Annotated in this window: 112 protein-coding genes (1 of these 112 running past the window's edge); 14 read left to right on the forward strand and 98 right to left on the reverse strand. The window is 44.9% G+C overall.

The window, feature by feature from the left end; translation table 11 throughout:
* Nucleotides 1–38: 38 nt before the first annotated feature.
* From MHI38_RS27660 to MHI38_RS27675, 4 genes are all read right to left on the reverse strand, one after another.
* The gene (locus tag MHI38_RS27660) at nt 39–977 is read right to left on the reverse strand and encodes a tyrosine-type recombinase/integrase (RefSeq protein ID WP_339838427.1); all 939 of its coding nucleotides are present in this window, start codon (nt 975–977) and stop codon (nt 39–41) included.
* A gap of 144 nt (nt 978–1,121) precedes the next feature.
* Nucleotides 1,122–2,573: a glycoside hydrolase family 32 protein gene (locus tag MHI38_RS27665; RefSeq protein WP_341181959.1), complete on the reverse strand. Its 1,452-nt coding sequence runs from the start codon at nt 2,571–2,573 to the stop codon at nt 1,122–1,124.
* 113 nt (nt 2,574–2,686) lie between these two features.
* Complete coding sequence (locus MHI38_RS27670) at nt 2,687–3,838, reverse strand: iron-containing alcohol dehydrogenase (protein ID WP_339838422.1); 1,152 nt, start codon at nt 3,836–3,838, stop codon at nt 2,687–2,689.
* A 205-nt stretch (nt 3,839–4,043) separates the two neighbouring features.
* Nucleotides 4,044–5,738 carry a M3 family oligoendopeptidase gene (locus tag MHI38_RS27675; RefSeq protein WP_253494997.1) on the reverse strand — a complete coding sequence of 565 codons (1,695 nt, stop codon included), beginning with the start codon at nt 5,736–5,738 and terminating at the stop codon, nt 4,044–4,046.
* Between the two features lie 594 nt (nt 5,739–6,332).
* Between MHI38_RS27675 and MHI38_RS27680 the strand changes: the two genes are divergently transcribed.
* Entirely contained in the window at nt 6,333–7,088 is a 756-nt protein-coding gene (locus MHI38_RS27680) for a hypothetical protein (RefSeq protein ID WP_154958806.1), read from the forward strand.
* 119 nt (nt 7,089–7,207) lie between these two features.
* Entirely contained in the window at nt 7,208–7,420 is a 213-nt protein-coding gene (locus tag MHI38_RS27685) for a hypothetical protein (RefSeq protein ID WP_253495001.1), read from the forward strand.
* A gap of 87 nt (nt 7,421–7,507) precedes the next feature.
* On the opposite strand, the gene MHI38_RS27690 is transcribed toward MHI38_RS27685, so the two are convergent.
* Nucleotides 7,508–10,264 carry a PAS domain-containing hybrid sensor histidine kinase/response regulator gene (locus MHI38_RS27690; RefSeq protein ID WP_308721919.1) on the reverse strand — a complete coding sequence of 919 codons (2,757 nt, stop codon included), beginning with the start codon at nt 10,262–10,264 and terminating at the stop codon, nt 7,508–7,510.
* Between the two features lie 202 nt (nt 10,265–10,466).
* On the opposite strand from MHI38_RS27690, the gene MHI38_RS27695 reads away from it, so the two are divergent.
* Nucleotides 10,467–11,291 (forward strand): protein-glutamine gamma-glutamyltransferase, encoded by an 825-nt coding sequence (locus MHI38_RS27695; protein WP_090920700.1) that lies wholly within the window; start codon nt 10,467–10,469, stop codon nt 11,289–11,291.
* Nucleotides 11,292–11,407: 116 nt separating this feature from the next.
* On the opposite strand, the gene infC is transcribed toward MHI38_RS27695, so the two are convergent.
* The 24 genes from infC to MHI38_RS27815 all read right to left on the reverse strand — a co-directional run bounded on the left by infC (nt 11,408) and on the right by MHI38_RS27815 (nt 36,271).
* Nucleotides 11,408–11,899, reverse strand: coding sequence for a translation initiation factor IF-3 (infC, locus tag MHI38_RS27700; protein WP_341182001.1), 492 nt, complete (start codon nt 11,897–11,899; stop codon nt 11,408–11,410).
* A 189-nt stretch (nt 11,900–12,088) separates the two neighbouring features.
* Nucleotides 12,089–13,021 carry a manganese-dependent inorganic pyrophosphatase gene (locus tag MHI38_RS27705; RefSeq protein WP_308721920.1) on the reverse strand — a complete coding sequence of 311 codons (933 nt, stop codon included), beginning with the start codon at nt 13,019–13,021 and terminating at the stop codon, nt 12,089–12,091.
* Nucleotides 13,022–13,231: 210 nt separating this feature from the next.
* On the reverse strand, nt 13,232–13,555 hold the full coding sequence (locus tag MHI38_RS27710) for a (2Fe-2S) ferredoxin domain-containing protein (protein WP_154886199.1): 324 nt from the start codon (nt 13,553–13,555) through the stop codon (nt 13,232–13,234).
* A gap of 117 nt (nt 13,556–13,672) precedes the next feature.
* A complete protein-coding gene (locus MHI38_RS27715) occupies nt 13,673–14,419 on the reverse strand; it encodes a metallophosphoesterase family protein (protein ID WP_308721921.1) in 747 nt (248 codons plus the stop codon).
* A 141-nt stretch (nt 14,420–14,560) separates the two neighbouring features.
* The gene (locus tag MHI38_RS27720) at nt 14,561–15,568 is read right to left on the reverse strand and encodes an LLM class flavin-dependent oxidoreductase (RefSeq protein WP_308721922.1); all 1,008 of its coding nucleotides are present in this window, start codon (nt 15,566–15,568) and stop codon (nt 14,561–14,563) included.
* A gap of 280 nt (nt 15,569–15,848) precedes the next feature.
* Nucleotides 15,849–17,792, reverse strand: coding sequence for an LTA synthase family protein (locus tag MHI38_RS27725; RefSeq protein ID WP_154886202.1), 1,944 nt, complete (start codon nt 17,790–17,792; stop codon nt 15,849–15,851).
* Nucleotides 17,793–18,043: 251 nt separating this feature from the next.
* Nucleotides 18,044–20,203, reverse strand: coding sequence for a putative PEP-binding protein (locus MHI38_RS27730; RefSeq protein WP_341181960.1), 2,160 nt, complete (start codon nt 20,201–20,203; stop codon nt 18,044–18,046).
* A gap of 210 nt (nt 20,204–20,413) precedes the next feature.
* Nucleotides 20,414–21,490 (reverse strand): fibronectin type III domain-containing protein, encoded by a 1,077-nt coding sequence (locus tag MHI38_RS27735; protein WP_154886204.1) that lies wholly within the window; start codon nt 21,488–21,490, stop codon nt 20,414–20,416.
* Nucleotides 21,491–21,784: 294 nt separating this feature from the next.
* A complete protein-coding gene (locus MHI38_RS27740) occupies nt 21,785–23,428 on the reverse strand; it encodes an AraC family transcriptional regulator (RefSeq protein WP_341181961.1) in 1,644 nt (547 codons plus the stop codon).
* Between the two features lie 134 nt (nt 23,429–23,562).
* Nucleotides 23,563–24,549 (reverse strand): ABC transporter substrate-binding protein, encoded by a 987-nt coding sequence (locus tag MHI38_RS27745; RefSeq protein WP_090920731.1) that lies wholly within the window; start codon nt 24,547–24,549, stop codon nt 23,563–23,565.
* Between the two features lie 222 nt (nt 24,550–24,771).
* Complete coding sequence (locus MHI38_RS27750; RefSeq protein ID WP_154886207.1) at nt 24,772–25,209, reverse strand: Imm8 family immunity protein; 438 nt, start codon at nt 25,207–25,209, stop codon at nt 24,772–24,774.
* Nucleotides 25,210–25,574: 365 nt separating this feature from the next.
* Nucleotides 25,575–26,318 carry a hypothetical protein gene (locus MHI38_RS27755; protein WP_154886208.1) on the reverse strand — a complete coding sequence of 248 codons (744 nt, stop codon included), beginning with the start codon at nt 26,316–26,318 and terminating at the stop codon, nt 25,575–25,577.
* Nucleotides 26,319–26,363: 45 nt separating this feature from the next.
* On the reverse strand, nt 26,364–26,984 hold the full coding sequence (locus MHI38_RS27760; protein WP_251503216.1) for an SH3 domain-containing protein: 621 nt from the start codon (nt 26,982–26,984) through the stop codon (nt 26,364–26,366).
* A 114-nt stretch (nt 26,985–27,098) separates the two neighbouring features.
* Nucleotides 27,099–27,353, reverse strand: coding sequence for a hypothetical protein (locus MHI38_RS27765; RefSeq protein WP_154886210.1), 255 nt, complete (start codon nt 27,351–27,353; stop codon nt 27,099–27,101).
* Between the two features lie 318 nt (nt 27,354–27,671).
* Nucleotides 27,672–28,985, reverse strand: coding sequence for an RES family NAD+ phosphorylase (locus MHI38_RS27770; RefSeq protein ID WP_308721926.1), 1,314 nt, complete (start codon nt 28,983–28,985; stop codon nt 27,672–27,674).
* A 180-nt stretch (nt 28,986–29,165) separates the two neighbouring features.
* Nucleotides 29,166–29,621, reverse strand: coding sequence for a putative metallopeptidase (locus MHI38_RS27775; protein WP_251503213.1), 456 nt, complete (start codon nt 29,619–29,621; stop codon nt 29,166–29,168).
* Nucleotides 29,578–29,937 (reverse strand): hypothetical protein, encoded by a 360-nt coding sequence (locus MHI38_RS27780; RefSeq protein ID WP_154886213.1) that lies wholly within the window; start codon nt 29,935–29,937, stop codon nt 29,578–29,580. Before MHI38_RS27780 ends, MHI38_RS27775 begins: the two co-directional genes overlap by 44 nt.
* Nucleotides 29,934–30,623, reverse strand: a complete 690-nt coding sequence (locus tag MHI38_RS27785; protein ID WP_186809539.1) for a 3'-5' exonuclease — start codon at nt 30,621–30,623, stop codon at nt 29,934–29,936. Before MHI38_RS27785 ends, MHI38_RS27780 begins: the two co-directional genes overlap by 4 nt.
* Nucleotides 30,624–30,628: 5 nt before the next feature.
* Nucleotides 30,629–31,207, reverse strand: a complete 579-nt coding sequence (locus tag MHI38_RS27790) for a histidine phosphatase family protein (RefSeq protein ID WP_154886215.1) — start codon at nt 31,205–31,207, stop codon at nt 30,629–30,631.
* The gene (locus tag MHI38_RS27795) at nt 31,204–33,363 is read right to left on the reverse strand and encodes a class I SAM-dependent methyltransferase (RefSeq protein WP_154887351.1); all 2,160 of its coding nucleotides are present in this window, start codon (nt 33,361–33,363) and stop codon (nt 31,204–31,206) included. The genes MHI38_RS27790 and MHI38_RS27795 overlap by 4 nt, the downstream gene beginning before the upstream one ends.
* A 22-nt stretch (nt 33,364–33,385) precedes the next feature.
* The gene (locus MHI38_RS27800; RefSeq protein WP_341181962.1) at nt 33,386–34,219 is read right to left on the reverse strand and encodes a phosphotransferase family protein; all 834 of its coding nucleotides are present in this window, start codon (nt 34,217–34,219) and stop codon (nt 33,386–33,388) included.
* 37 nt (nt 34,220–34,256) lie between these two features.
* Nucleotides 34,257–34,844, reverse strand: a complete 588-nt coding sequence (locus tag MHI38_RS27805; RefSeq protein WP_154886217.1) for a GNAT family N-acetyltransferase — start codon at nt 34,842–34,844, stop codon at nt 34,257–34,259.
* 4 nt (nt 34,845–34,848) lie between these two features.
* Nucleotides 34,849–35,307 (reverse strand): RidA family protein, encoded by a 459-nt coding sequence (locus MHI38_RS27810; protein WP_154886218.1) that lies wholly within the window; start codon nt 35,305–35,307, stop codon nt 34,849–34,851.
* An 82-nt stretch (nt 35,308–35,389) separates the two neighbouring features.
* Nucleotides 35,390–36,271: an AraC family transcriptional regulator gene (locus tag MHI38_RS27815; protein ID WP_341181963.1), complete on the reverse strand. Its 882-nt coding sequence runs from the start codon at nt 36,269–36,271 to the stop codon at nt 35,390–35,392.
* Nucleotides 36,272–36,396: 125 nt separating this feature from the next.
* On the opposite strand from MHI38_RS27815, the gene MHI38_RS27820 reads away from it, so the two are divergent.
* Nucleotides 36,397–37,686, forward strand: a complete 1,290-nt coding sequence (locus tag MHI38_RS27820) for a Gfo/Idh/MocA family oxidoreductase (protein ID WP_090920758.1) — start codon at nt 36,397–36,399, stop codon at nt 37,684–37,686.
* A 210-nt stretch (nt 37,687–37,896) separates the two neighbouring features.
* The gene (locus MHI38_RS27825; RefSeq protein ID WP_221791238.1) at nt 37,897–38,322 is read left to right on the forward strand and encodes a hypothetical protein; all 426 of its coding nucleotides are present in this window, start codon (nt 37,897–37,899) and stop codon (nt 38,320–38,322) included.
* 171 nt (nt 38,323–38,493) lie between these two features.
* Here MHI38_RS27825 and MHI38_RS27830 read toward each other — a convergent pair whose 3' ends face one another.
* From MHI38_RS27830 to MHI38_RS27885, 12 genes are all read right to left on the reverse strand, one after another.
* The gene (locus tag MHI38_RS27830; RefSeq protein ID WP_341181964.1) at nt 38,494–41,667 is read right to left on the reverse strand and encodes a bifunctional cytochrome P450/NADPH--P450 reductase; all 3,174 of its coding nucleotides are present in this window, start codon (nt 41,665–41,667) and stop codon (nt 38,494–38,496) included.
* A 365-nt stretch (nt 41,668–42,032) separates the two neighbouring features.
* Nucleotides 42,033–42,758 (reverse strand): LutC/YkgG family protein, encoded by a 726-nt coding sequence (locus MHI38_RS27835; protein WP_154886223.1) that lies wholly within the window; start codon nt 42,756–42,758, stop codon nt 42,033–42,035.
* On the reverse strand, nt 42,748–44,268 hold the full coding sequence (locus MHI38_RS27840) for a LutB/LldF family L-lactate oxidation iron-sulfur protein (RefSeq protein WP_154958825.1): 1,521 nt from the start codon (nt 44,266–44,268) through the stop codon (nt 42,748–42,750). The genes MHI38_RS27835 and MHI38_RS27840 overlap by 11 nt, the downstream gene beginning before the upstream one ends.
* Nucleotides 44,265–44,993 carry a (Fe-S)-binding protein gene (locus tag MHI38_RS27845; protein ID WP_308722024.1) on the reverse strand — a complete coding sequence of 243 codons (729 nt, stop codon included), beginning with the start codon at nt 44,991–44,993 and terminating at the stop codon, nt 44,265–44,267. Before MHI38_RS27845 ends, MHI38_RS27840 begins: the two co-directional genes overlap by 4 nt.
* 50 nt (nt 44,994–45,043) lie before the next feature.
* Nucleotides 45,044–45,805: a DeoR/GlpR family DNA-binding transcription regulator gene (locus MHI38_RS27850; protein WP_154886225.1), complete on the reverse strand. Its 762-nt coding sequence runs from the start codon at nt 45,803–45,805 to the stop codon at nt 45,044–45,046.
* Nucleotide 45,806: 1 nt separating this feature from the next.
* Nucleotides 45,807–47,303 (reverse strand): rhamnulokinase, encoded by a 1,497-nt coding sequence (locus tag MHI38_RS27855; protein ID WP_308721929.1) that lies wholly within the window; start codon nt 47,301–47,303, stop codon nt 45,807–45,809.
* Between the two features lie 216 nt (nt 47,304–47,519).
* On the reverse strand, nt 47,520–48,044 hold the full coding sequence (locus MHI38_RS27860; protein WP_253495034.1) for a DUF2500 domain-containing protein: 525 nt from the start codon (nt 48,042–48,044) through the stop codon (nt 47,520–47,522).
* Nucleotides 48,045–48,187: 143 nt separating this feature from the next.
* A complete protein-coding gene (gene pepF, locus MHI38_RS27865) occupies nt 48,188–49,990 on the reverse strand; it encodes an oligoendopeptidase F (RefSeq protein WP_154886227.1) in 1,803 nt (600 codons plus the stop codon).
* Nucleotides 49,991–50,209: 219 nt separating this feature from the next.
* Nucleotides 50,210–50,584 (reverse strand): winged helix-turn-helix transcriptional regulator, encoded by a 375-nt coding sequence (locus MHI38_RS27870; RefSeq protein WP_145330144.1) that lies wholly within the window; start codon nt 50,582–50,584, stop codon nt 50,210–50,212.
* A 182-nt stretch (nt 50,585–50,766) separates the two neighbouring features.
* Nucleotides 50,767–51,330 (reverse strand): 6-phospho-3-hexuloisomerase, encoded by a 564-nt coding sequence (gene hxlB / locus MHI38_RS27875; RefSeq protein ID WP_154886228.1) that lies wholly within the window; start codon nt 51,328–51,330, stop codon nt 50,767–50,769.
* Between the two features lie 4 nt (nt 51,331–51,334).
* Nucleotides 51,335–51,967, reverse strand: a complete 633-nt coding sequence (hxlA, locus tag MHI38_RS27880) for a 3-hexulose-6-phosphate synthase (protein WP_090920812.1) — start codon at nt 51,965–51,967, stop codon at nt 51,335–51,337.
* A 633-nt stretch (nt 51,968–52,600) separates the two neighbouring features.
* Complete coding sequence (locus tag MHI38_RS27885; protein ID WP_339838334.1) at nt 52,601–53,683, reverse strand: lactonase family protein; 1,083 nt, start codon at nt 53,681–53,683, stop codon at nt 52,601–52,603.
* A gap of 222 nt (nt 53,684–53,905) precedes the next feature.
* Between MHI38_RS27885 and MHI38_RS27890 the strand changes: the two genes are divergently transcribed.
* On the forward strand, nt 53,906–54,835 hold the full coding sequence (locus tag MHI38_RS27890) for an AEC family transporter (protein ID WP_154886230.1): 930 nt from the start codon (nt 53,906–53,908) through the stop codon (nt 54,833–54,835).
* Here the strand turns inward: MHI38_RS27890 and MHI38_RS27895 are convergent.
* The 5 genes from MHI38_RS27895 to MHI38_RS27915 form a co-directional block, all read right to left on the reverse strand.
* Nucleotides 54,813–55,409, reverse strand: coding sequence for a DUF2062 domain-containing protein (locus tag MHI38_RS27895; protein ID WP_090920818.1), 597 nt, complete (start codon nt 55,407–55,409; stop codon nt 54,813–54,815). The two genes, MHI38_RS27890 and MHI38_RS27895, sit on opposite strands and share 23 nt — an antisense overlap.
* 58 nt (nt 55,410–55,467) lie before the next feature.
* Entirely contained in the window at nt 55,468–55,926 is a 459-nt protein-coding gene (locus tag MHI38_RS27900) for an OsmC family protein (protein WP_154886231.1), read from the reverse strand.
* A gap of 243 nt (nt 55,927–56,169) precedes the next feature.
* Nucleotides 56,170–56,937 carry a DeoR/GlpR family DNA-binding transcription regulator gene (locus MHI38_RS27905; RefSeq protein ID WP_339839391.1) on the reverse strand — a complete coding sequence of 256 codons (768 nt, stop codon included), beginning with the start codon at nt 56,935–56,937 and terminating at the stop codon, nt 56,170–56,172.
* A gap of 168 nt (nt 56,938–57,105) precedes the next feature.
* A complete protein-coding gene (locus tag MHI38_RS27910; protein WP_154985831.1) occupies nt 57,106–58,239 on the reverse strand; it encodes an NADH-dependent flavin oxidoreductase in 1,134 nt (377 codons plus the stop codon).
* Nucleotides 58,240–58,534: 295 nt separating this feature from the next.
* On the reverse strand, nt 58,535–59,212 hold the full coding sequence (locus MHI38_RS27915; protein ID WP_339838324.1) for an SOS response-associated peptidase: 678 nt from the start codon (nt 59,210–59,212) through the stop codon (nt 58,535–58,537).
* Between the two features lie 227 nt (nt 59,213–59,439).
* On the opposite strand from MHI38_RS27915, the gene MHI38_RS27920 reads away from it, so the two are divergent.
* Entirely contained in the window at nt 59,440–59,961 is a 522-nt protein-coding gene (locus MHI38_RS27920) for a hypothetical protein (protein WP_154958836.1), read from the forward strand.
* Between the two features lie 60 nt (nt 59,962–60,021).
* Nucleotides 60,022–60,687 (forward strand): hypothetical protein, encoded by a 666-nt coding sequence (locus MHI38_RS27925; protein WP_339838320.1) that lies wholly within the window; start codon nt 60,022–60,024, stop codon nt 60,685–60,687.
* Nucleotides 60,688–60,833: 146 nt separating this feature from the next.
* Here the strand turns inward: MHI38_RS27925 and MHI38_RS27930 are convergent, their stop codons facing one another.
* The 6 genes from MHI38_RS27930 to MHI38_RS27955 all read right to left on the reverse strand — a co-directional run bounded on the left by MHI38_RS27930 (nt 60,834) and on the right by MHI38_RS27955 (nt 68,388).
* Nucleotides 60,834–61,874, reverse strand: coding sequence for a sensor histidine kinase (locus MHI38_RS27930; protein WP_341181965.1), 1,041 nt, complete (start codon nt 61,872–61,874; stop codon nt 60,834–60,836).
* Nucleotides 61,871–62,575: a response regulator transcription factor gene (locus tag MHI38_RS27935; protein WP_339839388.1), complete on the reverse strand. Its 705-nt coding sequence runs from the start codon at nt 62,573–62,575 to the stop codon at nt 61,871–61,873. The genes MHI38_RS27930 and MHI38_RS27935 overlap by 4 nt, the downstream gene beginning before the upstream one ends.
* Nucleotides 62,576–62,692: 117 nt before the next feature.
* Nucleotides 62,693–63,250 (reverse strand): hypothetical protein, encoded by a 558-nt coding sequence (locus MHI38_RS27940; RefSeq protein ID WP_339838314.1) that lies wholly within the window; start codon nt 63,248–63,250, stop codon nt 62,693–62,695.
* Between the two features lie 204 nt (nt 63,251–63,454).
* Complete coding sequence (locus MHI38_RS27945; protein WP_339838311.1) at nt 63,455–66,004, reverse strand: beta-mannosidase; 2,550 nt, start codon at nt 66,002–66,004, stop codon at nt 63,455–63,457.
* A 239-nt stretch (nt 66,005–66,243) separates the two neighbouring features.
* Nucleotides 66,244–67,275 (reverse strand): LacI family DNA-binding transcriptional regulator, encoded by a 1,032-nt coding sequence (locus tag MHI38_RS27950; protein ID WP_341181966.1) that lies wholly within the window; start codon nt 67,273–67,275, stop codon nt 66,244–66,246.
* A gap of 201 nt (nt 67,276–67,476) precedes the next feature.
* Complete coding sequence (locus tag MHI38_RS27955; protein WP_339838306.1) at nt 67,477–68,388, reverse strand: DMT family transporter; 912 nt, start codon at nt 68,386–68,388, stop codon at nt 67,477–67,479.
* A 181-nt stretch (nt 68,389–68,569) separates the two neighbouring features.
* On the opposite strand from MHI38_RS27955, the gene MHI38_RS27960 reads away from it, so the two are divergent.
* On the forward strand, nt 68,570–69,451 hold the full coding sequence (locus MHI38_RS27960) for a LysR substrate-binding domain-containing protein (protein WP_154983787.1): 882 nt from the start codon (nt 68,570–68,572) through the stop codon (nt 69,449–69,451).
* A 48-nt stretch (nt 69,452–69,499) separates the two neighbouring features.
* Here the strand turns inward: MHI38_RS27960 and MHI38_RS27965 are convergent, their stop codons facing one another.
* The 4 genes from MHI38_RS27965 to MHI38_RS27980 all read right to left on the reverse strand — a co-directional run bounded on the left by MHI38_RS27965 (nt 69,500) and on the right by MHI38_RS27980 (nt 72,325).
* Entirely contained in the window at nt 69,500–69,982 is a 483-nt protein-coding gene (locus tag MHI38_RS27965) for a tetratricopeptide repeat protein (RefSeq protein ID WP_154983788.1), read from the reverse strand.
* A 121-nt stretch (nt 69,983–70,103) separates the two neighbouring features.
* On the reverse strand, nt 70,104–70,961 hold the full coding sequence (cyoE, locus tag MHI38_RS27970; protein ID WP_341181967.1) for a heme o synthase: 858 nt from the start codon (nt 70,959–70,961) through the stop codon (nt 70,104–70,106).
* A gap of 159 nt (nt 70,962–71,120) precedes the next feature.
* A complete protein-coding gene (locus tag MHI38_RS27975) occupies nt 71,121–71,687 on the reverse strand; it encodes a hypothetical protein (protein WP_090920847.1) in 567 nt (188 codons plus the stop codon).
* Between the two features lie 284 nt (nt 71,688–71,971).
* Nucleotides 71,972–72,325 carry a DUF3243 domain-containing protein gene (locus tag MHI38_RS27980; protein WP_123066707.1) on the reverse strand — a complete coding sequence of 118 codons (354 nt, stop codon included), beginning with the start codon at nt 72,323–72,325 and terminating at the stop codon, nt 71,972–71,974.
* A 221-nt stretch (nt 72,326–72,546) separates the two neighbouring features.
* Here MHI38_RS27980 and MHI38_RS27985 point away from each other — a divergent pair, with 221 nt between their 5' ends.
* Nucleotides 72,547–72,756, forward strand: coding sequence for a hypothetical protein (locus tag MHI38_RS27985; RefSeq protein ID WP_154958845.1), 210 nt, complete (start codon nt 72,547–72,549; stop codon nt 72,754–72,756).
* Nucleotides 72,757–72,845: 89 nt separating this feature from the next.
* Here MHI38_RS27985 and MHI38_RS27990 read toward each other — a convergent pair whose 3' ends face one another.
* The 29 genes from MHI38_RS27990 to MHI38_RS28130 all read right to left on the reverse strand — a co-directional run bounded on the left by MHI38_RS27990 (nt 72,846) and on the right by MHI38_RS28130 (nt 96,743).
* Nucleotides 72,846–73,760, reverse strand: a complete 915-nt coding sequence (locus MHI38_RS27990; RefSeq protein WP_154983789.1) for an FAD-dependent oxidoreductase — start codon at nt 73,758–73,760, stop codon at nt 72,846–72,848.
* Nucleotides 73,761–73,946: 186 nt separating this feature from the next.
* Nucleotides 73,947–75,590 carry an S-layer homology domain-containing protein gene (locus MHI38_RS27995; RefSeq protein ID WP_341181968.1) on the reverse strand — a complete coding sequence of 548 codons (1,644 nt, stop codon included), beginning with the start codon at nt 75,588–75,590 and terminating at the stop codon, nt 73,947–73,949.
* A 121-nt stretch (nt 75,591–75,711) separates the two neighbouring features.
* Nucleotides 75,712–76,311 (reverse strand): nitroreductase family protein, encoded by a 600-nt coding sequence (locus MHI38_RS28000; protein ID WP_341181969.1) that lies wholly within the window; start codon nt 76,309–76,311, stop codon nt 75,712–75,714.
* Between the two features lie 102 nt (nt 76,312–76,413).
* Complete coding sequence (locus MHI38_RS28005; RefSeq protein ID WP_339838287.1) at nt 76,414–76,659, reverse strand: hypothetical protein; 246 nt, start codon at nt 76,657–76,659, stop codon at nt 76,414–76,416.
* Between the two features lie 241 nt (nt 76,660–76,900).
* Nucleotides 76,901–77,749, reverse strand: coding sequence for an AraC family transcriptional regulator (locus MHI38_RS28010; RefSeq protein WP_244159324.1), 849 nt, complete (start codon nt 77,747–77,749; stop codon nt 76,901–76,903).
* 86 nt (nt 77,750–77,835) lie between these two features.
* Nucleotides 77,836–78,384, reverse strand: coding sequence for a redoxin domain-containing protein (locus MHI38_RS28015; RefSeq protein WP_154983790.1), 549 nt, complete (start codon nt 78,382–78,384; stop codon nt 77,836–77,838).
* 109 nt (nt 78,385–78,493) lie between these two features.
* Nucleotides 78,494–78,979, reverse strand: a complete 486-nt coding sequence (locus tag MHI38_RS28020; RefSeq protein WP_154983791.1) for a hypothetical protein — start codon at nt 78,977–78,979, stop codon at nt 78,494–78,496.
* Nucleotides 78,980–79,032: 53 nt separating this feature from the next.
* Nucleotides 79,033–79,512: a GyrI-like domain-containing protein gene (locus MHI38_RS28025; protein WP_154983792.1), complete on the reverse strand. Its 480-nt coding sequence runs from the start codon at nt 79,510–79,512 to the stop codon at nt 79,033–79,035.
* Nucleotides 79,513–79,588: 76 nt separating this feature from the next.
* The gene (locus tag MHI38_RS28030) at nt 79,589–80,434 is read right to left on the reverse strand and encodes a phosphotransferase (protein WP_261764524.1); all 846 of its coding nucleotides are present in this window, start codon (nt 80,432–80,434) and stop codon (nt 79,589–79,591) included.
* Between the two features lie 13 nt (nt 80,435–80,447).
* On the reverse strand, nt 80,448–80,729 hold the full coding sequence (locus MHI38_RS28035) for a hypothetical protein (RefSeq protein ID WP_261764525.1): 282 nt from the start codon (nt 80,727–80,729) through the stop codon (nt 80,448–80,450).
* A 16-nt stretch (nt 80,730–80,745) separates the two neighbouring features.
* Nucleotides 80,746–81,027 carry a hypothetical protein gene (locus MHI38_RS28040; protein WP_445667243.1) on the reverse strand — a complete coding sequence of 94 codons (282 nt, stop codon included), beginning with the start codon at nt 81,025–81,027 and terminating at the stop codon, nt 80,746–80,748.
* A 248-nt stretch (nt 81,028–81,275) separates the two neighbouring features.
* The gene (locus tag MHI38_RS28045) at nt 81,276–81,797 is read right to left on the reverse strand and encodes a GNAT family N-acetyltransferase (protein WP_341181970.1); all 522 of its coding nucleotides are present in this window, start codon (nt 81,795–81,797) and stop codon (nt 81,276–81,278) included.
* Between the two features lie 218 nt (nt 81,798–82,015).
* Nucleotides 82,016–83,218 (reverse strand): glycoside hydrolase family 5 protein, encoded by a 1,203-nt coding sequence (locus MHI38_RS28050; RefSeq protein WP_253495235.1) that lies wholly within the window; start codon nt 83,216–83,218, stop codon nt 82,016–82,018.
* A gap of 228 nt (nt 83,219–83,446) precedes the next feature.
* Entirely contained in the window at nt 83,447–84,478 is a 1,032-nt protein-coding gene (locus MHI38_RS28055; RefSeq protein ID WP_341181971.1) for an alpha/beta fold hydrolase, read from the reverse strand.
* The gene (locus MHI38_RS28060; protein WP_154886252.1) at nt 84,475–85,125 is read right to left on the reverse strand and encodes a hypothetical protein; all 651 of its coding nucleotides are present in this window, start codon (nt 85,123–85,125) and stop codon (nt 84,475–84,477) included. Before MHI38_RS28060 ends, MHI38_RS28055 begins: the two co-directional genes overlap by 4 nt.
* Nucleotides 85,122–85,655, reverse strand: a complete 534-nt coding sequence (locus tag MHI38_RS28065; RefSeq protein ID WP_154886253.1) for a GNAT family N-acetyltransferase — start codon at nt 85,653–85,655, stop codon at nt 85,122–85,124. Before MHI38_RS28065 ends, MHI38_RS28060 begins: the two co-directional genes overlap by 4 nt.
* Before the next feature lie 36 nt (nt 85,656–85,691).
* The gene (locus MHI38_RS28070) at nt 85,692–86,267 is read right to left on the reverse strand and encodes a GNAT family N-acetyltransferase (protein ID WP_154886254.1); all 576 of its coding nucleotides are present in this window, start codon (nt 86,265–86,267) and stop codon (nt 85,692–85,694) included.
* Between the two features lie 41 nt (nt 86,268–86,308).
* Entirely contained in the window at nt 86,309–86,776 is a 468-nt protein-coding gene (locus MHI38_RS28075) for a GNAT family N-acetyltransferase (RefSeq protein WP_154886255.1), read from the reverse strand.
* 27 nt (nt 86,777–86,803) lie between these two features.
* A complete protein-coding gene (locus tag MHI38_RS28080) occupies nt 86,804–87,295 on the reverse strand; it encodes a GNAT family N-acetyltransferase (protein WP_154886256.1) in 492 nt (163 codons plus the stop codon).
* Nucleotides 87,296–87,323: 28 nt separating this feature from the next.
* Nucleotides 87,324–87,680, reverse strand: a complete 357-nt coding sequence (locus MHI38_RS28085; RefSeq protein ID WP_154886257.1) for an NIPSNAP family protein — start codon at nt 87,678–87,680, stop codon at nt 87,324–87,326.
* Between the two features lie 17 nt (nt 87,681–87,697).
* Nucleotides 87,698–88,678, reverse strand: a complete 981-nt coding sequence (locus MHI38_RS28090) for a phosphotransferase (protein ID WP_186809542.1) — start codon at nt 88,676–88,678, stop codon at nt 87,698–87,700.
* A 38-nt stretch (nt 88,679–88,716) separates the two neighbouring features.
* A complete protein-coding gene (locus MHI38_RS28095; protein WP_154959019.1) occupies nt 88,717–89,595 on the reverse strand; it encodes a class I SAM-dependent methyltransferase in 879 nt (292 codons plus the stop codon).
* A gap of 150 nt (nt 89,596–89,745) precedes the next feature.
* On the reverse strand, nt 89,746–90,213 hold the full coding sequence (locus MHI38_RS28100; protein ID WP_154886259.1) for a DUF2691 family protein: 468 nt from the start codon (nt 90,211–90,213) through the stop codon (nt 89,746–89,748).
* Nucleotides 90,179–90,757, reverse strand: a complete 579-nt coding sequence (locus MHI38_RS28105; RefSeq protein WP_154958856.1) for an AAA family ATPase — start codon at nt 90,755–90,757, stop codon at nt 90,179–90,181. Before MHI38_RS28105 ends, MHI38_RS28100 begins: the two co-directional genes overlap by 35 nt.
* A gap of 112 nt (nt 90,758–90,869) precedes the next feature.
* Nucleotides 90,870–91,925 (reverse strand): substrate-binding domain-containing protein, encoded by a 1,056-nt coding sequence (locus tag MHI38_RS28110; protein WP_154886261.1) that lies wholly within the window; start codon nt 91,923–91,925, stop codon nt 90,870–90,872.
* A gap of 127 nt (nt 91,926–92,052) precedes the next feature.
* On the reverse strand, nt 92,053–93,027 hold the full coding sequence (yjfF, locus tag MHI38_RS28115; protein WP_154886262.1) for a galactofuranose ABC transporter, permease protein YjfF: 975 nt from the start codon (nt 93,025–93,027) through the stop codon (nt 92,053–92,055).
* Nucleotides 93,017–94,057, reverse strand: coding sequence for an ABC transporter permease (locus MHI38_RS28120; RefSeq protein ID WP_341181972.1), 1,041 nt, complete (start codon nt 94,055–94,057; stop codon nt 93,017–93,019). The genes yjfF and MHI38_RS28120 overlap by 11 nt, the downstream gene beginning before the upstream one ends.
* Before the next feature lie 7 nt (nt 94,058–94,064).
* Nucleotides 94,065–95,597 carry a sugar ABC transporter ATP-binding protein gene (locus MHI38_RS28125; protein ID WP_154958858.1) on the reverse strand — a complete coding sequence of 511 codons (1,533 nt, stop codon included), beginning with the start codon at nt 95,595–95,597 and terminating at the stop codon, nt 94,065–94,067.
* Between the two features lie 123 nt (nt 95,598–95,720).
* On the reverse strand, nt 95,721–96,743 hold the full coding sequence (locus tag MHI38_RS28130; protein ID WP_154887369.1) for a substrate-binding domain-containing protein: 1,023 nt from the start codon (nt 96,741–96,743) through the stop codon (nt 95,721–95,723).
* Nucleotides 96,744–96,993: 250 nt separating this feature from the next.
* Between MHI38_RS28130 and MHI38_RS28135 the strand changes: the two genes are divergently transcribed.
* From MHI38_RS28135 to MHI38_RS28145, 3 genes are read left to right on the forward strand one after another with little or no spacing between them, the layout of a single operon-like run.
* Nucleotides 96,994–98,805, forward strand: coding sequence for a cache domain-containing sensor histidine kinase (locus MHI38_RS28135; RefSeq protein ID WP_090920897.1), 1,812 nt, complete (start codon nt 96,994–96,996; stop codon nt 98,803–98,805).
* Complete coding sequence (locus tag MHI38_RS28140) at nt 98,802–100,400, forward strand: response regulator transcription factor (RefSeq protein WP_341181973.1); 1,599 nt, start codon at nt 98,802–98,804, stop codon at nt 100,398–100,400. Before MHI38_RS28135 ends, MHI38_RS28140 begins: the two co-directional genes overlap by 4 nt.
* A complete protein-coding gene (locus MHI38_RS28145) occupies nt 100,393–101,403 on the forward strand; it encodes a sugar ABC transporter substrate-binding protein (protein WP_339838257.1) in 1,011 nt (336 codons plus the stop codon). The genes MHI38_RS28140 and MHI38_RS28145 overlap by 8 nt, the downstream gene beginning before the upstream one ends.
* 93 nt (nt 101,404–101,496) lie before the next feature.
* On the opposite strand, the gene bglB is transcribed toward MHI38_RS28145, so the two are convergent.
* The 12 genes from bglB to MHI38_RS28205 form a co-directional block, all read right to left on the reverse strand.
* Entirely contained in the window at nt 101,497–102,576 is a 1,080-nt protein-coding gene (bglB, locus tag MHI38_RS28150; protein WP_339838254.1) for a beta-galactosidase BglB, read from the reverse strand.
* Between the two features lie 35 nt (nt 102,577–102,611).
* Nucleotides 102,612–105,167, reverse strand: a complete 2,556-nt coding sequence (locus MHI38_RS28155) for a hypothetical protein (protein ID WP_341181974.1) — start codon at nt 105,165–105,167, stop codon at nt 102,612–102,614.
* A gap of 5 nt (nt 105,168–105,172) precedes the next feature.
* Nucleotides 105,173–105,997: a carbohydrate ABC transporter permease gene (locus MHI38_RS28160; RefSeq protein ID WP_154886269.1), complete on the reverse strand. Its 825-nt coding sequence runs from the start codon at nt 105,995–105,997 to the stop codon at nt 105,173–105,175.
* Nucleotides 105,997–106,902, reverse strand: a complete 906-nt coding sequence (locus tag MHI38_RS28165) for a carbohydrate ABC transporter permease (RefSeq protein ID WP_339838247.1) — start codon at nt 106,900–106,902, stop codon at nt 105,997–105,999. Before MHI38_RS28165 ends, MHI38_RS28160 begins: the two co-directional genes overlap by 1 nt.
* 113 nt (nt 106,903–107,015) lie before the next feature.
* On the reverse strand, nt 107,016–108,287 hold the full coding sequence (locus tag MHI38_RS28170; RefSeq protein WP_339838244.1) for an ABC transporter substrate-binding protein: 1,272 nt from the start codon (nt 108,285–108,287) through the stop codon (nt 107,016–107,018).
* A gap of 22 nt (nt 108,288–108,309) precedes the next feature.
* Nucleotides 108,310–109,191: an AraC family transcriptional regulator gene (locus MHI38_RS28175; RefSeq protein ID WP_154983809.1), complete on the reverse strand. Its 882-nt coding sequence runs from the start codon at nt 109,189–109,191 to the stop codon at nt 108,310–108,312.
* A gap of 597 nt (nt 109,192–109,788) precedes the next feature.
* Complete coding sequence (locus MHI38_RS28180; protein ID WP_341181975.1) at nt 109,789–110,241, reverse strand: GNAT family N-acetyltransferase; 453 nt, start codon at nt 110,239–110,241, stop codon at nt 109,789–109,791.
* Between the two features lie 113 nt (nt 110,242–110,354).
* Nucleotides 110,355–111,206 carry a phosphotransferase family protein gene (locus MHI38_RS28185; RefSeq protein ID WP_341181976.1) on the reverse strand — a complete coding sequence of 284 codons (852 nt, stop codon included), beginning with the start codon at nt 111,204–111,206 and terminating at the stop codon, nt 110,355–110,357.
* Between the two features lie 52 nt (nt 111,207–111,258).
* Entirely contained in the window at nt 111,259–111,624 is a 366-nt protein-coding gene (locus MHI38_RS28190; RefSeq protein WP_341181977.1) for a hypothetical protein, read from the reverse strand.
* A 56-nt stretch (nt 111,625–111,680) separates the two neighbouring features.
* Nucleotides 111,681–111,974, reverse strand: coding sequence for a hypothetical protein (locus MHI38_RS28195; RefSeq protein ID WP_341181978.1), 294 nt, complete (start codon nt 111,972–111,974; stop codon nt 111,681–111,683).
* 25 nt (nt 111,975–111,999) lie between these two features.
* The gene (locus tag MHI38_RS28200) at nt 112,000–112,824 is read right to left on the reverse strand and encodes a methyltransferase domain-containing protein (RefSeq protein ID WP_341181979.1); all 825 of its coding nucleotides are present in this window, start codon (nt 112,822–112,824) and stop codon (nt 112,000–112,002) included.
* Nucleotides 112,825–112,867: 43 nt separating this feature from the next.
* Complete coding sequence (locus MHI38_RS28205) at nt 112,868–113,644, reverse strand: class I SAM-dependent methyltransferase (RefSeq protein ID WP_341181980.1); 777 nt, start codon at nt 113,642–113,644, stop codon at nt 112,868–112,870.
* A 156-nt stretch (nt 113,645–113,800) separates the two neighbouring features.
* Between MHI38_RS28205 and MHI38_RS28210 the strand changes: the two genes are divergently transcribed.
* Nucleotides 113,801–114,250, forward strand: a complete 450-nt coding sequence (locus tag MHI38_RS28210) for a DUF1569 domain-containing protein (protein WP_154886278.1) — start codon at nt 113,801–113,803, stop codon at nt 114,248–114,250.
* Nucleotides 114,251–114,366: 116 nt separating this feature from the next.
* Here MHI38_RS28210 and MHI38_RS28215 read toward each other — a convergent pair whose 3' ends face one another.
* Nucleotides 114,367–115,343, reverse strand: the 3' portion of a protein-coding gene (locus MHI38_RS28215; protein ID WP_154886279.1) for a glycoside hydrolase. Its footprint extends 592 nt past the window's final position; the window shows 977 of its 1,569 coding nt (coding positions 593–1,569); its start codon lies off the right edge, out of view; the stop codon is at nt 114,367–114,369.

Genomic DNA, 115,343 nt, shown 5'->3' on the forward strand with positions numbered 1-115,343 from the left:
AACCTCCAAATAATTTATAGTTATTTGGAGGTTTTTCTCTACACTTTTAAGTTATTTCTTGGATTAAACCTCGACAGCACATCCTTCTTTCGCTCCACAGAGACTTCGGTATAGATTTGTGTCGTGCTTACATTGGTATGTCCAAGAATCTCCTGTACCGATCGCAGATCTGCACCATTATTTAGCAAATGAGTAGCAAAACTGTGGCGAAGATAATGCGGAGTTGAATTTTTACTTACTTTTGACATATCTCTAAATTTCGAAAAAATGTCCTCTATAGAATATATGGAGAGCCTATGGCCATATTTATTAAGAAAAAGAGCGTCACTTTGAGGTTCGAAGTACTCACGAACTTGGAGCCAGCTCTTAATCTTTTGAATAACCTCTTCACTTGAAATATATAAGAGTCGCTCCTTACGCCCTTTCCCAAAGATGAGCACGGTTCTCTCTTCAAGATCAATATGCTCAATATCTATACTAACCAATTCACCAATACGAATCCCGATGACGTATAACAACTCAATAATTGCGGCATTTCGCAGGTTTATCCTCTTTCGAAAAATCGTGTGTAACTGTTTCATATGCTCTTGGGGGGCATTTAACAATTTCTCAATCTCATTGACGGAAAGTGTCTTGGGAATGCGCCTTGCCGTTTTGAATTTCTTCCCGTAACCGTCGATGGGTGATTCCTTAAGATTTCCGTTCTGCACGAGATAATTGAAAAATGCTTTAAAACATATGTATTTCCTCTTAATCGTAGAGTCTTTAAGCGTCTGTTCACTCGTTAATTGTTCAAGGTATTTGCGCAGATTATCTCTAGTTACTTCGTGTAATACATGTGAATCAAGCCAGATTACAAGTCTATTCAGATCAGATAAATATGCTCTGATGGATTTATGAGACAGATTGCGTTCTACACTCAAATAGATCTCATACTGTCGCAAATAATGGTTTAGATCAGTTGTGCTGAGTTTCATGATGCCTCCTGAAGTGCATGTCATATGCTGCCAATAGCCCGACCTACATTATTACGCATTAGACTTTATTTGTGAAGATGTCTATAGACACATTGAATACGTATGCATCAAAGAAGCCGGATTTCTCCGGCTCTAACACTGCACTTATCCTATTTTACACTCCAATTCACCCGTATAGCTTACATAAGCTTTCAGATCATATACCACATTGCTTAATACATACTGCCCCTGATTCACAAAAATTTCAATCAAGTTAGGTTCTACAAAAATGTTGAGTTCACAGTTCCCCTGAAGCTCCGGAGTCTGAAACTGAAGATCATATTGATCCAAGCCCCTAAACACCTCTGCCCGATCGGTATGCACTCTTCCGTCTTCCAGCCATATTCGATAACCGCCAATATCCAGAACCTGATGTTCCTGCAACGCAACTTTCAATTGAAATGGCTTGGCATAATTAATCTGCTCGACAGGGATAGGGGTCTTAAAATGAGTCTCCACCTCAGGATGCACTCGGAAATATATCTGTTCGCCCTCGACCTCGATGACTCGTGGCAAGGCCATCATGCCAATCCACGGCTTCTCACCCGGATTCTCCACAGGTAGCGGCATCCGCATCCAGGCTACCATGACTCGGCGCCCTGCTGCATCCAGATTCGTCTGAGGCGCATACAAGTCTCCACCAAAATCGACCATATTCAATTGATCCGGAATGACGATATCGCAGCTCTCTTCTTTGAACGAAACCAGACTGCACATCGCGTGACTTGTATACAACGGTTCGCTTTGAATCCCTTCCGGGGACATCAGCAGTACAGTCTGCTGGGCTCCACTCGAATGATCCAACAAACTGAAAATATCCGGGCACTCCCACATATACCCTAACCCTGACTTGGTGTAGCTGTTCACATACGTCCACTGGAGCAGATCCTCACTTGAATAAAACAAAAGCTTGCCCTGTCGATCTCTCGTCTTGGTGCCCAAAATCATATAATACCGATCCCGGGACTTCCACACTTTTGGATCACGTGTATGCGTGCGATCCCCCAGAACAGAATCGACGATCGGCGGTATGATCTGCTGCTTAGAGGTCAGGTTATCAAACGTATAGCCATCCTCCGAGATGATCACAGCCTGACTCGACTCGAATTGATCATCCACAATCACATGAATGTTCTCTTCATTGAGCACATCGTATTTGACAGCGGTATAAAATAAAAACATTTGGCCTTGCACTTCGAGTGCCGTTCCAGAGAAACAACCATTTTGGTCATACCCTTTGCTTGGATATAGGGCTATAGGATGGTGCGTCCATGTGACCAAATCCGGGCTGGTCGCATGACCCCAATGCATGGTGCCCCACTGCAGGCCATACGGAAAGTATTGATAGAATAAGTGGTACTCTCCTCGGTAATAGATAAACCCGTTCGGGTCATTCATCCAGTTGCCAGGTGCTTTTACATGTAATTGATCCTGTTTCATCACGGCCTCCATCAACGATTTAAATACATTGGAGTCTCCAACATAGTATGTAACGCCAACATTATTAACTTTTTCAACAACAGATGTTAGCGTATCCCACAATTCATATCTATTCAAGTCAAATCAAGTCAAGTCAAAAAAAGCCGCTGATCTCAGCGACTCCATTGTATCATTATTTATTTCTCTATAGTCTAAACCTGAGTAGTATAAAAGCTTCTCTTCAATCTGTTCTAGATTATCTTTCGGAAAAGGTTCATAACCTCATCCTTGGACGGTTGATACGGATTACCTGGTGCACAAGCATCTTTCATTGCATTACTTGCAAGCAACTCCACATCCGGGTTCTGTACCCCAAGTTCAGACAGCTTTTCAGGAATCCCCACTTCTTTGGCCAGGTTCCGAATCGCAGTAATGACGTATGCTGCACATTCCTCATCGGTGCGCTCCTTTACATCCATCCCGATCGCCTTGGCGATATGACGGAATTTGTCCGGCACATGTTTGGCATTCATCTCTTCAACATAAGGAAGCAACATCGCGTTGCACACACCATGTGGCAGATCATACACCCCGCCTAATTGATGTGCCATGGCATGAACATATCCGAGACCCGCATTGTTAAAAGCAATACCTCCCAGGAAACAGGCGTAAGTCATATACTCCCTTGCTTCCAGATCAGTCCCATCCTTCACTGCTCTTGGCAAATATTCAAAGATCAATTTGACCGCAGCAGCAGCCGTTGCACTTGTAACCGTAAATCCGCCTGGTGTAACCATCGCTTCAACCGCATGGGTTAACGCGTCCATACCCGTTGCAGCAGTCAGACTCGCAGGTTTACTCAGCATAAGTTCTGGATCATTTACCGACAGATCAACTAGACAGTTCCGGTCTACCATCACCATTTTCACTTTTCGCTCCTCATCTGTAATCACGTAGTTCATCGTTACCTCGCTTGATGTACCAGCTGTTGTATTCACAGCTACAAGCGGAACCGATTTGGTTCGGGATTGGTGCAGTCCTTCATATTGACGGATGTGTCCACCGTTTGCAGCAACGATTCCAATCGCTTTTGCAGCATCCTGCGGTGAACCTCCGCCTATCGATATAATGGCGTCACAGCCATGGTTCTGGAATACTTGTAACCCTTCATGCACTTGCTCGCATGTTGGATTGGGCTGTACCTCATCATATACGACATAGTCTAACCCTGCTTTCCGCAGCGTAGACAATACACGTTCGGCAATACCTGACGTAACCAGTTCCTGATCCGTAACGACCAGAGCCTTACGTATACCCATCTGTCCAATCATTGGAGCTGCATCCTGCAAACACCCTCTACCCATCAAATTCACGGGTGGGACATAATATGCATGCGTTGCCATCTGAACCAGCCTCCTGTAACCCTGATTTACTACCTTTATTGTAACTGAATCCGTTTCCAGCTATAGTGAAATAAATCACAATCAACTGATAAATGTTACATTGTCCCATGCAGCTAACCGGATTTTATAGTTTCTTTGATCATAAAAAAGACGACTTGGACACCCGCAGGGTCTAAGCCGTCATATCGTTTGATTACTTTTCCGATTACAATGCCTTGTCGTTTACACTATCAAGCCAAGCTTCAATCTCACCAATGACGGATGATACACAGCCGTCTTCAAATGGTGATTTTAAACCAGCAAGCTCCACCAGACCTGTGAAGGACAGGCTACCACCAGCTTTGCACAAAGTCAGATAATCAGCCCATGCTGATTTCATATCTTCATTACTGCGTTTCCAGAACTGGAACGCACAGATTTGTGCCAGCGTGTAGTCAATGTAATAGAATGGTGAAGAGAAAATATGACCTTGTTTATGCCAGAATCCGCCTTGCTCCAGATATGCGTTATCCTTGTAGTTGATATGCGGCAGATAAGTCTTCTCAATGTTACGCCAAGCCTGCTTGCGTTCTGCTGGTGTCGCATCCGGGTTCGCATAGACAAAATGCTGGAATTCATCCACAGATACACCATATGGAATAAACAACAGGGCTGAGGACAAATGATCGAACTTGTACTTGTCTGTATCTTCCTTGAAGAACAGCTCCATCCATGGCCAAGTGAAAAACTCCATACTCATGGAATGAATCTCTGCGGATTCAAATGTAGGCCAGTTATATTCCGGTACCGCGAAGTTGCGGCTTTCATACACCTGGAAAGCATGTCCAGCTTCATGGGTCAATACATCAATGTCACCCGACGTACCGTTGAAGTTGGAGAAAATGAACGGCACTTTGTAATCGTTCAGGAACGTGCAATATCCGCCACCCTGTTTGCCTTTTTTGCTTACCAGATCCATCAATTCGTTGTCAGTCATCATCTGGAAAAACACATCTGTTTCTGGTGAAAGTTCTGCGTACATGCGTTTCCCGTTCTCTACGATCCAGTCCGGATCACCTTTGGGTGTTGGGTTGCCCGTTTTGAAACTGAAGCCCTGATCGTAAAAATAAAGCGTATCGACATCAATCCGGCTACGCTGACGCTCTCTGAGCTTGGTCGCAACAGGTACGATGTAGTCGCGGACTTGCGCACGGAAATTAGCGACCATCTCCGCATTATAATCTGTACGGTTCATACGGTCATAACCAAGCTCCACATAGCTTGGATACCCCAGTTTTTTCGCAATCTGTGTACGTACCTTCACCAGTTCATCGTAAATGCGGTCAAATTCAGCTTCATGCTCCGCCATAAATGTATACCGGGCTTCTGAAGCACGTTCACGCATCGAGCGATCCGTAGACAGCTCAAACGGATGAAGCTGAGGCAGCGTGCGCTCTTCACCTTCGAATGGAATTTTGGCAGAAGCAATCAGCTGATTGTATTCTGTAGAAAGTTTATTTTCCTTCTGGAGGTCTTCAATGATCTCCGGGCTGAATGTTTTCAAAGCTTGCTCAGCGAGTTGAAACAGTTGGGGTCCCCACTTTTTCTCTAGTTCTGCACGGAACTTGGAGTTCACCAGCGCACGGTAAAAATCGGTAATGTATTCCTGAACAACAGGCTGACTATCATCCAGGAATTCATTCTCTGCCTTATAAAACTCATCATTGGTATCAATAGAATGACGGATATAGACCAGCTGTGCTTGCGTTTCAAAATCGTTACGCAAAGCATTGATCTTGTCCATGAATTCACTCTGCTCTTCCACTGTAGATGCCGCTTCGAATCCCTTCAGCAGTTCACCGAAAGAGGTCTTGATGTGTTCCAGATCGGGACGTGTATACGTGTATTCACTAAACTTCATTTATGTACACCCTTTCCTGTTTGGCAAATTTCGGGAAAAACCCGAGAAGCTATCCCTTATTATACAAAAGTGAAGCCTAAAAATCCCAACTTTACGAAAAATATTTGTCCATCGGTCAAATGCTTTTACAAAAATATCAAATAAGCCCGCCTCGCATCCGCGAAGCAAGCTTATAGGCTTGTCTTTTTTTCAATTGTTCCTATGGATGGTTCCACAATTAATGTTTGTCTTCGTCAACAATCTTATAGAACCAGCCCATTCCAATCATACCCACAACCATAATCGCAGCTAGAATAATAATATAAGTCATGAATGTACCTCCCTTGCCCGTATATTCATCTCTATCTTAGTGTACACGCGGAATGGCCGTTTGAATTAACCGAACATTGACAAAAATACGAAATCTTTAATTTTAATCAACGATAAACATCACTTTTAGTTCACTTTTTTAATCCAGCGCCATAGTAATCTCACCATTTACCCCGTTTTATACATCTTGTTCGCATCTCCCGTCGTTCCGTTGTATACTATACTTCTGGATTGGATAGATATGGACATTACCACACTAGACCTACGCAGAAAGGCAGGCTTCACATGTCAACTCGCATTTCTATACGTCAAATATCGCTTTCTATTATGTTTGCCCTCATGCTTATCATGTTGTCCGCCTGTGCAGATGGAGAAGCCCATGTAACCGTGAATACAGATGGAACGGCCGATCTGGATCTGAATCTAAGTGTGTCGGACTCGGCCCTTGGCAAAATTGGACAAGACAATCTAATGCCCTTGCTAGCTGAAGCGTTGGAACGGAATAATTTTAAGACAGAAGTGACCAAACAGGCGGACCAGAACGTGTTGAAAGCAACGACTCATTATGAAAAAAGCAACATGACCGGATTCGATTCCTCGAAGCTACCGCCAGGAATTCATATCGAACAATCCAAGACACCAGGCTTTTTCACATCCCAATTGCATATCCTTGCCGAAGCTGACCTTATGGAATCCATGCCCGATGGGGATATTAAAGATAGGATCAATAGCGTTCCGGGTTTTCTCAAACGGCTTTTGTTAAAAGATGTGAATTTTGACTTCAAACTCTCTCTGCCGATTAAAGCCCAGAATTCTAATGCTGACCAGGTAGAAGATGGCGGTAAAACGCTAATCTGGAACGTTTCTCCTTTGCAAAAGAATAAGCTGGATTTGACAGTACAGATTCCGAATATTCGGAATATCCTGTTAGTTGCCATCGCAGGCCTTGTGTTGGTCCTGGCCTTGCTCATCTGGTTCTTCATACGGCGCAGACGGACAAGACGACGGCGAAATTCGATTGCGGATCTAAAAAATTCATGACCCCTTCCGGGCAATGAGATTTGTGACTTGCCAAACGGTGTTATGGATAGTAGAATACATCCGTACTGTGAGAACGGTTAACGATGATTAAGCAAAAACTAAAGAGGTGAACAAGTTTTATGAATATCCGGGAATGCGCCCTGCCTGGTATCGGGGTGAAGTACCAGTTCCATACAAAAGGTGGTAATCAGTTAGTCATCATCAAACACGAAGACGGACGCCGTGAGTTATTTTCGGTGAATCCGAAGGATGAGGAAGAGCTCACACTGATTGCAGAATTGGAAGATGATGAATGTGTAACGCTCTCGGGATTAATCGGAGGATGGTCCTGAGTACGAGCTTCCTAGCAGTTTAGTAACTTCAACACACTTAAGCGCACAAAAAAACCTGTACTCCATTGGAGTTACAGGTTTTTTGAGTTAATCATTCCAATTCCCCCGGTGGGATTGAATATAAGGTACCCATGTGTTCAGCACTCGGATAATTTCTGCAGAGTGAAAAGGTTTGCTTATGAAGTCTTGCATTCCGCATTGCAAACAAGCTTCCCGGTCTCGCTCCCCTGCAAAGGCTGTTATCGCAGCGATCACAGGGATTTCCGGATGCATTTTTCTAATCTCACAAGTCGCTTCAATCCCATCCATCACAGGCATTTGGATATCCATGAAAATCAGATCATAAGGGGTAGTTGCAAGCAAATGTATAGCTTGTTCTCCATTTTCCACGACATCGCACACCCCGCCAAATTTGCGAAGCATCTCCTCCAGAAGATGGCTATTCAATACCTGATCCTCAGCGATTAATATCCGAATGCCTTTTGCGAGACGGTTGCGTTCCGGCAGTTCTACCTTGACAGCAACATTACCTTCTTCGGACATCATTTCTTCTCTCCACTTGTGCAGCACAATTGTAAACTGGAATTCCGCTCCCTGCCCAATCTCACTTTGAACTCCAATGGCTCCGCCCATCAGCTCAACTAATTTCTTGCTAATGGCAAGTCCCAACCCCGTTCCTCCAAATTTCCGATTGATCGCTGGGTCCAACTGGGAGAAGGATTGAAATAATTGATGCTGTTTATCAAATGCAATACCAATGCCTGTATCTTTGACTTTAAAAGAAAGCATCAGCTGATCTGGACCATATGCTTGGGAAGAATCCATCTCCGCGACGATCGTGACGCTTCCTTTTTCAGTAAATTTAACAGCATTACCCACCAAATTAATCAGAATTTGACGAATTCTTGTCTCATCTCCGCATACACGTTCCGGAATGTGATCCGATATTTCACTGTACAGCTCAATATTCTTCTCAGAGGCTTTAATGGAGAACAGCTCTATTACACTGCCTAACATGTCCCGAATATCTACTGGCCCCTGTTCCAGATCCATTTTGCCTGCTTCGATTTTACTGAAATCCAGTATTTCATTCAAAATATAGAGTAGCGACTCCCCGCTATCAATCATGATCTCGGCAAATCCCTGTTGCTCCTCATTCAGCTCCGTTTCCATCAAAAGATGTGCCATTCCCATAATCCCGTTTAGCGGTGTACGAAGCTCGTGGCTCATAATGGCAAGAAACTCGGATTTTGCACGATCCGCATGCTCTGCTGCTTCCTTGGCACGAATGATTTCTTTTACCGAAGTCATATCACGGAAGACCAGCACAGCACCACGTGTTTTCCCTTGATCCATAATCGGCTTCAGTTGGAACTCTGCAAGAAAACTCGATCCGTCCTGACGCCAAAATACGGATTCTGTACGAGGCAAGGCCCTACCTTCACGCACAGCCCGCAAAATAGGTGTGGCGTTCGTCGGATATGGAATGCCCTCGCTCTGCATCTGTATCATCATTTTTTCCAAAGGTTTACCGTTCATCTCACTCGGACAGATATTCATCATCTCCGCCGCTGCAGGATTGGCAAAATTCACGTTTCCATCCAGATCCAGCCCAATCACACCTTCGGACATTCCATTCAAGATCAGTGCTCTTTCATAACTTAAATTTTCAATCTCTTCGACGTAACGTTTGGCTGCTGTAACATCACTCGTAATGCCATAGACACCAACCACTTTATCTTCTAATAAAATAGGAACGTTGATTACACTTGTCTCGATTCGTTGTCCATCCTTATGAATCAGACCAATCTCATAACGCTGCGCTACACCCTTGACCGATTCTTCAAAATGATAACGCGTCTTCTCCAAGTCGACCGGATCAATCAGATGATCAAAAGGTCGGCTTAACAGTTCTTCTTTGCTATGCCCTGTTAATTGCTCCTGCCCAACATTCGCTTTCAGCAAGTTCCCGTCCAGATCCAGAGATGCCACACCAAGCGGATTACAATCAAACAACGACTTGTACTCCTGCAAATTCAATTGTTGCTGTTTGCTTTCTGTAATATCACGTGTGACTGCAACCATCTCTTGCAAATTTCCCGACTCGTCACAAACATAATGAGTCAGCGTATCCGCCCATACAAGGGAACCATCTTTGTGCACTAGACGATAACTAATCCGCTCCGGAGTGAGCCCGATCATCTGACGGCGGATATAAGCCTTTACAGCCGGGATATCGTCCTGATGAATACAGAACATTCCTGAGCGTCCGATCATTTCTTCAGGCTCGTAACCGAGCATTTTTCTGCTGGCATGTGATACATATTTGAACGTGCGCTCGGCATCCGCTTCGTGAATTGCAATCAGATCCATGGATGATTCAGCCAGGATGCGCGAAATACGACTACTTTCTTCCAGTTGTTGACGCTGATTAAGAAGCGTTTTTTCCGCCTCTTTTTGCTTCGTAATGTCTGCAGCTTGTACTAGTAAATATAATGGCTCTCCGCTTACCTCGTCCCGGACAATGCAAGCTCTGATTGTTGCCCACAGCAACGTGCCGTTTTTTCGTTTCAGGCGCACCTCTGTTTCATACATCGGCTGTTCACCGTTGGTCATTTCCCAGAAATTACGGCGAAACTCTTCGTACCTGAGGTCCTCTTCATAAATCATATGTACAACGGAAGTATGCAACAGTTCTTCCTCCGTTGATCCAAGCATCTCGCAAAAAGCTGGATTTAACTGCACCCATAGTCCATTAACATGAGAAGCGACAGCAATGCCGATTGGCGCGTGTGTGTATAATTGTTCGAACAGAGACCGGCTCTGTGTGATGGAGTTCGACACTACGTATCCTCCCTTACCGAGAATGTAAATGTTATTCGTATGAACAGATCGACCTGAACATAACTATATCTTATAGAGTAGTACCCCAAATACCACGATAGTTAAACGAAACAAAAGTAAAAAAACATGGCAACAATCGACACGTTAAGATCTTCAGCTTTTCAGCACACCCAGGTCATGAAAGAACGGAGGTTATTGCCCCATGATTATTGTTGCGAATCAACCGATTCAACTGTCGCCATCCGAATGGTCTGCATTTGAATGGTACTGGTTACAGCAGCTACAAAACCGCCCCATTAGGTATGTGTATCAATCCATGGAACATCTCCATTTTGAATGGAGCTTAAGAGAATCCCTTGTTGATGCAGCCGAAGGGTTGAACCGAAGCGGTGTCAGCTTTGCCTCATTCGAAGACTCCAGGTGTAACCCTGCCTTTTGGAATCGAAATGCACGGGGTGGATTCGAGCTAAGGCCAGATGTAACACCTGCAGAAGGCATCCGAGATATATGGAGAAACGGACGCTTATATGCGTTCGAGTGTGCAACCGCTACCGTTATTGTACTCTATGGAGGCGTACTTGGAAGCATCCGTGAGGATGCCTTTAATTCATTATTCCGTAATCTGTTGCTATTTGACTGGCATTACGACAGTGATCTGCGTTTGACAGAAAAGAATGGCAAGGAACTCGCACTACCTGGAGATGTGCTTTATTTCAAAAATCCAGACGTGTCACCCAAAACCCCTGAATGGCAAGGTGAAAACACCATTATGTTGAGGGAAAACTGGTACTACGGACATGGTATTGGCATTGCAAACGGTCAGGAAATTATTCGAACCTTAAATCATTTTCGTTTTCCCGGCAGCATGACCTCGGCCTATTTAATGGATATGGTCATATATCCAGACTTCCTTTATTTATCCCGCTATGCCAAAAATGCCACCGGCAACAACCCGGACATAACCACACCCGTATTACCTGGACAAATGTATGTTCGAGTGGGCGGCAGTCGCTATTTGCGTACTTGAATGTCCGATCATGAGATCAGTTACGCGTCATTAATAGAATAACCCATACATTGCAAAAAGCCCAATCACAAGCAGCCATGGCGCTGACTTGATATTGGGCTCCTTGCAATATGTTATCAGTTCGGTGGATCAAGCTGAACCACAACTTGCTTGCCGCTAACCTGAACTCCTGTCGTTTTAGTGCCGTGTTCTTTCAACGCTTTGCACAGTTCTTCTGCCCAGACTTTGCCTGACTCTCCCTCTTTGGCTCCATGCACTTGGATGACCAATTTCACGGAGTCACCTTTTTTCAGAATACGCTCTGCTTGTGACTGCTTCACATCCCGGTCATGATCCTCCATTTGCAGATGCAGGCGAATTTCCTTTACTTTGCGTTTATCCGGAGATTTGCCTGCCTTTTTCTTCGCCTGTTGTGCTTCTTCACGGGCAGCGCCCGCACCAATCAGTTTACACGGAGGTGGGCTGGTTATCAGGGACAAACACACCAAGTCTACCTTATGCTGTTTGGCCAGTGCCAGTGCTTCCCGTGTTGACATGACGCCCAGGTCTTCTCCATTCAGACCAGTAAGTTGCACTTCGTGAGCTTTGATCTTTTCATTTTTAATGATCTGAGCCATGCATCTTCCTCCTTGACATGAAAAGCCTGTCCTGATCACTGAAGATCAGAGCAGGCTTAAATATTAGACTACATTTCGTGTGCTGTTATAAACGTTACCTACATTGCATACGTTGCGTTAAGATTAACAACCTGTCATTACGATGACTTTTTCTCGTAATATCGTGGCGTGTCCCCCGAATTACAACGAGTTAAATGCTTCTGTCAGAACAGGTACGATCTGCGATTTGCGAGATACAACACCTTTGAGCAATGCTTTGTGGTCTGTCAGCGTTACATTGTATGCTTTTTCAACCGCTTGAGTAGATGTACCATAAGCCAGTCCAACGGAGTCATTGTTCAAGATATCCGTCACAACAAACAAGAACAGGTCAAGTCCTTTGCTGGAGATAATCGCTTCAATCGCCGCTTCAAGCTCTGGCTGTTTTACCAGCACATCATTAACGTCAACCGCATTCACTTGGGCGATTTCCACTTTCGCTGTACCCATAGCGAATTCTTTCGCATCCAGAGAGATCAGCTCAGCAATTGTTTTCTGACTCAAGTCTGCTCCAGCTTTCAGCATGTCCAGACCATAGCTATCTGCATCTACACCGGCAATAGCAGCCAGCTCACGTGCTGCAGCTACGTCTTGCTCTGTGCAAGTTGGAGATTTGAACAACAAGGAATCCGAGATAATCGCGGACAACATCAGACCTGCGATCGGCGCACTGATTTCAATGCCGTTCTCTTTGTACATTTTGTTCAAAATCGTTGCAGTACACCCTACAGGCTCCGCACGGAAATACAAAGGCTGACTTGTCTCAAAATTGGCAATACGGTGATGGTCAATGACTTCAACAACGGTTACATCTTCAATATCGCTTACACTTTGCTGACGCTCATTGTGATCCACCAGAATGACTTTATTCACTTCGTTAGCCGCTGTTTTGATCATACGAGGTGCTTCAACTTTGAATTGATCCAGTGCGAACTGCGTTTCGCCATTCACTTCGCCCAGGCGCACGGCTTCAACTTCCTGTCCCAATTTGCTTTTCAGGTCTGCATACGCGATTGCTGAGCAGATCGTGTCTGTATCCGGGTTTTTGTGGCCGAAAATTAGTACTTTTTCCATATTCATAGCCCTCCGTCAATTCGAGTTTAAGTTAATCTTATCCTTATTTGAATCATACCTTACTGATTATAGCGCTTATACGTCTTAATTCCAATCCCTTTACAGCGAATTAATGAGAGATTACACAAAGGCCAGTTTCGCAAGTGGAGAACGCCGGGAATCAAGAAGAAGCTATTGGCTTATTATCATCAACAGGTATCCACGTCTTTTCTAATTTGCAGGTGTATTCGCTACATTTGTAATCAGATGTCCGTCCAGCTTGTCACCTTTACACAGGGCTTGCACGAGCTCCCGGCCTGATTCCGGAGTCATTTTACCGTACCAGTCGCCTTGCGGATACACAATCGTTACACATCCATCATCACAGCGGCCATTACATTTGGTACGTGTTGTATGAATGAATCCTCCCGCCTGTTGTTTCGCAATTTCGTCCCGCACCGCCTGAGTGACTTCTTCCCCCTCATTACGCATGCATGTTCCGCCGTTACAGAGTAAAATATGGTGTTGCAGTTGATCCAGATTATAGATAGCCAAACTCGCTTCATTCCTCTCACATCAATAGGATATGTATCTTGTTATGATTGCACAGTATAACATTACAACTCTATAAATTAGCACATCTATCCAGGTTTGTGCAACGATAACGATAAACTACAGCTCAGGATCAAACGTCTTCAATCCTTTTTTCACAAAGAATGTCTGCAAACGACCTGCCTCGTTAATCTCCAGCAAATTTAATTGTGCCCCGTAAGCACATCCACCGTCTATACCGATTTTGTCTCCGCGCGGGTCCATCCAGATTCCAGGCTCATCCTGCAAATATTGCACAGGCGTATGTCCAAACACAACAATGTCCTGAAGTGCTGTAGGTTTGCTATAAAAAGGTTCGCGAATCCAGATAAAATCCCGTTCGGACTGGTTTCTCCAGTCGGGTACATCCGGGTTAATGCCCGCGTGTACGAAAATGTATCCTGGAATTTCATACGACAACGGAAGCTCGTCCAGAAAATGCAGATGATGCTCATAATGAGAGCGCATCCATTGTTTGTCCTGGGCATACGCCTGCCAGTCCATCTGATCACCATCATACGAAACGGGTAGATAACTCGCGAGCGTCTGTAATCCACCATTGCGAATCCAGTGTAAATCGTACTCTTCGACATCATGGGTCAGAGCCTTCACCATCATGGCATCATGATTTCCCTTGAGAATAACGATTTGGTTCTCTTGTCTTAGCTTCATAATCTGCTCAATGACCTGTTTGCTTTTAGGGCCTCGATCTACATAATCCCCCAGCAAAATCAACTCATCCTGCGACGGGTCATAATGAACCTGCTCCAGCAGTGCATTGAATTCATCATAACAACCGTGAATGTCACTGATGACACATCTGCGCAAGTGAATCTCCTCTCTTTCCGGTTGAGCCCAAAATGCAAACCGGAACCCTGTCTGCCTGCTGCAACAACAACTGCAGCCAAGTCAGCAAGGTTCCCGTCTTATCCAAACTTATATTCCAGGTCCTATAGGTATAATCCTGCTTTAGTTCTGATTCAGACCGAAAGCTTCTGCAATCAGACGGAAAGAACGTAGACGTGCTTCGAACGAATGGATGGCAGACGCAATAATCACTTCATCGGCTTCGTGACGTTCAGCCATCGCAATAATTTTGTCCTTCACCTGATCCGGCGTGCCAATGATGGAGAATGAGCGGCGCTGACGAATCTGTTCGAGCTCCATCGCTGTATATGGGTAGTTATTCACTGTTTCAAGAGAAGGGAAGGACTTCTGTTCCAGTCCGCGTCCAAGTCGCAGGAAAAATAACTCATTGCTGCGAGCCAGTTCAGCGGCTTCTTCTTCTGTATCCGCACAGAAAGCGGAGACCGCAATCATGGAGTGAGGTTTGTCGCCTAGAATGGACGGTTTGAAGTGGCGACGATAATGTTTCATCGCTTCCTCTCCGCCTGGTGTTCCAAAGAACTGGGCAAATGCATAGGCAGTCCCTTGCGCCGCGGCAATCCTTGCTCCTTCCGAGCTGGACCCCAAGAGCCATACTTCGGGTACCGTTGGAACGGAAGGTCCGGCTACAAGGGAAGCAAAACGATGATCTTCAGGCAACTGCTCGTGGAAGTAACCACCAAGATCCGCAATCTGTTGCGGAAAAAACTGTACATTCGATGATTTGCCCTCGTTCAATGCCCTACTGGCAATAGGCATACCTCCTGGTGCACGCCCAATGCCAAGGTCGATACGTCCGGGGTGCAAAGCTTCAAGCAAACGGAAGTTTTCCGCCACTTTATACGCGCTGTAATGCGGCAGCATAACGCCTCCTGATCCTACTCGAATACGCTCCGTATGGGCAGCCACATGGCCAATCATGATTTCCGGGCTTGAAAAGGACATCGCACCTCCGCCGTGATGCTCGGACATCCAAAATCGGGAATAACCTAGTTGTTCGGCATGTTGTGCTAACGTTACAGCTTCCTGCAAGGCATCATGTACATGGCGACCCTCACTAATGTGTCCATGCTCCAGTACACTCAATTTCATATATATTCATTCCTCTCGTCAGTGAAGTGATAGAATAAAGGTGCTTTTCCTTCTTGCTTACTTGTCCATTGTAACATTAAAAATTACAGTTTCAAACTTTACATTACTTTACTCTTCATTTTCCCCATGACATATCGAAAAGAAAATAAAAAAACACAGCCAGTTTTTAGCTGGCTGCGTTATAGGACATTATCTCGGCCTATCTTACTTGTCTACCTTATTTGTCTAGCCTGTTTATTCACCTTACTAATATGACACTGCACTATTCAACTCATTTAAATTAAGGTGCTCGTTTAGGTAATAACTTCACGTACTCATCAGACAGCTTCATCAAGCTGAGCACATGTTCGTAATCGGAACGGTACGGTTCCAGATTCGTGACTGGCTCATAGGTTTTGAGCGAGTATGCCGTTCCATCGTCAAAGCCTGCACCAGGAATAAACATGATGTCATTATTCACAAATGAACCTGTTGGCAAGTAATAACGAATACCGAATGCATTGTGATCCATATTGAGCAAATCATGCCCAAACGCTGTGAACTTCTCTTGCTTCAGCGATACGCCCATCAGATTCATAACGGTAGGCAGAATATCCAGTTGACCACCCGGCTGCTCAATCACTTGCCCTTTCGTTTGTTTCGGCGTATGAATCATCAGCGGAATATTGAATCGGCTTACTTTTCCATCGTAAGGGATATTCAAGTTTTCCTGAATCTGCTGTGTAATCTCTGGTTCCTCCGGTAGTCCAAAGTGATCGCCATAGAGCACAAGCGTTGTATTATCCCATAAACCGTTGGCCTTCAATTCGTCAATCAGTTGACCTACTGCGTAGTCTGTATAATTGATCGCTTGCAGGTAATCATGTAACAGTTTGTTTGTAATCGTCGCCGGAATTTCAATACGTGCGCGATCGGCTGGAACAGTAAACGGCGAATGGCTTGACGCTGTGATGAACTGAGCATAGAACGGCTGTTTGGCAGCCTGATGCGCAGTCATTTTTTCCACACCCACCCGATACAATTCTTCGTCCGATGGCCCAAAATCGTTGAATTTATCATTCGTAAAGCTCGGTTTATCGAAGTATCTTGTGAAACCCAGGGCGGGGTACATCTTGTTGCGGTTCCAAAAAGTTACGTCATTGACGTGGTATGTCTCAGACTCATATCCTTCTTTCGCCAGCAGTTTGGGCAGGCTTGGAAGGTCACGGTCACTATACCCGGCTGACATCGGTACAACTCCTGTAGGATAAATGGACGTATTCGACATAAACTCCGCATCCGATGTATTTCCTTGACCGATCTGTTGGAAGAAATGAGAGAAATAATAGCTTTCTTTTGCAAGATTATTTAAGACTGGCGTTAATTCTTGACCATTTAGCGAAGCGTTAATCGGAAAATTTTGAAAGGATTCCAATTGAAGCACAATCAAGTTACTGCCTTTTGCTTGACCAAAATATTTGGCCTTCACTAATGCACCGTTATCCGTTTTGTTCTGGTAGGGATATTTGCTCACCAATGCATTAATCTTGGCAATCGTTTCGTTAATATTGCCATTGGCAATGGCTTCATTTTCCTTGCTCGTCAGAATTGCCGAGGACACCTGATAGTTCAGAAAACCGAGATTTTCAGCCCGTACCAGCTCGTTATCAATCGTTTCCCCCTTGACGATAAAGCTGCCAGACAAAACGATGCAGAACGCCGCTGTAAGTGCAACACCCAGTTTGCCCCAGTAACGGCTGCGATTTTTGCCAAATGTCAGGCTACTCTCCTGGTAACTGCTACGATAAGCCCCTCTGCTACGTCTGCGTCTGATCAACCAGAACGGTATAGCCAGAATAATATCGGCAAAAAACATAAAGTGTTGCGGCCGAACCAGCGGCCCGATACTTCCTCTGACCTGAGCAACCTGCCCCAGTTCACTTAACGCGGTGTACGTAGGAACCGAACTGAAGTGTGCATTATATAGCGTGGCTGCAAACAAAATCAGGGAGAACAAAACATTAAACGCCCCGTATACCGTGCGCTTCCAGCTCAGCGGTACAATTAAATCCAGCACGCATACAATGGTAAGCGCAGCGAGAGCATCGGTGAACAGCCCCACGCCCGACAACCCATTGAAGAAGAAATAACGCAGAAGCGATAACTTCAGCAGCATTAAAATAAACAAGACGGCAAATAAGGTCCGTGATGTTGACTGCTTGCTTTTATTCGTCGATGTAAACATGGTCGTTTTCAACCCTTATCTGAAATTTTACGTTCATTTTACAAAACGCATATTTCAGTATAACAGTTTTCGTGTCACTGTTCCATTGAGGTTATGCTATATAAGTAGAACTAAAATGATTTACACGGGCACTCCAAAGACAGAATAACCTTTCAATCGCTATTATCGCCAGATTTTTCTGATCCCTCTTTTCAACTTATAAAGACGTCCACACTGGTTCAGATGTGTTTTATTGAAGGACGAGGATGGACTCAGGCAATCGTGGATATATCCTCGTTCTTCATGCTTTGATGGTTGCGTGATGCTCGAATGACTGCCTGCGCTGCTGCAACTCGAGCCCATGGAATCTGATCGGGTCTGCAACATACAGCCACTAACTTGATATCATGGATAAACGAAATGGACGCTGCATCTAGTATATGTTCACCGGTTATGAATGTTTTCAGATGTGGTTTGCGAATTCGCCCTTGCGTAGCTGTCATCTCCACTAAACGGCCTACCCCTTCTATATCAAAGGTATGAGAAGAACTACATTCCCTCTGGAAAGTCTCCTCGTCCACTAGCTCTCGCCCAGTTGTTTCCTCACGAGTGTTGCCGTATATAGATTGTGTCAGAGTATCTGCATCAAACGAGATAAAGTCTGCATAACGCGCGATTTGTGCTGCTTTCCTTGCAGAGTTTTGTGAGGTAACTGCAGCCCCTACCTTATAAATACAGTGGCGTCGCTCTTCACCAAGCACCTGATCCGCTACATGATCCACCAATGCTCTCATTTTTTGAATTTCTTGTACATGCTCCACATGCGGAATCATGATTTCGGGACGAACCCATAGCCCTTTACGGATACTCTTGACCGCTGCCTTGAAAATAGCCTCCAATTGCATTTCATGAATCCGGGATAAAATCAGTGCCGAAGCATTACTATCCTTATCCAGCACATTTACATCCTGGAACAACTCTTGCAGCGGAAAATCAAATAATTGAATGTTCACCGGTCGTCCGTCCATCACTTCAAAAAGACATTCCATATCTGACTGCTGCATCGGCAGCAATCGTTCCAACCCACACCTGCGATCTGCTTCCGTATCCGCCAAGAGCATCTTCTGCATATAAGGCTTTCTGGACGGAGACAACAACATAGTCTCGGTTACACATAACCCGATTCCCTCTGCATCCCATGCTCGCGCATGTCCAGCCTCTGATACATGTTCCACCTTGGCGAGAATGGATAACTCTTTTATGTCATCAGCCCATTCCAGCAAAACTTTCAGTTCGGGCAGCTCCTGCTGCATACACGCTGTTACATCTTCTGATCTCATTTGGAGGAGAGCTTCCTCTTTTGAAACCAGCCCCTCATCCACGAAATGGACTGCGTTTCTGATCGTAGCCAAAGAACTTAATCTCGCTGGTTGCACATGTTGTATGCATACCGAATCCGACTTCACCACGTAGGAGAGTTCTAGTACTATTCCTGTGCGTCTCTCGAGCTCCATACTGATCATCTCTAGATCTGTATAACGCTTTGAATTATTTCTTTTTAAGTAAGAGAGCGCATGCACCATTCCAGACTTGCTTCTTGACGGCAGATAATCTCCTATCATGCCTTGTTCCCCCGTTGCCGGATTACGGGTGTAGACTTTCCCTGAACCTATATAATCGACATCTTTACCTTGTACCATGGCCTGTATAAGTACAGCTGACCCGCTTGTTGCTCCGTTTGCTGTTCCTTTTATTGCTTCTTCCTTTGTTTGATCCTCAAGGAGACCAGCTCTATGATTCATCTTGTTAGCAGAAGAGAACACCGCTCGAACGGCTGCTTGAAGTTGAGAAAATACATCCTGTGGAAAAGGACTTCCACTGACCCCCTGAATCAAATCCTTCCATTCTTTAATCAATGATTCAAGCTCCGCTTCTCCTGAAAAATAAGGCTCTGAATCTGAAGGCTTCGCTAGTGTCATCTTATAAGGAATACCATAAATTATCTGCCCGTACTGCTGAAGTAAGGCGAGATAACATTGAAGCGCACAAAAACGATTGCCTGTCTGGTGAGCGAGATGTTTGGCGGTTTCATCATTCAGACCTACGTAAGATATAGCGTATTCTTCTGATACCGAAGAAGAACCAGCCTCATCTGATCGCACATCAAACAGAAGCGGATGGTTCGGTCCTCCAAAAGATGTACCCGTTTGTTGCTCCAGATGTCGGATGGCTCTAACCAGCTCTTCCATGATTTCATCGGAAAGTTGACCAAGACGGGTACAATATGCGCGACAGCCATCCGTCGTAACGACCATTCCCGCTGGAACAGACCATCCTGCTTGCATCAGTTCTGCGAGGGGTACCCCCATACCATGCGTCAGTCCTTCCAAGTCTGCACCTCTTTCTCCCAACAGCATTACCCGTTTAGTCATTGCAACTCTCCCATCTGCCGTCCATGGCTGTGATTAATTAGCAGCGTCGTTAGGCCTTAAAACAGCGCTGCCTTCACTCTAATGTTATGTTGCAGGAGCGTCTTCAAAGACTACAGGTTCAACATTTTGTGAACGTTATTCTGTTTTTTTGTTAAATTTGATTCCGTACAAAGCAAAAACTCCCTCAGCATGAGCTGAAGGAGCGCTTATTTAGTACTCGTTTACTTCAAATGTCAGAATTCGATCAAACAGAATATAGTCTTTTCGGCTTATAAATGGGCCTTTATTATTATTATGCTTATCAATGGCATATGAAGCTCGACCGCTGCCAGACTGCTTCGTTTCATACCAATTGATGTAATCATTTACTTCTTTCATACTTAGATCAAATTCTTTTTCCAAACCTGTAGTCATCGTAACCACAAGAATTGCACGGTTACTTGAAGGTTGCTCTGGTTCCGGCTGCTCCGTTGATGGTGGCTCTTCGGGAGTAGGTTCAACTTCGCCAGTGCTTTCAATAGATGCTGAAGCTTCGTTTGAACTTACACTTTCTCCAACAGGATTAACAGCTGTTACCACATAATAATATGTGGTAACTGGAGTAATATCTGCATCAGTATAGCTGCCTTGATTAACACCTGTAGCAACAGTTGTATAAGGTCCATTCATTGTCACTGACCTTTTAATTGTGTAACTTGTTGCCTTTTCTACCTCATTCCAAGTTAATCCAATTGATGATCCGTCTGGAGTTGCAAGGAGATTTAAAGGTTGGCTTGGAGGAGTAATGTTATACATTTGGAATTCTGAAACATTTACGGTTCGTGAATTAGAGTAGTTGAACAAGTTAACTTTTGCTATCCCTGTATAAGTTTTGGGAAGATAAATCAATCTTCCATCAGCCTGATTCGCTTTTACTGTAAACCAGTATGTTGGTAAAATTGCCTTTCCACTGGAATCAAACAATCCAACGTAAATGTCAAAATCTGCTTTTACACGGATTGCATTTGCTTTAACTGTTCCATTAAAAATAGCAACTGCGTGGTCTAAAGCGGTTGAAGGTGTGTTCCACTTTTCTATAATTGCGCTCGTAGATTCATTATTATCCGTCAAAGCATTCGTAGATTTTGGCCCTTTTTCTTCGGTATCACTAAGCGTCATTACCATTCGATCCATTAATCCACCACTGTAATCTACCGCAGCATATGCATTCGAATGAAGTGCAATTCCAATTACAAAAATAAAAGCTCCTAGCATGCAACTTACCTTTTTCAACAATTTTGTCTTCACATGAATCCTCCTAAAGTTATGTATAGGATTCACTTTAAATCAAGCCATTTTCTCTGTCTAAACATAAACTTGCACATCTATAAATTTAAGCAAAATTTTTGTATTTTATTTTTTTATTGGAAGTTTGCTAGTTTTAATGTTACCTCACACTAAATAAAGTAAAGAGAATAAATTCTCTTTACTTTATCACCTTTCAGCTATTAAATAACATCTTTCTAAGTAAAATTCACTTTTATTTTTTCATTTTATATACCCTTTATATTCATTGATTCGAGATTGTTTCTCTCTAGTATACTACCCTATAAACCGCAAGATATCGTCGATTTTATTCCCATGAGAGATCACACCGTAGTTCATCCACGTCAAAAAGTCTACCTCATAAACATTACCACTCTTCACGGCAGGAAGCTGCCTCCATTCCGTTCTATCCAGCAGTTGCCGTTCCTCTCCGAAACTTAAAGAGTCACGAGTATCAAAGGTAATCAGTAGATGATCAGCCCAAAGCTGACTTAATTGCTCTAATCCAATGTCGACTCTCCGCTCATGTTGTGTCCACTGTGTCACATATTCATGAGGGTTGAGACCGAGATCCCGATAGATGACTGGGCCTACATAACCAGATTGATCACCGTAAAGTGTAATTCCCGAAGCCGAAACACGGAGAAAAGCAACCGATTCTTTGCGCATACGTCCTTGCAGATGTTTTTTGGCCTCCATGGCTTTATCTTCATATGACTCAATAACGTCCTGGACTCTATTGTTTCTGCCAAGCACGTCTGCCGCCGATTTCAAAATGGCACGCCAATCTTCACCCTCTTGATGTACATAATACACGGGCGCCACCTGCTCGAATCGATCCAGGTTCCATGTTTTATATCCCATGTCCAGCATGATGAACTCTGGTATATGCTCCGCCTGAAACTTGGCATCCCGCTGACTGACGTCAAATTCGGGCACATCATCCAGCTGTAAATAACGTTGTTTGCCCCAGGCTCTGTGCGAACCTTGCAATATCGGCTTTACTCCGAGCGCCAACAGGAAATCCTCCAAGTAAGGAGCAAACACACGCACCTCCTGGCGGTGATGACGACGGTACACGCCTGGTGAGACACCCGAGTATTGCTTGAAGCGGCGACTAAAATAATACTCATTGTTAAATCCCACATGACTCGCAATATCATGCAGACGATCATCCGTTATCTGTAACAGCTGTTTGGATCGCTCCAGTCGAACACGGTTCACATAATCAAGAGGAAGCTGGCCTGTCAATCTCTTGAAATGCCGCGTATAACTTGTTCTGGACAGACCGGCTCGGGAAGCTAGCTCGTCCACTGTGAGTATCTGATTATAATGCGATTCAATGTATTGAACGGATTGCTGGAGGGAGGTCCGATCATGATTCGGTTGAAGCTCTGGATCATTTTGACGAATGACATCTCGGAACCACTGTTGGAACTGGATTTGTACATCCCACACGTCATGCACAACTGTAACATGTTGCTGGCGATATAACTGTTCTATACACTCCACACAAGCACTCCAAGGGGTATATGTAAACTCAATTACGGATATTATGTTGTCAGTAACCAAACTTATTTCACGGTTAATAGCCTGCTTCTCCAGATTGTTTTGGATCGGCATTAACTTACCCGAACAGCTGTCTTCGAACATTGAATTCATATCCATTTTATAAAACGTCAAGGCCTCTTCTTCTCCAACATCAGCTGTTACAGAGAAAGAAACATCTGCACGCACCAAACATATGGAACCCGGTTCCAGCTTTGTTTGGCCCTCAGAATACGTTAGAACGCCTCTTCCTTGCACCACAATAATAAAAGAATGAGCTTCCGTTTGCTGAACTGAATATGTTGAGCTTGTTTCCAATGTATAATCTACGTATTGTATCCGTTGTAAGAAGCAGAGCCATGGCTTGGTCATGATGTGCTGTATTGAAACGTACATTGTGCATCCATCTTCCTTATATGAGAATTGTTATCAATTAGAATTAGTGTAAACGAAAAAAGAAAGCTCTTCAACCCACGCTGAAGAACTTTCTCTATTCAATTCACAAGTTATGGCGTCATCTTTTCCAACAAATCATCAATCTTCATGGAATTTGCAATGACTGCTCCGGACTGCCACTGAGACCTTTCCATCATGTAGACATGTTTATTTTTAACTGCCGGAAGCGACTGCCACAGTTTTCCGTCCAACATGTGGATGGCCTCCTGATTTTCTGCGGAATCCCAGGTTCCGTTCGAAGGAAACACGATAATGTGATCGGCATCCAGACTCGGAATCGCCTCTTCGGACAGAATCTCTTGGTACTCTTTCATATCTCGTGCAAGTGGATGTGGAGTGAGTCCAAGATCAGAGTAAACAAATCCGGTATACCGATTTTTGACCCCGAATAACGCCAATCCTTTGTCTGCTACGTTTAACCTCACAACCGCAACCGTCTCATTTCCGATGGTTTGTTGTAATTTTGCTTTCGCATCTGCAATTTTTTGTTTGAATTGCTTTTCAAATGCTACCCCTTTTTCTGGCTGCCCTACAATATCGGCAATGGTCGTCAATACCTGATTGGAGTCCTGAAGAACACTCTCCGGCAGACGGTAGGTTGGGGCTACTTTGCTATATTGTTCGTATTGTGTTGCATCTACCCCACCGTCCACAATGATCAGATCCGGGTTGTATTGCAAAAGTGCCTCGATGCTGCCTGTTGTATCAAACTTTGGCGCATCTAACTTCAAATAATCCTGTACTCCCCAAGTGGGATGATACCACTGTACAACCGGTGTAATATCCAGCGCCTTGAGATAGTCCTCGACATAGATACCCGCAATCCGCTGTGGATGGACAGGGATCGTTACTTCTCCAAACTCGTCCTTCACAACACGTGTCTCGTTGTTTGGAGCCTCCGTTTCTACAGAGGTACTATTCTTGGCTTCTCCCTGTTGTGCTGACGTTTCCGTATTTGCGCTACAACCGGATATCACCATTGCAGTGAGCAATAACAACATCAACCACCCTTGAATTACTTTGCTTAGCCTTACCATCATGCATTTCCCCCTATGTGTAATCTGTAGATGTCATCATGAGAACAGAATACTTTAATCTATAATGATAATCATTCTCATAAAACTCTGTAGGTGAATTGTACATGATGTAGCTGTGTCGTCACAATACACATTTGAAGACTCTTTTTTATACAAACGAAGCATTCTTGATAAAAAATAACCCCTGCAAACGAATGCAGGGGCTGTTTATCTACACGTGTTTTAATTAAGACTCTCTTCCTGATGTCTTGTAATCATCTCAAGAAGCTCTTCCTCACTATTTAAGTGTACTGAACCGGTATATTCGCAATCGAAATAAGGCGCGAGATTTACGGCAATATCCTCCCATGTGTCTCCTTCGTGCTGTAGAAGTATTTGATTTATTTTATTAGTAATCAATTCAAAATCTAGCCGACTAACGATAAAACACTTCGCACCCGTTATAATATCTGAGCTCTCTTTAAGTTCTCTTTCCAGCGCTTTTGGGGTTATTATTCCAAAGTCAAAATTATACGCACCTGTGTCATCTTCAGTTCCGATGCAAGCGGTACCTGACAGATAAAAGTCATCTCCAATATCTTCTGTTTCTGTGAACTCTAATTTGCCATGGATATTGGGGTTTCCTGTAATGACAATATCTTTTAGTACGGGTTGGATCATATTAGTGCACCTCTTACATCAAAAAATAATCTGCTAGTTTATTAGAAATGATAATTTGTATTCGTTACCTAAAATCTAGTACTTATGCCTTTATTCACCTTATCCATTACAAATATCCGGATCAGATTTTAAATGCCTTTTTCCCCACCAAGCTATTAGGTCTCTCCATGTTTGTAATGGCTCAACAAGAAGGCATTTTAGACAAACTGAGTCAAAAGCAGGTTTAATTCTTTAAAGATACGGATCCGCAACTGTTCGAGAAGATGTTACTTATTCCTAGAAACTACTCTAACAGAAATTCTTGAGTGTGTAATAAAAAGCCAGCACTAGGTTATTGGTGCTGGCTTTTGTTGATCACTTTCAGTTTATGAACCTTCAATCACTTTGTCTTCAATCACCGGTGCTGGAATTTCTTTAATCTCAACCGATTCTTCAGGAGCAGCCATTCTTTGAACTTTCATCGGCATAGCATCCAGATACTTATATTCCTCTGTTTTTGTTGAACTTGAGACAATCTCACCATTCTTATCTTTCATATAAATTACACGTTTCGTTGGTAAGCCCGTTTTAACATCAATCGTTACAATTTCTTTATGGAGATTGTCTTCTGTAACAGCTTGCTGTTCGTTACTCTCTGCAAGTGAACGAGCCTGTGCTCCTTCAGGCTCAAGTACTGTCCAATTCTGTTTTTGTAACTCTTGCTTTGCATTTTCAAGCAATGACATTTGAAGCAATTTTTCATTTTCTGCGGCAATATTCTCAGGCATCGTCCAGGTGTTACCCACCAATTTACCAGACTCAAAATCACGTCCGTATGATGTGACCTTCTTCCCGCCATCTTCCACGATCAACTTGGTGTGAAGTTTGTTATCCCGATACTCCTCGGTAATCTCAGTCAAATTGACGCGATCCCGGTAGCGAACGGTGTACGATCCATCTTCCAACGTTTCTTTAATGTACTCCACTTTTGCTTGAGTTGCTTTTTGTGCTGCGCTTTCGACGTCACTCTGCGCACTTACGACGGTCGGTTGGTTGAAATAGATGTATCCCCCAACAGATGCAAAGGCCAGTGGTATGGTCAGCAATGAGACCCATAATTTTTTCTTCACAGTTCAGATCCTCCTCTTATTTATTCTGTATATCTTCTTAACGCATTATTCCGCTTTTAAGTTCCAGCCATTTACAAATCCGCTATAAAAATAACCCTGTGCATCCGAATCACCTTGAGGATCTTGCAACCTCCAAGCATTAGGATTGCAAGGCGAAGCCATTAATTCAGAATCGAATGATTGCAGGTAATAATTCTGCTCTGGGAAATGTCTGATCATTCCACTCAAATTGCTACAATCACTTGTATACATACTGGTAGCTCTACTTGTTTTAGCTACGTGAGTATAATGAAAATTAAAAACTGTATTCCCTACTGTATTATACATAGCAGCCCATCCTGAAGCAGCGTTTGCATAATACCCAATACTAGCATTTGGGTAATAAACTCGACTCCATTCAAAATCACCACCAGTGGTAAGACCACAATCTGCAGATGGGCAATAATCTACGAGATCAGCGCCTTTACTCACTTGAGCAATCACTGGATACACGCTACCGGGTCCACTTCGAATGTTCAAACCTGAAGCTTTTACATCCCATACACTGACCTTTTTGCTGTACGATACAAGCCTAGCGTCTGCTTTGTCTGTTGGAATATAGAACGAGACAACTGCAAAGATGAATAAGATGAATAATTTACCACATACACTAGTACATTTTAGCACAGTTACATTCTCCTTCCAGTTTGTAATCAGTTAAATTGTACCACCGCCTCACGCTTAATTTGTTACATTTTGTAATATTAAATCATATATTTGAATTTATGGGCTAGCAACCCTCTATATCCGGTCTGATTTAAGAGTCACAACCCAAACTTCGTGTAGTGATTTTAATGTATCTCTTTCTTCCTGGTAAACTTCTCTAAAATAATCCAATCTACGATGCCCTTCCATCAAATGAAAGGGTTTTCCCCATGAAGTTAAACTTAAGTTATCCAGGACGATGATAGGTTCTGGCCACGTTCGATGCTCAAGCATGTAATCCGCTAACCAATCTTCTTTATCGTCTTCATCCTCGAAGATGTGGTATCCCATACCTCCTAGTTCTTCACAAATAATTTGATTTCATTATAGACTTTTTCAACATCCCACCATTCTCTAACGAATTTCATATTTTCAATCCCTGACTCAATATATTCATCTAGGATAGAATCATAGTGGCGATAGATGGAACTTCAGTAACAAGAAGTGGTTTTAAGGTATCCCATATCAATTTGTCGTACATAGGTGCTGCTCCTTTTAAGCAATTCTATGATCTCTGCAGATTCAGGATGATGAGACAAGGATAATATGCAATAAAGTAACGAAGTAGAACTTTATGGAGTTAGTTTTGAGAAAAACGAAAATCCTGGCTCAAACATGACTTAGATTATCAGTAGTATCCTTCAGCTCTTTCTGTTCACAATGCTGCAATGTAATATGTATCATGGGTTTAAACGTACTGACTGTTTGAGACGTGGGGATTAAATCTAATTCTGCATCCATATCAAACAACGCATAGTTGGTATACGGTTCTAACCCGGCCACATGGTGTACTCCTGAATAGACAATACCATCGTAGCCAATATGACTGCAGCAAGCTCCAATATAGTTAGGAAGCAGGTATGCAGATTTGACTCTCGTATCTGTTTCAGCATTCGATTCATTAAAGAAACCTTGAAACTTCGGATCAAATTCACCCAGGTTAAACAAGCGAAGTTCTCTTCTCAAAATCTTAAACGTGGCAATATCTATGAGCTGATCATGCGCAGGATTAATTTCATAGGGGATGGCTTCCTTTGAGTTCGTTAGATATAGAACAGGCACCCCAATGAAATTGTATCTCCCATGTGAAGATTTGCCGACAGGTGCAGTCCATAATTCTTCGAATGTGTATGCCTTAATAGAATCTACAGCTCTAGTCCTTCCACGAAACAGATCCGTCTGCCCAGTTGATAAAATATGTATATTTCCGTGATGGAAGTGTTGCTTCAGAACTTCATAGATCGCTCTACCAGTTTGATGATGATAAGCCAACATCGGATTCGTTCTGAGTATTTCTTTAAATGCCTCTAAATCCTTCAGACTAATCTCTTCTCCGTACTGTTCAGCAAAATCGGAGAATTCTTGGATGTCAAAAGTATACGTGGATTCAACCTCTTGTTTTGTATATAAATCACAATATTTAGAGAAACTCATTTTAGAGTTGGATGAGCTGACAGCTTGGCCTCTACCATAGCCGCAGGGGCACTTTAGCAGTGAAAGGAATAAAGGGGATATAGAGTCGGGAACGCCGTAGTCAGAAATGTACTCGCCCGCCTTATAATAAGAACCACCAGGATCATAGGGTATATACTCATCTTGCAACTCAATGCGGTTTTCATTTAACATATCTTCAATTTCTTTACCGTGGCAATGTTCGCATCCACCAATATCTTCGGACAACATATCCGCTATAGGAATAAGAAATTTGTCTTCAACATTAATCCTGTGATATTTCTCGTTCTCTAATACTTGATAATTACAGATTTCGCAACGCACCTCTCTGGATACAAGTGCAATACGGTTCTGTACAAAACGTTCGTAGAGTTTGATCTGCCTCCATACTTTTTCAAAGAATTTAAAAATGTCCTCTGCGCAACAACTACAGACCGTACGCTCATGTAGATCGGATAACTCATTTGGCATATTCTTCTCCTACTCTCTACCTTGTGGTAATACTCTCCTTCCTATAGTACTATAACCACCTGGGGGCGGGATACTACACTATTACATATACCTAAATGGAGTACAGGTATGAAGCAGGAGCTGGGTAAGAAAAAGTAAGGGACACAACTAGTTGCCATTATGCCCCTGAATGGATTAGATTTATTTTGCTCGTAAATGTATTACATTACTGCTAGGTGCCTTTTTGGGATTTTGCTGAGGGAAATCCATGGTTAATTGTTCGCCTTTCTTAGCAGAAACCATAAAATCCTGAGCGTCAGGTCTCCAAAGCCCGTATTTTTCTACTACAAGCTTAAATTCCTCTAGATCATGGCTACATAGTCTGAAGACTGGTCGTCCATCATTAGAAGAATTTCTGGGGGCTCTATTTTTATCTACCGATGCTTCAACATGACATAGCTCATGAAAGACTAGCGCCTCTTTCTGTTGATCCGTTAGGTGTTCCCACACTTTGTTTGGTAAGATTAAGTCCATCTTAACAGATGTCTTTTTTCTCTTGTCTACAAAAGGGGATAATACTATTATAGCGGCTCTAAAAAAGCACTTTAATTCCCTATGCCTTAACGTAACCCTCATACAACCGTTCCACAAACCCATTTTGCTCGCCACCTTGTAACAAGTAACAACCGATCAATCCAAAATCATCGCTGACATATCCCGCTAACTCCGGTTCACCTGTTAAGGCCAGTGTTCGTTTAAATGCTGTCTCCCTGATCTGTCGCAACACTTCATCTTCGGCTACGACCGAGTCCCCTGCATAACGTTCGTAGGCCTGCATCCACGCATCTGCAAATGGGGGTTCATCCCTTTCATCCAGATACGCATCTACATCAAGTCCTTCAAAATTCCGTTTGTCAAGCAAGCGTCCTTCCTTCAAATCTTGCAACAACGTGTCTACATTGCTTCTGCTCATTTCGTCACTCCTTCATTTTCCTTCTTCAAATACATCTCAGGTATAACAAAACGTTTCATGTGTTTACTTGAATCTGCTATAAAATGATCTAATCCCCGTTCCTCGTATTCTTCAAGTACACATTCGAAGATACGAGCAATAATGCCACAATCCGCCAGCGCATCATGTCTGTGAATGCCTTCTGTGTTCAGATCGTAATATGCGATAAGAAAATCGGTTGAAACAACGTCCGTTACCTCTGGATGAATATATGTAAACATCGCCTTGGTATCCAGCACCTTGTTGGTAAACATGGTTAACCCGAATTCTTCACAATGACGCTCCAGCATGGGCAGATCATATTCGTATCCCGCATGAGTCACGAGCACTTGATCTCCGATAAAGCTGCAGAATCGCTCGTAAACCTCTTTAAAAAGCGGAGCCTGTGACATCGCTTGATTCGTAATACCAGTGAGTTTCTCCACCGATGCCGGAATTGGTTTGGATGCCCGAACCAGAGAAGAGAAACTGGATCCACTGGCTCCCTCGCTCCTTTTGTAGCGTACTGCACCAAACTGAGTGACACTCTCCACGGCTACATCAATACCTGTTCCTTCCAGATCAAATATGCAGTATGTTCTATCCTGTAGCAGTGTCACATTTAGCTCGTCCACCGTATATGTACCCGGCAAAAACGTGATTTTCACATCTTTCACTCCCACATTCGTGTAATCTGAAGCATCTTGTCAGCTTGATCCAAATCCATCCTGTAGATATCCGGCATCGTCGTGCCCTTCCAGAAATCGAAACCATAACTCGGATTATAATGCTGAAAAATAAGGGTCATGATATCACCATGCGTACCGATTACGACCTTTTTCCCCCTGTGCTCGCCTAACATTTGTTCAATGGTGTTAATAGCCCTCTTCTGAGCCTGAATACCAGACTCTCCACCTGGAAAAGCAAAGGTGGCATCACGATACAGCTGCCGCTTAGCTCCATGAAAATCATCATGTTTTACGTGGGAACAAGACAGCGTACGCTCACGTAAATCTTCCTCAATGAATACAGACCTCCCGCACAAGTCAGCCAGACGCTGAATGGTATACACAGCCCTAAGATAAGGACTGGAGCAAAAAACCTCCATGTCCTCTTTGTGCAAAAGCTGAGCGACCTTTTCCGCGTCCAAATTCCCTTGTTCAGTCAGTCCACGTTCGCGCTCTTGACCTTCGATGAACCTGGATTCTGCATGTCGCACAAAATACAAGCTTGTGTAAGCTTCTGCGCTCATGCATCTACTCCGCCCTTCTTCTCGATCACAATCAGACAGGTGCTGTCAGGCAAGGATACAGGTTTACCCTTCTCATCCATAAAAATAATCCGATCTGCCAAAGCTTCAGTATACCCTTCTTGCAGGAAATGACGTAGCATGATGATATCCGCTTGCTCCCCTAACGTGTCGCGTATGCATTTCTCATAAGCTTGCGGTGTGAATATACCAAACTGCTCCTGAACTTCATGCACATAGGCTTCCTCCCCCCAAGTATACGTGTACAAAAACTCCATCGCATCATTAATTGGCATAATCACCTCATCATCGGATAGACGCTCGTAACTGATCCCGCGCCCTTTAAAGTCAGTTGCATAACGTTCCAGCCTGCTCAATCCATCCGGCTCAATGAATCGAATTCGTCGTTTCTGTGACTCCGGTTCGCTCATAATACCATCTCGAATAAGGATTCTTCCGCCCGGCGAGAGCACCTGAAAAGCACTTTGCAGCGCAGCCGCCACCGTATCTGTATTAAATCTGCGCCCGTGACGCTCAATATATGAATACAACTCATGCAGGATAGAGGAAAAGATCACCGTATCCACTGTTCCCGGCTCCACATACTGATCCAGTTGCAGCGCATCCCCTTTCATCACATGCCAGCGATGAGACTCCCGTTGCTTCTTGCGTTCCAGCGCTTCGATCACGTTGGCCGAAATATCGATGCCGATCGCTTCAACCTCGGGCTTCTCCTGCTCAATCAAATCCAGCAACACACCGCCACCCGGGCCGATATCAAGTACACGTTTGCCCACCATATAGTCGAGTAGCACTTTTTTGTAGTCTCCCGAGCTATTCATATCCGAAAGGTACGTCTCCTCGTTGTGGAACCGATCATACGCATCCCGTCGCAGGCCAAACAGATCAAATAAAAGCAGTACCGCCTGTTCGTACAACGGAGATTTCTCTGCTTCAATGCAAAAAGCAATCAATTTTTCGGCCGCAGGCGAGAATTCAAAGGTTACAAACAACGTATCGGGCAGATCGGGATACCGCTCAATCCGATGCCCCAGATGCGGATAAGGCAACTGCTCGCCAGCGGTAATCTGTTCCCATGAATACTGCTCCAGATATTTTTCAATCATACGTTTCTTGTAAATATTCAGCTTTTTGACACCCTTATAGTCGTAATACATCGTGTTCATTAACGGTTCAAAGCTGATATGACGTATAGAGTTCAATGAAGAGTCCTTTGAATGCCCCTCTATTTCCTTCTCCCACTCTTCGCTATGAAGTGCAAGTAAAAACACCTTGACCATCTCTTCCAACGAAAAATCCCGCATGGCTGACTCCACATACCACAATGTACGTGAAGCAAGAGCAGACAGTTGTTGCTCCACAGGAAACTGTTGTTTCAGCTTGGCATACGTTTCATCCATCGCCTCACCTTGCCGGATTGAATTACTTCTTAGGCGAGATAATCGCTCCTTCACGCTCCAATCTGTATGTTCCGTTCCTGACACAATCCAGTCCACAATTTGCTCTACTTCATCCTGAACCTGCTCCCAAAGACCAGAATCAACCGCTCCAATAATACATTGGTTCAGAGCCATTAACAGAATACGAAGTTCACCACCAGTAACCCAGCCTTCAGAAATCAAAGCACGCAACGGTGTATTCTCAGCGTACGGAATTTCCCCCCGTATGTATTGCCCAATCAGTCCATGTGTTGATATTAAAATACGAATGATCTCCTGTCTCGGCGAGGCTGCCGATTCCAGTCCATTTTCTTGCTCTGTAGTATATCGATGATATAGCTGAGCCGAGCCAATATTATGTACAAACAGGTTAATGCCCTGCTGTTGCCACGTTCTGCGCTGTTCCAGTGAACCCCCTTTTGCCGTTTCCGACCAGGACAGCACCTCTTCCAGCAGTTCCCGAATCCAGAACGAAAGCTGCATTCCATCCAGCATGCGAAGTGTACGCTCGGTGTAATCCAATACCGCATTTGTCTTCTGAAGCTCGGCAATGGAGTGAATGCGCTCCAGATTAATTCGCGGCTTCTCCGCCGCGACTAACCATTGCAGCCATTGCGGCTCTTGTTGTTCTTTTTGCAAATGTTGTTGTTGGGTCTTTCCTGATTTATAACGTTGAATCACTTCCAGCGCGTGCAGCATGGATTCTCCACCCTCTTTATTTTCATGATGTTGTATGATCCTTTTCATCCAGCAAGCGCAGTCTGTCCCGCACAAACTGAAGGAGATACTCCTCTTCCGAGAAAGGCAAGCTTTCGTCCAAACGTGCCGCAGCAACAGGTAACATCCAGGCATCGCTCTGCCCACGTTTGATCCCGGAAAGAGCGATGTAATGTGCTATATACTGCTCCAATATCAAATTTCGAGCTTGCTCGAATCCTTCCTGAATAGCAGGTTCCGCATCGTCTGGCAGCTTGCCGCTCTTTAATATTACCCATGTCCTGGCCACATCACCCGCAGGATCACCTGCCATGCCAGTCATCCAGTCTATGACACAATGTTGTTCTCCGTCCTTGCTTAGCATTACATTATCAGGATGATAATCACCATGGCAAATCGCCCGTTGTTCAGGCAATACGGACAAATAGTGAATCAGTCGTTCGTGTTCAAGATCGGAGAAGAGCGATACGCGCAGCATCGCGTGCTCCAGAATCTTTTTCTGAGAAGGCAATAAGTTACCCTCATCCTGTACCATGTGCACTTTATAATGAGTTGCCGCCATGATGTAGGATAGATGTTCCAGCAATTCCGGTTGCTGAATCATCAGCGATAACAATGTTGTTCCCTCAAACCGCTCAAATAGAATACCCGTACGTGTAGCATGATGCATTTGTTTCACAGCACGAGGAACGGGCAACCCCTTTTCATATACCCACTGACTCATGCGATATTCATTCTGTACCGCTTCTCCTGAGAACCCTGTCCGGTATAATTTTAAAATAAGATCATCTGCATAATGGTAAATCTCCGCCGTTCTTCCTTGTCCAATCAGCTTCATCTGCTTATCCCCCTGAGTACGTGAGATTTTTTGCTAATCAAAACTCAATGCCTCTGACTTTGGAAAAAATGATCATATCTACCCATGCATCTGTGCGATCTCGTTTTATCCTGCGCAATATTCCTTCTTGTGTGTAACCGAGCCGTTTAGCTACACTGGCACTGCGAACATTTCGGGCATCACAACGAATTTCAAGCCGATTGGCCTGCAGATGTACTATGGCAAACTGTTCGATCCCCCGCACAGCCTCTGCAACCAAACCTTCGCCCGACCGGGAGGTCCGCACCCAGTAACCAATCTCGAAAGAGCGTGCACTCCAGTCCATCCGGTGTAGACCGCTACTGCCCACAAACTCATCTGTAGCTTTATCGCGTAAGTGTAACATGAGGTCACTGCGTTCCAAAAATTGTAGTCTGGCTTTACGTACAGAAGCTTCTGACTCCTCTAATGTAGGAATGTTCTCTGCAAAAGGTAACCACGGCCGCAGCTCTTTCACACTTTCCCGAATCGCTTCATTAACATCAGCGCCATCACCCCACTGCGGTGAGCGAATCGTAAGACGTTCCGTATCAAAGCTCTCCGGAAATTCAAGCATCACGGGATCAACCGCACCATAATCTGTCATAAATCTATTCCTCCACCTGAAAGATCGAATCAATAATTAGCGGTAGCTGATCTCTGACAGAAACGGCCCCAAGAACAGACCGGGCGTGCATTCCCTGTTCTTCTCCAAAAACGTCAAGCATCAGATCCGAGAACCCATTCAGTACCTTATGATGTTCCTGATAGGAAGCCGAAGCGTTGATGAAGCCCTGCACTTTAACTACCCTTTTAACTCGATCAAGCGAACCTAGCACATCCCGAACAACTGCGAGCACCTCAAGTCCTGCATTCCGGGCAAAATCATATCCCTGTTCTGTCGTAAATTCCACGCCAAGCTTGCCGCGTTCATCCGTAGCCGGTCCTTTTCCTGATACATACATCATGCCATTTACAATGACAGCATTCGCATATTTCCCCGCAGGAGAACTGGATTGCGGTAGCGTGATTCCTAGTTCCTGTAGTCTGGCTTCGATTATGTTCATCATCAGGCTCCTTCTCTATTTTAGTCATGCATTCGTTGAATTCTTTCCCTACCTCACTATAGTTAACTCATCAGTTAATTGTTGTTTATGTTTTTTTAATTCCATCCCGTCCATTGTACTCCTGCCTGTAAGTTCTTGGCGACATCTGAACCGAGCGTTTGAACATCTTGCCAAAATGCGAAAAATTGCCGAATCCCGCCAGCAAAGCAATATCGGTCACCGACTCTTCACTCTCACGCAGTAATCGCTGGGCCTCCTTCACTCGCAGTAAATTCAGATAATCGCTAAATGTAAAACCCGTCGTTTGTTTGAACAACCGGCTTAGATAATGAGGACTAATCCTAAACTTGTCTGCCACCTCCGGCAGCGTAACCGGATTCTGATAATTCTCATTCAGATAACGGACAACGACCTGAATCTTGGGGTGAAGGACAGGGTCCTGATCATCCGACTGTGTACGTGCTAGATGACGGTGACGGTACGTGTGTAGCAACAGCTCCAGCGTACGGTGACGTAGCAACATTCCACTCCCCTCATCGGGATTACGCATTTCTCGGACCATTTCTGCCACAATCTCTTCTGTCACCTTGGCGACCTGAGCGGGGAATCTCACAATCGGTATGTCCCAGCGAAAGGGCTCCGTTAACCCTTCTGTGAGCTCACTCGTGACCGCCATAGCGGCAAACAGTTCAGGTTGCAGGTACAGCACAATTCGTTCGTGGTCCGGCATTCCACTTTCCAGTGTTTTGTGCACTGTATTGCGGTCTACAAATACCAAGTCACCTGCTTTGACCAGATACGAACGATCTTTGATAAAATAAATGCGCTCCCCAGAAAGCAAATAATACAACTCATAATGGTCATGAAAATGATCATTAGGCATAGAGTAATATCCGATCCGGCGATCGTATTCCATATGTAATAAATCCGTTGCATCATGATAATCTGCACGAATGGCTTCGGTCATGTTACTCTCTCCTTTTTCACAATTATAGCAAAATATGCGGCATTTGAAAGCGGTTACGCATAAAATGCGGTGAAAGAAGTGCTCCTTTGTTATAGTCTAAACCTACATTCAAGGAGGCGATATACGTGGGGAACAAAAAACGTTATGTATTAGTCGGAACTGGTGGTCGTGCTGAATTTTTCTATGGTGCTTTGACCCGGGATTTTAGCGCAACTTCCGAACTTGTCGGCTTTTGTGATATCAATCAAGTACGTATGAACTATGCGAATAAGTTGCTGCGAGAAAAATATAACTATGCTGAGGTGCCTACATACCTGGCAGATCAGTTTGACCAGATGATTGAGAACGAGAAGCCCGACTACGTTATCGTGACAAGCGTGGATCGGACTCACCATAAATACATCATTCGAGCAATGGAACTCGGCTGTGACGTTGTTACGGAGAAACCGATGACTATCAATGAAGAGAAATGTCAGGACATTCTGGATGCTGTGAAACGTACCGGACAGAACGTACGCGTGACATTCAACTATCGTTATGCACCGCATCACACGAAAATACGCGAGCTTATTCTGAACGATACCATCGGCAAAGTGACTTCTGTGCATTTCGAATGGCTACTGAATACCCGTCACGGTGCGGACTATTTCCGCCGCTGGCACCGGGATAAGCGTAATAGTGGAGGTCTGCTGGTTCACAAATCGACGCATCACTTCGATCTCGTAAACTTCTGGATTGGCTCACAGCCAGATACTGTCTTTGCGTTTGGAGATTTGATGTTCTACGGCAGAGAAAATGCCGAGGATCGCGGGGTTACTCAATTCTACAACCGTGCTACAGGTAATCCGCTCGCACAGGATGATCCATTTGCACTGCATCTGGATTCTGATGACCACCTGAAATCGATGTATCTGGATGCCGAGACTGAAGATGGATACCAGCGGGATCAAAGTGTATTTGGTGAAGGAATCAACATTGAAGATACGATGGGTGTTCTTGTCCAATATCGGAACAAGGCAATCTTGACGTACTCCCTTGTTGCTTATCAGCCGTGGGAAGGTTACCGCATTGCGATCAACGGCACTAAAGGCCGTATCGAAATGAGCATTATCGAACAATCCTACGTCAATTCCCTGGGTGACAAAAGCAAGGAAGGCGCTTTGATTGGCAAAACACTGCGTGTACTTCCGATGTTCGGCTCACCTTATGACGTTGAAGTCGAGGAAAAGGAAGGCGGCCATGGCGGAGGAGACCCTGTACTGCTCAATGATCTGTTCGGCGCACCATCAGAAGATCCGTTCCATCGTGCAGCCAATCATGTGGATGGCGCCCGCTCGATTTTGACAGGCATTGCAGCCAATCGTGCGATTGCAACAGGCCTTCCCGTTAAAGTGGATACTCTGGTGCAATTCTAATAAATTGCACGGATAAAGGCATCGGATTAGAGACCTTGTATCTTTAATCTGATGCCTTTTCTGATTTTCATTTCATTGCACATTCTATTTCACATCCCATCGTACATCTCACGTACGTTGCACCCCGGCATCAACATGGGCTGTCAAGTATTCACCTTCCTCCTTGCTCCGTTCATATACTAGGTATAAATGATGAACGGAGGATAAATTATGAGCTGGCAGCATCTTCGTACAGGCAAAACACTCCAGCAACGGTTGGCCCAATTCCAGGGACATCTTGCTGAGCTTAACGCCCCGCGTTCCGGTCTGGAGCCTGGACGCATCCGTCGGGTATTCCCTCGTAATTTTGTCAAAATCAATCATCAATTATTTATTCCGCTTAGCCTGAATTCCATTCGTGTGTTCAACATTCCACGTACACAGCGAGGGATACGGGTTGGCATTCGTACAACATTTCCTTCCCGCAATGCATTCCGAAATATTAGACTGGTTGGCGTTGGACTCAATTATATTGAGGTACAAGGCAAAGGCAGAGTTCCTTCACGTATTCTGTTTCCGCTTTCCAGCGTGGAGTCCATCTATCGCCCTAGCAAGCGAACCTTGAAGCGGAAACGTGGTTGTATTCGTCGTAGATAGATCAGAACGAGCTGAAAGAGCTACCCCAGTTAGATGACTAAACAACAAGCCCATGAGAAAAAAACGGTGAGAATCGGTTGTCTCCGCTTCTCACCGCGAGGCTAGATGCGTACATTGCTACGCATGCTTGCTGTATTTATTCATATCTTAGAACACGTTCGCTCCATCGAATCAAATACCTGTCCAGACATCCTTGGCATAACGACCTTGTTCTTGAAGCTGATTAAGCCAGGCTTCTGCCTCTTCTACAGTCTTACCTTGAGTGTCTGCATAAGCATGTTTTAGCGTTGTTTCCACATCAGGAGCCATTTTACTGCCATCTCCGCAGATGTATAGATGCGCCCCGTTTACCAGCAAAGGAATTAACAGATGTGCATCCTCTTTCATCCGATGTTGCACATAACATTTGTCTTCCCCTTGAATCCTGGAGAAAGCTGTATGAAGCTGTACAAGCCCCTCCTGCTCTGCCATTTCCAGCTCGTTTTTGTACAAATAATCATGCTCCGGATTGCGGCAGCCAAAATACAGATGCGCTTCACCAACTGGCTCGCCTCGTTCCTTCATCACATGTCTCGCTTGCAAGAAACCACGGAATGGAGCTACCCCTGTTCCCGGACCCACCATAACGATCGGCACGTCTGATCTTTCAGGCAATTGGAAGCCGGATTCCGGTGTACGGACAAACATCACAACCTCGTCACCAGTCTTCAGATCAGCCAGATAATTGGAAGCAATGCCTTTATATATCCCTTTTCCACTCCAGGCAGATGCCTTTACGACACTTACCGTTATGCTCGCTTGCGCTGCTTGTACCCGTGGTGAGCTGGATATGGAATAGTATCTGGCCTTCAACGAAGGCAATAATGCAAGAAAACGTTCAAATGGCAATTCACATGCTTCATATTTCTCCAGATAGTCCAGCATGGTTATCCGTTTGCCACGAACTTCCTTCATATATGATGTCTCATCCAAGAGCGCTTCAAGTTCCTTCTTGTGTGGAGGGCAGACCGTATATGCAGCAAGTTCCCTTAATTGCGCACGTGTTGCGGCCTCTTGCAATTCCACACTGTGGCTGAGCAGATCGTACAAGTTCACTGGCCGTTGCAATGGCAGATGCGCCGCGCTTCTCCCCGATGCATCCAGTACCAGATGCTCTGTTCCGGTGAAACCGTAACGACGCAGCACACGCTCCACAAGCTCTGGTGGATTTTGCGGCAGAACGCCAAGATGGTCACCTTCCTTATAAGTGATGCCCTCCGGCAGCTTAATCTCCAGATGTCTTGTGCTTCGCTCGCTCCCTTCATCATGAAGCTCCCGATTCTCCAGCACGGTTGCAACATGAGCTTCATAGGTTTCAACCAGCGGAGTAACCGCTCTGCCACTAACAAATTGTACCGACAGGGAGCTGTGTTCACTTTTTGATCCCGTATTCAGATTCAGTTCCAGCGTTCGTGCAAGATCAGGCCATAACTGTTCCGTCCAATCCTCGACCTGCTTCTCGAAATCCCCGCTGGCATCTGACTCTCCCAGAGAGGATAAACGCTTGGCTCCCCGTAAGGCCAGCTGTTCATCAATCAAACGTGGAATTCGCTGATACGTGCTAGCCCAGTTGTGATCACCGCATCCAAGAACCGTATATTTTACGCCCTCGAATTCCTTCTGATCTGCATGCTGAATCCACTCTACAAACGTTCTGGCATTGCTTGGCGGCTGACCATTATACGATGCGCTGACAATGATGACAGCTCCTTCTTTAGGCAGCCTACCGACGCGATCATCCAGCGCAGCCACTTCACTGCGGAAACCTTGGTGTATCGCGGTATCCGCTATTTCGCGAGCGATCCCTTCAGCCGTCCCGAGATTCGAACCGTAGAGTACAAGCAAGGGAGTATCGTGTGCTTCTACAGCACCTTGTTCATCCTTTTTCACTGTGTTAGCAGGCTCTTGTATAGCCACACCAGGTACAGCCATCACAGGCTGACCTCCACGCGAACGTACACGAATGATGAATTGATCGGGTTTAAGTGTCAATGTCTCTTTGACTTTTAACTGATAATTCATATGATCGATGAAGTCAAAATGTTTCAGGACCATGCCCAGCACAAGCGTCGCTTCCTGAAGCGCAAACTGCTGACCAATACATGCGCGTTGACCGTTGCCAAACGGCTTATACGCGTTATGCGGTACTTTGCTTGGGTCTTCGAAACGTTCAGGGCGAAACTCCTCTACATCATCCCCCCATGCCTCACGGTCACGGTGCAACTTGGGAATGAGCACACTGACACTGTCCCCTTTTTGAAGCGGGTATTGTCCGCCGAGCATTGTATCTTCTTTTGCATATAACGAAAATGCTGGCGCGGTTGGCCACAATCGAAGTGCTTCACTCAGTACCATACGTATATATTTCAATTGACGAACTTGATTGTACGTTGGCACCGGGTCTTTCAGAATCGCATCTGCTTCCGCCTGGGCTTTCGCGAGCTTATCCGGGTTTTTCATCAGGTAGTACACGGCAAACGATAACAAACCACTCGTCGTTTCATGCCCTGCAATTAGAAATGTAATAATCTGATACCGGATATTTTCATCATCCAGCGTTTCGCCTGTCTCCGGGTCCTTGCCGCTAAGCATGTGAGAGAGCAGATCATCTGCCCCTTCCTGAGGCTGCGCTTTACGCTCTGCAATGATGTGATCCACTAGCGAGAACATGGAACGGATATCCTGTTCGAATTGTTTCTTTTTACTGATCATCAATTTGTCCTGCAAACGCAGACGTTGCAACGAACTCATGGATTCGTCCAATGCACGTACCATGCTTGTAATGAATGGATGTGGCTCTTCGCGGTAGAAGCTGTTAAAGCGATAGTTAAACCCACATAAACCAATGGTGTCTAACGTCAAACGAGTCATATCATCCGGCACATTCACCGTTTCATCGGGATTAAGTCTGGACCACTTCTGCACAAGTTGCACGGCAAGATCCACCATTTTGTTATGATAGCCCTGCATCGCACGTTGACTAAAACTTGGAAGCAACACATTATGTGCCTTTTTCCAGTTCGGCTCGTCCGTCCAGCTGGTAAAGAGTCCATCCCCGGCAAAAGCACGTACCTTCGCAAGCGGGGCCCATACTCTTTTATCAAATTTGGACTCATCCGTCACTTCGGCTACATATTTCTCACTTGAAATATAAAGCTCACTTCGTCCAGGGTAATCCATGCGAAAAATAGGCCCATACTCGCCTGCCAGCTTAACCAAGGACTGGGTCGGCTCATCAAAATTCAACTGCGGCAGATTGCCCAGTGGACCGTACGTTTTGGGCTGAGGCACTGAAATAGATGACATAGCTCTCACTCCTTCTTTCTCTCCAAATGTAAATAATGAGTCCTGAAGCATAGTGCGTTGAATCAGATTTCAGTTGAATCCATCTTTTATTCACGTGTGTGTAGTGTGTAATATGTCATACCCAAAACCAACTGACCAGAATCGTAATTCGGTCAATTTCGAGTAAAAAAAATGGGCATTTCTCTATGTCTATCTTTACCATATCATTTCCAGTTACAATCTTCAACTGCCCTAAAGTCTCAGTTTCTCTTTCGGCATCCTCACTTCCAAAAAAAACAAAAACTGTCCTCAGCAGAAAATCTACCTTAAGGACAGTTCTATGTTTACAATTGCTCTACGTTTCAGGCGGGCTAGAGATCAGCTGGCTAACCGACAATTAAACCATACACAATCCCTGGGCCATGAACTCCGATGGTTAAATCATTTTCGATATCGGATGATCGGCTGGGACCCGAAATAAAATGAATGCCTGCTGGTAGCTGCGCTCTTCCTGCTTCGTCAAAACGGTTCAGTGTCTCTCCAAGCCTTGTATGCAGCCGTTCAAGCGGAATAATCAGAATCAGCACGGTCGGCAGTAGGCTGACTGAACGTCCTTTCTCCGGGGAAGAGAGGACAGTGACTGAGCCAGTGTACGCTGTGGCGTAATCCGCCATGACTACACCGATATCCGCTTCGGCTGCTCGGGCTCGCCAGTCTACGTCCGGAGCACTGTTCCAAACGGATACTTGTACATTGGGAAGCTGTTCCTCCAGTCCCAGATCCGTAAGAGCTTGCTCATTCTGGCGAATTAGATATTTAGCGCTTAATTCATGTGCTTTATTGCCTATAAACCCTGCTACTTCTTCCATATTTGACATTCGGGCAATATGAGCACCGACGCTAACAAAGTTATCCGTAAACGCCTGTATTCGCTGTTCCTCATCCCATTCCAGTTCATTCCAGAAGTCCGGGGAACCTCGAAAAGCATGGATCGGTGCATGAAGCTGTCTAGGTCTTTTCAACTTGGTGGCGATATCGTCCATGAACTTCTCCTGTCTACGCCTTGACTTTTCCTCCATGGATGCAAGCCATTGCTGATGTTCACTTCCCATGCTTCGAACCTCCCTCCCCGCGATCACGCACAATCTGTTGCATACGCTCTCGTACAGATGTATCCATAGCAGTATGTTGCTGCTGATTCAACTCTTGATCCAGACTGTTCCACTGTTGTCGGAAGGACTTTTTCGCGAGACTGGGGGCTACTCTATACGTATTCCAGCCTTTAAGCGGGCCAAGCTTCAGTGAAATACCATTATTGCGCACAACTGCTTTTTGTCCGATCTGTCCGAGCCGAATAGCAAGAGCGAAACGTTTGGAGTTTGCCGCAACCGCCGCAAAGCCCTTCATGCCCATCGTTTCCAGCTTATTTCCATGTCCGTCTTCCACCTTACGTCTCCGTAAATATACAAGCATGTCATGCAGTGGAATCTTAACGGGACAAGCTTCATAACAAGCACCGCACAGACTTGAGGCGCTCGCAATATCGTTCCACTCCTCAATGTTACCGTTTAATGCAGGAGTCAGCACCGCCCCAATCGGTCCACTGTAGGTTCCACCGTAAGCATGACCGCCAATGTGCCGATATACCGGACAAGCGTTAAGGCATGCCCCGCAGCGAATACAGTTAAGTAGTTCCTGGAACTCGGGATCTCCGAGTTGTAAAGATCGTCCATTATCTACGATAATGATATGCATCTCATCCGGACCATCTGCATCTGCCGAGCGACGAGGACCTGTAATGCCTGACATGTACATCGTGAGCTTTTGTCCAGTGGCAGAGCGTGGCAGCAAGGTTGCCATGACTTCAAGATCTGCCCATGACGGAATAATGCGCTCCATGCCCATAAGTGTAATCTGTGTTTTTGGCACGGTAGATACCATACGGGCATTGCCTTCATTTTCAAATAAAACCATCGAACCGGTCTCCGCAATCGCAAAATTGCAACCTGTCAGACCAATATCAGCCTCCAAAAATTTCTCGCGCAGCTTTTTGCGGACGAATCCGGCAAGGACCGTCGTATCTGGTTCCAGTACCTCTCCGGCTTCCTTGGATAATAACTCCGCAATTTGATATCTGTTTTTGTGAATGGCCGGTATAACGATGTGGGACGGCGCTTCACCCGCCAGCTGTATAATGTATTCGCCAAGATCGGTTTCAATGGCTTCTATGCCTGCAGATTCTAGCACATGGTTCAGATGTACTTCCTCGGACACCATGGATTTGGATTTCACCACACTTGTAGCTTGCTTGTGGGCGGCAATATCAAGGGCAATGGAAGCCGCTTCCGCTGAAGTATCTGCAAAATGAATATGCACTCCGTTCGCACGGGCGTTGTTCACGAACTCATTCAAGTAATAATCGAGATGTGCGATTGTATGCAACCGAATCTGGCGTCCACGCTCCCGCCATTCTTCCCAGTTGCCGTGCTCTTCCGACGCAGCTTTCTTGCCATTACGCAAACGTTCTGTTGTGAACTTGACCGCTTTACGGAGAAAATCATCATTCAGTGCCAGACCCGCACGGGATTTGACCGTTTCATCCATAACACCAGGTTGGCTCATCGTGTCTGCACCCCCTCATATAAAAGTTCAGCCAGATGCATCACTCGCACAGGTTCATTTCGGTGCCGCAGATTGCCCGCAATATTCATCAGACAAGCCATGTCTAGCCCAACGAGAACTTCGGCTTGTGTTTCTTTCACATGATCCACCTTCTCGGTCACCATCGCCCCTGAAATATCCGACATTTTAATCGCAAACGTACCTCCGAATCCGCAGCAATCCTCTGCATGAGGTAATGGAACCAGTTCAAGCCCTTTCACGTTGGACAGCAAGGCTAGCGGTTCGTCCTTCACCCCAAGCAGACGACTGCCATGGCAGGACGGATGGTAGGTAACTTTATGCGGAAAATGCGCGCCCAGATCTGTTATACCTAACACCTGTACTAGAAATTGTGTGAACTCGTAAGCCTTGGCCTCAAGGCGCTTCGCTTTATCCAGCCATTCCGGCTTATCTACAAACAGCTCCGGATAATGATGAATCATATATGTGCATGAACCTGACGGACAGACCACAAAATCACTGTCATCAAACGCTTCTAATATCGTCTTGGCAGCTACCCGGGTCTCATCCCAATATCCACTGTTATACGAGGGCTGACCACAACAGGTCTGCACCTGCGGAAATTCCAGCCGAATGCCATGTGCGGCCAGCAATCGAACCATTGCCTCTCCCACTCGGGGGTATATGGCATCACTGAGACAGGTTATAAACAAGGAGACTTTCATCATTACACACTCCAATAAACAAATTATTTCATGTCAACGCCTGGTTATCGTTACACTGTGCGAATCAGCAATTGGTAGTTACTGCACAAGGAAATCTGCTCTTCGGTCAAAGATTGATCCGTAATAATCGTGTGCACCTCATCCAGTCCGGTCACACGAGCGAAAGCCCTCAGGCCAAACTTGCTCGCATCAGCCAGCAGGATCACCTGATCTGCAATGCCTACCATCTTCTGTTTTAATCTGGCTTGAAGCTCATTGGATTCGCTGATGCTACCGCTTTCAAGATACACGCCCTTGCAGGATAAAAAAAGTTTGTCCACATGATACGTTTCGAGAGAACGCTCTGCGAGTGGTCCAACAAAGGATAATGAGCGAGCAGCCAGCTGCCCTCCAGTAGAAATCACCTCGATGTTGTCCCGACTGCTGAGTTCGGTGGCAACTTGAATCGAGTTGGTCAGCACCGTTAATGGCATATCCGGCATGTTCGCCGCCATATAACCTGCTGTTGTACTGGCATCCAGCAAAATGCGATCTCCCGCCACGATTAGCGCCAATGCCGCATCAGCAATCCGTTTCTTCTCCATTGCATGTGTCGTTTCCCGTATTCGGTAAGGAATCTCTGGCTGATCCTCCTTGACACTCACCGCTCCGCCGTGTGATCGGCGCAGCCGACCAGCCTCTTCTAACCGATCTAGATCACGGCGAATCGTCTCCTCGGTTACCCGGCAACGTTCACTAAGCTCAGATACTCGCATGCTGCCCTTAATATTGACTAGTTCTACAATCCGGTCATATCGTTCTGCCGCGAGCATGCTACACCTCACTCCCGGTTTCTGTACCCGGCGATAAGGCCGTTATTCGCAAAAATCGTTCATAGGCTTCTGCCCAAGCCGACCTGTCTTGCGGTTCATATTCCTTTACCGGGAATGAATCGCGAATAGCCCGGCGCGCTTCCCAAATATCCTTAAACGTTCCCCTCGCGATCCATTGCACAGCCATATTGCCGATTGCACTTCCCTCCGCTGGCCCTGCCCATACAGGCTTGCCGATAGAGTTCGCTGTCCACTGGCATAATAACTCATTCTGAATGCCGCCGCCCACCATATGCAGTCCGCCGAATGTTTTCTCTGACAGCTGCTCTGTCCATTCCAGAACCCTTCTATACTTCAAAGCAAGACTCTCCAGAATGGCCCTGGCTATACTGCCCTGATCCTCTGGCACACGCTGTCCTGTTTTCTGGCAATACTGCCGAATGCGCTCTGTCATATTGCCAGCAGGCAGAAACAACGCATCATCCGGGTCGAAAAGGCTTGCAAACGCCGGAGCTATCTCAGCCTTCGCAAGGAGTGAGCCATAGCTGATCCCTTGCCCTTCACGTTCCCATTGCCGCATACATTCCTGCAAAATCCAGAGGCCCATAATGTTTTTGAGTAAACGATATGTGCCACCTGCACCACCTTCATTCGTAAAATTCAGTTCCATGCTCTCCGCACTGATGACGGGCTGATCCAGCTCAGTACCCATCAGGGACCACGTTCCACAGCTTAGATAAGCAAAGCTTGTTTCCGTGGCTGGAACCGCTACCACAGCCGAACCGGTATCATGCTCTGCTACAGCCAGGATGGGAATCGACGCAAGTCCGATATCATTACATATACTGCTGCGTAATTGTCCAACAGTTCTCCCCGGTAGGACTACATCCCCGAACCATTGGTCAGAAACACCAATATGAGCGAGAAGTTCACGATCCCATTGTCCAAGTACAGGATTGTATAACTGTGTTGTTGTAGCATTGGTGAACTCATTTACCGCTTCTCCAGTAAGAAAATACCTTAATAAATCAGGGATCATTAGAAAACGCTCCGCTTCGCGCAGCAATGGAGAAGCACTCCGCTTAAGTGCCGCGAGTTGATACAATGTATTAAATGGTAGAAACTGTATCCCCGTGCGCTCGAAAACTCGCTTAGCTGTTAACTCCTGACAAACCGTATCCATCACACCGTTAAACTGTGTGTCACGATAATGATAGGGATTACCAAGTAGTTCACCGTTGCTACCAAGCAAACCAAAATCTACACCCCAAGAATCAATTCCCAAACTCTCTGGCACTTCACCTTGCTGTTTTATAAGCGTCAAGCCCTGCAGTACTTCATGATGTAGCCGCAAAATATCCCAGTGCATCCGGTCACCAATCTTCACGGGCTCGTTTTTGAACCGGTGAATTTCACGGGTTTCGATCCCTCGATCATTCAGATGACCGAGTATCGCTCTGCCGCTTCCTGCACCCAAATCATAAGCCAGCACACTCACTGCTCTTCCACCTTCCAGTTATTATTGTCTTCATATTCGCTATTATCTTTATTTTACAACTAAATGACTGTTTGTTTTTCTTTGTTTAATACTGTTTTGCTTTATTTTAAGAGTATACCATCATTGTAAACGTTTGAATACCCATGAATTCGCTTTCCTCATTACAAAACAAAAAACGACTCACTCCCTTTAGGGAGGAGCCGTAGCTTTATTTTTTTACATATAAAACTGTCCACTCTCCGCTCCGGCTTGCCCGGACTGAGGCTGAATATCTCGCTCAAAATGTTTAAAACGTGTACCCTGATAGGTTAACATGCCTCGATCCTGCTCCACCAGCATACCGTAATTTTGACCACCTACATTTAACTCAAGTCGTTCCCCATTGTCGAACTCAAAGGTTGCATAATAACTCGTTGTTGCACTGCTGTCCCCACTTCCACCACTGACCTCCGTTCGTTTTGTAACGACTCTGGAATGTAAGGTAAGGACAGCTGCAGCATTGTTGGAAGACCAGGTTCGCACACCTGAGAAGATGGCATATACGATGCCGCATGCCACAACCAGAAACACGATGCCGATCAAAATAGGCACGATCGTGCCCATTGCTCCAAGCTCGCTGAACCCAGAAAAAAAACCACTCTGATTGCCTTCAAAACCCGGCACGCCACTCATATCATCGAATCCACCAAAGCCGTCTACACTTAAATGGCCTACTGACGAAAATATGCCCGTAACCGCCATAACGCATCGATCCTTTCCCCACGCAAAATAACACCTTTTCTTTTCTTTTCTTTTCTTTTCTTTTTTCCTTCTTTCTCCCGTTCACATCGTGATACATTGGCAGACAACCCGCTCTGCCTTGTCCCTATACTATATGAGCCGAATCAGGAATACAGACGTTCAAGTTCGTCCACAAGACTGCCGACATAAGCCACTGCAGTGCGGATTGGTTCAGGACCGGACATATCAACACCTGCAAGCTTCATCAATTCCTGCGGTGCGAGACTGCCCCCGGATTTGAGCGCTTCAAGCCAGCGGTCCACGGCGGGTTGCCCTTCCTCTCTAATCTTCTGTGCAGCTGCTGTTGACGCCGTTAAACCTGCTGCATACGTGTACGGATACAAGCCCATATAATAATGCGGCTGTCTCATCCACGTCAGCTTGGCACCTTCGTCCACTACCAGCTCTGGCCCCCAGAATTCGGAAAGGATCGCACCTTTCAGCTCACTTAACGTCTTAGCAGTAATTGGCTTATCGTTCGACGCGAGTGCATATACCCTACGCTGTAGTTCGCCTTCCAGCAGATGTGTAACAAAGTTATGATAGTACGTATTCAGCAATTGCAAAATCACCCAACGTCGCATTCTCGGATTTTCAGAACGATTCAACAGATGATCCGCCAGCAACATTTCGTTCATTGTCGAAGGTGCTTCTATAAAATAAAGAGACGGCCGCGTATTCGTAAGCCTCTGATATTTGCCAGCTAGCATAAAATGACCCGCATGCCCCACTTCATGCGCCAGTGTAAACGCTCCGCGCATGTTATTCGCCCAAGAGATTAAGATGTAGGAGTGCGCGCCATAGATGGAGGAACAGAACGCTCCAGTCGATTTACCTGCATTGTCCGCGTAATCTACCCAGCGATCATTAAAGGCTCGTTCAACAATCTCCCCATATTCCGGCCCCAGTACATCGAGCGCCTCACGGATCAACGTGCACGCTTCATCATAGGTAATCGCCGGACTGAATTCGGCATCCAGCGGAGCCTTGAGATCACAGAACATCAGCTTGTCGAGTCCGAGCTCACGTTTTTTTAGCGCAGCCAATCTGCGCATATGCGGCGCTAGCTCTTTTTGAATAATATCAAGAACATTATTGTACATTTCCTTGCTCACTTGCTGTGGAGCTAATAACATGTCCGTCACGTCTTCATATCCACGTAGACGGGATAACACCACTTGTTTTTTGACCTCAGCAGCATATCCTTCAGCAAAGGTATTTTTGTATTGATTCAACGTTTCACTAAAAGAGGCATAAGCGGAACGACGCAACTTGGTATCCGGTGACATCTCGTAATTATTTTCGTAAAAAGACCACGATAATGGACGTGCTTGATCCTCACCATCACACACCTCATCAAAGGTCATATCCGCCAACTTACCGCGTTGATAGATTCGATAGGGGGAATCCAGCACTTCACCAAGTGAAGCAAGCACTTTCTCGGTTTCAGGCGAGAGTCGATGAGCTTTTTCTTCAATAAGTCTCTCCAGGCTACGCTTGTACGGTTCGAGACCCGGTAGTTCACTCAAATACTTCTCTATCGTGCCTTCTGGCAGCGAAACAATCTCGGAGTTGACAAATGACAGATTGGACGACAAGTTAGACAGAATATCACCAGCTTTAGCCGCGTTCTCGATATTCACCGGATTCGTGCTGTCCTCGGATTGTTTTAAGCGCGCATATGCTGCCGTTTTACCGATTCGTTCCTGCAAAGCTTCACGAGCATCAAGACAAGCGAGCAATTGCCCCGCACTTTGCCCCAGTGTACCTTTGAATGTTTCAATATTAGAAGCAGCATCCGGTAGAGATAGAAGTTCCTGTTCCCACTGCGCATCGGTTGCAAATAAATCACGCAAATCCCAGGTTGTTTCTTCCAAAACCTCGGAACGTATATGTATCTTATCCATTTTGATTGTCCTCCTCCTTGCATTTCCAATATCTCTCATCGTATCATACTCTGCCAATCGATACATGACATCTCCTGATTATGAGACTTTTGGTTTAAATCTGCAGAAATCAATCCGGCTGGAAAAGTAAAAAACGTCAAGCACCGGACGTGTCCAGTTTACTCAACGTTTCGTTAATCGATCATTCATTTCTGATTCTTATAGATATTCAATGGTGTACTATAAGATATTCATTTCATCCGCTTTCCAGATGACATTCTCACCGTAGTTTTTACCCCAGTTATACATCGCATGCAACACCGGCATTAGACTCTGCCCATGATCCGTCAGTGAATATTCAACTCGGGGCGGAACTTCGGCGTACACTTTGCGTTCCACCAGTTTGTCCTCCTCCAGCTCCCGCAGCTGGTTCGTCAGCATCTTTTGCGTAATGTGGGGAATCAGGCGTTTTAACTCACTGAAACGTTTGGTGCCCTCCAGACCCAAATGCCACAATATAATCAGCTTCCACTTGCCGCCAATCACCGCCAGCGTTAATTCCTTTTCACAGTTGATTTCTTTTAAATTAATGCGTTCTTTGACTTCGGACGCCATGGCTCCAAGCCCCCCTTTATCTCGTACGATATCAAACTCTAATACTTCATTTTACTATAGCACGGACCGAATGCAAAGTTCGCTCATCTTTTTCACAGAAAAGACCGCAATCCTTGCAATAGCACAGGATTCCGGTCTACTTCATTTTTAGCTATATTAAACGCGTGAGCACTTCAATCGAACTACTCCAGATTCGCGTGCCGGCTGAACATATCTGCACCGGTCATGCCCTTGATCTCCATCATGGTGAGGATCAATGCATCCATGCTGAGCAACAAGGATTGTTCAAACAAGGAACCCATAGGCTGAATGGTAACATCCGCTCCGGCTCCCGCCGCATCCTCTTTTGCAGAGGCAGGTAGCCGAACGACCACTTGTGCCAGCTGTGCAATTGTGGAATCCAGCTTAATTGTGATTAAGCCTACAGGTGCACCCGCTTGATTCGCCTTTCTTGCCATGGCAACCAGCCCGCCTGTCTCTCCAGAACCAGAGCATAACAGCAGGAAATCTGCTGAGCTGATCCCTGGCGTCACCGTCTCGCCTACGACATAAACGGTAAGTCCCATCTGCATCAATCGCATCGCGAATGCTTTTCCCATGAGACCTGAACGACCCGCGCCAGCTACAAAAATGCGTTCCGCTGCTAGCACCTGCTCGGCCATTGCCTGCATCTCGGTATCATCAAGCTGGCTTAACGTGCGTTCCAGTTCCTTCAGGATATCTGCGGCGTATTGTTTGCTGCTCATCAGCTTACCCTTGCTGAACAAGGCGCTGCATTTCGGATGCTACAGCTGCTTTATCTGCTTGCCCTGTAATACCGCCACCAACGATGACCAAGTCAGGTTGTGCTTTCACAACTTCTGGCAATGTGTCCAATTTGATACCACCAGCAACCGCAGTTTTTGCATTTTTCACTGCACCTTTGATCGTTTGCAGGTCTTCGAAAGGACTTTGTCCAACTGCTTGCAGGTCATACCCGGTATGAACACAGATGTAGTCTACGCCCAGAGCGTCAACTTCACGCGCACGTTGTTCCAGATTAGGCACGTTGATCATGTCCACGAGAACTTCTTTGTTTTGTTTTTTCGCTTCTTCAACAGCGCCTTTGATCGTCATATCGTTACTTGCACCCAGAACGGTGATCAAGTCTGCACCCGCTTCAGCTGCTTTCATGATTTCATATCCGCCAGCGTCCATAATTTTCAGGTCCGCAAGAACTTGCAGATTAGGATAAGCTTCCTTCATTGCTTTTACAGCATGCAATCCTTCATTGATAATAATCGGTGTGCCGATCTCAACGATATCAATATATTGTTCAACTTCTTTAACCAGTGCGATACCTTCCGGGATGTTAACCAAATCAAGTGCGAGTTGTAATTTCATGTTTTATATCTCCTTTGTATTTGAGGTTGATTAATGATGCTGTATAAGTTGAAATAAAGATTTACACAGTCCACTCCGATGACAGAAGAACCTTCCAATCGCTGTTATCCCCAGATTTTTTTGATTCCCTTTTCCAAAGGGAAAAATCCGGTGATAAAGGCGAACGCTTCGCTTTACCAGGTTTTTTTTGTCCTCTCCGTTAACGTGTAAAAAATAGTTCAACTTATATAGATCCAAATGTTTATTTTTACCGCCAATGATCCGTTGCTGAGGCCAGCATCTCGTAATGGTGGTTGCTAGTTCATTGTAGAGCCTGACTATCCATTCAGGAAGTACGCACTTTCAAGTGAGGTAGTTACTTGGACGAAACTAATGGATATTTGACGTTGTTATACGAATCCTATCTTGAGATACATCTATCTTCATCTATTCTACAGTCAGTGCTATTTACGAACAGCGTATTGTTTGTACGACATCAATGATGTAGGTTTCTTACAATGGATGTTATTCACTTTTCATAAAGTCTTTTATCAAAAAGAAAAAGAAGAACCCTGTCTTTTCAGGCAAGGTTCTTCTTGATTTTTCATAGCAGAGTACGCGCTGTATGTTCCTATCTATTTATCCATCGGCCTATTACAGATATACAGGTTTCACACATACCGGCTTGGATACGCCTGTGCTGTGACCTGTGTATTTCAGGCGACCGCTCTCCTGATCTACTGTAAAGGTAACCATGTTGTTTGTATCACGGTTAGCCGCAATCAACAGTTTACCATTCGGTGTCAATGCGAAATGACGCGGGTGCTGTCCTTCTGCGGAGACATGCTCTACCAGGGTCAGATGACCTTTGTCTGCATCTACTGCAAATACGACGATGCTGTCATGTCCACGGTTGGAACCATATACAAAACGGCCATCGTTCGAAACCGTAATCTCAGCAGTAGTATTCTCAGTGCCGTCATAGCCGTCAGGAAGCGTTGAAATATTGGAGATTTCAGTGAGCGTACCCGCAGCTGCATCATACTTGTAAGATGTGACAGACGAATCCACTTCGTTGATCACATATGCAAACTGACCATTCGGATGGAAAGCCAAGTGGCGTGGTCCTGCGCCCGGATGAGTTTTCGTTTCACTGTGAAGCACCAGTTCATTGGTGTCTGCGTTAATGGAGTAGATCGCAATTTTATCTGCGCCCAAATCCTGTACCATCATATATTTACCATCCGGGCTGAAGAATGCCGAGTGCACATGTGGCTTGTCCTGACGCTCAGGATGTGCCCCGTGTCCTTCATGTTTCTTCTCGTCCAGAAGTGCTCCAACTTCACCATTGTCTGTAAGGGCTTGAAGTCCTACCAATCCACCGTGATAGCTGGACAGGATCAAATATTTACCGGAAGGGTCACGCTGAATGTGGCATGGCGGAGCAGAGATGGAGTCTTTGCGATTGAGCAAAGTCAATTTACCCGTCGCAGGATCTACGCTCAGTGCTACCGCTTCAGACATTTTATTGCCCTCGGCAGACGCCGTTTCACCAATCGCATATAGCTTGTTTGCTTGCGCATCCACGTTAACAAACGTCGGGTTTTTCACGCCCGCAATGCTGTCCAGCTTCGCCAGACTGCCTGTATCCTCATTTAATTCATATGCGTAAATGCCCTCATTTTCCGCTTCGGCATAAGAGCCGACTAGTACGAGCAAGCGTTTTGATTCACTCATTACAGTTTCCTCCTCTATGTGTATGTAATCTTGTTGCACCTCTTCTATAATAAATCTGCCATATCAAAATAGCAATCGGACCCCTGCTCACTCTACCGGAGCCTGCCATGTTTAACGCAATGAAATGCGTATCTGTACAAGGATTATGTCCTTATACATTCAACTGTCGAGCATTTCCTGCTATGATAAGATAGGTTTTTCATCTAGAAAGGACTGAACAGATTGTTTACCTCGTTTTTCATTACGCTTTATCATGTGTTTCTGCCCATTTCCTTGCCCGTCATTGGCGGAATATTGTTAAAACATTTCAAGGACTGGGATACACGGCCGCTTTCGGCATTTTCACTCTATATTTTAAGTCCTGCGCTTATCTTCCATACCCTGCTACACGCAGAGATTACCTGGACGGATGTTACAAGCACTTTCTGGTTCTCTATCCTCAACTTGATCGCCCTCTGGGCTCTGGCTGAGATCATAAGCAGAATCTTTGGTCTGGGTGCACCTGAAAAAGCAGGACTGACCCTCGTCTCCACATTTACCAACTGTGTGAACTACGGGCTCCCGCTTGTGTTGCTTGCCTTTGGACAACTTGGACTGGACAAGGCTTCGGTCTACGTCATTGGACAGATGATCATCGTCAATACGGTAGGTATTTTCTTTGCCGCAAGATCCGAATTCACGGTAAAAAACGCGATGCTGTCCGTATTCCGCATGCCTACCATCTACGCAGCTGTGATCGCAGTCATCATGCGGAGCTCGGGCATTTCCCTTCCTGATGCTCTGGATGGGGGCGTTTCGATGATGGCTACCGGTTATTCTCCTATTGTCTTGGCGATTCTGGGCGCTCAGATGTTACGACCCAAAGGAGATACAGCACCTTGGCAATCGAATGTTCGTAAGGCGTTTTGGGCCGGACTTGTTGTCAGGCTGGTTGCAGCACCGATTTTAGCCTGGCTTATACTGAAAGCACTGCAAGTCGAAGGAACATTATTCCCTGTGTTGCTTATCCTCGCCTCGATGCCAACCGCAGTGAACGCTGTTATTTTGGCTGAACAGTTCGGTGCATCTCCGCAATTTGTATCCCGTTGCATTCTGTGGACTACCGCTGTTTCCATGGTCTTCCTGCCAATTATGATTGTGATGTCTTCCTGATCAGTACAGACGCTGTGCTAAGACCTGAAGCGTTTGCCGCTTGGCGGCGCTTCTCCAGCCGGCGTTCATGCCGCCGATGAAGAGCTCTGACATAGAAGTATTTGACGACAAAGTACGAAATGAATCCCAAAATTAACCCGAGCACACTCATACCTGCCAGGATATCAAGTCCACCGAGCAGCAGTTCACTTACCGCTGACCAGTTTCCATGAAACAGTTCCCTCCATGCGCTCTCATGCATAGGACCCTGTCCCATACTGTGCGCTGGCAAAATCCATGAACCTATCTGTTTCGCAAGTGGCATAAGAATAATCGGCAGAAATGTCAGCTTGCCCACAACGTTGCCTACAATGGCCGCTGGCATGGAGCCACCAGACAAACGAACGATCGGATAAAACACAAGATAAATCAGGGATGCAGTCGAGATTACGATCAGTTCGAGACCGAACCCTATAGCAAATCCGGTAGATACCTTATGAGCACCACCCGGAGCACGTAAAAGTTTGAGAAAATTCAGTTTCATTGCACGAGTCAAACGTGCCATTCGATTGGGTTTGCGCTTCTGGTTTTTCATCCTGAATTTCTCCTTATTTGCACAAATGACGAATCATGTCGTCTACCCACCAATTATATCACACTGCGTCAGCTCCAGTGGTTACAATCACCGGACAGGTTTCCATCCTCACATTGCCAGATACTGCCCGGGAGATCATACAGGATGCTTCTGCCTTATGCGCCAGCTTCTCGGCATTACTCAGAACCGATTCGGATGTATCTTGTGGAAGCACGATTCGCGGTCGATGTACGATACGTTCATACGTAAAGATGTTATTGGTCACATCCACCGTTGCCTCCGATTCCAGCGTCAGCTCATCAGGAGTAATGTCTGAACGCTCCAGCATCGCCGCAAGGGTAATCAGGTAACAGGTTGCCGCTGCCCCCAGTAGCATCTCGTCCGGGTTCGTTCCTGTACCAGGGCCGCCCATTTCCTGCGGAATCGAAATGACGGTTTTCAAACCTCCTGCATCAATCGTGCCCTCACTGTTACGTCCGCCATTCCATACCGCCTTTAAGTGAAACGGATGTTTCATTGTCATCGATCCTTTCTATGATAAGTCGAACTAAATACTTTTACGCCGACACTCCAATGACAGAATAAACCTCCAATCGCTGTTATCCCCAGATTTTTTTGGATTCCCTTTTCCAAAGGGAAAAATCCGGCGATAAAGGCGACCGCTACGCTTTTTCAGTTTTTTTCTGTCCTCTCCGTTAAAGTGTAAATAAAGAGTTTAACTTATAAATATTCATTTGTAATATTCTGACGTCCGTTACGCTCACACACGTATACACGTAATTTCAAGTTCATTTAACGCGTTCACATGCTCCTCCTGCACACCCTGGTCGGTGATGACCTTCCCAACACTCTCCATGCCAGCTACCCTTGTAAAAGCTTGAATGTTAAATTTGCTCGAATCGGCTAGCAAAATAACCTCGTCAGCAATATGAATCATTTTCTGCTTCACCAAAGCCTGTAGTTCATTCGACTCGCTGATGCCCTTGGTCAGATGTACGCCTTTGCAAGACAAAAACACTTTATCCACATGATACGCATCCAGCGAGCGCTCTGCGAGCGGCCCGACAAAGGACAAAGATTTGGAAGCAAGCTGTCCGCCTGTAGCAATGACACGAATCTGTTCTTTCGCGCTTAGCTCCGCGGCAACTTTAATTGAATTGGTTAATACCGTCAGCGGAATATTGGGCAGTCCAGCTGCCATATACCACGCGGTAGTACTTGCATCCAAAGCAATCCGATCACCGGGTTCCACCAGTTTCACTGCTTCACTTGCAATGCGTCGCTTCTCATCGGCATATGCAACAGCACGCTCGGGATACGGAATCTCGGTTTGCGATTCATCCTTGTATTTCACACTCACCGCTCCACCATGCGAGCGTCTGAGCCTGCCCGCCTGTTCCAGCTTGTCCAGATCACGGCGAATCGTTTCTTCGGTCACTCCACAGCGCTCACTAAGCTCAGTGACACGCATGCTTCCATGCGCATCCACCCATTCCACAATTTTTTCATAACGTTCCGCAACGAGCATCTTCATTCACTCCAAACCGTTAATATACCAGTTAATCCTGTTACCCCATCATACCATAGAGCGGTTGGAAGGAGAATTTCACACATCTACAAGAATTGACGTCCATAAACATTCATGCATATGTAAAAAGAGGAGGCTTTCGCCTCCTCCATCCAGTCATTCCGATAATTATTTATCCTCTGCCATAGGGAACCAACCCGGTGTGTGGATAATTGCATTCCACAATCCATCAGGAATCACCAAACGCTCTTGATCGGATTTCGTCAGAATGGTCTCAATATCCTCTTCACGTCCGCTTTCAATCTTCTCGACCCAGTCTGGCTCGATGATCAGCTCACGTCCAATCGCAAGCAACGGTACGCCGGTTTCCAGCGCTTCTGCTGCTTCATCGGCGGTATGAATCGATCCAACACCAATTACAGGTACTTTACCGCCAACACGATCCAGGATAAATTCAATTCTGGCACGTGTATCCTCTTCACCACGTCTTGGCTTCGACCAGAACTCATTCAAGGAAACATGCAAATAGTCGAGATTTTTATCTTTCAAAGCATCAACCAGTGCATACGTATCCTCCATTGTTAGTCCTGGCGTTTCTGGCTCTTCCGGCGAGAAACGGTAACCCACAATAAACGGAAGTTTAGTATGCTCAGCAACGACACGCTGTACCTCATCTACAACGGCTAATGGGAACGCCAAACGTTTCTCTACACTGCCGCCCCAGCGATCTTCGCGCCGGTTGGAATGTGGAGAGAAAAACTGCTGAATCAGATAACCATTCGCACCATGAATCTCAATACCGTCAAAACCAGCTTCAATAGCACGGCGAGTCGCTTCACCGAAATCACGAATGACAGAAGTAATCTCTTCATCCGTCATTTCTCTTGGTTCCGGTGAACCTGGGCGTTCACTTGCGACTGCACTAGGTGCAACCACTTGGCCCGCAGGAACGGCTTGTTCCGGAGTCAGACGACCTGCATGGAACATTTGCAGTACAGCAACAGAACCTTGTTGTTTAATCGTTTCAGCCAGACGTTTCAGTCCAGGCACAAAGCTGTCATCATAAGAACCAAATTGTGCAGGGAAGCCGATACCGTTAGGCGTAACATGTGTTACCGCTGTAACCGACATGCCAGCCCCACCTGTGCGACGTGCATAATATGCAAGCTCAGCATCAGATACCGTACCATCTGAATTAGAGGACATATGAGTCATAGGAGCAAGCACGATCCGGTTTTTCAGTGTAATGCCGCTGCTTGGCAGTGAAACTTGTTCAAACATTTTCGAATACTTTGGATTCATTCGTGGTTCCCTCCTGATATTATATCTCTTTAAATAGATATATGGATATATACATTCAACTACTGTAATTATTATAGTTACGTTTCAATTCAATTGCAACTTTTCTTTTTCCATTCCTTGTCAGCCTACAACGGAAACGATGACACAACTAAAAAAGGACAGAGTGTCCTCAGACGCCCCATCCTGTTTTTAACCATTTCCAGAGTTCAGAAACTTAGAAACCATAAACATGAACGTAGCTACATCTTCAGAAAACCTCGGTAATACCTTAGGCATCCCTCAGTTAAGTCATTCCTCAGTAACTCCGCACGTAAGCCAGCTTCTGCTCCATCTCTTCCACACATTCATAACAATCATGTTCGTTGTTCGCCACCATCGGCGTGACCGGGTATAGATTCATCTCTGTGCGATTGTATGTTTTAAGCAGTGGCAACAACTGTGTAACTCTGGTATTGGCCGGATCAAGCCAGGTGTTGATCTCATCATCCATGAGAATAGCCGGCATCTTGTTTCCAAACTCACGAGTCGCCAGATTCGCGCCAGCCATGAGCATTGTACAGGTGCGAAGCGGTTGCTTGCGGGTATCTTTCCAGATCTCATACAATCCCGCAATGCCAAAAAGCCCGCGATCCGGCATGACAACACGCACGGCATAACGCTTCTTACCTTCTTGTCGCCAGTAATACAGCCCATTGCATGGAATAACACAGCGTTTGGTCTCCACTAACTTATAATACGCGGGGTTTTCATGCACAGTCATTAAATTAGCATTCACCGCATCCCTCCCCCAGAACGGAATGAATCCCCAACGAAATTCATCCAGCACACGTTCTCCATCCTGATGCAGAATGATCGGCGTATGTTGCGTTGGACTGATATTATAGCGATTTTTATAGTAATACATGACTCGTTGTACCTTGAAATGATCCCGAACTTCATCTAGATCAGCCGCGAGTGAAAAACGTTCGCACATCCCTATACACTCCTTTTTCCTAGTAAGGTTGAGTGTATTATTTGTGAGTTAAGGGAATTTATGCATACCTTCCCCAGACAGAAAGCGACTTGTTGTGACAACATTCCTTTATTGCACAGGTTTTTTCCTTTTTTCCATAACAAAAACAACGACTTGAGACTCATTTCAGGTACACATTTCCTTGTTACTATAATAGAGAAAATATACATTTATTGGAGGTTTTAAGTATGAAAAGGAAGTTGTTGATGAGCCTGATGTTGTTCTCTGCGCTCGCGATGTTTGGCAGCACGATCTACGCAGCAACCTTTTTGAATTACGGCTACCCTAGTTCCACCATTCCAATCCGGACCTACAACTACGCTTCTGCATGGCAGGGTCCAATGGATGCTTCTCTTGCCAACTGGAACAATGCGGGAGCCAAAGTGCAATTCGTCAAAACGAATAACTCTCCGAACACGATCACCGCTGGCAACTTCAACAATACCGCTTATGGTGTCAACTACGCTTCTGTCTCCGGCAATCAGGTTGTCAACTTCCGCATCGAACTCAACGCCTCCACGATTACCGCTGATGCATCCAACTTGTCCAACTTTATTCAAAGCGTGTTCGTCCATGAACTGGGTCACTCCGTCTGGCTTGGTGACAACCCGACAACGAACAGTCCTTCCATTATGTCTTACACGCGCAACCGGAATTCCATGACCAAACCACAGACCTTCGATATCAATAATGTCAGATCCAGATACTAATCGTTCGTATATCATCATTCCGTATCATTTACATTTTATTTCCAAGGAGGATTCCGATCTATGAACAAGAATCGAGTACTTACCTTACTCGTGTCTTCTATCTTTATCCTGTCTGTCGTCGGCTGCTCTTCAGCAACTCCGGCCGCTTCTCCCCCAGGTACTCCCCTCAAAATCATCGCATCCGAGGATTATCCCAGTTATGGAAGTGTAGACGCTTTGTCAGAGCGGGCCGACACCATTGTGAAGGGCAATGTCATCCAAACCAGGGTTGAAGCTTTAGATGACAGGGGACAAGCTGATTCCCAAGATCAGAATCATATGAATGCAGCGGGAAGTGCGGCAGATGCTCAGGTTTCTTTTGACAAAATCTATACGATCTATACGGTTCAGGTGACTGAATCCTACAAAGGGGGTTACACAGCCGGGGATCGGCTTGAAGTCAAACAGCTTGGCGGACAACTGGGCAACACCGAAATCGTCAACGATGACAGTCTTAAGCTTATGCAGACCAAGGATTATGTACTTTTTCTTGAAACATATGCGGACACCCCTGCAAGCCTGCTAAACAGCGTTCAAAGTCTCTATGTGGTCAAACCTGCTTCGAAGTCAAACCAGGCCAGCCAGCAATCCCAGTCTGAGGTGATTGTCAGTGCAAACCCGGAGAATGATCTGACGCTCAGCCTGAGCGAATTACAACAAATCAAAAACGAACAGTCCAATCCGTAACATATATTTACTCTTTTACCTACTTACTTATTTGATGTCCATCTCAACATGCCGCTCTACATAAGAATAATAAAACGTGCTACCCCAAATACCGGGTGGCACGTTTTTACGTTATCGCTATGATCAAAATCTCTCAGTGCCAATGGCTAGCGATTGACACACACTGGAAGGGTAAACCAGAAACAACTTCCTTCTCCCTTCTTACTCTGAACTCCAATTTCGCCTCCATGCCGTTCCACAATGGATTGAGCGATCGCGAGCCCAAGTCCAGCTCCACCACTACTTTTACTACGGGATTTATCAATCCGGTAAAACCGTTCAAAAATACGTGTCGTTTCTTCCGCTTCAATCCCCTCACCTTGATCCAACACTGCAATTTGCAAAAACGCTCCCTGCTCTGTGGCAGTAAGCATGATTGTGCCTCCTGTAGAAGAGTATTGGATGGCATTTTGCAATAAATTGGAAATCACCCGTTTCATCTGTGCAGGTACCATCATGGCAGCTGGCAATTGATCAGGCAACTCAATCTCCACATTCAGCTCTTTCTCGGCAAGATGGAACGAAAAGCCCTCGAGTGTACTAAGCAACAACTCATCAACATGACTGGGCTCTGGATCAAATGGCTCCCCTTGGGCCTCCAGACTCGATAGATCAAACAAGTCCTGGATCAGCCCTCCCAGCCTCTTCGTTTCAAGGCGAATCGTATTCAGATAACGCCTGAAGGTGGCTTCATCCTTAATCACATCATCTTCCAGCGCTTCGACAAAGGCCTGAATCGAGGCCAGTGGTGTACGTAAGTCATGAGACACATTTGCTATCAGCTCACGCCTGGCCGATTCGGATTGATGGAGATCGTCAAAGCTATCCTTCAGTCTGGAACTCATTTCATTAAAATGCTGTGCCAGCAGTTTGAATTCCTGTGGCCCGATGAGAGGGACTTCCGTATGGAAATCCCCTTCGGCTACCTTCACTGTACGCTCGGTAATACGAGCTATTGATTTTTCCAATGGCTTCGTTAATACATACTGGAGAACAAACGAAAGTAAACCTACCCCGGCCGTTATACCCGACAGCCAATACAATTGATCGATGGTGAGCAGCATTTTGGAATAACTGACGAACAAACAAATCAACAATACACCGATGCCCAGAAGACTGGACAATACCAGATACGTGCGTAATTTCATGATGAGCCACCTGCAAACTTATAACCTATACCCCAAACCGTTTTAATATATTTTGGATCGGAAGCATTTTGCTCGATCTTCTCTCGTAGTCTTCGAATATGCACAGTTACGGTCGTCGTATCTCCCTCGTAGCTAAAATCCCAGATTTTGCTTAACATCTGACTACGCGAAAACACCTGTCCCGGGTGGCTGGCTAGCAAATACAACATCTCAAATTCAGTAACTGTCAAGTCAATCAGCCGTCCGTCAATTTCTACCTCACGTTTCACAAAATCAATGGTCAGCCCTTCATAACGAATCGTATGTGATGAATGAGTGGCAGGCGACACCTGTACCATTCGCATTCTGCGCAATATCGCTTTGACACGCAGAACGAGTTCTCTCGGACTAAATGGCTTGGTCAGATAATCATCTGCTCCCATCGTCAGACCCATCAGTCGATCCTGCTCTTCCCCACGAGCAGTCAGCATAACAATGGGTACATCCTCGCTTTGCCGAATCTCGTTACAGATCTCCCATCCATTTTTATGCGGCATCATCAGATCCAGCACAATCAGATCTGGCGTGTAGCTGCGCCACAACTCAATCGCCTCCATACCATCCTTAGCTGTCACCACGGAATAACCTTCCCTTTCGAGGTACCTGCGACAAACGTCTGTAATATTACTGTCATCATCGGCAACCATGATACGCTCATTCAATGAACTCACCCCATATTCAAAACAAGCATCTGGCATCATCATATCACAGGGCAAGGATCATATTTCAGTATTATTGATCTGCCTTACTTTCAATTTTTTACGTTTACTTCGTTACCTTCACTTCATAGCCTTCATCGGCATCATGTATTTGGAAATGACCATGTCCGTTACATATGTGTTGCCCTCATGGATCATGGGCATTGACTTCAAGCTAACCTGCATGCCGTCTACCATCATTTTTGTAGAACCAACCCACACTTTAATGGTTTTAGCCGCAGGCATCATAGCACCTTCCATCATCATATCGTCCTTCATCATCATGTCATCTTTATTCATTTGTTCGTCTTCCATCATCATGTTACCAGCCATCTTCGTGTCATCTTGCTTCATCATATCATCGTGCATCATCATGTCATTTTTCATTTTCATATCGTCTTTCATCATCGTGTCGTGCATGTTGTCCATATACATTAACGTTACCGAGCGGTCTTTGCTGTCCCACATAATGCTGTAACCATACATTTTTGCCGCCTGTCTCAATTGCACAAGTTCCATGCCATCCTTTTTAATCAATTTCATCTCTGTAGCACTTGCACTTGCTAATCCTGAAAAGGTCAAAGACATCATCAACACCGCTGCCGCAATCATTTTTTTGCTTTTGCTTGTTTTCATCATTGTTATCACTCTCCATGGGTTTAGTTGCTTGCATGGACTACAATAAGGAAAACAACTTACGATTCTCTAAGCAAAATGTTACGAAACCATTACAATGTAATTTTTTTTATCTATCCTGTTATAAAAAACGGTTGAAGTCCCTCTCCGTAAGAGACTTCAACCGTTTTATTCGTTGCTACGTCTTATTTTTCGCTTGCCTCACATTTAGTTCACTCGAATAAAATCAGCCATGGATCGAACCTCCACTGCCCCTGGATTCGAATTGACATCTGCTTGCTGTAAACCTTCTCTGGAGGTGAACTTCACCTTTACCGGAAACCCGGGAATCAGGTCAAAGAAGTTATCCGAGAAGACCCCTTCAACTTCCGAAGACATCCACACCTGCTTGGCAAGAACATCACTTTCCAGCACTAGATGTACACCATCCTCATCCGCTCCTCCGCTGACTTTGATGCTCGCAGGCTGAAGCGCAAGCTCTTTGGCAGGCACGAAGTAATGCTCCTGGACAATGTCTGTTACTCCCTCTTGACGGAGAGCGAGCCGCAGTAGCGTCGTCGTAGCATCATGCCCTTCAAGCCACTCTGCATTACGTAAGGACAACAACTTCTCACCTGCATTGGGTGCTACGTTTACTGCAAAAGTCTCTTCCCAGTGCACCGTGCCATCGAATCCAATCAATTGAACTTGAAGCTCCCCCTCCACCTTCTTCAATAGATCAGAAACCACATAGATATCTGTGACGTCTTCTTTGGTACCATCCACGGAAACCAATACATCATTGAAACTACGTTTCGCATAATATTGCAATGCCTTCCAGCGACCAAAATAGTCCATCCCCGCCCACGAAGCGACAGGCCAGCAATCATTCATTTGCCAGTAGAGCGTTCCCATACAGTAAGGTTTGCGGCGGCGGTGGGCTTCGATTGCGGTTTTCATCGCTTCCGCTTGAAGGACCTGACTCATATACAGGAAGGATGGGAAATCCTTCGGTTCATGCAAATACATATCCATATACTGCTTGATCAGTCGATTACCCGCACCGTTCTTTTGATGTGCGAGCATGACCTCTGACTCCAAGGCCAAGTCTTCTTCCTCGGCGTATGTGCGTACCGACTTGTATTCCGGGAACGACTGGAACCCATACTCACTCATAAAACGGCCTACGTATATATTGTAATTCTCAAAAGGCTCCACATTGTGCCACACGCCCCAATAATGGATGTCTCCTTCCGATGTAGACGGATGGGCATGCTGCTTTTCATCCCCTGTCAGCGATACAATGGGGGAGGAAGGCCAGTAGTCAATGCCTGGTGCATACGCTTCGACCACTTCTGGCAAAAGGTCATGGAAAATCGCTTCATAATCCGCCCAGATGCGTTCGCGCTGTTCTGCGTTGTAATCTTTTTTCCAGCCCCAGCCACCATTTTCAATATAATGCGCCCAAGCCGAATCTATCTCATTGTTGCCACACCACAGTACAATACTCGGATGATTGCGCAGACGTTTCACATTGTCGATCGCTTCATGACGGACACTGTTCAGGAACGCTTCATCACCCGGATACATGCTGCACGCGAACATAAAATCCTGCCACACCATGATACCGTATTCATCACACAAGTCGTAGAATACATCCTCTTCGTAAAAGCCACCGCCCCATACACGTAGCATATTCATGTTGGACTCCGCTGCCGATATGATCTCATGCATGTACCGTTCTCGTGTCACTTCGGTAATAAAACTGTCATTGGGAATGTGGTTGGCTCCTTTGGCGAAAACCGCTACTCCGTTCAGTTCAAAATAAAAGGAAGCCCCGGCTTCGTCCGAATCACGCACAAGACGGATGGAACGAAGTCCTGTTTTGACCTCGTGCGTTGCGACAGCACGCTCCCCTTGAAGTACTTCGGCAGCAAACGTATATCGATACGCTTCACCCAATCCACGGCTCCACCAGAGCTTTGGATTCTGAATCGGGATCGTGACCTCTACCGTATGGGAACCAGATTGCAAAGATACGGCCTTCTCCCAGCGCTGACCATCTGCACCTATGCGAATAACGGTATCTATAGGCTGAGAAGTTTCCACCTCTACCACGGCGGTGACTTGTGCCGATGTGGCATTTACTTCATTTTGACGGATAAATAAATCATTAATTTTCACATCTGTCCATCCCTCAAGCCTAACTTCACGCCAGATGCCACTGGTGACAAAACGCGGACCCCAATCCCAGCCATAGTGATATGGTGCTTTGCGCGCAAAGATACTGACTCGTTTATCCCCGAGACCGCCCACTTCGGATTGGTCATTGGATGCAGGTAGGGCATATCCCAGCTTCTCCAGCTTCGGTAAATCCTCCTGAATGGGAGAACGAAAATGAATGCGAAGCATGTTCCCCTGTTCCTTCACTAATGCTTTTACATCTGCCTTCCATACTCGAAACATGTTATCCGCAGACAACACATGTGTGTCATTCACATATACATCCGCATACGTATCCAGTCCGTCAAAAACTAGTTCGAGATGCTCCTGCGTATATAAAAAAGATTCAATATCGAACGTTGTACGATACTCCCAGTCCTTCTTGTCGATCCACTGTACTTCCTTCTCATTTGTCCCGTAAAACGGGTCAGGAATCTTGCCTAATCTCAGCAGATCGGTATGTACGCATCCAGGCACCTGAGCCGGCATCCATTCCTGATCCTCACTAGCCTTGAACGTCCAGTTTTCAAATCGTTGTGATAGCTTTGTGCTCATGACAGCCTCCCATGTCGTTAGAGTAACCAACGTATTTTGTTAGGTTTTGTTATTATATTAGCAAACAATTCACAAAACAAAATTAACATGTTAGCCGTATAACAGTCAATGCATTTGGTCAATTAAATTGTTCTATTATCACTTCAATCACAAAAAAAGACATAGAGATTTACTTCTCCATGCCTTTTCCTTTCTATTTTGTTTCCATCCTGCTAAGAAGGTCCACAAACTTTACCTGGCTACTCCCGTAACGAATGGTACTCTTCCCGCATAATGATGTCCGCATGAATAAGCTTACGCTCATATGGAACATTCGGATTGCTAATGCGCCACAACAACTGATCTACAGCACGGGCTCCGAGATGTTCCTTATGAATATGTGCCGTAGCTATAATAGGATCATCTGCCCTTGTATTATCGAACCCTGTTACCGCGCACTGTTCAGGCACCTGAACGTCGCGACTTCGCAAAGCCTCAATGATAATAAATGCCGTGTGGTCATTCGCGCAGACGATCACCTCTGGAATATCTTCAAGCTTGAACTCTCTGATGGTTTGTTGCATCTCCTTATACTCCTGCACGAGCAGCCCCGCATGCTGTTCAGCCTGTAGTTGCATTACTTCAAGTCCCATCCGATACCCGAGCCACCGTTCCCTGAAACTAACCGCATCAGGTAGCTGTCCAGCGAACTGGAACCGTTTATATCCCTTCGCCGCAAGCATAAGGACTAACTCCTTCATGCCTTTCACATTGTCAGTAAATACAGTATCGGTATGTATTGCAGAATCCTCGTGATCCACCATGACGAGCGGAATGCGCAAGCGATATATTTCGAGCAGCACTGGCGTTGAGATCGTGCCTACCGTAATAACACCCCGAATGGCGTCGGGATTGAGAACCGAAAACATATGATCGGAAGAAGGTTCCGTCAGTGTCAAAATATCCATACCCTGCTCATTCAAACGCGCTGAAATCCCGTCGAATACAGGCCCCCAATACAAGGAAGAACGATTTTGAGAGCGTATATTCGGAAACAAAATCAATATGGTACCTTCGTTTTTCTTCCCCATTGTGTCACCGAATGATGTATGAGAATCCACTGCATTATATTTTGGCTCTATTTTAAAATAACCCAGTTGCCCCGCGGTTCTGACAATCATCTCACGCGTGTGCTCACTAACCCCCGGCTTACCCGTCAGTGCACGGGAAACTGCGAACTTGGATACTCCTGCAGCATCTGCGATCTGCTGCATAGTCACTCTTTTGCCCATCTTGCTCACCCGATTTTCCTGATTTTTCATCCAGTGTAGCATAAAACCCCGAATGAACAAAACATGTTTTGTTCATTCGGGGTTTGTTAGGTTAGATCAGAGTAAGACAGAATAACCTGTAACTTCGTTTTTCTATCGTTTATTTATGGGCGACTGTCTTCCACTACATATATTTAGATGGACAGAGAGATTCAGTTAACACTATAACGCCGGGCGCTTTCTGCGTCTGAACACATGCAGCGGCAGTTTGACCTCCGTAATCAATACGCCAGCCAGCATCAATGCCGCTCCGCAGTATCCTTGCAACGTAAGAGACTCTCCCTGAAAAATAAAAGCAAACGCCGCGGCAAACAGTGGCTCCAGAGAAAAGATCAGACTCGTTCTCGTAGGTGAAGCGTGGCGCTGGGCAAAAGTTTGCAAAATATAACCAAGCCCACTGCATAATACTCCGAGTCCCAAGATCGATGCCCATGATTCCGGTGTATCTGGTAACTGCGGTGTTTCAAACAAAAATGTGGCTACGGTTCCCAACAAAGCCGCTACACCAAGTTGAACGATTCCGAGTGTAAGTGGGTCATGCTGAGGTGTATATTTACCCGCTAGCAGAATATATATGGCGTAAACCAGTGCCGCGATAATACACAAAAGATCCCCAAGATGCAAACTCATTTCATGCTGAAGGGTCAATAGTCCAAGCCCTGCTACTGCGACCACTATACTGACACTAAGACGTTTGTCCGGCAATCGCCGGCGCAAGACTGTCGTTAATATCGGTACAAAAATGACGGCCAAACTGATCAAAAACCCAGCCTGAGACGCCGTCGTTTGCTGTACACCATAGGTAATGAATACAAACGCAGCAAACAACGCTGTACCCAGCACACCTCCAGCAAGCAACGTACCACGATCTACACTTCTCAAACGGCGGTGAAAGAGTAGCCCTGCCGCTACAAACGCGATTCCAAATCGCAAAGCAATCAAATTTAGTTCTTGCATTGAAGCTAGTCCCGATTTCATAAACAGATAAGAAGAACCCCAAATAACGGTTGCAAGCAACATCTGTACATCTGCTCTTCGTGATGCTTGAATCTGATTTCCTTGTACCCCATTCATCTAACTTCTACCTTCATTCTTCTATAATAGTCTGAGCTACGTTGGTTATATGTACTAAACTAACTCGCCTTGGCAAGTATAAACGATCTCTTTGCATTATAAAAATGAATATTTATAATAGTTATTATGAAATAAACTCATGTATATAATTGTGGTTAAACCTGAAAGGGAGTTAATATATATGTCACTGATTAAATACGAAATTCTAAACACGGTAGTTGAATATGGCAGTCTGACCAAAGCATCCGAGGCCCTGAATATTACACAATCCGCCGTCAGTCACGCCATCGCCAGCCTGGAAAGCGAATATGGATTCTCCCTGCTTCATCGCAGTCGCTCGGGTGTCCGGGTCACCGCGGAAGGTGAGCGAATTCTCGGTTACACTCGTGAAATCATCCGCTGGGCCGAACTAATGAACCAGGAAATCTCCCTGATTCGCGGTGCAGAGATTGGCACGGTCCGAATCGGGACATTTGCTAGTGTATCGACACAGTGGCTTCCGGGTATTCTCAAGCAGTTCAGGCTTCGCCACCCCGGAATTGAAATTAAGCTGTGGGAGGGTGACTATGCGGAAATTGAGAACTGGCTCGCCAGCGGGGCCATCGACCTTGGGTTCTTGTCTCTTGGCGACTCGTCGCCATTTGATACGATTACATTACAAAAAGACAGGATCATGTGTATCCTGCCTCTGGATCATGCTCTGGCTTCAGAGAAATCGGTATCTTTTGATGTTTTGCTAGAGCAGCCTTTCATTCTTCCCAAATGGGGCGGCGACAACGAAATTGAACGTTTGATTCGTCAACATGCTGCCAAATTAAATGTGGTATATGAGGTTGCCGAGGATCAGGCGATTATGGCCATGGTACGTAACGGACTTGGCATCAGTCTTCTTCCCGAGATGGTGCTGCAAAATCATACGGAATCACTCGCGCTGGTGCCACTTTCAGGTGACCCTTACCGAATGATCGGTTTAGCTTGCGCTTCCCTTCGGAATATTTCACCAGCAGCACGTCGTTTCATTGAAGAAGTCCAACAATGGCTCATCTCTAATCAAGAAGTTTAGTTTCACGTGACTCACACTCAGGTGAACAGGCTTAAAGACGATCCTATCTTATTCCCAGACCCGATCTAGCTGATCTGCATAGTAGCGTATCGCCCGGCTGTAGTCCATTATTCGCGAATCTCCAGAAGTATCTGCAAGCTGAACAAGCAGCCGCCCCATCGCTTCTGCGTGTTCGCCGAGATTATAGAGCACCATGGCATAAAACACCTCAAATTCCCGGTGCTCAGGAAATTCCGATATTCCTGCCAGCAGCCATGTTTTGGCCTGCTCGTATTGCCCAAGCGTACGATAAGTACTCCCTAGTCCGAGAATTGCACCAGCCCGATCTTCTGCCGATAGTTCCAGCTGCAGTGCTTTTTCATAATAAGGCACAGCCTCACGTTCCAATCCTAGCGAGTCATGTGCCCATGCGAGTTGATACCAGCCTTCCCCGTTTTCCGGCTCAAACTCCGTAATTTGGTTCAAAAGCTCAATTGCTTCCCTCACTTTGCCTTCCTGTCGCAGGCAGATCGCTTGTTGCAAATCACTCATGTTGTTGTCACATCCAATAGCTGTTAATAATAAACAAGCACATCTTGTAATAATACCAACAACGAGGTTGTCCGTTTTATTCCAACATGTGCTCTCTGAGGGAATCCCTGCTCTCTTCTGTTTAAGACCAAGTTGTATTCACTACCATTAAGATGAACAAGAGCATTAGGTAATTGACCGAGATCAAAAAGTTAACCTTCGCCCACTTCTCATCATCCTGTGTTTTCAATCCGCCAAGTGTCTGTACAAACCAGATCAAGCTGCTAATCAGAGATACAATCAGAAACACCAGTCCAACGTAATCAAAATAATACAACAGGAATACAGCAGGAATCAGCAGAAAAACATAAGGAATCATCTGTAGCTTGGTACGTTTCACACCTTTGACCACCGGTAAGAGTGGGAAGCCTGCAGCACGATACTCTTCCACACGGCGAATACCCAGCGACCAGAAATGTGGAGGCTGCCACAAAAATAACAGTGCAAACAACAGCCAGGCTCCTGCATCGATTTCATTCGTCACGGCGGTATACCCAATGACAGGTGGCATCGCCCCTGCAATTCCGCCCAGCGATGTGCTCCATGTCGATGTACGTTTTAGCCACATCGTATAGATCACAATATACGCAAACCAACCGAGTAAAGCCATCCAGCCGGATAACGGATTCACCAGTACAAACAATATCGCTAAACCAGCGACTCCGAGCACCAAGCCGTAACCAAGAACAAATCCTGGTTTCAGATGATTAATGTAATCCATTCTTTTTTTCGTTCGTTCCATCTTTTGATCCAGCTCACGGTCCCAATAATTATTGATGACACATGCCGAAGCAATGACGAGCGTTGAACCAATCACGACCATAAGCAGAGATATCCATGCGATATCCCATTGTGAAGCAACCCAGAAACCGACGGCAACCGCAAACACATTCAACCTTAACAGTCCGGGCTTGGTTAATGCAATCATGTCCTTAAACATCAGAAGCCTCCTGAATGATGTAAAAACGCCATTCCTATAATGATACATGTACCACCAATAAATTACAATCGCTTTCAATCATTTGTCATAACAAAAAGCATTCTTCACCGTTTACTTGAACGGAAAGAATGCTTTTTGGATTATTTGTATGTTATCTGTTTAAGGGATATACTGTTGTACAATTTTAATTACTTTTCCATCTTGAATCGTCAGGTGGTAAGGGAACACAGACATATCCAGAATGCGTTTATCCCCATACAACGACTCAAACTTGGTCAAGCTTACGGGTTCGTTCCACTGAATTTCCGCCCCCTGAACCGTACCATCACGGTCATACAGTTGCATGAGAACGTTGGCGTCAGCTTTGACCTCAACCTGCTCTTGTTCTTTGTTATCATTAACAATATAGTAACCGTCAGGTGCTTCGTCCATGCCCGCATCCGGATTACGTTGTTTGAAAATCGTATTGGCTTCCTCACCCTGATACCAGCCGATTTTATCTACAGTCAGCATTAATTTACCGTCTTCCACACGCATCCCGTCAATATAAGCTGTATATACTTCAGAATTGGCCAACTGGGCCTTATTAGCAGAAGGTGACTGAACATCGGTACGCTCCTCTGCGTTTGCAGGGGTAAGCAAATATGTAGTCAGCACGATGATGCCAAGTAAAGCCACTGCTGCACCGATCATCCGATATCTCCATTGTTTCGCCGCGTTCTTCATGCCAGCATCTCTCCTTATTTCTTACGTCTCTTTAATAATTAAACGAAAGCTTTTCTTCTCAAACGGACACGCCAAACATTAACGATCCGTTTATGTTGTACTCATCATACGTCATAGCACTTTCTGAAAAGTATCAGCCAGATTAAAAATAGTTACAATTCGCGTCATCACTACTGAGCTTGTCCACCGCTTTACATGGAGAAACCCCAAATCAGCTGCATTCGGGGTTTCTGCTGCATCTATATTAATCTATGCTTGTACAGTCCATTTATGCCTGAACTTCTTTAATGACTTGTTCTGGTGTCTTGCGCCAAACGAACCAGCATATGAGCAAGCATATGGCGTTCCTCTTCTTTACCAACGTTCCAGAGTTCCTGTAATAGCTTCTCTTCCCGGTTGCGAGGTTCTTCGTTAGCTGCCAGATGATCTGCTACTTTTTGTGCAATTTTAGCCATTTGTTCTTCACTTAAACCGATGGATTCGCCCATGGCAATCCGTTTACCGAGGTATTCCTTGAATGCATCAAAATTTTGTAAAATGTGGTCTCTTTCCTCCGGTGCAATCTTTTCGATTGCATTGTCTACCTGATCTGTGGAAACCTGCCCGTCTTTGTGGATCACATGATTTTGTTCATTCATGCTTATTACCTCCTTCAGTTTAATTGCATATTCATTTTTATGACTTATGTTGAGCTTGCAATAAGCTTCACAACCTTGGGTCATTTATAATATAAACGTCTCGCTGAAGTTTAATCAGCCGTTTCAAAAATCGTAGTTCGGTTAAACGTTTTACATATACATGTAGATGTTTGGTTATGTTAGTAAACATTGATTACTACCGAATCTAAGGAGGAGATCTCATGAATGACAAACCTAAACATGACAAAACAACCGATGAACTCAAACCCGGTGTAAATACCGTCATTGAACCAGACAAAAAAAATCCGGGACCTACAGACATGATTGAAGGTGTCGTCGGAGATATTGTAGACAATATTCGCAAAGACTTTACCCATAAAGGACATGATCATTCTTCCAATAAAAATGTAACAGATGAACCGGGTAAATAATCCTTAAAAGAAACGCACGAAAACAAGTCCTCCTAAACCAACTGGAAAATAGAGGACTTGTTTTTTTGTGTTTTTTTTATTATATGCTATTAACCCTTAGCCATCTTCTGTAACGCTTTGTGAATCCAGATGGCCGCAATCGCGCCTTCGCCCATAGCAACAGTCGCTTGTTCGGCATGTATACCAAGATCTCCAGCAATCCAGACGTGAGGAGCCGCCTGCATACTACGAGGATTCGCTTCTACATGTTTATTGTCTGCAATGACGGCTCCAAGCTGCTCAGCGAGCTCATAGTGAACCCGGTTCCCGCCAAAGGCGATAAATCCACGTTCTGATTCAAAAATCTGACCATCTTCGGTTAAAACACCTGTAATATGACCGTCCTCCATCTGTTGTACTTCCTGTACCGCTGCTTCAAGATAACGGACTCCTGCTTGCTTCATTTGACGATGAAGGTCAGCCGAGATCGCTGTCTGCTCGTGGTTGATATATAAAAGATCATTAGTACGTTCAATTAAGGTCATGGCCATATTCGCTCCAGCTTCGCCAGCCCCCAGCAGGATCGTCCGCTTCCCTTGAATCTCATAACCATCACAGTCAGGGCATACATACACGGTTCGGCCGAGTGTAGACTTCAGTCCCGGAATATCAGGTATTCGATCCGATAACCCGGTTGCCAGCAGCACTGTTTTGGCCTGATACAGGATTCCAGAGGACCCTTTAAGCCTGATCTTGTCCTCATGCACACGCATGGCTTCTACAATTCGATCCTTTTCAAATAAAACACCTGTCTGCTCAGCTTGCATCCTGCCAATGGCCCGTAATTCTTTGCCCGACACCCCATCCGGATAACCGAGAATGTTATGATAGGTTCGGCATAACGTTGATCGGCCTTCCCCAGCATCGACTACCAGTACTTGATGCGCTGAATAACGTCCCAGCTGAATGGCTGCCTGAAGCCCTGCAATCCCTCCACCCACAATAATACAATCCATCTCTCGCATGTTATTCCCTCCTGAATATCCAGTACTCTCTCTTTTTAAAAAGTATATTTTTGCATGATGATTCTTGTCCTTCTATACATTAAACCGTACAAACAGGCTTAAACGGCCTGACTTATTCCATAGCTTAAACCAAAAATAAAAGACCCAAACCTCCGGTTTCAAACGAAAGGTTTCGGTCTTCAAGTGTTAGAACTGATACGATTCGAAACGCATAGCATTGGTGATGGCGTTCCATACATCCACAGTTTCGCCGCCCATATACCAGTAAGCCAGTCCTGCAATGTTTCGCTCACCACTCATCCGAACTTTGGCAGACAAGGAGCGACTCTCTTCCGCCCAGATGGCTCGTGCCACCGATTTAGACGTGTAGTTAATCATGTACTGCTTCAGCTGTGTATCCCAGTTTCTTAGCGAACCTGATGCTGATGCCCGCACTCCTTGCTCTCCCAGTGTAATGTCCCAGGAAGCTGTTGCAGGATTCACGGTGGACCAATCCCGCGTATATAGTGGAAGCGCCAAAATAGTCTTGGTACGTGGTACCTCGGAGAGCATCTTTGTCAGTGCTCGATCCACCCATGGAAGCGAAGCGACCGAACCGGGCTTGGGGTCACCGTTCCAATGCTCTTCATAACTCATAAGTACCATATAATCCGAGATCGCCCCCAGCTTGACGTAGTCAAAGGCTGCTGTCCAATCTGAACCGAGATTGGGAGATACATCAACCGATACCACAGCGCCAAGTGTGTGCAAGGATTTCGTTAACGAAGTCACAAACGCGGTAAGACCTTCGCGATCGACAGGATCTACATTTTCAAAATCCACATTAATACCGCCGAGTTTATATTTTTTCACATAAGCACTCACTTGATTGACAACTGCTTCCCGGTTCGCTGAGCTCGACAGCATCTGATGTGTCATCTCTTTGTTGGAACGATTACCCAGCATCGGCCACAGCGCTCTGCCCGAAGCAGATGCCCAAGAGATCAATGTGGCATTGGCGTGATCCGAAACGTTCATATCTTGATTCAGGAAAAACCAACGCGGAACGACCGTGTTCACAGGCGACTGGTCGACTTGTCTTATAAATTCTGCTGTCGATGAATTGTACTGCCATCCCAGTTGAATCCCATGATCCTGCTTCCGCTGAATTTGCGTGGCCCATGTGTTGTTTTGCAAGATCGAATCCAGCATCACTGCTGCCTCTTCCCGTGTGACTTGGTCAGCCGGCCGGAACATGCCGCTACTTCCGCGCATTAATCCAAGTTGATGCACCTTCTGTACATATGGAAGAGCCCAGCTTGAGATGTCCGCTGCGTCTGCATATGTATTGTATATACTATCGCTTGCCACAGGGCGCTGTTTCAGCATACGAACAAGCAAAGCAGCTGCCTCTTCCCGTGTAATGGAAGCGTTCGGCTGAAACTGGTTCTGGCCTTTACCCTCAAGAATCGATAGATTAGTCATCGCAGCTACGTTACCGTAATACCAAGCTTTCGCAGAAATATCTGCAAAAGGTTTAATGTTGTTTGAAACTGGCTCTAGTCCGAGCAAGCGAACCGCAAATGATGCAAATTCAGCGCGTGTGACCGCTTTTTTCGGTTCAAACGTGTGCTCCGTTGTTCCTGCTACAATCCCTTTTTGCACCAGTCGCGCAATGGCTTCTTTTGCGAAGCTTTTGCTTGTATCCTGAAAGATAGGCTGCTCGCTCCCCGCCCCGTTAACGATACTTCCATTTCCAATCACTGAACCGAATGCAATGACGCCGCTTAATACGATCTTCCATAGGGGATGAAAGTTTCGAAAAGCTCTATTAACATTTACTATTTTCACATTAAAAAGCCTCACTTCAATAGATTACGATCTTCATTATCGTATCAAATTGAAGCGAGGCCGTATGTGGTTAAATATTGGTAATGTTCAAGAATTACTTGTGTACTTGACGCGCTCTTCCTTACTTGTGTACTTTGACACGCTCTTCAATCGGTTGGAACTCTTTCTCGCCTGGGGTTACGGTTGGTTTACCAAATGGCATCTGAGCGATCAGTCTCCAGTGCTCCGGAATATTCCATTCTTGCTTCACTTTTTCATCAATCAGTGGATTATAGTGTTGTAGGGATGCCCCCAGTCCTTCTTGCTCCAATGCAGTCCAGATGACCAGTTGCAACATACCATTGGATTGGTTAGACCAGATCGGGAAGTTGTCTGCGTACGCAGCAAAGTTTTGTTGAAGCTGTGCTACCACATTGTTGTCTTCGAAAAACAGAACCGTACCGTAGCCACTACGGAAACCTGCCATTTTCTCAGCTGTGGATTGGAATGCCTCTTCGTTGCCCACAACTTCACGCAAAATTTCTTCCGTGTGATTCCATAGTTTATCATGCTGTTCACCAAGCAATACGACTGCCCGGGAAGTCTGTGAGTTAAATGCAGTTGGTGTATACTTTACCGCTTCTTCGACGATTTCCTGAATTTTAGCATCCGAGATTGTGGATTCCTTACTGATTCCATAATAAGATCTTCTGTTCTTCAACGCATCAAAAAAAGTAGACATTCATATACGCCTCCTAAGTCATTTGTAGTTCATGGCCAACAAGGTAACTATAATATAGTAACATACATTAGTCAATAAACTATTTTATTTTCATTATATTATTTAATCCCTCTTACGATAGTCTGCCCGGTATTCCTCTTCTGTAGACGAATTACTTTTCGTCTGATCCTTATTCTTCTCTTCCTGCGCTTCCATGTTCAAATCTTGCATTGGAATCGGATCAACCGTTTGTTCTTGCTCGTATCGATCCAACATGCTTTCATGTTCAGTCTTATGTTGCTCCGGGTGGTCTGGCATCTTATCTCGTTTGCCATTTTCCCGTTGTTGCGCCGGTGTTTGCTTCTCCATTCACTTTTCGCCTCCTGTAATCGTCTTTTTCTCGTTACCTTTCTTTACCTGTTCGTTTGGCATTCTAAACATCTGCGTTACGTGAAGGGTGCTGACCCTTGCTCGCTATTTGATCATGGTTATAAAAATAAAGCTAAAGAAGCCGACCACGATGAATCTGCGGTTCGGCTTCTACATGGCAACCATTTATTCCTCGTTTACGCTAACAGCGCTAAACTTCGTTTCAACATCCCTATCGACCCTACAGCTGCCGATGCAGCTGACTTCGATACAGATCAGGCGAACAGCCCACGCTTTGTTTAAAAATTCGGCTAAAATGAGACAGCCTTTTAAAACCAGACAATCGACTGGCCTCCGTCACACTCATCTCGGGCTGAAACTGGAATAGCAGTTTCGCCTGATTAATACGCCGGTCATACAAGTACTTAAATATGGTCAGTCCCGTCATCTCCTTGAACATACCTGCCAAATAGGGCTTGGACAGATGTAGTTCCTGAGCGAGATCATCCAAACCGATGTCATGCATGTAATTCGTATCCACATACCGGATGATATGCTGGACATGTCTTTCTTTTTCCGATGAAGAACGCTGTTCCTGCACATGTCCCTGACAGATCTCTGCTACACAATATAACAGATCACAGACCCGGATATGCATACGCTCCTGTCTGAATCTGGATGAGTGAGAAGATAACTGGTGCAGATCATGTAGCAGTGCTTCAAATTCGGCGCGAACCTCACCGGTCAGGTTCACCCGGCAATTGCCCAGCTCATCGAACGGCTTCAGCACTTCATGGATGCGTTCGGGATGCAGGCTTTTACGAATGGCAGAAGGGTCGAAATGAAGCGTTGTGCGAACGTAAGGTTTACCAACTTTGGGATGCGGCCGATGCAAAGTCAGTCCATGCATTAACACCAAGTCCCCCGGCTCCAGTGCATATACCCGATCTCCAATAATATAAGTGCATTCCCCTTCATGAAAATAATAAATCTCATAGTGTGGATGCGAATGAAATCCGTCCGAATTACCCGGGTCAAACTGACTGGTGGCTCTATAGGTATACGCCAGTGGGGAATTAAACTGCATCATGCTTGGCACTTCATCACCTCCTGTGCAAAAAAAGAAAGCGGGATACAACTTTATGCTTGGTTGCCCCGCTAATGTTCATCTATATTTTATAACAACTCTCGGATACTTGCTTTGATCTCGTCCATGGAATCCACCGGCTCGAAGCGCCGAACGACTTGACCTTCTGCATCAATCAGGAATTTGGTGAAATTCCATTTGATCGCATCGCCGTGCAGCCACTCTGGTGCTTTGTCTGCCACCATCAGCTTGAGCAGTTTGGCCTGAATGTCGCTTTCATCAAAGCCGGCAAACGGACCTGACTTTTTCAAAAAGTCGTACAACGGATGCGCTTCCTCTCCATTCACATCCAGTTTCGCAAACATCGGAAATTTCACCCCGTAGTTGATCTGACAGAAAGACTCGGCTTCTGCACTGCTACCTGGCTCCTGCTCCGCAAACTGATTGCATGGGAAGCCAATGACCTGCAACCCCTTATCTTTGTACTCATCATATAACTTCTGGATATCATCGAATTGATGTGTATATTTACATTTGCTTGCCGTGTTCACAATCAGTACAGGCTTTCCTTCATATTGAAAGAGCGGAAAACGCTCTCCACTCGTTCTCGTCACAGTGAAATCATAGATCGTTGGCATAAGTCGAAGTGCACCTCGCAATAGTATGTAGTTCGTTGCTTTATAGAGTCATCTTTCATTATATACGAAGTCAGTCAGGTTGTATTGAGAAAGGTGGAGGGTCACCCATTTACTCCAAAATTTTAATGCTAATCACATACTTTGAACGGGGCAACATCTTGATCTCCATTTTTTTGTATCGATCATCCAAATCAATCTTCCTAGTATTAATCAATTCTAGTCCATTTATTTTAATAGTTTGTTCTCTTATTTTCCTGCCCATAGACCCCACGTAGTCTGGCCTGCCTGATAATGTAACATACTCTTTTTTGTAATACGAACCAAGATCCAGAACACCAGCCAAAGCTTGAGGAGAAACATACCATAAGCCTGCAAATCCGAGAATGACAAATAAAAATTTAACGGTTAGCCGTTTTAGTTTCCTTTGAATTGATTTCATCCCATGAAACATTCCTATAACCAAAAAAAATGCTGAAAGGCCAACAAAAATTAAACGTAGAAAGACCCAATTGGGGAAGAAGGCAGGAAACAACACGGCCACAAAAGAACATATAAAGATCAAAAATATGAATCCACCTAAGCCAAATAATTTCATTTTATTAAATTCATCTTCTTTCTCAATAATCTAACACGATGAAAACTCGATAATTAAGATTGCAAAGCCACATAAACATCGATCTCGTTATTGCCACTATGCGGCTGGTAACGTTCATCCCAGATTTCAAAATCATAACACTCAGGTGTGTATCCAGCATCTTCTAACCACTGTCCATAGATGTAGTCATATGTATCACCTATGTCGGATTCTAGTCCTCTATGCGTACATGTAACGTATGAACGAGCTGGCACATGATGAATAATCATTCCAGGCGGCGTGCCCTCCGTCTCGTTTACTTCATAGCATAATACATGTGCGAATGGATCTACTTTGGCATTAAAATCCTCATAGGACGGATACAGCTGCATTAAGAGAACCTGGTCGTTTTTCCGATGCTTGATCTGATCCCTCTTCTCTATTAATTTATCATAAAGATTCTGTCGTAATCCTGCCTCAAACTCTTCCACCGTAGCTTCAATGCGATACCCTGCAACATGAAATGCAGCCAATGTAACGATCTTCGTTTCCATCTTTTTCTCCCCCAATGAAAAAATAGAATACAAACCGTTTTAACGTTGCATTTACCCGAAAAAGTTACGACAAAAACTATGTCCACTCTTGCCAATGTTGCTCCAGAAAAATCACTTCTCTCTCGTAGTGAGCCAGATGACCTTCTTCAACCATTTTCACAAAGGCTGAGTCTCCTGCTAATGCACGATCCTCTAATGTTTTGCACATAAAGCGAATACGTGACACGACCCAATCTTTCAGATCAGGTGGAACATGTGAACCGTAAGCTTTCATAAACAATTCAATGCGTTTTTTCCGAACGTTTGCGTGCATTTCTCTATCATATGAGGTAACTGATTTCTCTTGCTCTTCAACCTTGGGCGAAAAATTCGCAAGAGGTACACACGTATATAAAGTATAGGCAATATCCCACATACGCGGCCCCGGGCATGCCAGATCAAAATCAATAATGCCCTGCGGCAAACCTTGTCTGAACACGATGTTGTATAAAGCAAAGTCGTTATGGCAGACCACTTCGGAATCCTCTGAATTTGTATCTACTGCTTCATGCGAGTGTTCATCTCTACCTATACCTGGATAAAGGTTATCAGGCTGTTCCACCGTGGTGAAATTTACGGTTGCATCGTGGTAGGCTCTTAATAAATGGGCAACGGCAATCAGTGATTCGTCTGACCACATGTAGCTTTCGATCTCCGGATAATCATTACCCGGGACGTCTCCGTCAAGGTAAGAGAGTATTTCCCTGCCCTTCTCATCCATGCCCAGATACTTCGGTGCCTGATGGAAGCACTCTTTTTCCAGATGCAACAGCAGTTCATGCACATAACGATTCGGATGGGTACTCCGGCGAACCGTATCTCCAACGCGCACAACTTCATTCACGTTACCACCTGTTAACTTCTCCTCCGGTTGTTCAGACAACTTGCATCCTCCTCTATTTGTAATTCTCTGGCCGCTCCTGCTGACGTTTATTTTTGTTTTTGTACGTTCCTGGGAAACCGGCAACCAGCAATACAAACCCAACAAAAAACATGAAATATACGAGTAGCCCTGTGGGTACATCTACCGTCCGTGTAACTTCCTGCAATCCTTGCTCCGATCCGCTTCCCGCCTCAATCAGTGCAGTTGATAAGCGGATGGACATTCGTTCAAGCGTGGATATGAACACACTCGCAACCATCAATACGACACCCAAAATCTTATTCATCTGATTCAAAATGTAACCTCCTCCTCTATTCAAAACAAATCTCGCTGTACACTCCAGACGAAAAGGTCTTTAGCGTTTGAGCCAGTGCATAGTGGTTGGGCAGGTCTTTAGCAATGACACCCCCAATATTACCTGCCTCGCCTGAGGTTAGGCAGGTTAGTTGAAGCTCATTCGAATTTCCATGTATGTATGAGAGCAAGTATTCCATTGGATTTTCTTGTTCTTGATATATTCGAATCTTGGTACCTGCCCAGATCGGCTCCTGATCCTGAATCTCCTCCATTGGAATCCATACTTCTGTTGTCAAAACAACAACCTCCTTCAATACACTTCACCTTAATTATAATCCATGTTCTTCCATTAAGGAATTTCTATAACTTTTTAAACGAGGTATGCAGTAGTTTTTATCCCGGAGTTTTCACCAATACTTCTACGAATGAAGCTATACCTAGTTTCATAAGGTCGTGTTTCCCTGTATATCAAATAGCACCGTCATCTCTGACGGCGCCGTGTATACTCTTTTACTATTCTTTGATGACTCTCAACCAGTGGTTCTTACGTAGCTAAAATGTGATGCAATTCCATATGACTTTCGAGAAAAGTAGCACGTTCGACATGGTACAAATCATATATGGACTGCGTGACCTCTGGATACAGGTCATTGGAGAGGTTAACGTAAGGTAGTTTCTCCACCGCTTTGCGGGAACGAACATTTTGTTTGCGTATTTTCATAAAAACCGTCTGTATATCTTGTTCAAGAAACAATTCTGTCAAAAACGCGGACTTGGCTCTTTGACTGTATCCTTGTCCGAAATAAGGAGCACCAATCCAAGTTGCCAGAAATCCAGTCTGGTTGACAATGTGATACAGATCAATAGTGCCAATTGCGGTGCCTGTTTCATTCAAAATCGTACGCGTTATAACACTTCCCTGTTCTTCTTCTGCGATCAACTGCCTCGTTAAAAACATAAATTTCTCTTGCGACTGACATACATAACGAACATAAGGGGAAACTGCGGGATCCATCATCAAGCTGTACAGAGATTGACATTCATGCATCTCACGCTTCTTCAACATTCTGTCTACCACCCAATCCTTCAAGTTCGCTAGATCAAAGCAAAATTAAGTATAACCATGATTGTGTGGCATTTAATGAATTCTACTTGCGGCTTGTGTAAAAATTCATGGGAAATTACGACTGAACTCGCATCACCTTTTTTGAGAAAACATACTAAAGCGGCATGTCCCTGGTTATAAGAAACATGCCGCCCCATTCTTCCTTCTGACAATATCAATTATTGCATGCCTTGCATGATCGCATTAATGATATTTTGCTGTGTTACCGTATTGTTAAACCGGTTGAACAGCGCGAATCCATGCTGGCCGTTGAACCCGTTGTCCCAATAAACCGGAACCATTTTATATTTTTTCGCCTTGGCAGTCACGGCTTTGGCATAAACCGCTCGATAGGTACTGTTGCTGGAATCATAAGAAGATTTATCGATGGAACCGAACTCACCCATAACGACTGGATAACCTTGAGTCACAAATTTATCGTACATAGATTTGAACTGAGATTCCAAGTAATCCTCTTGCCCCCATGTCGATCTTTTGGAAGGATTCGTCGCGGTAGCTCCCCATTGCGTAATGTTTCCATTTTCTTCACCAGCAAAATCCCATGGCGAGTAATAGTGTGCCGAGATCATGATTCGCTTCTGAGAGCTTGGAATGGCGGAAGATCTGAAATTATCACTTGGAACGACAAAACCATAATTGCCCACAGTGTAGTCAATGTTTGTGTTCCAGCCTGGAACAAGCAACCATCTTGCATTGTTGTTGCCACCTGTTTTACGAACGGTATCCACAAAGATCTGATTGTACGCATTCAAGTTACCATAATAAGACGTATTCGGATTGTTGTAATTTCCGTCAAACACCTCATTCATAGATTCAAAAATCAGACGTTCGTTATAATTACTGAACTTGTTGGCAACTTGTTGCCACACCTTTTGATACTTCTCACGAATAACGTTCTGATTGCCACTGTTCACATGTAACCACGAGCCCGGAATCGAGTGGAACCCGTCTCCATGCATATTGATGACTACGTATAAACCTTCGTTATACGCATAGTCCACCACTTGCTGTATACGATTAAGCCAAGATGCATTCACTGTATAATTGGGAGCGCTTCCAATATAATTCAGATAAGAAACCGGAATACGAATCGTTTTGAAACCTGCCGCTTTTACCTTTTTGATCAGCTCAGGTGTGATCGTTGGATTGCCCCATGACGTTTCATTCGGGGTCCCGTTCACGGTAGCTTCCAGCTGATTACCCAGATTCCAACCTGCACCCATCTCCGCCGTAATCTGCGCAGCGGTTAACGATCTCATATCAGCAGCCGACGCTTTGGAGCTCCATCCCGCAAACGCCGCTGTGGCCATAAAAAGCAGTGCCAAACTGGCTATGCCAAATTTTTTAAACGTTTTCGTCATAACGGTACCTCCGCTTATTTTATTTTAGAACAAGCAGTGCAGTTATTCTAGTGATTCATCTAGATGGTTAAAAAATGGATTGATTGAAGAAATACGAAAATATATTCCTCCCTTCTCTATGAATAGAGTGGTGAGCGAAAAAACGGTTCGCACCAACATAATAACACAATTATGGTAAATAAAGTTCATTCTCTTGTCCTTTTTGACAGGTTTTTACACTTTTCAATCCTATTTGAAATGTTCAATCAGCCAAGCCAGGAATTGTTCCTTCTCTTCAAACTGAGGATAATGCGCGGACTCATGAAATATAACCAGTTCTTTCTCGGGTGCTTTCAACTTTTGCAAGTAATCCTTGGCAGCATTAAGGGTCGTCATATAATCATATTGCCCCATTAGGAAATAAGTCGGAACTTGGATCTCGTCTACAATCTCAGGCAATGGGTGATCCAATGCTTTTCGCACAAGCCGATCTTGCAACTGGAGAACCCCTGTATAAAATCGAATGACATCCCATCCGTTGTACTCGGGATTTATCAGAAATCCTTTAACATAATCAGCATTCTCGTTAATGAGTCTGGCTGAACCGCCATACTTTTGCACAAACGTTCGAGGAGTCAGTCCTTTCCCTTGCTGCACAGAATCACGCAATAACTCTAATTGTTTCACATCCGCTTTGTTTCCTGCCGCGGTTGCCTGCTTTATCGTATAATCCAGCGTCTCCATTTCACTCTGAATGGTGTCGGCCACCTGTCCAATTCCAATATAAGCTTTAAACTGTTCTGGAGCCTTCGCAACCGCCTTGATGCCGATATACGTCCCAAAAGAATGCCCGACCAGGATCACCTGCTCTTGATGAAGTTCCTCAGTAACATACTTTGTCAGAGCGATTAAATCATCTGCAAGTACATCGGTTGTCAGCTTTGAATAATCCGCTGTAAAATGGAACGACTTTCCGCTACCGCGTTGATCATAATGAACAATTGTAAAATACCGCTCAAGCTCACGCTGATATTTTCTTACATAAGGAATCTCTGAGTACCCAGGTCCACCATGAACAAATAACAATACCGGATTGGCTCGATCCGCTCCCCTGATCATCACTTCGTGCCCTTCACCGTTGATGTCAATCTGCTCTATACGGCTTATACTGTTCTCCCCTTCGATACTCGGTGTCCATGTAGGAAAAATGAGAAAAACTACGAACATTCCTACGACGGTAAAGAAGATATATTTACAGACTTTTGCTATCTTTTTCCTCATTCGTTCTCCTTTAATTTCAAAGGATAAATCCAATGAACATCCTCTTTCCGTAACTCATCCTGAAATATGTAATTGTGATCCGCACCGACAATGCAGAGAATTCGCTTACCTGCGTACTCCTTCATCGCATTTTTCACTCGCTGGATCATAATTTGGTTACGAACCTGCCAGCGCATATTTTGCGACTTGGGGCTAACCTTACTTAACCATTCATATTTCATTCTAGTAATTTGATCGAATTCATTCGAATTAAACGGAATGTTACCATACGAGCTAGTTTCCATTTGCTTTATAAACCAGGCATCATCCTGCTGCTCTAGTTTCTTACGTTCTTCGGCTCCATACCCGATAAATGGATCAAAGTCATGCCACACATCGAGTTCAAACCAATCAATAGGAACAAAAATAATGCGATGTTCTTCACACAATGGAAAAATCAGTTCCCAATATTCACTGGCTGGTTCTCCCCAGTATCCCTTGTCTTGTGGATCATTCATGTACTTCTGCCAGCTCTGCGGGTGCACCTCACCACAAATCACGTCAGGTTTGAATTCGTGAATGATCCGCTTGTATAGAGACAGCGAACAGTTGTACCGCTCTCTAAGTTCCGCGTTATGAATGGTTCCTAACAAACCAACCGTCGTCATCCGTTAAGCTCCTTTACCATATGAATATCTTTGGGCTCTTTGGTATACAGTTCTTCGTCCGCCTCTCCTGTCATTTCACTGCCCTGGCTTTGATAAAAAGAAACCGCTGATCTCGTTTCTGTTGACGAGATGTACAAGGACCGCGCTCCACGCCTTCTTGCCTCTTCACTTAAAAAAGCAAGAATTCGTGTCCCAATTCCCTGCCGTCTGTACGCTCTGGAGACATACATGAGATCGAGCTGCAACTGATTCTGCTCTTTCCCTCTAAATTGATGGGCAAGTACACCAAAGCCTACTAATCTCGTACCATCAAAAGCCCCATAAGCCATCCCCCCTTGCTGCAATTCATAAATATAACGATCCTGCATCTCTTCCAGTTGTTCCTGACCCCAATTCGCGCACTCATGATCTTGTTTGTGCTCAACTAAGCCCTGTTCACTGACCTCATAGATGAGGTCGATATACTCAGAACGATCAATTTCATGTAACTGTTTTACATGATCCAGGTTCAAGATTTGGTATGTAATCATTCTTTTGTCTCCTTTTTATTGGCCCAGTAAGTCTCCCTACTTTGTATCTCGATTAGCGAGATACTCATCCTTCGTTAATCCGAACATAATAAAATCCATATGTTTCCCATGAATATAAACAACCTGACGACGAATCCCCTCTTGCACACAACCTAATTTCTGCATCATTCTAGCCGAGCCTTCGTTACCTTCCAGCACATAATCGTTGAACTTGTGAAGTCTGCGCTCCAAAAAAGCGTAACCAAGCAAAATATTCATCGCGCTTGTACCATATCCCTGACCACGATAAGGTTGATCGATGACTATGCCGATACTGAACGTTCCGTTCCGCTCATCAATGCTGTTCAGATTAATACCACCGATGGTTTGCCCCTCCAGGTTTTCGATGGTAAACATAATACGACCATTGGTTGATGAGAATGCTACGTTCTGATCTATAAATCGTTTGGCTCCAGCAATCGTCGGCGGAAGTTCAACAGCACATTCAAGCAAAATGCGCGCGGGAGAGTCAAAGCCACCGGTGAAACAACTCTCCCAATCCTCTTCTTCAAAAGCTCTCAGCCTTACTTTGTCATCTTGCCAGTAATACTGGCTATAATCGATTGTTCTCATAAAAATACCTCTCTCTAAACGATGTATGTTGACTTTGTGATTCATCTTATTTTCAATCTGTAAATAATTTCATCATCCGAATTGGTCAGATTCTCGCTTACAAATGACATACTTGTATATAAGTGCTGGGCAACCTGATTGTCTCGTTCAACGGTCAGAGAAATGATGTGACATAACGGATGTTTATCGGTGATAAAATCGATGATGGCTCTTAAAGCTCGTTTTCCCATCCCTTGCCCTTGAAACGTCTTGTCGATCTGAAAGCCGCCAATCCAGTAATTATCTGTACTTTCAGGCGTATAACTTATATAAAAGAATCCAATGATTTTGCCTTCGATTTGCAGAACGTAAGGATCAAATGCTTCATCCCATGGTTTAATATAGGCATAAGCAAGTCCCTCCGTAACACTTGGAACCAGATGTTTTTGGTTTTCATGTAGCGAAATTTTTAGAGCCTGTTCCCAATTATATCTTGTAACAGGATGAATCTGGATGATGTGTGTTCTCATATAATCTCCTCATTTAACGTTTAACCACTACACCTCGATTGAAAATACCGCAACATGTTTCCCTATGATGTCGACATCCTTCTCATGAGTCATGCCATTCTTTTCCGCGACCCGCATCGAGCCTGCATTTCCGTGTTGGATCAAAGAAATCAAACGTTTCTCCCCTCGTTGCAAACCGTGCTCCTTCCAGGCCTCAGCTTGCTCATACCCATAGCCTTGTCTCCAATAGGGCTCTCGCACCCAATAACCGACTTCCAGCTCATCCTTGCCATCAATGACTTGCGGGATCAATCCAGACGTTCCTACAAGCTGCTGATCTTCTCTGTTAAAGGCAAGCAAAAGTCCTTTGCCTCCCTTGTTCCATTGAATAAACTTCTCTAGTGTCTGCATCGTTTCTTCTTTTGTCCATGGATTTCCGTGGCGAATGTATTTCATCACATTTGGTTCACTTGTCATCATATATAAATGTTCAAAATCATTTTTAGTATATTCACGAAATATAAGCCTTTCTGTCTCCATCCTATACACCACTCCTAGCTTTAACATCTCAATGTAATATAGTCCGATCCCTATTCACAGTGGAGGTGAAAAACTGCTGCTGTATCTCCTGCCTAAACACTTCGGCGTAGCGATGTCTTCCCAGTTGATCATAACGCTCCTGTACTCGTCGTACATGTTCTTGATCGGCTTTTATCTTGCGCTCAATCTCTTCATACTGCTCCATCGTATCGTATTCCCACATCGCAAAGATCTCACTGGTCTCTCCTTCCAGTTGAGTGTGCCATCGGCCGATCAATCGCGCTCCGTATTTCAGTTGTGCAGGCAGCAAAATATCATTGAACAGTGCATTAAATTCTTCCACAAAAGAAGAAGCAATAATATACGTTTTTCTGCGATAAATCACGGACATAGCCTCCGGCTCTATAGTTTAAAACGGCAACCTTCAAACGTTAGATCATTTTGGATCAGATCAACAGCTGCTGAGATAGCATTTTTTTGATGATCGGACAAGCTACCTTCGTCTCCGTTCCAATCTTTCAACCACCAGAAGAATGAACTTATATTTCGGTACTCCATGAATAAAGGAATCCGAGCGATCCATTCCTGACTTATTGGCTGTTGTTGCACATACCCTTCCAGAAAAGCGGTCAGAAACGTCTTCGCGAACTCATCCTTCGTTCCCCACTTCGGATCATGTGACCCCCACCACACCGCATGTGCAGCCGCGATCCCAATATCCAGAGCATACCAGCCGCGTATCGCATCATCAAAGTCAAAGACATTAAGCTCACCCTGATCAATCAAAAAATTATAAGGATGGAAATCATAATGAATTAAGCCATAACCCTCGGCCTCTCTGGGCAAATCCGTCAGTTGTTGCTCCAATGCTCGAAGCTTCCCTAGGAGCAAGGCATAGTCACCTGTATGCAGATGTGGATTCTCCAGTTGCAGTGGAGCCCAGTCCGCTCTAGTGAACTTCGGATCATCGGGTTGATAGCTCTGTGTTAGATGGTGTAACGTGCCCATCACGCTTCCCCATCGAGTAAATAAATCCGTATCCCACACACTCCAGTCATTATCAAAAAAATATCCGGCCGCTCCTTCAAATACCGCGGCAACATAACATTTCTCTTGATCACGGCATACAGCAGTCAGCTTGCCTTCTACTGTTAGAATGGGTAATGATGCACGAACCCCCTTGGATACCAGATAGCGGACCCAGTGAACTTCTGCCTGAATAGATGTTTCATAAGCTGCCGGTTTCTCCGATAACCGAAGAAAATATGTTTTATTTTGCTGATGGTATTTGTAAACCACATTCGTGGATTGACTTACTAAAACCAGTGAGTCCGGAGCAATGCCAAAGGATTGAGAAGCTTGTGAAAGTATTGCTGTAGACACCATATAATTTCACTGCCTTTCTTCGGTATACATTCAATTTATCCGATTACAATCCCGCTAGTAATTTTCATGTTCGGAGCATACGTCATATACGTGTGTTCATTGAATTCCCTGGCAAATCTCTCTTCTGCCTCATACTGATGGATGGCTTCCTCGGAAGTTAATCCTCGTCCAATGAGGTGGGCAATGACTTCTTCTCGGTTACCCGGGACGGCTCCTAACCCTTCTTCTTTTAACGCGTTATACAACGTATGTTTATCCGGTTCATCCATCTGTTGATCTAAAAAGTTCACACGATCGCTTACTCGGCATTCCACGCCTCTAACACCAAGCTGACTGAGCAGTGTCGGAATCTTCATTCCTATATTCCCGTCTTTGCCACTCTCTCCGGCAGCCTGCTCATACAACTTCTGAAGTACGCCCAGGTGCACAATACTGGACTGCTCCATACCGTCTACTGCATAACTCGCCATGTTGGCAATCCAGTGTGGCTCGAAACAAATCACTCGACCTCCATCCACCACACTGCCAATCATCTTTTCCAATATCACACGTGGTTCTGTCATATGTAACAAAAAAGCATGACTTATCGCGATGTCATAGGTTCGTTCGACCTGCACCGTTTCAATGTCACCTTCTATGAATTCAGCCTGATAAGTTGTGTGTGCGTAGAGTTCTTTCGCATGTTTAATCAGTTCTGATCCTTGATCTACTCCCGTGTACCGTGAGCCAAAAGGCAGGAGCGGGAGTAACTTCAGTCCCATGTAACCAAAACCACATCCATAATCAATCATATGTACAGCTTGCTTAATCTTCCAAACGCGTTCAACCAAAAATTCGAGATAATCATCGTTATAATAAAGCCAGCGTGTATTTCTCAGATACTCTATTTGGTTATCCCAATAATAATCCGACAATAGTTTACGCACCTTTCTTGTAAACGCATTCACATTTCCAAAGGACTTCATCTAACTTCATCTACAATTCAACACATCTCATTCTACTCCTAAAATATGTCATAGTCTATCCAACTTCAGGATGATCTGATCTCGAACTTCCAGCAATTATCACCAGACGGACAGTTTTGTTCTTACGTCATTATCATCCGTAATATAATCCAGCGCTTCGTATCGTATTCTCTTGATATGCTCAAGCATTTCTTCCCGTATTTCAGCATCTTTAATGTATACCGCAACGTAACTGCTATCTATGACAAGCAATGCAAGCTGACAATCACTCTCTACATAGTCTTCGTAAGTCTCTATATCTATAATTGCTGTACCTCTCGGATAGGCTTTCAGATTGGCAAAGATCAAATAATACTTGTTATCATCAATCATTGTCTGCAACTCTTCTCCTGCCATGCCCATAACCCGGTCTGGAAAAAGACTCTCTCCCAAGCTATTCTCAACCACTAAATAGGACTCTTCCCCACCAACAAACCAGTCATAATCCGCAATCTTGATCGGTTTCAGGATTTCTCCCAAAAAGCTCCCATATTCATTTGGAATTTGAAATTGTATGCCTCTTTTCATATTGCCTCCTCTTAGTTTTACCCTTCACTTTCTGCAAAATGATATCGATCACTTCATCTGTTGCCAGATGATCTGTCGCAATTCGGGTTTCGAATACATCTGCCTTGAACGCTTCAACACACTTCGGAGCCTGTTGATATTGCCATCCGCCGAATTCATCTCCACGCTTGGCAAGACGCTTATATATCGTCTCTAGTTCAGCCGTTAGACAAAAATGATGTAGGTCCGGATCAATCTTCTTTAGCCCACTATAAATGTAATCAAAGTTTGCTTTCTTGTAGAGCGTCATGGGGACAATCAAATGTTTATTGTATTTTTGCTTCACCTCTCTCGCAGCGTTCACCGTCAACACTTTCCAGAGTTCAATATCCTGAAAATCATCGGTGCGCTCCTGGTCTTCCCGATGTTCCTCAGGCAGAAGCTTTCGGATCATATAACCAATCTCTTCGGGATCATAGATCATGCTATTTTCAATTCTTGGCTGTAGCGCCTTCGCTGCTGAGGTCTTACCGGAACCAAACGCACCATTAATCATGATGATCATACACTCACTCCTTCACATCAAATCATATCGGGTAAATACTATATGCCATCTTCAATAAAAATGCAAAATCCCGTCGGGATTGTCCAACAGGATTTTTATAAACTCTAGCCGTTCAAAATTTTCGATTAAGCATCTCACGCTTCGCACTTTCTTGTGTGAAAATATCCTCTCGGGGTACCATGCGTTTGGGAAGTGTGCGCCCTGCCATAATTTCTTTGGTAGCTTGCATCAGCTGAGGTCCAAGTAACGGGTTACATTCCACCACGGCATTAATCTGCCCGTCCGCCAAACTCTGCAGTGCTTTCCGTGAGCCGTCTACCGACACAATGATGATGTCTTCACCAGGTTTCAAGCCAGCATCCTGAATCGCCTGAATAGCACCAAAAGCCATCTCGTCATTATGCGCAAAAAGGACTTGTGGTCGCTCCTCTTCCCGAACCTGAAGAAAACCTTCCATCACTTGCCTGCCCTTGTTTTCTGTGAAATCAGCAGGGGCACTTTGCGAGAACAAGATCTGGGCTTTATCCCCTAAAATGCTTCGAAAGCCCTCTCCCCGCTGGATAGACGGCGTTGATCCACTTGTGCCCTGCAATTCAGCAATGCGAATCGTTCCTGGCATATTCCGTAGTCGATCCTGAATATACTTTCCGGCTTTCACACCCTCTTCATAGAAGTCCGAGCCGATCGTTGTTACAAACAGAGAGGTATCTTTAGCGTCAACGGACCGATCTACGATGATGACGGGAATTCCGGCTTGCTTCGCTTCCTGCAGAATGTCATCCCAGCCGGATTCCACCACGGGTGCAATAGCGATTACATCTACCTTTTGCTTGATAAACGAACGAACAGCCTCAAATTGTTTCGTCTGAGACTGCTCTGCATTTTTTATAATAAGGGTAATTCCAGATTCCTTGGCGGCATCCTGAATGGAGGTGGAATTGGCGATACGCCAAGCACTCTCCGTACCCAGTTGCGAAAAGCCCAATATAATGGGTTCTTTGGAAGGCAAGTTATATTCCGCTGATTGCATCCATTCTTCTAACGAGGGCAGGGATTCAACGTTTGAAGGGACAGGAAGAGGTTTGGACTCGGACTCAACCAGGGTGCAGCTTGAAAGACATAACAGTATCAGTAGCAGTACACACAACCAAATCGCATTTGTTTTCACCAATTCCCTCCCCCTCTAACATCATTTATACCAACCAAGTCTGCCAGCCTCTCACTACAATCTGATCTGACGTGCTTTTCTTAAATGTGTGTTGAGAAATTCAACTCGCCAATGGTTATAAAGTGGGTTAATGCAATGATTTGGCGGATACTCGCCGTTCACTGAGAAGTCGTTGGAATAAAATAAAGACAAACAGCATCAAACCGATCACAATTTTCGTCCACCAGGAGCTGAGCGTGCCTTCGAAACTAATTATAGTTTGGATAACCCCCTGGATCAATACACCAAGGAACGTGCCAGCTACGTAACCAACGCCACCCGTCAGCAATGTCCCCCCGATAACTACCGCTGCAATCGTATCCAGCTCCAGACCCATGGCGTGTAATCCATAACCCGACAACATATAGAATGTAAATACAACTCCTGCCAGTGCAGAACAAAAACCGCTGAAGGTATACACCAAAATTTTGGTACGGGCTACAGGTAGACCCATCAGCATGGCCGATTGCTCACTTCCGCCAATGGCATACACATTACGTCCAAAACGGGTGTAGTGGGCAAGGAAGATGGCAAGCAATAAGACGATCAGAGCTATGATTACATTAACGGAAACGAAGCTGCCTCCAGGTAACGGAATCTTGGCTTGTGCAACGTCCGTATAGAACGAGTTGGTAATCGTAATGGTGTCGGTACTGATGACATAACAGAGTCCCCTTGCCAGAAACATACCGGCGAGTGTCACGATAAAGGGCTGAATTTTAAAATAATGAATGATGGCTCCCATCAATGTGCCAAATACCGCACCCATTATGAGCACCATAGGAATGACCACGGTAGGCGACCAGCCTTGTTTTTCAACCAAACTCGCACTAATAATCGTGGTCAGTGCAATGACCGAACCCACGGACAGATCAATGCCGCCGGATACGATGACAAAGGTCATGCCAATCGCCGTCACAATGAGAAAAGCATTGTCAATCAACAGATTAAACAGTACTTGTGTGGAAAAGAAACCCGTGTAACGGAACGAGCCAATGGCAATCATAACAGCCAGTAAGCCAAAGGTGACCAGAACCGGGAGTAGCTTTCGATTAAGATACATGGCGATTCACCCCTTGTTCAGCTGGAAACTTCCGCTTTTTCAGGCGATCTGCCATGGTCTTGCGGAAAGCATCGGATTGGATTAGACATACGGCGAGCACAACAAAGGCTTTGACAACGAGTGTAACCTCAGGCGGTACACCAATCATGTAGATGGTTGTCGTTAAGGTCTGGATAATCAGCGCACCGACCACCGTACCCATCAGATAGAAACGTCCACCATTCAGTGAAGTCCCGCCGATCACGACAGCCAGAATAGCGTCCAGCTCATACCACAGTCCGGCATTATTGCCATCCGCACTGGATACATTGGAGCTGAGAATCAGTCCTGCAATCCCGGCACAGAGACCACAGAACACGTACACGGCAAGGATGACCGTTTTGGAACGAATGCCAGCAAGTTGGCTCGCCCGTGCGTTATTCCCCACCGACTCAATAAACAGCCCCAGTGCTGTTTTTCTCGTGAGAAGTACAGCAATAAGCAGTACCGTCAGTACGATGAAAATTGAGAAAGGTAACGCCGCAAGTGAACCCGCGCCAATGTACTGATATTGTGCATTGGACACCGTTATAATCTGTCCGTCGGTGATTAGTTGCGCAACACCTCGGCCAGCCACCATAAGAATGAGCGTTGCAATAATGGGTTGGATTCGAGCTACGGATACCAGCGCTCCGTTCCACACACCAAGAACAAGCGAAAGACCAATCGATAACGCAAGTGCACTCAGAACAAGCCAAAGTGAACTTTGATCTGTTCCTTTGCTGATCGTCATGCAAGCCATTGCCCCCGAGATCGCAACAATCGAACCTACGGACAGATCAATACCGCCGGTTGCGATGACCAGTGTCATACCTATGGAGACCAGAATCAGCGGTGCGCCGAAATTAAGAATATCGATCAAACTGCCATATAGATTGCCTTCACGTATCACAAGCGAGAAAAAATCGGGTGAATAAATCAAGTTAAATAATAAAAGTAAACCGAGCATACATAACGGCCAAAACAAATGATGTTTTCGCATCCTGCTCATCATGACGTCAACCTCCTGCCATCGCTTTCATAATTTGCTGCTGATTGATCTCTTCTCCACTGAGCTCTTTTACTTTTTTCCGGTCTCGCAACACCGCTACCCGGTCGCTAACCCGAATCACTTCTTCCAGCTCCGACGAAATAAACAGAACACCCATGCCTTGCTTCGACAATGAGAGCACCAGCTTCTGTATTTCCGCCTTCGCCCCGATATCAATACCGCGTGTAGGCTCATCCAGGATCAACAGATCGGGATTCATCAATAACCAACGCGCAAGCAATACTTTCTGCTGATTGCCACCACTCAGGTTTTTGATCAGCTGCTCCGGATTTTTAGGATGAATATGCAACAGATTGATGTATCTCTCCGCAAGCTCATCCTGCTTTTTGCGCGAAATAGGCTTCGACCAGCCCCGTGTCGCCTGATAGGCAAGAACGATATTCTCCCTGATCGTCAGATCGTCGATGATGCCTTCGGTTTTGCGATTCTCCGAGCAGAAGGCAATATGTTGGTCAATCGCATGCCGCGGTGACTTTACCGAGTTACCTGTATCTGCAACCGTCAGCTTGCCTTCGTCGGCACGATCTGCGCCAAAGATCAGACGAGCAATCTCCGTACGACCTGATCCGAGCAATCCAGCCAAACCCACAACTTCGCCCTTACGAATCGTTAAATCGAATGGGTCGATCGCTCCTTTTCGTCCCAATCCCGTTGCGGTAATCATAACCTCCCTTGCATCTGTCTCCACTTCTGTCTCTGACTTCCCTTCGATCGTTTGCTTAGGAAGATCCTCTAGTATTTCGAGTTCTTTGCCAATCATCTTGAGTACGAGTTCCATACGTGGAAGCGATGCAGCAATGTATTCCCCTTCGAGTTCCCCGTTGCGGAGCACGGTTAGGCGATCCGACATTTCGTACACTTGATCGAGGAAATGCGTGACGAACAGAATCGCCAGTCCTTCGCTTTTCAGCTTGCGCATAATCTGGAAAAGTTGCTGCACTTCATTTTTATCCAAACTGGAAGTGGGTTCATCTAAAATAAGAACTTTAGCCGAGATGCTAAGTGCTCTTGCAATGGCGATGAGTTGCTGTACCGCTACCGAATAAGACTGAAGAGGCGCTTTCACGTCGATGACCAGATTTAATCGTTCACGTAATAGCTTCTCCGCATCCTGGTTCATCTGTTTCCAATTGATTCGGCCATACTTCATCGGCTCCCGCCCGATATAGATGTTCTCCGCTACCGTCAGATTCGGACAAAGATTCACTTCCTGATATACCGTACTAATCCCCGCTTTTTGCGCCTCTAGCGGCCCTGATATGGCAAGCGTTCGACTGTCCATCGTCACCGTGCCTTCGTCAATCGAGTAAACCCCTGTCAGTACTTTGATCAACGTTGATTTTCCCGCGCCATTCTCACCCATTAATGCATGAATCTCACCTGGAAACAGGCGAAAACTGACGTCAGAGAGTGCTTTAACGCCTGGAAAACGTTTGGTGATCCCCGTCATCTGCAGGATCGGTGCGTGATGATCCTCCATATCCATCTCTCCTTTATTGTAGAAGCCGTTCGCATTCGAACGGCCATCCGATTGGGATAGAAAAAAGTCATTTAGCGACAGTGAGGTCGAAAAATGACTTTTCGGTGTTAACCGCAGCTGCTTTTAATATTGCCGTGATGGCAGTGCTTCTTTGGCTTGCTCCGATGTAAAGGTCGTTTCTTCCGTGACGATGCGCGGCTCAATCTCCTTGCCGTCCACCACAGCCTGAACCGCCTCCATCAACTGAGGTCCGAGCAGCGGGTTACATTCGACGATAAAATTGATTTTGCCATCGGCTGCTGCCTGCATACCGTCTTTCACCGCATCAACCGAGATAATGGTGATATCTACACCTGGTTTTAAACCGGCAGCTTCAATCGCCTGAATAGCACCAAGTGCCATGTCGTCATTATGTGCATAGAGAACGTCGATTTTTTTATGAGCTTTGAGGAAAGCCTGCATAACTTCTTTCCCTTTGGCACGTGTAAAGTCGCCGGATTGGGACGCGATCACTTTCAGCTTGGCATTGGAACCAATGATCTCCATAAAACCTTCCTGGCGATCATTCGCTGGAGCAGAACCTGTTGTACCTTGCAGTTCAACAATATTGATCTCTTCTTGTGCATCTTTATACTTATCGCTCAGCCACTGGCCTGCTTTACGTCCTTCTTCTACAAAGTCGGAACCGATAAATGTCTTATACAATGATTTATCCGGTGAATCTACGGCGCGGTCCGTCAGAATGACCGGGATGCCTGCATCCTTTGCTTCTTTTAAGACCGTATCCCAACCGGACTCCACCACCGGAGAAAAAGCAATCACAGTCACCTTCTGTTGAATAAAGGAGCGCAAGGCTTTGATCTGATTTTCCTGTTTCTGCTGCGCGTCCGAGAATTTCAGATCATACCCGGCTTCTTTGGCTGAGTCCTGAATGGATTTGGTGTTGGCTGAACGCCAGCCGCTCTCCGCTCCTACTTGAGAAAAACCAAGTGTAATCGTCTTGGAAGTCGCAGGTGCACTTCCGCTATCTCCTCCAGAACTCGCTTGATTTTTACCAGATGCCCCATTACCGTTGTTACACGCTGTACTTACAAGCATAACCATCGCCAGTGTGATGGCGAGTCCCCACTTTTTTTTGCTTCGCATCATGTGATCCTCCCTTTTTCAGTTCACCTTGTGTGGTGTGATCACATTATAAAACGCTTACATCATTTACTAACATGGAATGTGATGCGAATTTTATGTAATAATTTAGTAATTGTGGAGGACATGTCATATAAACGTGTAATTTTTTTAGTGAATGGTGTACTATTTTGCGATACGCTTTCATTGTTCAAATTCATGTTATAATAATGCTACCTTTAGATCCTGATTCCTTCAGATGGAGTGGAATACGTTGAAACTTGTTAGGTGGATAGCTTCAAGCCTCAGACTTAAATTACTCAGCATGTTTATCATCCTCAGTTCTGTACCGCTGATTATCGTTGGATTAATTTCGTACCACAAGTCATATACCGTTGTATCGAATCACAACAAAGCCTCCACCCAACTGGCTGCGGACCAGCTTGCCAGAAATATTGACATCATGTTTGAAGATACGGAGCGGCTACTAGAACTGGGCAAGAATCCACAAGTTCTACAGTATTTGTACGCACAATCCGAGTCGTATGGCGAAGCCAAGGCTATTTTACAGACCTACAATCTCTACCGTGAAACCTACAAATACGATAAGGTACTCAACATCTCATTTGTTAACTTCTATGGCAAAGGCATCAGCGAACGAAAAGGAGTATTCAAGCTGGAGCGTAACCCGCTTCGCAATCCCTATTTTCAGTATCTGGTACAGTACCCAAACGCTATTTTGCGAATTCCTCATGCTGCACCTTATGCTGAATATAACCGTTTGGATGGATTCGCGTACCCAAAAGAGAATGCGCTTTCAATTATGACAACCGTCAAGGAACGCATTACACATGAAGTCATCGGTTTTATTGTGATTGATATGAATGATTCATTCATTGATGATTTTTTGACAACGACGAAAATTAAAGATTCCGGCTTCTTCTATATTAACGATCAATATGGGAAAACACTTTTCACACCGCCTGCGGGCGAGGCGTCTCTCGCCATCATCAACCAGATCAATTCCGTGCCTCTACACGCAGAGCAAGACAGCTTCAACTTGTCCGCAGGCTCGAAACCGCAGTTTGTCGTATATAGTACATCCAGGCAGACGGGATGGAAAATCATCGGAGCTGCGCCTTTTCAGGAAATTATTACGGAGGCCAATGGCATTCGCCAGCTAATTATCATCAGTGTTTTATTAAGCGCATTTTTTGCGATTTCTTTATATTTTTTCCTGAATAACAGACTCATTCATCCCATACAAATTCTCATGAACAAGATGCGTAAAGCGGCTAGCGGATATCTGGAGGTAAAAGTCACCCCTACCGGTTCGGACGAAATCGCGGATTTAGGACAAAGCTTCAACATCATGCTGGAGAAAATTAAAACGCTGATTGACCAAAGCATCAAAGAAAATGAACAAGTCAAAATAGCCGAATTACGAACGTTGCAAGCGCAGATTAATCCGCATTTTCTATACAATACGCTGGAGTCCATCATCTGGATGGCTGAAGCCGAAAAAAAGGAAAGTGTGATCAAGCTGGTTCAAGCGCTCTCCAGGTTCTTTCGGTTGGGTCTGAACAAAGGCTTTGATTGGGTATCGATCCAGACGGAGCTTGAACATGCGCGCAATTATCTGGTAATTCAGCAGATGAGGTATCACGATATTTTGACATACGAAATCAAGGTCGAACATGAGCTTCAAGAGTATCCCATTCTGAAAATGACACTACAACCTCTAATCGAAAACGCCATCTATCATGGCATCAAAAACAAACGGGGTCAAGGACTCATCTCGATTCAGGGATACTCGGACGATACAAGCATTGTGCTCACGGTGCGTGACAACGGCATTGGTATGAACACCGAACAACTGACACAGTTGAGAGAAAAATTAGATCAACCTGCTGGTTCCCGTTCTCCTCAAGAAAATGAGCAAGACGGCGGGTTTGGTCTGCTGAATGTGCATGATCGCATTCGTCTCTATTTTGGCCCATCCTATGGTGTTGAGATGGAGAGCACGTATATGGAAGGAAGTACATTTCAGATTCGCATCCCCAAAAGCAAGGAGGTTCAGCATTGAAAAAGGTAATGATTGTCGATGATGAGATCGGGATTCGGGAGAATATACGCAACAGCGTACAATGGGAAAAGGAAGGTTTTCACTACTGCGGAGATGCACCGGATGGGGAGCTGGCTTTACCCTTAATCGAAGAATGGGCACCTGATATTCTCATTACCGACATTAAAATGCCGTTTATGAACGGTTTAGAGCTGGCCTCTATCATCCGTGCGCAAAAACCTCATATCAAGATCATTATTATGAGCGGACATGATGAGTTCAGTTATGCTCAGGAGGCAATCCGGCTTGGCGTTACTGAATATTGTCTTAAACCCGTCAGTGCAACAGAACTTCTTCAGATATTGCATGAAGTCAGTCAGAAGATGGATGAAGAAGAACAACGACTGACCAGTCTTACGATGACCAAAGAAAAATTGCTCGCCGATCTGTGCGGTGGGCTCATCGGTACATCGGATGCCATCGATTCTGCCAAAAAGCTCTCACTATCTCTTTCTGCCAAATTCTACACCATTGTCATTATGGATATCAGACCCCATGATGATTCTCAAAATTCGGAGTTATTATTAAATAAAACACTTCGGATTCTGGAGGAATGCTGTAGCGTTGATGTGGAACTTCTCTCTTACATTCGTAGCCGGACGGAACGGGTGCTGTTGCTTAAATCCAGCTCCGAAAACCGTATTATGGCTTATCTGGAACAACTTCGAGGACAGATACGTCTCGATCTGGAGCAACAGTTCAACTGCAGTGTCGTTATTGGCATTGGAAGTCATCAGGAACGCCTGCAAGGCATTCATGTTTCCTATCTGGAAGCGGATGAAGACAAATATATCACGCGTTTGACCCAGCAAAACAAAGCTTCGTTACGGGAGATTCACCTGGATGAGAAAATGAATATTTTGTTAGATCGCAGTCGATTTCTTGAATTTCTCAAGATTGGTGACCCCTATCTGCGTGACAGCTTTGTACAGGAATTCGCAGCTCCATTACAGTCGATGGACTGGAACTCTTCATCGTATGGCGTTTATTTGTTAAACGATCTTACCCTTGAATCCTTCCGTCTTGCGAATCAAATCTTTCGTATGGGCGCTGACCCGGACGAGAACATTCGGAGCTTGCAGCAGATGATCCGGGGAATTACAAGCTGGGAAGCCTGTACCCGATACTTGTGTGATCTGCTCGATCAATTATGGCAGCGAAGAGCAGCATCTTCTGGCAAATACAGTGATGTCATTGATCAGGTCAAAGCGTATGTGTCTGGGCAATACAATAACGAGCAGGTTTCCTTGAAGAGTATCTCAGCACATGTGCGTATTAGCCCAAGCCATCTCAGTAAAATTTTCAGCCAGGAAACCGGTCAGACCATAACGGAATACTTAACCCAAGTGAGAATCGGCAAAGCCAAAGAACTGCTGAAAACAACGAGCAACAAGACATTTGAGATTGCATTCAAGGTTGGATATAACGATCCACACTATTTTTCAAATATATTCAAAAAGACAACCGGATTTACGCCCAAGGAATATCGCACACGGGGGGCCGTGGTACCCGATGAATCATCTGTGGACATGAGAAAAGAGCCGATGTATGAGTAAGCTCCAAAGTGCTGGCTGGTTCTTGTTGTTAATCTTGCTTGCATCATCGATAACCTCTTGCACGAGAGCCCCTTCGAGTTCAACGATCCATTCGGATTCAGGTGATTCACATCCCAAAAATCAGGAAGTAAGCCAATATGTTGCTACAGCTGAGGAAGCATCCGCGTCCAAAAACAAAACCTTCGGAATCATCTATCCGATGACCTATCCGACATATGAGATGATCACAATGGATGCTACACAATCTGCTGAAAAACATCATGTGACGCTTACCGTCAACGCGCCAGACGAAGCAAGTACCGAACAGCAAATACGCATTCTGGAAAATATGATCAAACAACATGTTGACGGAATTGCCATCGCTCCTATTGATATTGCCGCGCTTACACCGGTCATTCATAAAGCTACGGCAGCAGGTATTCCGGTGATTACATTTGAATCGGATGCACCTTCCAGCGATCGAATGGCGTATGTTGGAGCGGATAATTATCTAACGGGCCGACAGTTTGCTCAGACCACAGCCAGGCTCCTGAATAATGAAGGCATGATTCTAGTCGAAAGTGGTATGGAAGAGATGGTTGGTCTACAGCAACGTCTGGACGGATTCATTGATTATATTCGTAATGACACTGACATCGAAATTTTGGAAGTCAGATACAATCAAGGCAATGAAGATCGAGCGGTCAACGATATTGAATCCATGATTGATGCACACCCCCATTTTAATGCAGTGGTGGGGCTGGATTTTGTATCCGTTTCCGCCTCTACCCTTGTTTGGAAAGCCAAAGGCTTGAACCGGCATCTAATCGCTTTCGGTGGCAATTCAATTAGTGAAAAAGGACTGTCAAATGGGCAGATATCAACCGTGATTTCGCAAAATGAGCAGGTATGGGGAACAAAAATTATTGAGACGCTGCTGCGTGCAAGCGAGGAACTTCCTGTTGAGAATTTTATTAATACCGGGATAAAGGAAATCAACCAAACTATACTTCCATCTGAATAGTAACGAATTGAAATCACCCTATAGAAATAGCCTTTCAGAGGGCTTCGCTATAGGGTGAAATTTTATCGAATCATGTAGAGAGTATTATCTTTTTTAAGACACTTCTGCAACGACTGAAGACCGCAAGCCCTCAATGAGGATAAATAACGTCAACGCTTGTCCATAGCCCATCGGACTAATCGGTATTTCTTTATAAAACTGGGCATCATGCCCTACAGGTGTTCCATAAGATACTTGCTGTACGACTCCGGTTTCATCAATATGCTGCAACACGGCTTCAAGCGCCCTCATCCCCGTATCAAGATAGGATTCATCCAGGTAGCCGTACCGGATTCCCTTGAGAATTCCGTATCCAAACGCCGCCGTTGCGGACGTTTCTTTATAGGAGTCTGGATCATCCAGTACCGTATGCCACATGCCATCCTCATGCTGCAGCTTGCTAAGTGCTCTGACTTGCGCAGTCGCTGTATCCAGCAGATAAGCCTTGAGCCCATCTTCAATGGGAATGATATTTAGAAAATCCATCACTCCGGCCGTATACCATGCATTTCCTCTTCCCCAATGAACAGCACCATAGTTATGGTTTTCATTGAAATCCCAGCCGTGATAGAATAATCCGGTTTGTTTATTGTACAGATATTTAATATGCACAAGGAATTGCCGCTTGGCTTCTTCCACATAGGCTTGTTTCTTAAAGTGCACTCCGGCTTTGGCCAAAAACAACACCGTCATAAAAAGGGTATCAATCAGAATCTGTCCGTCATTTGCATCTCCCGTGATCATATGCTGAAACGCACCATCTCCGGTCCGTAGCAGTTCATCCATAATCCAGCTGCTCCATTCTTCACAGACACGTTCGTACTCATTGTTTCCGGTCAGCTGGCTTAGTGTCATTAAAGTAAGCAACGGTGCACAGGTATTCACATTTTTCTCGGGTAGTCCCTCCATCAGCCTGGCATCATACCAGGATTCAAGAAAACGAAGCACTTCAGCATCGTTGGTTGCTTCATAGAGCTGAAGGAGACCGTAAAGTCCGACCCCTTGAGGCCATTCCCATAGATGAATGTCGATCAGTCCAATGGGAAACTGTTCGTTGATGCTTGTGTTTTTCATCGATTTCATCGCACCTGATACCTTGCTTATTTTCTCCATAAGCATATCTTGATTCAGCATGATTGTTTCACTCCCCAGATTTTATTGCACACGATTCAACGTTTGATGTTATCTAGATGCAACTGTCCCATAACACCATGACCTGCATGTACGATTTCCTCTCCTTTGACAAATAAAGGTTTGTTCATTCCCCACTGAACGGAACCGTATATCGGATCGGTCAGGCTAAGCGTCAGAGAAGTACTGTCGAATTGCGGGCTGGAAGAACGAACTTGGTCTATAAAATGGCTAAATGATCCGAATTGCGATTCATTGCCTGCTCTGATAATCCAGGCATTACGCAATCCGGGGGAAACAAGCTCACGCTCTCTGGTCACTCCGTTCTTCTCCATGCTCGTTCCATTCGCTGCATATAGAGCCACATACCCTTTATTCAGACAGCCAAAATACCAATTCTCATGTTTCTCCCATGTTGTGAAAAATGACGTAGGAAAATAAGCATGTGTCCAATCCGAAGTATGCGTTGCCGGAATATCAAACATCATCAAAGCGATCGCTTCATGCTGAACAACGTCAGGCAAAATACCATTTCCAGCCCAGAAACAAGGCCTGCCATCCCCATGTTTGTATATCTCTGCGGGATGATTCACCCATACCTGCGCCTCTGGCGACAGGGACAGATGGTTGACATGTTCCTGATAACCTGGCTTGCCTGGTCTAAAGTTTATAATGGAGGACAAAGCGTACTCCGCTGTTCGATAATGATAGAGTTTGGCATACCCTCCCTTGCCCTGCTGATTGGTAAACGTTAGCTGTTGATTTTCCTCAAGCAACAGATGTTCCTGATAAGCCGCAGGAGGGATATAATCGGATAAACTTAGAGCCACGTTACTAATCGAATAATTGTTCACATGACCGACACCATAACCGATCCAGCACATGGACGTTGTCCCCGCGGCATAACTCCCCAGCAATTCCTTCTCGTAGCTACGGCCAAACGTGGTTGACATCACCTCTTGATGCATCTGAATCGTAATATAATAAAATAACAAATCCATTGCTTTTTTCGCTTGCTCTCTAAGTTGTTCATTCTGAGCAAACTCGTAAATATGCAAGAGTCCAACGGCATCAATGGGAATGTACGCACTAGAATTCCATTCAGCCAATCCTTCTTCCATAAAGCGTTCAAACCATAAAGCAAGCCGCTGCTCTGCCTTCTGACGATGTACTTCACCGGTTTCACCACTATTCGTGAACATTTCTTCCCCAAACAATTGCCCCGCTAACAGTTCATTCGTATGGAACAACAAAGCATGATTCTCACTGAAAAACCACATCACATCATCGCCAGGTTCATCGATCCAATACCGATAATTCAGGATACTTGCTTTTACCCGCTCCCAGAATGCTTCACTGAACAACCCGCTATCTCGTTCATCTCTCCATAGCCGGAACAGCCCTACGAGATAAAAATCACTACAATCCTTCCGCTCTTCAATGCCCTCCACACCTTCTAACAACATGGTCTCCGCGTCTTGCACATTGCCATTTGTTTTTAGCATAGCGATCGCTGTGTGAATGTTAGAGCTACCCTTCTCGGCAATACACTTCAGAGCCAGCAATTTGCGGGCTTCAATATCCTTGGCTTGTTGAGCAGCCTCATCATATCGGGTATCGTAGGATTGGCAGCCAAACTTTTTGGTGACGACTACGTTTGAAACCGAAAGGGTCAGCGTGAAATAGACGTAATGATGTCCAATTTCATTGGTATGTCCCAGAACCAGCTCCGCTTCCTTCTCGGCGATCTGTATCGTCTTATTTTCGGTGCCATCAAAGAAATTGCCATACTCAACACGCATCTCTCTAATGATATCTGGCAAGGAAAGCGGAAGCTTCAGTTTAATCTGTTCGCCTTTAAAAATATCCGAAGGAAAGTAAGCTTGTTCCAGAGCACGCTCGGCGGATCGCACAGGCTCTACCAAATGGGAAGCAATAGGCAACGAAACTTGCAATTCTTCTTTTCCAAGGTATTCTAAGGCAAAAGCATACATCGTATCTCGTTCAGCCAGATCCTCCCAGCAGGCATAAATCTCATTGATTCCGGCTACAAGATCGGCTTGAATCACGATTTCCTGCTCCTTGTTACGAACAAGTGGCGCAAAATCCGTGACCTGTTCTCCATTGATCCACAGTGTCAGGCTTCCATACGTTTTGATTCGGAATGACGCCTTATGAGCGGTTGGAGAGACCAGACGTGTCGCGGCATAGCTACGTAGATGAGTGGGTACAAACCAGAAACCTGATTTCTCTACTCGCGGATTACCCCAGGGAGAATAAATCTCCCATGGCTTTTCACCCTGTTCTCCACGAAATCGATCTCCCGGACTCGGGAACTCACTCCATTGATCGAAAAATCGGGATACAGGCTGTGATCTTCTATGTTCAACAAACTCCTGCCTGCACGGGTTTTCGTGAATAGCAAATCCATCGATAAGCCAATCATTAATATCTCCCTCCATCGTTGTTGGAACAAACGCAACAGGCTCCGTATATATACCATTGATCAACCAATGATTGATCACTTGATCTCCGCCTAGTTTCATCGGCTTGTAATTTAAAGTTTCCGTCCCGCCCTGGGTGGATTCTATCATTTAACTCATCCTTTCATCCCTGAAGTAATCATACCGCTGACAAAATAACGCTGGAAAACCATAAATACAATTAAGACCGGAAGCATCGTAATAACGGACATCGCAAGCAGGCTTCCCCAATCGACATTGTATTCCCCAATAAAATTAGAGAGCGCCAGCTGAATGGTGTATTTGGATGGATCACTGATTGCAATTAACGGCCATACGAAATCATCCCATCTCCACATAAAAGAAAAGATCGCAAGTACAGCCAGAATGGGCTTGGCTATCGGAAGAATAATGCTCCAGTAAATTTTCCATTCGCCAGCTCCATCCATACGAGCCGCTTCTAACAACTCATCCGGTACGGTCAGCAAATATTGCCGCATAAGGAACACACCTGTCGGCGTTGCTGCAGGCGGAATGATGATGGCAAGCAGGCTGTTATATAAACCAAGTGCACTTAGCACTTTGAAGATTGGGATCATAATGACCTCAATCGGGATCATAAGTGTTGAGATAAAAGCAATAAGTATAATGGAGCTTCCACGGAAGCGATATTTTGCGAGTGCAAACCCTGCCATGGAATTGATCAATAACAGCAATAACGTTGAAGATATCGTGACGATCGTACTATTCATAAAATACAAGCCAAAATCACCTTTTTTGAATGCCGCCTTAAAATGTTCGAAGGTCACTGGATCTGGCCACAATTTAGGAGGAAAGCTGTATAGATCGCTATTGGTTTTCAGAGCAGAGATCACAACCCATAGTACAGGCAGGAGCCATAACACTGCAGCCACACTCAATATACTGTAGATTGCAATTTTGGCCATAGGTTTCATCACCATCAGACAGCTCCTCCTTTCGATAAGCGGAATTGAAGCGCCGAGAAACCGCCAATAAGTATAAACAAAATAACGGACATGGCACTGGCCAGACCTAATTCCTGCCTGTTAAATCCAATCTCATAAATGTATTGAACAATAAAGGTCGTCTCTTTACCTGGCCCACCGCCTGTAAGCGCAAACATAAGTGGGAAGGCTTTAAACGCGTCAATCAGACAAAGCATAACCACGAGTAAACTTGTCGGCTTCAGTAGTGGTAAGGTAATATAACGAAAAACTTTGGTGCCCGTTGCTCCATCCAAGCGAGCGGCCTCATAATAATCTGTGGGTATAGCTTGTAACCCCGCAATAAAAATGACCATGAAAAATCCTGCTCGTGACCATACCGTCGCTACAATAACGGCCGTATTGGCCCAGAAAGATGAAGTTAGAAAGCCTACGGGTTCTGCACCTGCCATCGTTAACAGATGATTCAGAATGCCGAAAGAATCTCCGAAAATCCACTTCCAGGTTAAACCTACAATGATAAAGGAAATCATGGTCGGCCAGTAAAAGATAGCTCTGAAGAAACCGCGCATCCGAATCTCACGCGCTAGCAACAACGCAATGCCTAAAGCCGTTGCATAAATTAACGGAACAACAATGACAGCATAAACGCCTGTTCGTCCTATGGTTGACCAGAACTCCTGATCCGTCAGAATCTTCATATAATTGTCCAGCCCATTAAACTTCATCGGATTCAACCCATCATAGACATGGAATGAATAGTACAGCCCCAATAAAGAGGGAAAGACAATAAATGTACTAAAGATCAGGAGATTCGGAAGTATGAACAGATACGGAGCAATAACGAGTTTCCTGTTCTGTTTGGTCAATGTTTTATGATTTGTTCGCTGTGCTTCACTCATCTGCGTGCCCCTTCCTTATAAATTAAACGAAAGGGAGGCCTAACTGGAATCGCTAAGCCCCCGGTTGTGATGAACATTTGGCTTTACGTTTAACTTTGTGTTTGGTTTAGACCTTATTGACTGGCAATGGCTTCATTGATCTGCTTAGCCATCTGATCCAATGCATCCTGCGGGGTTGCTTTATCGGATAACACGTCCATAATATGATTTTTCAAATCCGTAGAAATCTTGGATATAAGCGTTTGTCTGGACCAATCATTCGCTGCAAGCGGCGAACTGTTTTTCAGTTCATCCGAGAAAACTTCAAACATCTCCTTGCCAAATTCATAATTCAGTGTGGAACTGTCCTTCCTTGGACTCATGAACAAGGACTCCTGATTATATTTGGAATTCACTTCCTTGGACGTCAAATATTCAATAAACTTTGCAGCTTCCTCTTCCTGTCCGCTGCCCTTAAAGGCCATAAGGAACTTCCCTCCGGGTACGGAAGAACGCTGCGTTCCTTTTGGCATGTAGGTGACACCCCATTCGAAGTCGGTAATATCCTTATAATTGCTAATCATCCAGTTGCCAGCCCAGTGCGCCGCTACCGTTCCGGAACGGAACAAGTTGTTCGGATTTTCTCCACCCAGCCATACCGATTCAGGCATGATACCCTCTTGATGAAGCTGTTTGAACATCTCCATGGAGCGAATTCCAGCTTCACTGTTAATCGCCGCAGCACTGCCATCCTCTGTCAAGATGCTTCCGCCATTCTGGTACAACAGCGTAGACCACCGGTGGGGAGTGACATCCCAAACCATGCCATACCGTGCTCCGCCTTTGTCCATCACCTGCTTTAATGCAGCGATATATTCATCCCAAGTCCATACTTCATCTGGAGAAGTTGGCACCTTGACACCGGCTTTATCAAACAAGGTTTTGTTATAAATCAATCCATTTGCTGTAACATCCATCGGTGCGGCTACCAGTTTGTTATCCATAACATAGTAAGGTTTAAGCGAGTCGATAAATTGATCTTGGAATTGTTCCGCATTCTGTACATAAGGGGTAAGATCAACAGCCTGATTGGCAAAAGACCCCGTATCCGTCACCCGGCTCAAGGCTGGTGGTTTACCTCCGGATAACATCGTTTTCAACTTGGTTTGAATATCCTTGAAGCCGACTTCAATCAGATTGATTTTTACGTTAGTATTACTTTGCTCGTATTCCTTAATGACCTCCTTGATGACTTCTCCTTCTTTCCCATCAGAGAACCATAAGAAATCAAGAGATTTTTGTTTCCCATTAGCGTTGTTACCTGCATCTCCACAAGCACTCAGCAGGATGAGCACCGCTGTCAGTAACGCGCTGATGCTCATCTTAAACCATGTTTTTCTTGTCATTTTAACCTCTCCTTAAGAAGAATTAATGATTTTGGGATACATGAAGCAATTCGTTTTTACGGAACAACTGTGGAGAAACACCGACGTATTGTTTGAATGCTCTGCTGAAATACACAGGCGTATTGAAGCCTAATGTCTCGGATATAGACAAAATCGGTGCATCGGTAGATAGCAACAGCTTTTTGGCCTCTGCCACCCTTTTTCGTATGACATAATTGCTGATCGTATATCCCGTTGTTTCTTTAAAAGAATGACAAATATAATATTTATTCAAATGTAGCGTTTTGGACAGTTCATCCAGCGAAACGTTCTCCGCATAATTTTGGTTCAAATAATGAAGAACCCGGCTCACACTGGACTGCTTCTGTGAGGAAATCAGAATCGGATCGACAGATTGCTCCGTAGTCATTTTTCGATAAATCCGCAGTAGCAACTGAGTAAGAATCAATTTAACCATCGTTTTGCATCCCGCACTTCGGGCATCCATCTCCTCTTTAATCCCTTTAAATGTACTTGAGATGTATTCACGCTCCTCCGGGGACCAATGTACCAATAAACCGTCGGGGTGACGGAAAATAGACATCAGATTTTCTAATTGACTAAGTTCGAGCATATCTAATAGCAATATTTCCGTAAAATTAACAAAACTTCGCTTGTACACAATCTCTCTCGAAGGATTAATTCGATGAGGAACTCCACCTCTGAAAATAAACATATCCCCGGGCTTCGGCTTATAGATTCGATCACCGATTAAGAAGGTTGCATCCCCTTGGATGAAATAATGAATCTCATACCCGTTATGTGTATGAATGGGCCATTCATCCTGAAAATTGTCAGCTTCTGAGCGCACATAAACTTCATTTTCCTGCAATGCCATATTCGTCGGGGTGTGTATAGTTAACATCAATAAAGATCTCCCTTCTCTGAATACAAATAGCAATATAGTTTAATCATTTGTAATGATAGCGCTTTACAATGAATTGTATCACAGATATTTCGAACTAATATGAACTATATTGCTGTATTGTTGATCACAATTGTTGCAAATGATTCCAAAGGATCTCAACCATCTAAATGCTGGAAATAAAAAACACGCCATAGCTCTTAGTCTACGACGTGGTTGATCAACCATTATTGAATATTACCTCCCGGTTTGTTTCCTGATGTTATCCTTCTTTATTAATTTATCAATAATCAGACCCAATGCTGTCCAAAAGAGTAGATGTAATCCACAAATGAGAGGTTTAAACAAGTACGTTGTCTCCGGGTTCATATTGATGCCTGTTAGCCAGCGGTTTAATAGTGGATTGAATGGATTCGTTAAATATATCAAAATGTTTTTATCGTCATTGCCCGTTAGGTTATTGAAACATACCAGTAATGAGAAAAGGACTAACCAAAAGGTCAGCCTTTTGAATATGTTCATCTTCGTCTGTCCCTCCTCTCCAAACAAGTTGAGGCTCATCAGCTCAATCCATCATAAAGACGTTATTCAAACCCTTTATATGCCAAATTTCAGAGCTCGAACAACCTCACCATCGATAAGTTGCTCACTGATCCGCTGAAAACCAAGAGATTCGTATAAGGCGCCGGCAACGTGATTATCAGGCCTATGTCCAATTAGAATGCGTTTGCAGTTTAGTGTCTTTTGCATCCTTTGAATCAAAGCACGAAGCGCTTCTTTTCCATATCCTCTACCCTGATATTTACTATCAATCATCAAAGCAGGCAGCCAATAATCACCCTCGTCATGCTCTTGATCGGAGTATACTGCAAAACCTACCAAATCTAAGTCCTTGTAGATGGCCACGGGTTGAAAGTCAGTGACAAACCTGGACTCAGCCAACCAATATACCACGGGTGCAGGGAACGCCTTTTTCTGTTCTTCACTTACCTGTAATTGAGTACAAGCAAACCAATCATCCATCGAAACCGGTCTCACCTGAATAGTCATTTAAAGATCCTCCTAATGGTTTTCTTCGTTTTATAATGCACATATTCAACTGTTTACTCATACTGCATCACTCCTTCCACATAGGCTTAGGTATTTCGGTTTGATTCATCTCGCTATTCATTTACACTAAAGTTCGTATGAAGCGTCCATTCTAATCTTCGCAACCATTCCTTCTGTACATCCGGGTGGGCATTCTTGATGCGGTTCATAATCTGTATTACTTTGGATGTGGCGTAAGATCGGATTAAATCATGTGATATTTGGATATTTGTATGTTCTGTATATGTACTTAAGAAGGCTCCTGACAGTTTCTTCGCCATATCAGGATAATGTAAATGCACAAACCAGACAACCCATGCCACATCAAATAACGGGTTCCCCCAGCCTGCCCACTCCCAATCCAAAATGAACAAGGAATCGTGACCAAACATTACATTATGAGGCCCATAATCCCCGTGAATCAGAGTTTGTTCCCCATGATCAGGAGTGCTTAACACTTCATTTGCCATGCTCATGATTCCGGTGGGGATGAACTCAAGTCCATCCACAGCAACAGCGGATTTCATGATAACGGGCAACTCCGTGTCTGTGTCTTTATTGTCTCGTTTGACGGAGTGCACCTCTTTGGCAAGATATTTACCCAGTTGCTCATACATTCTCCTGTCTTGTTCAAGTCCATCTTGATCCAAAATTGTCTGTGCATTTACGCCCGGGAAATAGTCCATCATTACAAATAGCCGTTCATCCTGTTCAAAAAAATCATACACTCGCGGAGTCACCCCAGAATGAGTTAACAGCCTCAGTGCATTTATTTCTGTCTTTGCATCTGCGTTATTCACATGATAGATTTTGGCAACCCTCTTCATGTCTGTTCCCTCAAGTAAGAGGGTCATATTCGTATAACCGCCAGTTAATTCGACGATTTTTACATTGAGGAATCGAGTTAACAAGATGTCATGTATCATTTTAGGATTCCTTCTTTCTTATTTCCATTAAGTGCTATTCACTATTGCATGCTTAAATCTGATCTCCGATCTCAACAAGAGTAGAACTATGTTTAGTCAGTTCAGGGAACTCAAAAGATTTGTTAGCCACCATTACTTCCCGAACAGCTCCTAAACCTTCCGACTTCCAGATCGAATAAATATATTTGGAAAAGGCATATCCATTCAAGACGTACCCGCTATCTTGTAGCTGTCTGAACAATTTCGCACTTTCTTCAGACTGTTCAATATCCGCTAGAATACAAGCCAGATTGTTTAGCGCAATGTGAATATCTCTCTGTGATATTCTGCTCGAATTCACATCTTCCCAACTGCCGACAACTTCTTCTTTTTTCATTGGCTCTAAGGAAGCCCAATCGATGTGATCTATTAAATGCATCGTTTCATGCATAAGTAAATCTACTTCTTTTTCATTCCTGGAGTGATACAAATAAGCTAGACGCTCCCCAGAGACAACGACAAAGCCTGTGTAGAATCAGAAACGACCCAATGGTACTGTTCAGGGGGGAGAATCTGCTTCCCCCATTCGAAAAATGCCAAATGATTGGCATAAAGTGGCTCCGGATCTCTTAAAAGGGCATAACCATCTGAAATATTCCAGTATACCCAGCCTCGTTCATTCACAGCTAGTTCGCCGGATTGTTCATATTCTTTCAATAAGTTGATCATCCCCTGATGATCGCCTCGAGCGACTGTTTCCTGAAAAGCATGAACGATACTCTTCCTCATCTTCATCCTCCGTCCCTCATAGCCCTTACAATGGCTTCGTGCCGCAAGCAGTAATAAAATTCATCATGGCATAGGCTTCTGGTGAATGATTTATAGCTTCGAAAGCTCGCTCTAACTGGGCAAACTCCTCCCGGCTAATGATACCCTTTTCAACAAAATGTACAAAACGCTGGAGATTAAATTGTTGCTTGAAACCCTCCATCCCGATGATGTCGCTGTGTTGAACAACCGCATCGATGTCAACATCAATGTATCCACTCTCAGAGAGGAGCCGCGGCAAACTTCTGCCAATTAACCGATTCCCACCATGTTGGGCTACATAGCCCGCGATTTTCATTAATACGGTATATAGCGCCGGTATATCTGGATTCACTGCGCCAAAAACACCATCGTCAACATCAATAATGGCCAGCCGGCCACCAGGCTTGAGCACACGATAAATTTCTTGCGCAGCTTCGATCGGATTGTTCAGGTGAAGAAAGATCAGCCTAGCCACCACAAAATCAAATGAATTATCCGGCAGGTCCATCTGATAAATGGAAGATTCCACAAATTGCAGTCGCTCCGAAGAAACGTCCTTCAGCCGTTCTTTGGCTTGCGCTTGTAACGTACGATCTATCTCAAGCGAGGTAATCTCACTGCCCGGTAGACTGTTCAATAATTGTTCCGTGATGTAGCCGGGTCCGCTTCCGACCTCTAGTACACGCATTCCATTTTTGAGCCCATACCACGCCAGATTACGAAATTCTTTGGACCATCCCATGCCGGCTTGCATCTTTAACCTCTCTAATTCAGCTTCGAAACTTAATACTGCGGTTTGGATATTGTAAGTTGAACGCGGGTCAGTCATATTCCTTTTCCTCCTCTTGATTAAAATGATAGAACCTGTATTTTTACACTTTTTTTCTACCTAAAAAAAGAGCGACCTTGTGATGTTTGTCTATCATTCCGCCTGTATGATCTATTGAACGTTTAATTCTCTCCAAAAGCTCACTCCGAACATCTTCAGAGAGTTGCTGATGCTTGGAATTTGTATTTAAAAGTGCGACATATTCATCGCTCGAACAGGACTGTATCCAGTTATATTCCTTGACCTTAATGTCTGTGAACAAGCCCGAAAGCTCCGTTATTTCTTTGCGCTCCTGAATGACTTCATCAGGCGAAGGATATTGAGAATCATCCAAATGAGGGGCTAGCGCAATGTAATGCGCACGGATTTCTCGATGCAGCTGGTCGTAGCCAGGAACATGAACTGTCCAAAAAAAACCTATGCATCCCTCATCCTCAAGCACTTCCCAGGCCCTGCGGTAGCCGATCTCTGGATCAATAAAATGAAAGGCTGTGCCTGACACCATCAACTTGAAAAGCTTTCCTCCATCATTCCATTCCTCAAACGAAGTGTTGATCACTTGAATGGATGGATACGATCTGAATTTATCTGCGGTAAACTGTGCCAAATTGCTACCTAATTCAATACACGTAATGTTGGTGTAGTCCTTACTCACCAAACCACCAGTGGCCTGCCCTGTTCCGCAACCAACTTCAAGAATGGAATCTTGCTTATCAAGCTTCGCATATGTAAAAATATCATCAAACATTTCGCTCGGATAGACAGGTCTGTAACGCTCATATTCACTCACTACGAGATTAAATGTTTCCTTGTTTTCCATGGTATCCGCCTCCATTTTGCTAACATTATTTTCCTCGTTTTCATTGACTAAACTTACCATATTTTATTATTGTTGAACATATCAGAATAAACCTCTCAATAATGGAATGATCCTGTTTCTAGTTCACCAGTTACTATAATGGATCGGGGTGCTTCAATGAAAAGTATCTTTGAAACAAAGCATGCTTCTGAAATTACAGATCGTATTGATCGACTCCGTGAAGATTCCACACCTCTGTGGGGAACCATGCAGGTTTCTCAAATGTTAGCTCACTGTGTGGCTTTTCATGATATTCCCTTGGGTAATACGTTCCCGCCGAGAGGGTTGCTCGGAAGACTTGTTGGACGGTTTGCCAAACCGATGTTTTACAATGAAAAGCCCTTACCACAAAATATGTCGACCATTCCAACGATCGTTATTGATGATGATCGAGTGTTTAGGACGGAGAAAGAAAAGCTGAAACAGCAGATTACCACTTTTCAAGTAAACGGCTCAGATCACTGCTCCCATCATCCTCATCCTTTCTTCGGAAAACTAACGCCTGAGCAATGGGGAAAAGGCATCTATAAACATCTGGACCATCATCTCAAACAATTTGGAGTTTAATCTAATCTTGGCAGATCGCATAATCCGAAAAAAGCCCATGACAAGATTATGGCTTAATCACACATCTCTGCATGGTTCAAGCTTCATGATGTCATGGGCAATATGAAGTAAAGCTCTTACTCTTTACTTTCCACTTTCTGTACACAGCCAGTGACGGTCACGACCGATTTTCCTGGAATGTTCACGATAAAAGATTGCTCTTCTTCCGCTGCGGTAACTCTCTCCTGACAAACCAGATCCAGTTCCGCATTGGTTACGTAAGACTGCATTGTCGTAATTCGTCCATTTAATCCTAGCTCATGAAGGTCTAGTTGCACGCATTTGTCATGTTCACCATGATTCACAAAAACAGCAGTCACGGTCTGCTCTCCTACATGGACATAGGCAGAACCTAACAAACCGCTGTCGGCTTCCTCACCAAGCCCGGTCAAGTCGATTCGCTTCGCACCAGGCCGAATAAATCGGCTATAGTTACCGAGTACCCACAGCATCTTCGAGGTCAAAATATTTTGCTCATCGCCATTTTCATTAAAATCCGTATAGATTAATCCATCTTTGTAATCTACTTTGGAAACCGCTGTCCACCATTGCCAAGCTGCCGCATTCGCTTCCACCAGATCAAAATGAATCGTTCTTGCCACATGAAGGGCTGGCTCGATCCCTAAATCACGTCCAGGACCATAATCCCCCAGAATGCAATATTCCGTCACCCAGTATTTGCTCTCTTCATCGTAATGCTTCATGTTCGTGTGCAGCAATTGCCTCAATCTGACTAACCGATCATCCCCCGGATTACTGTAGTCAGACCAGTATGAATGAGAAGCCATTTTATTTCCTATCGCTTCTTTCACCTCAGGATCACCGATCATATCCTTTATGTATTCCCGATACTTCCCTGTTCCCAGCTTGTTAGCGCCGCTTGAATACGTACCACTTCCCGCAAACTGACGATAGTATTCGTCGTCCAAGAGCGACGTAATTTCCACACCGTCCGGTGCACTGATCCGTGTCTGTAAATCGGTCTGCTGTAACTGGCGATATAATTCCAGAATCACTTGCTTCAGATCATCATTATTATAACGATTTCCCTCCT

The sequence above is a fragment of the Paenibacillus sp. FSL K6-1558 genome (assembly GCF_038002565.1).
Taxonomy (GTDB): Bacteria; Bacillota; Bacilli; order Paenibacillales; family Paenibacillaceae; genus Paenibacillus; species Paenibacillus polysaccharolyticus.

What these genes read in the sequence shown, in the direction of transcription:
- MHI38_RS27660 (WP_339838427.1), bottom strand. Translation starts at nt 977, where the DNA reads ATGAAACTCAGCACAACTGATCTAAACCATTATTTGCGACAGTATGAG.
- MHI38_RS27670 (WP_339838422.1), bottom strand. Translation starts at nt 3,838, where the DNA reads ATGGCAACGCATGCATATTATGTCCCACCCGTGAATTTGATGGGTAGA.
- MHI38_RS27675 (WP_253494997.1), bottom strand. Translation starts at nt 5,738, where the DNA reads ATGAAGTTTAGTGAATACACGTATACACGTCCCGATCTGGAACACATC.
- MHI38_RS27680 (WP_154958806.1), top strand. Translation starts at nt 6,333, where the DNA reads ATGTCAACTCGCATTTCTATACGTCAAATATCGCTTTCTATTATGTTT.
- MHI38_RS27685 (WP_253495001.1), top strand. Translation starts at nt 7,208, where the DNA reads ATGAATATCCGGGAATGCGCCCTGCCTGGTATCGGGGTGAAGTACCAG.
- MHI38_RS27695 (WP_090920700.1), top strand. Translation starts at nt 10,467, where the DNA reads ATGATTATTGTTGCGAATCAACCGATTCAACTGTCGCCATCCGAATGG.
- MHI38_RS27705 (WP_308721920.1), bottom strand. Translation starts at nt 13,021, where the DNA reads ATGGAAAAAGTACTAATTTTCGGCCACAAAAACCCGGATACAGACACG.
- MHI38_RS27720 (WP_308721922.1), bottom strand. Translation starts at nt 15,568, where the DNA reads ATGAAATTGAGTGTACTGGAGCATGGACACATTAGTGAGGGTCGCCAT.
- MHI38_RS27725 (WP_154886202.1), bottom strand. Translation starts at nt 17,792, where the DNA reads ATGTTTACATCGACGAATAAAAGCAAGCAGTCAACATCACGGACCTTA.
- MHI38_RS27730 (WP_341181960.1), bottom strand. Translation starts at nt 20,203, where the DNA reads ATGACTAAACGGGTAATGCTGTTGGGAGAAAGAGGTGCAGACTTGGAA.
- MHI38_RS27740 (WP_341181961.1), bottom strand. Translation starts at nt 23,428, where the DNA reads ATGACCAAGCCATGGCTCTGCTTCTTACAACGGATACAATACGTAGAT.
- MHI38_RS27745 (WP_090920731.1), bottom strand. Translation starts at nt 24,549, where the DNA reads ATGGTAAGGCTAAGCAAAGTAATTCAAGGGTGGTTGATGTTGTTATTG.
- MHI38_RS27750 (WP_154886207.1), bottom strand. Translation starts at nt 25,209, where the DNA reads ATGATCCAACCCGTACTAAAAGATATTGTCATTACAGGAAACCCCAAT.
- MHI38_RS27765 (WP_154886210.1), bottom strand. Translation starts at nt 27,353, where the DNA reads ATGGGATACCACATCTTCGAGGATGAAGACGATAAAGAAGATTGGTTA.
- MHI38_RS27770 (WP_308721926.1), bottom strand. Translation starts at nt 28,985, where the DNA reads ATGCCAAATGAGTTATCCGATCTACATGAGCGTACGGTCTGTAGTTGT.
- MHI38_RS27775 (WP_251503213.1), bottom strand. Translation starts at nt 29,621, where the DNA reads ATGGGTTTGTGGAACGGTTGTATGAGGGTTACGTTAAGGCATAGGGAA.
- MHI38_RS27780 (WP_154886213.1), bottom strand. Translation starts at nt 29,937, where the DNA reads ATGAGCAGAAGCAATGTAGACACGTTGTTGCAAGATTTGAAGGAAGGA.
- MHI38_RS27790 (WP_154886215.1), bottom strand. Translation starts at nt 31,207, where the DNA reads ATGAGCGCAGAAGCTTACACAAGCTTGTATTTTGTGCGACATGCAGAA.
- MHI38_RS27795 (WP_154887351.1), bottom strand. Translation starts at nt 33,363, where the DNA reads ATGCTGCACGCGCTGGAAGTGATTCAACGTTATAAATCAGGAAAGACC.
- MHI38_RS27800 (WP_341181962.1), bottom strand. Translation starts at nt 34,219, where the DNA reads ATGAAGCTGATTGGACAAGGAAGAACGGCGGAGATTTACCATTATGCA.
- MHI38_RS27805 (WP_154886217.1), bottom strand. Translation starts at nt 34,844, where the DNA reads ATGACAGATTATGGTGCGGTTGATCCCGTGATGCTTGAATTTCCGGAG.
- MHI38_RS27810 (WP_154886218.1), bottom strand. Translation starts at nt 35,307, where the DNA reads ATGATGAACATAATCGAAGCCAGACTACAGGAACTAGGAATCACGCTA.
- MHI38_RS27815 (WP_341181963.1), bottom strand. Translation starts at nt 36,271, where the DNA reads ATGACCGAAGCCATTCGTGCAGATTATCATGATGCAACGGATTTATTA.
- MHI38_RS27825 (WP_221791238.1), top strand. Translation starts at nt 37,897, where the DNA reads ATGAGCTGGCAGCATCTTCGTACAGGCAAAACACTCCAGCAACGGTTG.
- MHI38_RS27830 (WP_341181964.1), bottom strand. Translation starts at nt 41,667, where the DNA reads ATGTCATCTATTTCAGTGCCTCAGCCCAAAACGTACGGTCCACTGGGC.
- MHI38_RS27835 (WP_154886223.1), bottom strand. Translation starts at nt 42,758, where the DNA reads ATGGGAAGTGAACATCAGCAATGGCTTGCATCCATGGAGGAAAAGTCA.
- MHI38_RS27840 (WP_154958825.1), bottom strand. Translation starts at nt 44,268, where the DNA reads ATGAGCCAACCTGGTGTTATGGATGAAACGGTCAAATCCCGTGCGGGT.
- MHI38_RS27845 (WP_308722024.1), bottom strand. Translation starts at nt 44,993, where the DNA reads ATGAAAGTCTCCTTGTTTATAACCTGTCTCAGTGATGCCATATACCCC.
- MHI38_RS27850 (WP_154886225.1), bottom strand. Translation starts at nt 45,805, where the DNA reads ATGCTCGCGGCAGAACGATATGACCGGATTGTAGAACTAGTCAATATT.
- MHI38_RS27860 (WP_253495034.1), bottom strand. Translation starts at nt 48,044, where the DNA reads ATGGCGGTTACGGGCATATTTTCGTCAGTAGGCCATTTAAGTGTAGAC.
- pepF (WP_154886227.1), bottom strand. Translation starts at nt 49,990, where the DNA reads ATGGATAAGATACATATACGTTCCGAGGTTTTGGAAGAAACAACCTGG.
- MHI38_RS27870 (WP_145330144.1), bottom strand. Translation starts at nt 50,584, where the DNA reads ATGGCGTCCGAAGTCAAAGAACGCATTAATTTAAAAGAAATCAACTGT.
- hxlB (WP_154886228.1), bottom strand. Translation starts at nt 51,330, where the DNA reads ATGAGCAGCAAACAATACGCCGCAGATATCCTGAAGGAACTGGAACGC.
- hxlA (WP_090920812.1), bottom strand. Translation starts at nt 51,967, where the DNA reads ATGAAATTACAACTCGCACTTGATTTGGTTAACATCCCGGAAGGTATC.
- MHI38_RS27885 (WP_339838334.1), bottom strand. Translation starts at nt 53,683, where the DNA reads ATGAGTGAATCAAAACGCTTGCTCGTACTAGTCGGCTCTTATGCCGAA.
- MHI38_RS27895 (WP_090920818.1), bottom strand. Translation starts at nt 55,409, where the DNA reads ATGAAAAACCAGAAGCGCAAACCCAATCGAATGGCACGTTTGACTCGT.
- MHI38_RS27900 (WP_154886231.1), bottom strand. Translation starts at nt 55,926, where the DNA reads ATGAAACATCCGTTTCACTTAAAGGCGGTATGGAATGGCGGACGTAAC.
- MHI38_RS27905 (WP_339839391.1), bottom strand. Translation starts at nt 56,937, where the DNA reads ATGCTCGTTGCGGAACGTTATGAAAAAATTGTGGAATGGGTGGATGCG.
- MHI38_RS27910 (WP_154985831.1), bottom strand. Translation starts at nt 58,239, where the DNA reads ATGAATCCAAAGTATTCGAAAATGTTTGAACAAGTTTCACTGCCAAGC.
- MHI38_RS27915 (WP_339838324.1), bottom strand. Translation starts at nt 59,212, where the DNA reads ATGTGCGAACGTTTTTCACTCGCGGCTGATCTAGATGAAGTTCGGGAT.
- MHI38_RS27920 (WP_154958836.1), top strand. Translation starts at nt 59,440, where the DNA reads ATGAAAAGGAAGTTGTTGATGAGCCTGATGTTGTTCTCTGCGCTCGCG.
- MHI38_RS27925 (WP_339838320.1), top strand. Translation starts at nt 60,022, where the DNA reads ATGAACAAGAATCGAGTACTTACCTTACTCGTGTCTTCTATCTTTATC.
- MHI38_RS27930 (WP_341181965.1), bottom strand. Translation starts at nt 61,874, where the DNA reads ATGAAATTACGCACGTATCTGGTATTGTCCAGTCTTCTGGGCATCGGT.
- MHI38_RS27940 (WP_339838314.1), bottom strand. Translation starts at nt 63,250, where the DNA reads ATGATGAAAACAAGCAAAAGCAAAAAAATGATTGCGGCAGCGGTGTTG.
- MHI38_RS27945 (WP_339838311.1), bottom strand. Translation starts at nt 66,004, where the DNA reads ATGAGCACAAAGCTATCACAACGATTTGAAAACTGGACGTTCAAGGCT.
- MHI38_RS27950 (WP_341181966.1), bottom strand. Translation starts at nt 67,275, where the DNA reads ATGGGCAAAAGAGTGACTATGCAGCAGATCGCAGATGCTGCAGGAGTA.
- MHI38_RS27955 (WP_339838306.1), bottom strand. Translation starts at nt 68,388, where the DNA reads ATGAATGGGGTACAAGGAAATCAGATTCAAGCATCACGAAGAGCAGAT.
- MHI38_RS27960 (WP_154983787.1), top strand. Translation starts at nt 68,570, where the DNA reads ATGTCACTGATTAAATACGAAATTCTAAACACGGTAGTTGAATATGGC.
- MHI38_RS27965 (WP_154983788.1), bottom strand. Translation starts at nt 69,982, where the DNA reads ATGAGTGATTTGCAACAAGCGATCTGCCTGCGACAGGAAGGCAAAGTG.
- cyoE (WP_341181967.1), bottom strand. Translation starts at nt 70,961, where the DNA reads ATGTTTAAGGACATGATTGCATTAACCAAGCCCGGACTGTTAAGGTTG.
- MHI38_RS27975 (WP_090920847.1), bottom strand. Translation starts at nt 71,687, where the DNA reads ATGAAGAACGCGGCGAAACAATGGAGATATCGGATGATCGGTGCAGCA.
- MHI38_RS27980 (WP_123066707.1), bottom strand. Translation starts at nt 72,325, where the DNA reads ATGAATGAACAAAATCATGTGATCCACAAAGACGGGCAGGTTTCCACA.
- MHI38_RS27985 (WP_154958845.1), top strand. Translation starts at nt 72,547, where the DNA reads ATGAATGACAAACCTAAACATGACAAAACAACCGATGAACTCAAACCC.
- MHI38_RS27990 (WP_154983789.1), bottom strand. Translation starts at nt 73,760, where the DNA reads ATGCGAGAGATGGATTGTATTATTGTGGGTGGAGGGATTGCAGGGCTT.
- MHI38_RS28000 (WP_341181969.1), bottom strand. Translation starts at nt 76,311, where the DNA reads ATGTCTACTTTTTTTGATGCGTTGAAGAACAGAAGATCTTATTATGGA.
- MHI38_RS28005 (WP_339838287.1), bottom strand. Translation starts at nt 76,659, where the DNA reads ATGGAGAAGCAAACACCGGCGCAACAACGGGAAAATGGCAAACGAGAT.
- MHI38_RS28010 (WP_244159324.1), bottom strand. Translation starts at nt 77,749, where the DNA reads ATGATGCAGTTTAATTCCCCACTGGCGTATACCTATAGAGCCACCAGT.
- MHI38_RS28015 (WP_154983790.1), bottom strand. Translation starts at nt 78,384, where the DNA reads ATGCCAACGATCTATGATTTCACTGTGACGAGAACGAGTGGAGAGCGT.
- MHI38_RS28020 (WP_154983791.1), bottom strand. Translation starts at nt 78,979, where the DNA reads ATGAAATTATTTGGCTTAGGTGGATTCATATTTTTGATCTTTATATGT.
- MHI38_RS28025 (WP_154983792.1), bottom strand. Translation starts at nt 79,512, where the DNA reads ATGGAAACGAAGATCGTTACATTGGCTGCATTTCATGTTGCAGGGTAT.
- MHI38_RS28045 (WP_341181970.1), bottom strand. Translation starts at nt 81,797, where the DNA reads ATGTTGAAGAAGCGTGAGATGCATGAATGTCAATCTCTGTACAGCTTG.
- MHI38_RS28050 (WP_253495235.1), bottom strand. Translation starts at nt 83,218, where the DNA reads ATGACGAAAACGTTTAAAAAATTTGGCATAGCCAGTTTGGCACTGCTT.
- MHI38_RS28055 (WP_341181971.1), bottom strand. Translation starts at nt 84,478, where the DNA reads ATGAGGAAAAAGATAGCAAAAGTCTGTAAATATATCTTCTTTACCGTC.
- MHI38_RS28060 (WP_154886252.1), bottom strand. Translation starts at nt 85,125, where the DNA reads ATGACGACGGTTGGTTTGTTAGGAACCATTCATAACGCGGAACTTAGA.
- MHI38_RS28065 (WP_154886253.1), bottom strand. Translation starts at nt 85,655, where the DNA reads ATGATTACATACCAAATCTTGAACCTGGATCATGTAAAACAGTTACAT.
- MHI38_RS28070 (WP_154886254.1), bottom strand. Translation starts at nt 86,267, where the DNA reads ATGAGAACAATCGATTATAGCCAGTATTACTGGCAAGATGACAAAGTA.
- MHI38_RS28075 (WP_154886255.1), bottom strand. Translation starts at nt 86,776, where the DNA reads ATGAGAACACACATCATCCAGATTCATCCTGTTACAAGATATAATTGG.
- MHI38_RS28080 (WP_154886256.1), bottom strand. Translation starts at nt 87,295, where the DNA reads ATGGAGACAGAAAGGCTTATATTTCGTGAATATACTAAAAATGATTTT.
- MHI38_RS28100 (WP_154886259.1), bottom strand. Translation starts at nt 90,213, where the DNA reads ATGAAAAGAGGCATACAATTTCAAATTCCAAATGAATATGGGAGCTTT.
- MHI38_RS28105 (WP_154958856.1), bottom strand. Translation starts at nt 90,757, where the DNA reads ATGATCATCATGATTAATGGTGCGTTTGGTTCCGGTAAGACCTCAGCA.
- yjfF (WP_154886262.1), bottom strand. Translation starts at nt 93,027, where the DNA reads ATGTATCTTAATCGAAAGCTACTCCCGGTTCTGGTCACCTTTGGCTTA.
- MHI38_RS28120 (WP_341181972.1), bottom strand. Translation starts at nt 94,057, where the DNA reads ATGAGCAGGATGCGAAAACATCATTTGTTTTGGCCGTTATGTATGCTC.
- MHI38_RS28125 (WP_154958858.1), bottom strand. Translation starts at nt 95,597, where the DNA reads ATGGAGGATCATCACGCACCGATCCTGCAGATGACGGGGATCACCAAA.
- MHI38_RS28130 (WP_154887369.1), bottom strand. Translation starts at nt 96,743, where the DNA reads ATGCGAAGCAAAAAAAAGTGGGGACTCGCCATCACACTGGCGATGGTT.
- MHI38_RS28145 (WP_339838257.1), top strand. Translation starts at nt 100,393, where the DNA reads ATGAGTAAGCTCCAAAGTGCTGGCTGGTTCTTGTTGTTAATCTTGCTT.
- bglB (WP_339838254.1), bottom strand. Translation starts at nt 102,576, where the DNA reads ATGCTGAATCAAGATATGCTTATGGAGAAAATAAGCAAGGTATCAGGT.
- MHI38_RS28155 (WP_341181974.1), bottom strand. Translation starts at nt 105,167, where the DNA reads ATGATAGAATCCACCCAGGGCGGGACGGAAACTTTAAATTACAAGCCG.
- MHI38_RS28160 (WP_154886269.1), bottom strand. Translation starts at nt 105,997, where the DNA reads ATGGTGATGAAACCTATGGCCAAAATTGCAATCTACAGTATATTGAGT.
- MHI38_RS28165 (WP_339838247.1), bottom strand. Translation starts at nt 106,902, where the DNA reads ATGAGTGAAGCACAGCGAACAAATCATAAAACATTGACCAAACAGAAC.
- MHI38_RS28170 (WP_339838244.1), bottom strand. Translation starts at nt 108,287, where the DNA reads ATGACAAGAAAAACATGGTTTAAGATGAGCATCAGCGCGTTACTGACA.
- MHI38_RS28175 (WP_154983809.1), bottom strand. Translation starts at nt 109,191, where the DNA reads ATGTTAACTATACACACCCCGACGAATATGGCATTGCAGGAAAATGAA.
- MHI38_RS28180 (WP_341181975.1), bottom strand. Translation starts at nt 110,241, where the DNA reads ATGACTATTCAGGTGAGACCGGTTTCGATGGATGATTGGTTTGCTTGT.
- MHI38_RS28185 (WP_341181976.1), bottom strand. Translation starts at nt 111,206, where the DNA reads ATGATACATGACATCTTGTTAACTCGATTCCTCAATGTAAAAATCGTC.
- MHI38_RS28190 (WP_341181977.1), bottom strand. Translation starts at nt 111,624, where the DNA reads ATGCATTTAATAGATCACATCGATTGGGCTTCCTTAGAGCCAATGAAA.
- MHI38_RS28195 (WP_341181978.1), bottom strand. Translation starts at nt 111,974, where the DNA reads ATGAGGAAGAGTATCGTTCATGCTTTTCAGGAAACAGTCGCTCGAGGC.
- MHI38_RS28200 (WP_341181979.1), bottom strand. Translation starts at nt 112,824, where the DNA reads ATGACTGACCCGCGTTCAACTTACAATATCCAAACCGCAGTATTAAGT.
- MHI38_RS28205 (WP_341181980.1), bottom strand. Translation starts at nt 113,644, where the DNA reads ATGGAAAACAAGGAAACATTTAATCTCGTAGTGAGTGAATATGAGCGT.
- MHI38_RS28210 (WP_154886278.1), top strand. Translation starts at nt 113,801, where the DNA reads ATGAAAAGTATCTTTGAAACAAAGCATGCTTCTGAAATTACAGATCGT.